The organism is Kitasatospora sp. NPDC058048 (assembly GCF_042885555.1).
Lineage (GTDB): Bacteria > Actinomycetota > Actinomycetes > Streptomycetales > Streptomycetaceae > Kitasatospora > Kitasatospora lactacystinica.
Window position 1 is genome coordinate 1 of sequence record NZ_JBHVRT010000005.1, and the last position, 115,343, is coordinate 115,343.

The 115,343-nt window shown below is 74.6% G+C and carries 84 protein-coding genes, 2 pseudogenes and 1 riboswitch (1 of these 87 running past the window's edge); of the genes and pseudogenes, 29 read left to right on the forward strand and 57 right to left on the reverse strand.

All coding sequences use genetic code 11. From position 1 onward, the window contains the following. A pseudogene (locus ACFVVA_RS06875) lies at positions 1-228 on the forward strand (hypothetical protein); the annotation flags it as partial. Between the two features lie 210 nt (positions 229-438). Here the strand turns inward: ACFVVA_RS06875 and ACFVVA_RS06880 are convergent. Beyond that, positions 439-1,185, reverse strand: a complete 747-nt coding sequence (locus ACFVVA_RS06880; protein ID WP_387686393.1) for a phosphotransferase family protein — start codon at positions 1,183-1,185, stop codon at positions 439-441. 363 nt (positions 1,186-1,548) lie between these two features. Here ACFVVA_RS06880 and ACFVVA_RS06885 point away from each other — a divergent pair, with 363 nt between their 5' ends. Continuing rightward, on the forward strand, positions 1,549-2,769 hold the full coding sequence (locus ACFVVA_RS06885) for an alpha/beta hydrolase (protein ID WP_387686395.1): 1,221 nt from the start codon (positions 1,549-1,551) through the stop codon (positions 2,767-2,769). Positions 2,770-2,978: 209 nt separating this feature from the next. On the opposite strand, the gene ACFVVA_RS06890 is transcribed toward ACFVVA_RS06885, so the two are convergent. Next, the gene (locus tag ACFVVA_RS06890) at positions 2,979-3,458 is read right to left on the reverse strand and encodes a hypothetical protein (protein ID WP_387686397.1); all 480 of its coding nucleotides are present in this window, start codon (positions 3,456-3,458) and stop codon (positions 2,979-2,981) included. Between the two features lie 139 nt (positions 3,459-3,597). Between ACFVVA_RS06890 and ACFVVA_RS06895 the strand changes: the two genes are divergently transcribed. Continuing rightward, complete coding sequence (locus ACFVVA_RS06895) at positions 3,598-3,903, forward strand: hypothetical protein (RefSeq protein WP_387686399.1); 306 nt, start codon at positions 3,598-3,600, stop codon at positions 3,901-3,903. Between the two features lie 267 nt (positions 3,904-4,170). On the opposite strand, the gene ACFVVA_RS06900 is transcribed toward ACFVVA_RS06895, so the two are convergent. The 5 genes from ACFVVA_RS06900 to ACFVVA_RS06920 all read right to left on the reverse strand — a co-directional run bounded on the left by ACFVVA_RS06900 (position 4,171) and on the right by ACFVVA_RS06920 (position 8,601). Next, the gene (locus tag ACFVVA_RS06900) at positions 4,171-4,314 is read right to left on the reverse strand and encodes a hypothetical protein (protein ID WP_387686402.1); all 144 of its coding nucleotides are present in this window, start codon (positions 4,312-4,314) and stop codon (positions 4,171-4,173) included. Between the two features lie 163 nt (positions 4,315-4,477). Next, complete coding sequence (locus ACFVVA_RS06905) at positions 4,478-5,977, reverse strand: glycoside hydrolase (protein WP_387686404.1); 1,500 nt, start codon at positions 5,975-5,977, stop codon at positions 4,478-4,480. Between the two features lie 336 nt (positions 5,978-6,313). Beyond that, positions 6,314-6,856: a GNAT family N-acetyltransferase gene (locus tag ACFVVA_RS06910; RefSeq protein ID WP_387686407.1), complete on the reverse strand. Its 543-nt coding sequence runs from the start codon at positions 6,854-6,856 to the stop codon at positions 6,314-6,316. Positions 6,857-7,120: 264 nt separating this feature from the next. Then, a complete protein-coding gene (locus tag ACFVVA_RS06915; protein ID WP_387686409.1) occupies positions 7,121-7,963 on the reverse strand; it encodes an isocitrate lyase/phosphoenolpyruvate mutase family protein in 843 nt (280 codons plus the stop codon). A 92-nt stretch (positions 7,964-8,055) separates the two neighbouring features. Then, entirely contained in the window at positions 8,056-8,601 is a 546-nt protein-coding gene (locus ACFVVA_RS06920; RefSeq protein WP_387686411.1) for a GNAT family N-acetyltransferase, read from the reverse strand. Between the two features lie 249 nt (positions 8,602-8,850). On the opposite strand from ACFVVA_RS06920, the gene ACFVVA_RS06925 reads away from it, so the two are divergent. Beyond that, complete coding sequence (locus tag ACFVVA_RS06925) at positions 8,851-9,882, forward strand: HEAT repeat domain-containing protein (protein ID WP_387686415.1); 1,032 nt, start codon at positions 8,851-8,853, stop codon at positions 9,880-9,882. An 80-nt stretch (positions 9,883-9,962) separates the two neighbouring features. On the opposite strand, the gene ACFVVA_RS06930 is transcribed toward ACFVVA_RS06925, so the two are convergent. Beyond that, positions 9,963-10,469, reverse strand: a complete 507-nt coding sequence (locus tag ACFVVA_RS06930) for a hypothetical protein (RefSeq protein WP_387686417.1) — start codon at positions 10,467-10,469, stop codon at positions 9,963-9,965. Between the two features lie 254 nt (positions 10,470-10,723). Here ACFVVA_RS06930 and ACFVVA_RS06935 point away from each other — a divergent pair, with 254 nt between their 5' ends. After that, the gene (locus tag ACFVVA_RS06935) at positions 10,724-11,302 is read left to right on the forward strand and encodes a hypothetical protein (protein ID WP_387686419.1); all 579 of its coding nucleotides are present in this window, start codon (positions 10,724-10,726) and stop codon (positions 11,300-11,302) included. Positions 11,303-11,321: 19 nt separating this feature from the next. On the opposite strand, the gene ACFVVA_RS06940 is transcribed toward ACFVVA_RS06935, so the two are convergent. From ACFVVA_RS06940 to ACFVVA_RS06950, 3 genes and pseudogenes are all read right to left on the reverse strand, one after another. Further along, entirely contained in the window at positions 11,322-12,143 is an 822-nt protein-coding gene (locus tag ACFVVA_RS06940; protein ID WP_387686421.1) for a DUF6348 family protein, read from the reverse strand. Between the two features lie 341 nt (positions 12,144-12,484). After that, positions 12,485-12,631: pseudogene (locus ACFVVA_RS06945) on the reverse strand (hypothetical protein); the annotation flags it as partial. Between the two features lie 14 nt (positions 12,632-12,645). After that, the gene (locus ACFVVA_RS06950) at positions 12,646-13,596 is read right to left on the reverse strand and encodes a GlxA family transcriptional regulator (protein WP_387686853.1); all 951 of its coding nucleotides are present in this window, start codon (positions 13,594-13,596) and stop codon (positions 12,646-12,648) included. 181 nt (positions 13,597-13,777) lie between these two features. Here ACFVVA_RS06950 and ACFVVA_RS06955 point away from each other — a divergent pair, with 181 nt between their 5' ends. Then, a complete protein-coding gene (locus tag ACFVVA_RS06955; RefSeq protein WP_387686422.1) occupies positions 13,778-14,728 on the forward strand; it encodes an NADP-dependent oxidoreductase in 951 nt (316 codons plus the stop codon). Between the two features lie 94 nt (positions 14,729-14,822). Beyond that, positions 14,823-16,076: a threonine/serine exporter family protein gene (locus ACFVVA_RS06960; protein ID WP_387686424.1), complete on the forward strand. Its 1,254-nt coding sequence runs from the start codon at positions 14,823-14,825 to the stop codon at positions 16,074-16,076. Between the two features lie 71 nt (positions 16,077-16,147). Here ACFVVA_RS06960 and ACFVVA_RS06965 read toward each other — a convergent pair whose 3' ends face one another. Beyond that, positions 16,148-16,861 carry an IclR family transcriptional regulator gene (locus ACFVVA_RS06965; RefSeq protein ID WP_387686855.1) on the reverse strand — a complete coding sequence of 238 codons (714 nt, stop codon included), beginning with the start codon at positions 16,859-16,861 and terminating at the stop codon, positions 16,148-16,150. 200 nt (positions 16,862-17,061) lie between these two features. After that, a riboswitch (SAM riboswitch) is annotated at positions 17,062-17,204 on the reverse strand. 98 nt (positions 17,205-17,302) lie between these two features. Next, positions 17,303-18,376 carry a hypothetical protein gene (locus ACFVVA_RS06970; RefSeq protein ID WP_387686426.1) on the reverse strand — a complete coding sequence of 358 codons (1,074 nt, stop codon included), beginning with the start codon at positions 18,374-18,376 and terminating at the stop codon, positions 17,303-17,305. Positions 18,377-18,637: 261 nt separating this feature from the next. Here ACFVVA_RS06970 and ACFVVA_RS06975 point away from each other — a divergent pair, with 261 nt between their 5' ends. Next, a complete protein-coding gene (locus tag ACFVVA_RS06975; protein WP_387686428.1) occupies positions 18,638-21,901 on the forward strand; it encodes a BTAD domain-containing putative transcriptional regulator in 3,264 nt (1,087 codons plus the stop codon). Between the two features lie 31 nt (positions 21,902-21,932). Here ACFVVA_RS06975 and ACFVVA_RS06980 read toward each other — a convergent pair whose 3' ends face one another. From ACFVVA_RS06980 to ACFVVA_RS07065, 18 genes are all read right to left on the reverse strand, one after another. Continuing rightward, complete coding sequence (locus tag ACFVVA_RS06980; protein ID WP_359911374.1) at positions 21,933-22,166, reverse strand: hypothetical protein; 234 nt, start codon at positions 22,164-22,166, stop codon at positions 21,933-21,935. Between the two features lie 145 nt (positions 22,167-22,311). Continuing rightward, on the reverse strand, positions 22,312-23,160 hold the full coding sequence (gene ddaH, locus ACFVVA_RS06985; protein WP_387686430.1) for a dimethylargininase: 849 nt from the start codon (positions 23,158-23,160) through the stop codon (positions 22,312-22,314). Between the two features lie 64 nt (positions 23,161-23,224). Further along, positions 23,225-24,520, reverse strand: a complete 1,296-nt coding sequence (locus tag ACFVVA_RS06990; protein ID WP_387686433.1) for an MFS transporter — start codon at positions 24,518-24,520, stop codon at positions 23,225-23,227. Positions 24,521-24,526: 6 nt separating this feature from the next. Next, the gene (locus tag ACFVVA_RS06995) at positions 24,527-37,852 is read right to left on the reverse strand and encodes an amino acid adenylation domain-containing protein (RefSeq protein ID WP_387686435.1); all 13,326 of its coding nucleotides are present in this window, start codon (positions 37,850-37,852) and stop codon (positions 24,527-24,529) included. A gap of 66 nt (positions 37,853-37,918) precedes the next feature. Then, a complete protein-coding gene (locus ACFVVA_RS07000) occupies positions 37,919-38,914 on the reverse strand; it encodes a TauD/TfdA family dioxygenase (RefSeq protein ID WP_387686437.1) in 996 nt (331 codons plus the stop codon). Between the two features lie 8 nt (positions 38,915-38,922). Then, positions 38,923-39,135, reverse strand: a complete 213-nt coding sequence (locus tag ACFVVA_RS07005; RefSeq protein WP_189922088.1) for an MbtH family protein — start codon at positions 39,133-39,135, stop codon at positions 38,923-38,925. A 110-nt stretch (positions 39,136-39,245) separates the two neighbouring features. Beyond that, on the reverse strand, positions 39,246-40,430 hold the full coding sequence (locus ACFVVA_RS07010; protein ID WP_380541756.1) for a cytochrome P450: 1,185 nt from the start codon (positions 40,428-40,430) through the stop codon (positions 39,246-39,248). Further along, a complete protein-coding gene (locus ACFVVA_RS07015) occupies positions 40,430-41,209 on the reverse strand; it encodes a thioesterase II family protein (RefSeq protein ID WP_387686440.1) in 780 nt (259 codons plus the stop codon). Before ACFVVA_RS07015 ends, ACFVVA_RS07010 begins: the two co-directional genes overlap by 1 nt. Next, on the reverse strand, positions 41,206-42,960 hold the full coding sequence (locus ACFVVA_RS07020; RefSeq protein WP_387686442.1) for a non-ribosomal peptide synthetase: 1,755 nt from the start codon (positions 42,958-42,960) through the stop codon (positions 41,206-41,208). Before ACFVVA_RS07020 ends, ACFVVA_RS07015 begins: the two co-directional genes overlap by 4 nt. Positions 42,961-42,969: 9 nt before the next feature. Then, positions 42,970-47,421, reverse strand: a complete 4,452-nt coding sequence (locus tag ACFVVA_RS07025) for an amino acid adenylation domain-containing protein (protein ID WP_387686444.1) — start codon at positions 47,419-47,421, stop codon at positions 42,970-42,972. Positions 47,422-47,453: 32 nt separating this feature from the next. Continuing rightward, a complete protein-coding gene (locus tag ACFVVA_RS07030) occupies positions 47,454-52,211 on the reverse strand; it encodes an amino acid adenylation domain-containing protein (RefSeq protein ID WP_387686446.1) in 4,758 nt (1,585 codons plus the stop codon). A 144-nt stretch (positions 52,212-52,355) separates the two neighbouring features. Further along, entirely contained in the window at positions 52,356-53,600 is a 1,245-nt protein-coding gene (locus ACFVVA_RS07035; protein ID WP_387686857.1) for a glutamate synthase-related protein, read from the reverse strand. Between the two features lie 26 nt (positions 53,601-53,626). After that, the gene (locus ACFVVA_RS07040) at positions 53,627-54,619 is read right to left on the reverse strand and encodes an asparagine synthetase A (RefSeq protein ID WP_387686448.1); all 993 of its coding nucleotides are present in this window, start codon (positions 54,617-54,619) and stop codon (positions 53,627-53,629) included. Between the two features lie 137 nt (positions 54,620-54,756). Next, positions 54,757-56,088 (reverse strand): methylaspartate mutase, encoded by a 1,332-nt coding sequence (locus ACFVVA_RS07045; RefSeq protein WP_387686450.1) that lies wholly within the window; start codon positions 56,086-56,088, stop codon positions 54,757-54,759. A gap of 11 nt (positions 56,089-56,099) precedes the next feature. After that, a complete protein-coding gene (locus tag ACFVVA_RS07050; RefSeq protein WP_387686452.1) occupies positions 56,100-56,543 on the reverse strand; it encodes a cobalamin B12-binding domain-containing protein in 444 nt (147 codons plus the stop codon). Between the two features lie 197 nt (positions 56,544-56,740). Further along, positions 56,741-58,015 carry a helix-turn-helix domain-containing protein gene (locus ACFVVA_RS07055; RefSeq protein ID WP_387686453.1) on the reverse strand — a complete coding sequence of 425 codons (1,275 nt, stop codon included), beginning with the start codon at positions 58,013-58,015 and terminating at the stop codon, positions 56,741-56,743. 400 nt (positions 58,016-58,415) lie between these two features. Next, a complete protein-coding gene (locus ACFVVA_RS07060; RefSeq protein ID WP_387686455.1) occupies positions 58,416-58,850 on the reverse strand; it encodes a hypothetical protein in 435 nt (144 codons plus the stop codon). Between the two features lie 153 nt (positions 58,851-59,003). Then, positions 59,004-60,293: a hypothetical protein gene (locus tag ACFVVA_RS07065; protein ID WP_387686457.1), complete on the reverse strand. Its 1,290-nt coding sequence runs from the start codon at positions 60,291-60,293 to the stop codon at positions 59,004-59,006. A 394-nt stretch (positions 60,294-60,687) separates the two neighbouring features. On the opposite strand from ACFVVA_RS07065, the gene ACFVVA_RS07070 reads away from it, so the two are divergent. After that, positions 60,688-61,143 carry a DUF6325 family protein gene (locus ACFVVA_RS07070; RefSeq protein WP_387686459.1) on the forward strand — a complete coding sequence of 152 codons (456 nt, stop codon included), beginning with the start codon at positions 60,688-60,690 and terminating at the stop codon, positions 61,141-61,143. 119 nt (positions 61,144-61,262) lie between these two features. Next, positions 61,263-61,553, forward strand: coding sequence for an SHOCT domain-containing protein (locus ACFVVA_RS07075; RefSeq protein WP_387686461.1), 291 nt, complete (start codon positions 61,263-61,265; stop codon positions 61,551-61,553). A gap of 83 nt (positions 61,554-61,636) precedes the next feature. Here the strand turns inward: ACFVVA_RS07075 and ACFVVA_RS07080 are convergent, their stop codons facing one another. Next, on the reverse strand, positions 61,637-62,158 hold the full coding sequence (locus ACFVVA_RS07080) for a hypothetical protein (protein ID WP_387686463.1): 522 nt from the start codon (positions 62,156-62,158) through the stop codon (positions 61,637-61,639). A gap of 178 nt (positions 62,159-62,336) precedes the next feature. On the opposite strand from ACFVVA_RS07080, the gene ACFVVA_RS07085 reads away from it, so the two are divergent. From ACFVVA_RS07085 to ACFVVA_RS07100, 4 genes are all read left to right on the forward strand, one after another. Beyond that, positions 62,337-64,166 carry a glycoside hydrolase family 15 protein gene (locus ACFVVA_RS07085; protein WP_387686465.1) on the forward strand — a complete coding sequence of 610 codons (1,830 nt, stop codon included), beginning with the start codon at positions 62,337-62,339 and terminating at the stop codon, positions 64,164-64,166. Between the two features lie 12 nt (positions 64,167-64,178). Further along, positions 64,179-65,588 carry an MFS transporter gene (locus tag ACFVVA_RS07090; RefSeq protein ID WP_387686467.1) on the forward strand — a complete coding sequence of 470 codons (1,410 nt, stop codon included), beginning with the start codon at positions 64,179-64,181 and terminating at the stop codon, positions 65,586-65,588. A gap of 74 nt (positions 65,589-65,662) precedes the next feature. Then, positions 65,663-66,016 carry a hypothetical protein gene (locus tag ACFVVA_RS07095; RefSeq protein ID WP_387686469.1) on the forward strand — a complete coding sequence of 118 codons (354 nt, stop codon included), beginning with the start codon at positions 65,663-65,665 and terminating at the stop codon, positions 66,014-66,016. Continuing rightward, complete coding sequence (locus ACFVVA_RS07100; protein ID WP_387686471.1) at positions 66,013-67,419, forward strand: DUF2252 domain-containing protein; 1,407 nt, start codon at positions 66,013-66,015, stop codon at positions 67,417-67,419. The genes ACFVVA_RS07095 and ACFVVA_RS07100 overlap by 4 nt, the downstream gene beginning before the upstream one ends. Positions 67,420-67,495: 76 nt before the next feature. Here the strand turns inward: ACFVVA_RS07100 and ACFVVA_RS07105 are convergent, their stop codons facing one another. Then, positions 67,496-69,103 carry an MFS transporter gene (locus tag ACFVVA_RS07105; protein ID WP_387686473.1) on the reverse strand — a complete coding sequence of 536 codons (1,608 nt, stop codon included), beginning with the start codon at positions 69,101-69,103 and terminating at the stop codon, positions 67,496-67,498. Between the two features lie 318 nt (positions 69,104-69,421). Between ACFVVA_RS07105 and ACFVVA_RS07110 the strand changes: the two genes are divergently transcribed. Together ACFVVA_RS07110 and ACFVVA_RS07115 are read left to right on the forward strand one after the other, a co-directional pair. After that, on the forward strand, positions 69,422-70,312 hold the full coding sequence (locus ACFVVA_RS07110; RefSeq protein WP_387686475.1) for a YhjD/YihY/BrkB family envelope integrity protein: 891 nt from the start codon (positions 69,422-69,424) through the stop codon (positions 70,310-70,312). A 148-nt stretch (positions 70,313-70,460) separates the two neighbouring features. Continuing rightward, on the forward strand, positions 70,461-73,184 hold the full coding sequence (locus ACFVVA_RS07115; RefSeq protein WP_387686477.1) for a LuxR C-terminal-related transcriptional regulator: 2,724 nt from the start codon (positions 70,461-70,463) through the stop codon (positions 73,182-73,184). Positions 73,185-73,217: 33 nt separating this feature from the next. Here the strand turns inward: ACFVVA_RS07115 and ACFVVA_RS07120 are convergent, their stop codons facing one another. After that, positions 73,218-74,081: a hypothetical protein gene (locus ACFVVA_RS07120; RefSeq protein WP_387686479.1), complete on the reverse strand. Its 864-nt coding sequence runs from the start codon at positions 74,079-74,081 to the stop codon at positions 73,218-73,220. 307 nt (positions 74,082-74,388) lie between these two features. Between ACFVVA_RS07120 and ACFVVA_RS07125 the strand changes: the two genes are divergently transcribed. The 4 genes from ACFVVA_RS07125 (at position 74,389) to ACFVVA_RS07140 (ending at position 77,860) form a co-directional block, all read left to right on the forward strand. Further along, positions 74,389-74,784 carry an SHOCT domain-containing protein gene (locus ACFVVA_RS07125; RefSeq protein WP_387686481.1) on the forward strand — a complete coding sequence of 132 codons (396 nt, stop codon included), beginning with the start codon at positions 74,389-74,391 and terminating at the stop codon, positions 74,782-74,784. Positions 74,785-74,873: 89 nt separating this feature from the next. Continuing rightward, entirely contained in the window at positions 74,874-75,545 is a 672-nt protein-coding gene (locus ACFVVA_RS07130; RefSeq protein ID WP_387686483.1) for a HEAT repeat domain-containing protein, read from the forward strand. Between the two features lie 3 nt (positions 75,546-75,548). Then, positions 75,549-76,553 (forward strand): HEAT repeat domain-containing protein, encoded by a 1,005-nt coding sequence (locus ACFVVA_RS07135; RefSeq protein WP_387686485.1) that lies wholly within the window; start codon positions 75,549-75,551, stop codon positions 76,551-76,553. A 65-nt stretch (positions 76,554-76,618) separates the two neighbouring features. After that, positions 76,619-77,860 carry an MFS transporter gene (locus tag ACFVVA_RS07140; RefSeq protein WP_387686487.1) on the forward strand — a complete coding sequence of 414 codons (1,242 nt, stop codon included), beginning with the start codon at positions 76,619-76,621 and terminating at the stop codon, positions 77,858-77,860. Between the two features lie 110 nt (positions 77,861-77,970). Here ACFVVA_RS07140 and ACFVVA_RS07145 read toward each other — a convergent pair whose 3' ends face one another. Continuing rightward, the gene (locus ACFVVA_RS07145; protein WP_387686489.1) at positions 77,971-78,786 is read right to left on the reverse strand and encodes a hypothetical protein; all 816 of its coding nucleotides are present in this window, start codon (positions 78,784-78,786) and stop codon (positions 77,971-77,973) included. Between the two features lie 145 nt (positions 78,787-78,931). Then, positions 78,932-79,474: a hypothetical protein gene (locus ACFVVA_RS07150; protein ID WP_387686491.1), complete on the reverse strand. Its 543-nt coding sequence runs from the start codon at positions 79,472-79,474 to the stop codon at positions 78,932-78,934. 177 nt (positions 79,475-79,651) lie between these two features. On the opposite strand from ACFVVA_RS07150, the gene ACFVVA_RS07155 reads away from it, so the two are divergent. Further along, positions 79,652-81,832 carry a BTAD domain-containing putative transcriptional regulator gene (locus ACFVVA_RS07155; RefSeq protein ID WP_387686493.1) on the forward strand — a complete coding sequence of 727 codons (2,181 nt, stop codon included), beginning with the start codon at positions 79,652-79,654 and terminating at the stop codon, positions 81,830-81,832. Positions 81,833-81,867: 35 nt separating this feature from the next. On the opposite strand, the gene ACFVVA_RS07160 is transcribed toward ACFVVA_RS07155, so the two are convergent. Next, on the reverse strand, positions 81,868-82,854 hold the full coding sequence (locus tag ACFVVA_RS07160) for a LuxR C-terminal-related transcriptional regulator (RefSeq protein WP_387686495.1): 987 nt from the start codon (positions 82,852-82,854) through the stop codon (positions 81,868-81,870). Between the two features lie 334 nt (positions 82,855-83,188). On the opposite strand from ACFVVA_RS07160, the gene ACFVVA_RS07165 reads away from it, so the two are divergent. From ACFVVA_RS07165 to ACFVVA_RS07185, 5 genes are all read left to right on the forward strand, one after another. Further along, positions 83,189-83,425 (forward strand): hypothetical protein, encoded by a 237-nt coding sequence (locus tag ACFVVA_RS07165; RefSeq protein ID WP_387686497.1) that lies wholly within the window; start codon positions 83,189-83,191, stop codon positions 83,423-83,425. A gap of 6 nt (positions 83,426-83,431) precedes the next feature. Then, positions 83,432-83,695 (forward strand): hypothetical protein, encoded by a 264-nt coding sequence (locus tag ACFVVA_RS07170; RefSeq protein WP_387686499.1) that lies wholly within the window; start codon positions 83,432-83,434, stop codon positions 83,693-83,695. 217 nt (positions 83,696-83,912) lie between these two features. Next, positions 83,913-90,116, forward strand: coding sequence for a DNRLRE domain-containing protein (locus ACFVVA_RS07175; RefSeq protein WP_387686501.1), 6,204 nt, complete (start codon positions 83,913-83,915; stop codon positions 90,114-90,116). A 147-nt stretch (positions 90,117-90,263) separates the two neighbouring features. Next, positions 90,264-90,818, forward strand: coding sequence for a hypothetical protein (locus ACFVVA_RS07180; protein ID WP_387686503.1), 555 nt, complete (start codon positions 90,264-90,266; stop codon positions 90,816-90,818). A 232-nt stretch (positions 90,819-91,050) separates the two neighbouring features. Next, complete coding sequence (locus ACFVVA_RS07185) at positions 91,051-94,317, forward strand: SdrD B-like domain-containing protein (RefSeq protein WP_387686505.1); 3,267 nt, start codon at positions 91,051-91,053, stop codon at positions 94,315-94,317. Positions 94,318-94,403: 86 nt separating this feature from the next. On the opposite strand, the gene ACFVVA_RS07190 is transcribed toward ACFVVA_RS07185, so the two are convergent. Beyond that, positions 94,404-94,880 carry a hypothetical protein gene (locus tag ACFVVA_RS07190; protein ID WP_387686859.1) on the reverse strand — a complete coding sequence of 159 codons (477 nt, stop codon included), beginning with the start codon at positions 94,878-94,880 and terminating at the stop codon, positions 94,404-94,406. 435 nt (positions 94,881-95,315) lie between these two features. Between ACFVVA_RS07190 and ACFVVA_RS07195 the strand changes: the two genes are divergently transcribed. Further along, complete coding sequence (locus ACFVVA_RS07195) at positions 95,316-96,068, forward strand: alpha/beta fold hydrolase (protein WP_387686507.1); 753 nt, start codon at positions 95,316-95,318, stop codon at positions 96,066-96,068. Positions 96,069-96,146: 78 nt separating this feature from the next. Here ACFVVA_RS07195 and ACFVVA_RS07200 read toward each other — a convergent pair whose 3' ends face one another. Both ACFVVA_RS07200 and ACFVVA_RS07205 read right to left on the reverse strand, forming a co-directional pair. Continuing rightward, the gene (locus ACFVVA_RS07200) at positions 96,147-96,551 is read right to left on the reverse strand and encodes a cupin (RefSeq protein WP_359898292.1); all 405 of its coding nucleotides are present in this window, start codon (positions 96,549-96,551) and stop codon (positions 96,147-96,149) included. Beyond that, positions 96,548-98,029, reverse strand: coding sequence for an MFS transporter (locus tag ACFVVA_RS07205; protein WP_387686509.1), 1,482 nt, complete (start codon positions 98,027-98,029; stop codon positions 96,548-96,550). Before ACFVVA_RS07205 ends, ACFVVA_RS07200 begins: the two co-directional genes overlap by 4 nt. 207 nt (positions 98,030-98,236) lie before the next feature. Here ACFVVA_RS07205 and ACFVVA_RS07210 point away from each other — a divergent pair, with 207 nt between their 5' ends. Further along, positions 98,237-98,857 carry a TetR/AcrR family transcriptional regulator gene (locus ACFVVA_RS07210; RefSeq protein ID WP_387686862.1) on the forward strand — a complete coding sequence of 207 codons (621 nt, stop codon included), beginning with the start codon at positions 98,237-98,239 and terminating at the stop codon, positions 98,855-98,857. A 137-nt stretch (positions 98,858-98,994) separates the two neighbouring features. Here the strand turns inward: ACFVVA_RS07210 and ACFVVA_RS07215 are convergent, their stop codons facing one another. The 8 genes from ACFVVA_RS07215 to ACFVVA_RS07250 form a co-directional block, all read right to left on the reverse strand. Further along, the gene (locus ACFVVA_RS07215; RefSeq protein WP_387686511.1) at positions 98,995-99,792 is read right to left on the reverse strand and encodes a metal-dependent hydrolase; all 798 of its coding nucleotides are present in this window, start codon (positions 99,790-99,792) and stop codon (positions 98,995-98,997) included. Between the two features lie 198 nt (positions 99,793-99,990). Continuing rightward, entirely contained in the window at positions 99,991-100,812 is an 822-nt protein-coding gene (locus tag ACFVVA_RS07220; protein WP_387686513.1) for a lipase family protein, read from the reverse strand. A gap of 475 nt (positions 100,813-101,287) precedes the next feature. Further along, positions 101,288-101,557 carry a hypothetical protein gene (locus ACFVVA_RS07225; protein ID WP_387686864.1) on the reverse strand — a complete coding sequence of 90 codons (270 nt, stop codon included), beginning with the start codon at positions 101,555-101,557 and terminating at the stop codon, positions 101,288-101,290. A gap of 134 nt (positions 101,558-101,691) precedes the next feature. Then, complete coding sequence (locus ACFVVA_RS07230; RefSeq protein ID WP_359898300.1) at positions 101,692-102,348, reverse strand: response regulator transcription factor; 657 nt, start codon at positions 102,346-102,348, stop codon at positions 101,692-101,694. Continuing rightward, positions 102,312-103,745, reverse strand: coding sequence for a sensor histidine kinase (locus ACFVVA_RS07235; RefSeq protein WP_387686516.1), 1,434 nt, complete (start codon positions 103,743-103,745; stop codon positions 102,312-102,314). The genes ACFVVA_RS07230 and ACFVVA_RS07235 overlap by 37 nt, the downstream gene beginning before the upstream one ends. After that, entirely contained in the window at positions 103,742-103,996 is a 255-nt protein-coding gene (locus ACFVVA_RS07240) for a hypothetical protein (RefSeq protein WP_387686517.1), read from the reverse strand. Before ACFVVA_RS07240 ends, ACFVVA_RS07235 begins: the two co-directional genes overlap by 4 nt. A gap of 520 nt (positions 103,997-104,516) precedes the next feature. Further along, the gene (locus ACFVVA_RS07245; protein WP_387686519.1) at positions 104,517-105,056 is read right to left on the reverse strand and encodes a hypothetical protein; all 540 of its coding nucleotides are present in this window, start codon (positions 105,054-105,056) and stop codon (positions 104,517-104,519) included. 122 nt (positions 105,057-105,178) lie between these two features. Next, entirely contained in the window at positions 105,179-105,766 is a 588-nt protein-coding gene (locus ACFVVA_RS07250; RefSeq protein ID WP_387686521.1) for a restriction endonuclease, read from the reverse strand. Between the two features lie 453 nt (positions 105,767-106,219). Between ACFVVA_RS07250 and ACFVVA_RS07255 the strand changes: the two genes are divergently transcribed. Continuing rightward, a complete protein-coding gene (locus ACFVVA_RS07255; RefSeq protein ID WP_387686523.1) occupies positions 106,220-106,630 on the forward strand; it encodes a hypothetical protein in 411 nt (136 codons plus the stop codon). Between the two features lie 74 nt (positions 106,631-106,704). On the opposite strand, the gene ACFVVA_RS07260 is transcribed toward ACFVVA_RS07255, so the two are convergent. The 9 genes from ACFVVA_RS07260 to ACFVVA_RS07300 form a co-directional block, all read right to left on the reverse strand. Next, positions 106,705-107,145: an SRPBCC family protein gene (locus ACFVVA_RS07260; RefSeq protein WP_387686525.1), complete on the reverse strand. Its 441-nt coding sequence runs from the start codon at positions 107,143-107,145 to the stop codon at positions 106,705-106,707. A 212-nt stretch (positions 107,146-107,357) separates the two neighbouring features. Further along, on the reverse strand, positions 107,358-108,269 hold the full coding sequence (locus ACFVVA_RS07265; RefSeq protein ID WP_387686527.1) for a DUF5133 domain-containing protein: 912 nt from the start codon (positions 108,267-108,269) through the stop codon (positions 107,358-107,360). Between the two features lie 122 nt (positions 108,270-108,391). After that, a complete protein-coding gene (locus ACFVVA_RS07270; protein WP_387686529.1) occupies positions 108,392-108,712 on the reverse strand; it encodes a hypothetical protein in 321 nt (106 codons plus the stop codon). Positions 108,713-108,838: 126 nt separating this feature from the next. Then, complete coding sequence (locus tag ACFVVA_RS07275; RefSeq protein ID WP_387686531.1) at positions 108,839-109,792, reverse strand: SigB/SigF/SigG family RNA polymerase sigma factor; 954 nt, start codon at positions 109,790-109,792, stop codon at positions 108,839-108,841. A 360-nt stretch (positions 109,793-110,152) separates the two neighbouring features. Beyond that, positions 110,153-111,835 carry a multicopper oxidase family protein gene (locus tag ACFVVA_RS07280; RefSeq protein ID WP_387686533.1) on the reverse strand — a complete coding sequence of 561 codons (1,683 nt, stop codon included), beginning with the start codon at positions 111,833-111,835 and terminating at the stop codon, positions 110,153-110,155. Positions 111,836-111,918: 83 nt separating this feature from the next. After that, on the reverse strand, positions 111,919-113,136 hold the full coding sequence (locus tag ACFVVA_RS07285; protein WP_387686535.1) for an ABC transporter ATP-binding protein: 1,218 nt from the start codon (positions 113,134-113,136) through the stop codon (positions 111,919-111,921). Positions 113,137-113,248: 112 nt separating this feature from the next. Next, a complete protein-coding gene (locus ACFVVA_RS07290; protein ID WP_387686537.1) occupies positions 113,249-114,082 on the reverse strand; it encodes a carbohydrate ABC transporter permease in 834 nt (277 codons plus the stop codon). Continuing rightward, positions 114,079-115,011, reverse strand: coding sequence for a carbohydrate ABC transporter permease (locus tag ACFVVA_RS07295; RefSeq protein ID WP_387686539.1), 933 nt, complete (start codon positions 115,009-115,011; stop codon positions 114,079-114,081). Before ACFVVA_RS07295 ends, ACFVVA_RS07290 begins: the two co-directional genes overlap by 4 nt. Beyond that, on the reverse strand, positions 115,008-115,343 hold the end of the coding sequence (locus ACFVVA_RS07300) for an ABC transporter substrate-binding protein (RefSeq protein ID WP_387686541.1). 942 nt of this gene lie beyond the right edge of the window; 336 of the gene's 1,278 nt are visible here — the last part of the coding sequence; its start codon lies off the right edge, out of view; the stop codon is at positions 115,008-115,010. Before ACFVVA_RS07300 ends, ACFVVA_RS07295 begins: the two co-directional genes overlap by 4 nt.

Here is a 115,343-nt window from a genome sequence, read left to right on the forward strand (position 1 = left end):
GGCCACCAGCACGGCCTGCACCGCTGGTTCACCACCGGCAACCTCACCGCCGCCTACCTCTCCCTCGCCGCCGCCCGACCCCTCCCCCGCACCGGAAACCCCACCACCTACTGGACCACCCTCGTCACCGCCGGCGAACTCCTCACCACCGCTCCCAACCCCGACACCCGCCTCAAGTACGCCCTCACCCACTGCCGCACCCAGGTCCAAGCCGCCACCCGCCCGTAAACGCAGGAAGTGGTGGTGCACATGGCGTTGCCGCTTCGACTGGGCCGAAGCGGCAACGGATGATGCGACATGAGTGCTGCTCAGCTGTGGTTTCGGCGGCCCCGACGCCAAGCTTGGCCGGGCCCGCCGTGGAGCGTGGCGGTTTCAGCTCTCCCCGCACAGGAAGTCGGCTGGGCCGACTTCCTGTGCACAAGGCGGGCCGGCGCGGCCTCACATCCGGGATCTCAGCACGTCGACCTCGCAGCCCGGCGCGAAGGGGTCGAAGCCGTGCTCGATCAGCCAGCGAACCGCCAGCAGGCTTCGCAACGACCACCACGCGCGGATCACGTCGAGGTCGACGTCGGTGCCGTACCCGGCGATGACGTCGTCGAGGTGCTCCTCGTGTCCGAGCGTGAAGGTGGCGAGGTCGTACAGGGCGTCACCCCGGCCCGCCTCGGACCAGTCGATGATGCCGGTGACCTCGCCACCGTCGACGAACACGTGCGCGACCTGCAGGTCGCCGTGCGTGAACGCCGGAGTCCACGGCCGGAACGCGGCCTCGGCGACCTCGCGGTTGCGGGTGACCAGGCCGGCGGGCAGGACGCCGTTCGACACGAGCGCCTCGCACTCGTCGTCGAGTTCCGCCGTCAGCGCGACGACGCTCCGGCCGGCCCGGCCGGGCCTGGGCGGCAGCGGCGCGTCGTGCAGCTTCCGGATGGCGGCGCCCGCCGCGGCCCACTCCGCCGGTGACCCGGTCGACGGCCCGCCGAGGCGCCCGAGGGTCCTCCCCGGCAGCGCGGCGATCGCGAGCACGGGCGGCTTGCGCCACAGGACCTTCGGGGTCGGGACAGGCGCGAGGGACATCGCCTCGACCTCGACGTCGATGCGCGCCTGATCGGCGTCCACCTTCAGGAACACGTCTCCGACGCGCAGGGTCGCGCGCTCGGAATGGGCGACGACCACCGTGACCTCATCCATGGGCGACCAGTATCCCGGGGACGGCCGCCGACGTCGCCGGGTTTGTCACGTGCGACGACGCGGCCGACCGCTGCCCGCCACCCGGCAGCCTCGCGCACGACACCGCACCGCCTCGCGCCAGAAGTCGGCCCCGCCGACTTCTGGCGCGCACCACGGGCCAGTGCAGCAGTAGGGCTTGGCGTCGTGTCCGTCGCAGGCCAGGACGAAGGTGGCGCTCGACGATGCCGGCGAAGGAAACCCCCGCGCCGCACGACATACTCCCGGCGGATTACTCCAGTACCTCGCGGGGGCTACGAACGGCACCAGAGTGTTTACATCCATGAGCCGATTCGACACGGAGCCGCGGAACCTAGCGTCGATCCCATGAAACGCAATCGCCGTATCAGCGCTGTCGCGGTGCTGACGCTCGCCGCCCTCGTCACCGGAACCGGCGCCGGGTTCGCCGCCACAACCACACCGTCGGCCACACCGGTGACCACACCGGTGGCCACGCACGCGTTCGACACCGCACCGGGCACGGCCACCGCGCCCACGCGGTCCTTCCAAGGCACGCTCCCCGCGCCGACCGGCCCCTACGCCGCCGGCGAGGACGTCATCCACCTCACCGACGCGAATCGTCCCGACCCGTGGGTGCCGTCGTCCGGCCCCCGCCAACTGACCGTCACGATGGTCTACCCGGCCGTCCCCGGGACCGGGACCCCGGCCCCTTACATGACCCTCGCCGAGGCAGCCGGAGCCATCCGGTTCCGGGGGATGCCGGCGAGCTCCGGCGTCACCCCGCAGAACCTTTCCGCCGTCACCACTCACGCCTTCGACGGCGCGCGGCCGCAGCGCGGCAAGTATCCGCTGGTGGTCCTCTCACCCGGGTTCGAGGACCAGCGCATGACGCTCACCTCGCTCGCGACCGACCTGGCCAGTCACGGCTACGTCGTCGCGCTCGTCGGCCACACCTACGAGGACAGCGGCGAGACGCTGGCGAACGGCCAGACACCGACGTGCGCGATCTGCCACAACCCGGCGCTCGACTTCGACTCCGTCGCCGCCAGCCGCGCGCTGGACATGTCCTTCGTCATCGACCGGCTGACGCACGGCAATACCGCGTGGCCCCTGGCACACCTCATCGACAAGCACGAGATCGGCACGGCCGGACACTCCATCGGCGGAGCGGCCGCCGCCGCCACGATGACCGCCGACCCGCGAGTACGGGCCGGAGTGAACATGGACGGCTCCTTCCATCCGGCCCCGATGCCCGGCCGGATCAACCGGCCGTTCCTCATGCTGGGTGCGGCCGACAACCACCCGGTCGGCGGCCACGACACCACGTGGGGGCAGGCCTGGGCCGCCCTCGGCGGCTACAAGAAGTGGCTGACGGTCGCCGGCGCCGACCACACCAGCTTCACCGACCTGGACCTGCTCCTGGAGGAGGCCGGGTTCCCGACGCCGGGGCCCCTCTCCCCGGAACGCGGGGTGGTGATCACCCGCGAGTACGTGACTGCGTTCTTCGACCGGACACTGAAGGGGATCCACAGTCCGCTGCTGGACGGCCCCTCGCCGAACAACCCGGAAGTGCTCTTCCAGTACTAGCGTTGATCCTTCGGGCGTTCATACGGCTTTGAGTGGGCTGCCGTCGTAGGTCCGGCGGTAGGGCTCGGCGTCGTGTTCGTCGCAGGCCAGGACGGAGGTGTCGGCGTTGTCGCGGTCGATGCGCTCGGTGAGGACTTGGCCGGTGTGGACGTTCAGGGCGGGATCACGCGGATCCGAAGCCGCGTGAGCGGTGGGCTCGGTCGTCGGCCCTACCCGGGCCAGCCGTTGCAGTTCTCGAAGCCGGTCTCCACGGTGCCGCGGAAGGCCAGCGCCTCGCGGCCAATGCCAAGGGCGTTGAGCAGGATGTCGAGCGCCGCGTCCACATCGTCCACCGAACGGCTCACCCCGACGAACGTGTACGGGACAGTCGCTCCTTCGAGCTCGCTCAACGCGAAGTCCGTCTTCCCGATGCGGAACATGGCAACGTCCACGTAGCCGAGGTCTTCCCAGCCTCGTTCGATGGTCAGTCGCAACCGGGCCGCGAGCGCCGCCAGGGGCGGTTGCAGCCCCGCCACCACTCGAAACGAGCTTGCCGCGTACTCCCACATGCTCGACTGGAACGCAGGGTTGCGCTTCCCGCCCTGGTACGCGGGAGCGTCCTCCCAGTCCGGTTCAGGTCCCGGAACGCTGACTGCCACCATGTCGACCTCCCTCACCGAACACCACTGCTGCCGCTCGGCGTTCACCATATCCGGCGGGTTGGGAGCCGGCAGTTCCCCCTCGACCCCGGTGCACGAGCGCCCAAGGCCTGACACCCGACCACCTCGCACAGAAAGTCGGCCCCACCGACTTCCTGCTCATCCGCACCGGTCCCCCATGATGGTGATCATGACTGATGAGCCCCTGTCCGTGTCCTTCGCCGAGCTGCGCAGCTCGTTCGACGTCGTACTCCGTCATATGGAAGCCGCTGCGGCGGGCGATGCCGTCGCCCTGGACAACGACTACTTCTGGTCCATCCCCCCGAACGACCTCTACGACGTCACCCGGACTCCGGACGAACTCACCATCGGACAGCTCTCGGAATCCTGGCAGCACCTGCGGGACGTAGTCGCCGACCCGGACCGCGCACTGAGCCACCACCTGACGTGGCTCGCCGACGTCCTCCGGGCCATCGCCCACGAGCACCCGGCATAGCTCCCCTCCCGCCCCACGCGGGAAGTGCCGCGAGTCTCCGGTGATCCGGTCCCGGAAGCTGGGATGCAGGGTGCTCCTGTCCCGGTTCGCCCGGTCCGGGGACGGTGGCGAGCCGAGCCTACGACCCGCGGAAACGCAACAGAAAGGGCCCGGTCGGCAGCGGCGGTTTCTAGCGGCCGACGGGGCCCATGTCCTTGCCGGACGGCGCTCCGCTCCGCTCCGGCACGGGCGAGGATCAGCCCGCACCGAAGCGTGGGCGCGGCCGGATCACTCGCCGTCGGCGCTCACCGGGACTTCGTCCTCCCGGATGATGATGTGCTCCTCGCCCTCGATCGTGATCTCCGTGCCCGCGTAGTTGCCGGACAGGGCCTTGTCCTTGGCGGGCTCCGTCACCTTGCTGTCCTCGGCCATGTCTCCTCCTTCCGGTCGACACGGTGCCGACCCGCACCGATCCTGTCATGACGGACCGTCACCGGGCCATCGCCCACGACCAATCGGCCTGACCCCACCCGCCCCGCGCGGGAAGTCGACGGAGGTCCCCGGCCGCGGCGGGCCCGGCCGGGGACGCGAACGGCTACAGGTGGACGTCGGAGACCTCGAAGGTCTGGACGCTGTAGGCACCGCAGTCGGACCAGAACCGCCCGCCGTTCATCACGGTGTCCGCGTAGTACTGGTAGCGCTGGCCGTCACCGGCGCCGACGCCGGTGACCCAGCGCTTGACCGCGGCACCGTGGACGCCCGGCTGCGAGAACGCCGACAGGTCGAACGTGAGCCACTGCGCGTCCTCGAGGAGGTAGGCGACCACGACCAGCTTGTGGTTGACGGCGTCGTAGGCCGCGACCGCGTTGTTGTGGCCGGTGTCCATGATCGTCATCCCCGGGCGGATGTGCCGCATGTACTGGGCGAGCACCCAGTACTTGGGGTTGACCCCGACCAGCGCCCCGTCGGTGAAGTCGATCGCGCCGAAGCCGTGCCAGTCGAGGATCTGCCAGGCCACCCAGGCCGAAGGGTGGAGCAGGTGCAGGTCGGCGTGCAGGTTCTCGGCGAGGGCCAGGCCGTGCGCCCACCCGTCGCCGTACTCGGAGTTCCAGATCCGCTTGCCGTCGGCGGACACCGCGTCGTACAACCCGGCCCGGTCGCCGCCGAGTTCGTCGTAGCCGTGGACGTTGACCCGGCCGACGGCCGCCTTGGTCACGGCGTCGAACTCCGGGCTCGTCCAGGTGTTGCGGGCCAGCGCGGTGCCGTTCTCGTCGAGGCCCGCCACCAGCGTCCCCGTCAGGCCCCGGACGTTCAGGTGGGCGCGGGTCCGCCGGATGAGGTCGGCCTGCTGGGCGTGGGTGTAGAAGCAGCCTTCCTGGGTGGTGTTCATCACCGCCTTGTTGCCCCAGTTCAGGCCCGGCTCGTTGAACGGCTGGACCGAGGCGAAGTCGATGCCCCAGTGGTCGTGCGCATACCGTGCCACCGTCGCCAGGTAGGCCGCGTGGCGGTCGAAGTTGCCGTCCTGGAGGTTGCAGAGGCCATCGGCGGCGCCCTCCGGGTTGTCGTTCTTGAGCATCCACCACATCGGCGAGTTGGCGAAGAGCTCGAAGGTGTCCACGCCCCGGGCCTTCGCCTGCTGGAGAACGCCCCGCTGCTTGGCGTCCAGGCTCCAGTCGAAGCTCGACGAGGACGGGTCGTTGGAGTTCCAGTCGAGCTGGAAGCCCTCGATCTTCTTGAACCCGTCCAGCGTGACCGCCATCTTCCGGGAGCCGATGGTGTTGCTCCCGGACCCGCCGGCGCTGTACCGGACGATGTTCATGCCCAGGCCCGGCAGCTGGTGCCCGAGGAACGGGACGGTGTTGCGGGTGAACAGCAGGTCGGCCAGGTCGTCCCGGGGCCCGATCCGGTTCGCCCACCAGCCCAGCGAGGTGCCCCATCCCTCCCAGCGGCGGGTCCACTCCACGTTCGGCGCCGGCGGCTTGACCTCGATCGTTCCGATCGGCTGGCCCGCCCAGGAACGCCCGGTTCCGGAGATCAGCGTCATCGCGCCGAGCGGCACGCCCACGAGTCCGCGCAGCAGCGTACGTCGTTCCATCGGTTCCCCCACAAGTCGTCACCCCCCGCAGTCGCGGGGGTGCCAGTTGTATCGCGCACCATCGGAATCGCGATGGGCTCGGCCCGGGGCGGACCCCGGGCGACTGGTCGGCACAGGTACCGATCGGTCGGCGTGCCTCCGTTGTCGATGCCGGTGCACCGGTGGAATCCGTCGCCGCCGGTCAGCCCAGGGGGAGTCTGCCTTGTCGTCCACCCTGGTGGGCCGACGGCTCCTGAGGGAGCACGCAATGTCAAGAACCGGCGACGCTGGGCGTGAAAGAACGCCCGAAAGCGCGCCTGGACGCCTGGACGAACGCCTGGACGGGCGCCCGGACCGTCAGCGCGGGGCTGCGGCGAACTGCTCCGCCGACAGCTCGAACACCCGGACCCGCCGACCGCTGGTGGGGTTGACGGTCTCGCGGGCCGGGTACATCCCCAGCTTGGTCATGATCCGTTCGGAGGCATCGTTGCCCACCTGGGCGATGCTGACGATCCGCTCCAGCCCCCGCTCCTCGAACCCGAACCGGACAGCGGCCACAGCCGCCTCGGTGGCCAGGCCCCGCCCCCAGTGGGAACGTCCCAGCCGCCAGCCGACCTCGACCGCCGGCAGCACCTCCGGCAGGAATGCGGGCACCGAAAGCCCGGTGAACCCGGCCAGCTCGCCGGTGGAGCGGATCTCCACGGCGAACAGGCCGAAGCCCCGCGACTCCCACTCGCCCTCCCACGCCCGGATCCCGGCGCGGGTCTGCTGCTCGTCACGGACGCTGCCGTCCCGGATCCACCGCATCACCTCGGGATCGGCATTGACGGCAGCCATGGGCGCGACGTCCGCCTCGCGCCAGCGACGCAGGATCAACCGGGGAGTCTCAAGCGTGACCATTCCGTCATTCTGGATCAGCGACGGGCTCTCCGCCATCCTCACCGGGGACGCGTGCAGGCGCTCGTCGGATCGATCCGGCCCCCGTCCTGGCCTACTCCGAACTCCCGCCGGGCGTCGGGATGACGTCGAGTTGCTGGAGGAAGCCGAGAAGGTCCTTGTCCGACCACTTCTCGGCGAGCTTCCCGTTCTCGACACGGTGGATCACCGTCGCGGCCCGCCCGCGCCCCCCACCACGTCCCCGGCGCGCGAGGCCGCCCTGCACGTTCACTCAGAAGCAGCCGTGCGGGGCCCGCCCAGGAGCAGTGCGTTGAGGGTGGCGTAGTCGAATCCGCCCTCCAGCGCGGTCGTTGTGCCGCTCTCCAGCAATTCCCGGGCCGCCCTGCGAACCAGCGCGTACGCGGCCTCGGCGAGGGAGGACCCCGCGCTGATGCGGGCGGCGCCCGCCTCGGCGAGCTCGGACACCGGCGGTGCTCCGGGGCCGACCAGGACGTTCACCGGCAGGGGTTGAGAACCCGTGAGCGTCCTGACCGTCCCGGTGTCCGGTGTGCCGAGGACGAAGATGCCGTCCGCGCCGGCCGTCGCGTAGGCGCGGGCGCGGGTGAGCGTTTCGTCCAGCCAGGTCGTGCGGTCACCGGGCGGCAGGCGGTGCGTGTCGATGCGGGCGTTGATGAACAGCGGGACGCCGGTCTCGTCCGCAGCCTCACGGGCGGCCGCGATCCGTTCGGCCTGCTCGCCGACCGGACGCAGGGTGTCCTCCAGGTTGATGCCCACGGCCCCGGCCGCGAGGACGCCTCGAACGGTCTCGGCCACACCGTCCGGGTCGGTCGCGTAGCCGCGTTCGATGTCCGCGGTGACCGGTACATCGACGGCGGCCGTGATCCGGGCCAGCGCGCCGAGCGCCTGGTCGCGGGTCAGGCGATCGCCGTCACCGTGACCGAGCGACCAGGCGACCCCGGCACTGGTGGTCGCGATCGCACGGGCACCCGCCTCCGCCACCACCCGGGCGGAAGCGCCGTCCCATGCGTTGGGCAGGACCAACGGCGAGCCCGGTACGTGCAGGGAGCGGAACGTCAGTGCCGTGTCGAGAAGTGTCGCCATGGACGACATTGCACCACGGGGGCCGGACGAACGATCACGGCCCGCTCCCGGGTGCGGGATCGATCGCCTCACAGGGAACCGTGCCCCGGCCGCGCGCACCGTCACGGTCGCGGCGGGTCCGCTCGCAGGAGCCGGCCCTCGCCACCGGCGAAATTGATGCCCTGGAAGGAGGCGCCGAACTCCACCTGCTCGAAGCCGAGTTCCCGGTGCAGGTCGAGCGAGGCGCGGTTCCTGGCGGAGATGAAGCACCAGACGGCCGCCCCTCCTCCCCAGGCCCATTCCATCCGGCGCCGGGTCAGCAGCCTCGCGATTCCACGGCGCCGCCAGTCGGGATCCACCGTGACACCGGTCAGGTAGTGGCCGGCCGGGGCACCGTCCCCGGCGTGCTCGGGCAGGAACGCCGCGCTCGCGTACCCGACGGCTGCACCGGACACCTTCGCGGTGATCACCAGGCTGCGCTCAGCACGCAGCGCCCCCCGGATGCGGTCCGCCCATGCGCCCGCCGAACCACCGCGCGCCCGAGCCTGGATCGCGGCCAGCCTCGGCACATCGTCCCCGGTCGCCTCCGCCACCACCGCGGTCACCGGAGCAGGCCGCTCGGCCGGGTCCGGAGCGTAGGCGGCGAACCGCGTGTCCTGCCCTGCCATGTCGCCTCTCCCCGCCGTCCGGCGTCGTCCCGAACCCGCACGCTACGGCGGCGGGCACGGCCTCCGCCACCCTGGCCGGTACCCGGCTCTGGCCCCGGCCCGCCGGAGCGGAGCGCCCGGCCGCCGGGCCGGGCCGCGTGCGGGGCCGAGGTGCGGGGCCGAGGTACGGGGGCGAAAACCGCCGTGCGCGGGGCGGGCACCGTGCGCGAGACTGCCGGGATGAACAGGGACGGGGATACGGCGGAACCGGTGACGGAGCTGGTCGGGCAGGCCCTCGACGCGCAGGACCGGCACGCGTGCGAGGGATTGCTGCGGCGGGCCGCCGAGGCCGACGGGCGCGGGGCACTGGCGCGCGCGGTGGACCTGCTCGGGTCGCCGCGGCCGGTGGAACGGGCCATGGGCTGCGACCTGTTGGGGTTCGCGAGCGACGCGCACGAGGACGTCCGGGCGGGGGCTGCCGACGCCCTGTCCGCCCTGGCCGCGCGGGAGTCCGAACCCGAAGTCCTCCGCTCGCTGGCACGGGCCCTGGACCAGACCCAGGACCGGCGGGCCGTGCCCGTCCTGGTGGCCCTGGCCGGACACCGGGACCCCGAGGTGCGGCAAGCGACGGCCATCGCCCTCGGGGGCTTCGACAGCGGGCTGCCCGACGGACCGGACGTCCGCACGCTGATCGCCCTCGCCCGGGACCCGGACCCGGAGGTGCGCAACTGGGCCACGTTCTCGCTGGGCTTCCAGTCCGGGGCCGACACCCCGGCGGTCCGGGCGGCCCTCTGGGAACGGACCCGGGACGCGGACCCGGACGTCCGCGCGGAGGGCGTCCGCGGTCTGGCGCGGCGGCGCGACCCGCGCGCCACCGCGCCCCTGCGCGAGCTGCTGGCGGATCCGGACGGCGCGGAGGTCCTCACCTTCCGGGCGGCGGAGATCCTCGGCGCCCCCGAACTGCTGCCGCTGCTGGAGGACTACGACCCGGACGACCACGGGGTGGCCGAGGCCCTCGCCGCCTGCGACCCGGCACGGAAGGCCCGGCTCGACGAGGCCGCCTGGGCGCTGGTGCGCGCCCTGGAGCAGTTGCGGCCCGAGCTGTCGGCCGCGGTCCGGGCGACCCGCTGCGAACCCGGCCTGACCCTCGGCCTCGGCAGCGGCCCCGACGCACCGGGCTACGACGTCGGAGCACTGCTCGCCCGCGCGGGCAACGATCCGCTGCGGGCGGCCGAACTGGTCTGCGGCGACCACCCGGTGACGCGGTCGGACGTCACTGCCACTGGCCACCCGGAGAATTGAACTCCCGCAAGGGTGAAAGAAGTTGGCGATCGAGTGGAGGCCCGTCCAGCTGCGGCCCGAGGAGCCGGGCCGGCCGCCCGTCAGCAGTGAGGGCAGTCGGGAACAGGGGGAATCGTCGGGAAGGTGTCGTTCCCGAGGAGCCAGTCCGTGAGCCATTCCGCCAGGGTGACGTCCTGCGGGGACACGTAGTGGTGGTCGCAGGCGTTCTCGTCCATGCCCCACATGACGCCCTGCGGGGTACTGAGGTCGAGGCACCACCAGATGACACCGCCGAGGGTCACCAACGGCACCACGCTGGGCGGAAAGCCCGGCTCGGAGGCCCACTTCCGGTAGACGCGCGCCAGAGACCCTTCGTGGCTGAACCGCCGCTTCGACTCGGTGAGCGAGACGACGCCGCCGTACGGCCCGAAGCCGCCGTCGGCGACCTCGCAGTAGATCCTCCGCAGCAGCGGCGCCATCGGAAATCCGGTGAGGGCCTCGAACTCGTCGGCGGCCTTCGTCGGCGCGGGCAGGGGAAGACCGCGGGCCTCGGCGAACTCGTGGAGGCCGGCGATGATCTCGTCATCGGTCCAGGCGGGGGAAGTCACGGAGGAACCGTAGCGGCATGCTCGCCGGTGCGTCCGCGCAGGTCGTCGCGGCTCACCGCGGGAGGATGCGGACGCTCGCGGCCCCGTCCGGGCGGGGTTCAGGGGCGGTCCTGGAGGAGGGCCTCGCCGAGCCGGGTCAGGGCGAGGCGGACGCCGGGGCCGGTGCGTTCGGTGGCGAGCAGGCCCGCAGGACGGTGGCGTGGTGGCTACCGGGATCGCCAGGGCCCGCCCGGCCCGTTGATAGCGTGATCGCCATGACGGAGCTGGAAGAGTCGGAAGAACTGGAAGCGCTGGTCCTGACCCCCGACGAGCGGGCGCGGGGAGTCCGGGTCGACCGGGTGATGTTCACGATGGACTGGACCGGCGAGGACCACCCGGGGCAGCTGGCGGCATTCGTGGCCGGTCGGGTACGGGCCTTCGGGGCGGAACCGGCGGGCATCGACACCGATGTGGTCCACCGGGCGGCCGAGGACGATCCGACGCTGCGCCGCGGTGACGTCCCGGTCCGTCAGCTCGATCACCTCGCCGGCGTGCTGGCGGACCTCGGCCGCACGCTCCTGGTGCGGGAGAACGGCACCGACACCTACGAGCTGCTGGTCGCGCTGACCGGTGGGCGCGAGCCCGCCGGGTTGCTGCACGAGGGCCTCCCGGTACGGGCCTGGGGCTCGGAGCCCGAGGAGACCCTGGTCAGCCTGAACTGCCCGGACTGCTCGCAGATGCTGGTGTGGGAGCTGCCGCCGAGCGAGACCCTCGCCGACGAGCACTGCGACTGCGGCGCCGCGTTGTTCGACGCCGAAGGCCGCCCGCTGCCCAACGTCGTGCTCCACGCCTGAGCCGGCGCGCTTCACCCGCTCAGGCCGAGGCCCCGCCGCAGTCGCATCCGCTCCCGCCGTCGGCGTGGTCGTGCCGCTCCCGGCCGGAGCCGGCGGGCAGCACCAGGGTGAAGGACCGGGCGACGGTGAAGACCGCAGGCTCGGGCAGGCCGAGGGCGGCCAACGCAGCGGAGGCAGCCTCGTGCCGCTCGCCGTTGACCCGGACTTCGGCCTCCACGGCGCCCGGGGCACCACCGTAGAAGAGGTGGACACCGTTGAACCAGGGCGACTCCAGGTCGGCGGTGAAGGTATCGGCGATCTTGCGTAGTGCCTGCGCCTCCAGCAGTTCCTTCTGGAGCCGGAGGTTCTCCTCGGCGGAGAGTCCGTAGGCCAGGACGCCCGAGGTGATGGATCGCCGTCCCGGGACGCCGTGTTCCTGGTCGGGGCTCAGGTGATCGGCGAACTGCCCGCGACCGTCGAGCAGTTCGAGCATGCAGGCACCGGCGGAACGGGCCCACAGCCCGGCCGCCGCGCGCGGGGTGCTGACGACCACGACGCAGTCCGTGAAGCAGGGGACGTCGGGCTGGACACTCACGTCCGGGAAGGCGATCAGGTCGTAGTGCCGGTTGTCCCCGTGTCCTGCCGGTCCGACGGCGACGGCCCAGCCCCGGGGGCTGAGCAGCGAGTTGCCCTTGAGTTCGGTGCCCTCCGTGCTGCCGGGGGCGATCTCCTCAAGGGCATCGCGAACCAGGGCGAGGAACTCGCGGTCGGGCAGTCGGCTCTCGGGCGGCTCGCAACGCTCGGTGCGCTGGGACGACTCGGTGGGCTCGGTGGCGCGAGAGCGGCGGCGTATCCAGGACATGCGGGGATCATACGGAGGCGAAGCTTCCAGTGCCCCGTTCACGCTCCACGCCTGAGCCGGGCCGGCGCGCCGCGCAGGAAGTCGGGCCCGCCGACTTCCTGCGCGGAGCTGCGATGTGGAATGCCCCGAACCCGCCCTCGCCGCCGCGGACCTGCACGTGGTGATGTGCTGTGTGCTGTGCACGGTTACCTGTACGCGGTGCTGAGCTGCACTGTTGATGGGGAGTCGAACCCCGCGTTGCTCTTCACGCGCCAGGAGTGGGCCGGAGTACCGCCGGCCCTCGGTGTGTGCACGCCTCCGAAGCTGCTACCTGCTCCACATCGTCCGATCATGCCGGACTGTCAGTCCAGCAGATCGACCTCCCAGTTCGTGCGCTGGATCCGCACGTCGACCTCGCGGATCTCCCGGGCGAGCGCATCCGCCTGACCGCGCAGTTCGGCAACCGGGAGTGCGGAGAGCATCATCAGCTCGGACCGGAGCCGGCAACCGGGCCGACGGCTACTCAGGCCCCTCTCGGGGCGGCGGCCCGGCCGCGGAAGGTGGCGCGGTAGGCCTGGGGCGACACCCCGATCGCCGCGTGCAGGTGCTGGCGCAGCGAGGCGCCGGTGGCGAAGCCGATCTCGGTGGCGATCCGGTCGACCGGGAGGTCGCTGCTCTCCAGCAGGTGGCGGGCGCGGTGCAGCCGTTGCTGGATCAGCCAGCGGCCGGGGCTGGTGCCGGTCTCCTCCTGGAAGCGGCGGGCGAAGGTGCGCGGGCTCATCCGCGCGTGCGCGGCCAACTCCCGCAGGGCGAGCGGGCGGTCGAGGTGTTCCAGGGCCCAGGCCTGGGTCGCGGCGGTGCCGTTGGCGCCCTCCGGCGGCACCGGCTGTTCGATGTACTGGGCCTGGCCGCCCTCGCGCCAGGGCGGCACCACGCAGTGCCGGGCGACCTGGTTGGCGACGGCGCTGCCGTGGTCGGAGCGCACCACGTGCAGGCACACGTCGAGGCCGGAGGCGGCGCCCGCCGAGGTGAGGATGTCGCCGTCGTCGACGAACAGCACGTCGGCGTCCAGGGCGACGTGGGGGAACATCCGGCGGAAGGCCGGCGCCAGCGCCCAGTGGGTGGTGGCGGGGCGGCCGTCGAGCAGGCCGGCGGCGGCCAGGGCGAACGCGCCGGTGCAGATGGAGACGATGCGGGTGCCGGGGCGGATCCGGGCGAGGGCCGCGCGCTCGGCGTCCGGCAGGTCGGCGGTGACGCGGTGCAGGGCGTAGGGCGGGATGACGACCGTGTCGGCGCCCTCCAGTGCCTCGGGCCCGTGCCCGACGGTGATCGTGAAGTCGGCGTCGGTGGCGACCGTCCGGTCGTCGGTCGCGGCGCACGTCACCACCTCGTACGCTCCCGGCACGCCGGGGAAGACCCGGTTGGGGATGCCCAGCTCGAAGGGGTACACGCCGTCGAGGGCGAGGACGACCACGCGGTGCGGCGGCCGGTCGCCGGGGAGACCGAGGGAGCCGGGGAGACCGAGGGAGCCGGGGAGACCAGGGGCGCCGGGGCCGCGGTGGCCGCGGGGTGCGATCGCAGGCATGGCACGATCCTATCGGTCTTTGACCATCTTGCCATTTCGCAGGTCAGGGCCCCGGTCGCAGGCTTGGTCCATGACCACGAACACGATGCGAGCCGTCACCCAGACCACCCTCGGCGCCCCGGACGTCCTCCACGAGGCCGAGGTCGAACGGCCCACGCCCGGCGTCGGCCAGATCCTCGTCGCCGTCCACGCCGCCGGGGTCAACCCCACCGACTGGAAGCACCGCGAGCGCGGCATCTTCCTCGGGCAGCCCCCGTTCACCCTCGGCTGGGACGTCTCCGGGACCGTCGAGGCGGTCGGCCTCGGCGTGTCGCTCCTCGCCCCGGGCGACGAGGTCTTCGGCATGCTGCCCTACCCGTACGGCGCCGGCTCGCACGCCGAGTACGTCACCGGCCCCGCCCGGGCCTTCGTGCCCAAGCCCGCCGCACTGACCCACGTCGAGGCGGGCGCGCTCCCGCTGGTGGCGCTCACCGCCTGGCAGGCCCTCGTCGACACTGCCGGGGTGCGGCCGGGGCAGCGGGTCCTGGTGCACGCGGCGGCCGGCGGCGTGGGGCACGTCGCCGTGCAGATCGCCAAGGCGCGCGGCGCGTACGTCATCGGCACCGCGTCCGCCGCCAAGCACGACTTCGTCCGGGGCCTGGGTGCGGACGAGGTGATCGACTACCGCACCGCCGACTTCGTGCAGGAGGCCCGGGACGTCGACGTGGTCCTCGACCCGCTGGGCGGGGAGGACCGGCTGCGCTCCCTGGAGACGCTCCGGCCCGGCGGCGTCCTGGTGTCGATCCTGCCCCACGACCTCGACGGACTGGCCGAGCGTGCCGCCGAGTTGGGCGTGACGGCGAAGACCCTGCTGGTCGAGCACGACCGGGCCGGGATGGCCGCGATCGCCGCCCTCGCCGAGTCCGGGCAGTTGCGCGTCCACGTCTCCGGCACCTACCCGCTCGCCGAGGCCGCCAAGGCCCACGCCGAGGGCGAGACCGGCCGGGTCACGGGGAAGCTGGTGCTCACCGTCCGCCCGTGACAGCGCCCGGCGGTGTCACGGGCGGACGGTGAGCAGAACCGATCAGACCGGGGCAGAGTCGGACCGATTCGGGCGGGATGGGACGATACCTGCCATGCCAAGCAAGTCTCCCCCGGTCCGGGGCACCGACGCCCCGCCCGACCCGCTCCGCCGTCTGCTCCTCGAACTGGGCGAAGCCCTGCTGGGCGGCGGCCTGCCCGTCCATGACGTCGAAGAGGAGCTCCACTGGCTGGGGCGGGCGTTGGGGGCGCCGGAGGTACGGGTCGCCGCCCTGACCAACGGGCTCTTCGTCGCGCTGGGGCCGGACGACGCCACCCGGTTCCAGCCGGTCGGCACCGCGCTGCGGTTCGAGCAGACGGCCGACGTCCTCCACCTGGTGCACCGGCTGCGGGCGGGCGAGCTCGACGGGCCCCGGGCGCTCGCCGAGCTGGACGGGATCCGGCGGGCCCCGGCCCGCCGGCCCGCGTGGGTGTCGGACCTCGGGGCGCTGCCGGTCGGGGTGGGAGTCTGCCTCTTCCTCCAGCCGGTGGCGGCGAACGTGCTGGCGGCCGGGCTCGGCTCGCTGATCGTCGTCGGACTGACCGTGCTCGCCCGGCGGCTGCCGTACCTGCGGCCGCTGCTGCCCGTCACCGCCGGCTTCCTGGTCGCGCTGCTGGTCCTCTCGCTCGCCCGGGCCGGGCTGCTGGAGGGCCCGCTGCGGACCATCGTGGCCACGCTGGCGATCCTGCTGCCGGGCGGACTGCTCGTCACCGGGCTGTCGGAGATCGCCGCAGGTGCGGCCAGCGCGGGTACGGCCCGGCTGGTGTCCGGTGCGGTGCAGCTGGCGCTGTTCCTCGCCGGGGTGGCCGCGGCCGCGACGTCGGCCGGCGTGCCGGCCGCCGCGCTGGCCGACGTGCAGGTCGCCAGGCCGAGCTGGTGGGTGATCGCGCTGGGGCTGGCGCTCGCGGTGGCCGGCGTGGTGGTCAGCGTGAACACCCCGCCCTCGGCCGTCCCGTGGATCGTCGTGGTGATCGCGGTCAGCGTCACGGTCCAGGTGGTGGTGGGGTCGGCGCACGGCGCGGCGGTCGGCGGCCTGGCCGGCGCGGTCACCGCCGCGGCCGCGGCCACCCTGGTGCACTGGCTGCCGGGCGGTCCGCTCTGGCAGGTGCTCTACCTCCCGGCGTTCTGGATCGTGGTACCGGGCTCCTTCGGCCTGCTGCACACCGCGCAGATCGAGGTCGGGAACGGCGCGCAGTCGGTGCTGACGGCCGTGTCGGCGGTCTTCGGGGTGTCGATCGGCACCCTGATCGGCTCGGTGATCAGCCGGATCCCCCGTCCCTCCCGCGCCGTGCTGCTGCCCCGGGCCTGAGCCCGGGGCAGACGGCCCCGCCCGTGTCGGGGCCCCGATGCGGCCGGGCCCCGACGCGGGCGGGGCCCCGCTCAGGGGTGGCGCAGCGCCTCGGTGAGCCGGTGCGCGGCCTCCACCACGGCCTGGGAGAGCTGGGCGCCGGGGTGCCGGGTGAGGCGTTCGATCGGCCCGGACACCGTGACGGCGGCGACCACCCGGTTGGACTGGCCGCGGACCGGCGCGGAGACGGAGGCGACCCCGAGTTCGCGCTCGCCGACCGACTGGGCCCAGCCCCGGCGCCGTACGCCGCTCAGCGCGGTGGCGGTGAAGCGGGCGCCCTGCAGTCCGCGGTGGAGCCGTTCGGGCTCCTCCCAGGCGAGCAGGATCTGGGCGGCGGCGCCGACCTTCATGGGGAGGGTGACGCCCACCGGAACGGTGTCGCGCAGGCCGGTGAGGCGCTCGGCTGCGGCCACGCAGATCCGCACCTCGCCCTGCCGTCGGTAGAGCTGGGCGCTCTCCCCGGTGATGTCGCGCAGCTGGGAGAGGACCGAGCCGGCCGCGGCCAGCAGCCGGTCCTCGCCGGCCGCCGTCGCGAGCTCGCCGAGCCGCGGGCCGAGCATGAACCGGCCCTGGGTGTCCCGGCTGACCAGGCGGTGGTGTTCGAGTGCGACGGCCAGCCGGTGGGCGGTGGGCCGCGCCATGCCGGTGGCGGCGACCAGGCCGCCCAGCGTGGCGGGGCCGGCCTCCAGGGTGCCGAGGATCGAGGTGACCTTGTCGAGCACGCCGACGCCGCTCGTGTTCTCCATGTGGGGGTACTCCAGTCTCGGGGCCCGGAGCAGCGGACGGTCGCTGCTCACGGCGGCTCCTGGCGGGGAGCCGGGGGGTGTGGTCAGCGAGGACGGGCCGGGGGAAACGGCCGATTGCCTGCGCCGGGCACGAGACGGGTACGCGAAAGCGCCGGGGCGGGAAGCGCCCGGGCGAAGGACAGCACAGAGAGCACCGTGTCTCCTCATCTTTCCCGCGCCACAGTGGCGACAGGCCGGAGTTGGCACTGCCCCCGGACGGCACGGCGCGTACTTCGGACGCCGGGTCGAACGGGGAGTTGCCGGGGCTTCGTAGGGCCGGTCCCTCCACCCCTCTGGATGATTCGCCAGGAACGATACAAGACTTCCCGGGCCGCTCGGCAAGCCCCCCCACCTCCGACCCCCACCCCGACCCCCGCCCCCGGCCGCCGCCCGCGGGCCCGCTCAGCGGTGGCGCGGCTCCGGCAGGCCGGTGCACGGGGCCCGGTCCGGGCCGCCGGGGGCGGTGGCGTCCCAGTCGCTCAGGGCGGCGAGGGCGGCGGCGCGTTCGGAGGCCGTCGGCCGGGTTCCCTCGGGGCCGAGCAGGTAGTCGGCGACCGGGGTGAGCAGCAGGGTCGCGTCGCCGGCCGGGAGCAGCAGGGCCTCGTCCCACCGGTGCCGGATGACGGTGCGGCGCAGCAGGGTGCCGTGGCGCGGCCGGAGCGGGTGGTGGCGGCCGCGGCGGCGGCGCCGTTCGGGGGCGACCTCGGCCTCCAGGACGGTGCGCACGTCCCGCAGGGAGCCGAGCGGCACGTGTTCGGCGGCGAGGTCGAGGAGGGCCGCGGCCTCCGGGGCGAGCCGGTAGGCGGCGACCACCGCGGCGGTCTCGACGGGGTCGAAGGGCTGCCCGGCGAGCTGGGCCACGTCGATCACGTCGCCCGCGAGGAAGGCGCGCCCGAGCCCCTCCTCGGCGAGGGCGATCAGGCATTCCACGTGGTCGTCGGCGGCCAGGTAGGGGCGGACCGGGACGGAGGCGAGGTCGCCGGTGAGCGCGGCGGTGGCGACCCGTACCTGGTACCACGGGTCCAGCAGCGGGTCCTCGCCCGGCCAGCGCAGGGTGACGGCGGTGTGCCGGGGCCGCTCGCCGAGCAGGGTGACCTCCACGGACTCCACCGGGTGATCGGTGACCAGCCGGTTGACGGCCTGCCAGAGCGTGGCCTCGGTGGGGCTGACGAGGCCGAGTTCGGCCAGCGGCCGGGGCAGGTCGGGCGGGTAGTAGCCGGCCAGTGGCAGGTCGCGGACCGGACGGACCCCGGTGGCGTCGGCGAGGTCGCGCGCGACGCCCGCGTAGCACTCGGCCCGGTCGCGGGCGCGCTGCAGCTCGGCGCGGGCGTGCCGGCCCATCCGTACGCCGTCCCGGGCGAGTGCGGCGAGCACCAGGTACGGGAGGTGGCGCTCGCCCCGGGCGCGGTGGAGCAGGTCGACCGGTCCGGCGGCCGGGTCGACGTCGAGCAGCCGGTGGAGCAGGTCGGTGTTCATGGGGGTCCGCCTCCGAGAGCCGTGGTGGTCGGCCGGACGGCGGCCGGGCGACCGGGGACGTGGCGGGTCCGGCGGCCGGGGCCGGGCCGACTGCGGGCGCCACACCGTCGATTGTGGTCACGGCCGATCAACGCCGGATCACCACCGGGTCGATGATCCCTCGACATCCCGCGGGGTGCCGTGGGTTGATAGGGGCTCATCGAATCGGGGGGCGGCACGTGCGCGGACGGGGGCGAGCACATGAGGCGGGCAGGTGCAGGGATGGATGATTTCCGGTTCTCGGTGCTGGGACTGATGAGAGCGCAGCGCGGCGCGACCGCGCTGAAGGTGGGCAGCCCCCAGCAGCAGGCGATGCTGGCGGTGCTGCTGCTGCGGCCCGGCCACGGCGCGAGCGCCACCGACCTGATCGACGCCCTGTGGGGCGAGGAGCCGCCGGGCACCGCGATGACGACGGTGCGCACGTACGCCTGGCGGTGGCGCAAGGTGCTGCACGGCGAGGAACCGGACGCGCCGACCGTGCTGACCTCGGTCGGGGACGGCTACCGGCTGGTGCTGCCGAAGCACGCGGTGGACGCGGCGCAGGCGGAGGAGCTGGCGGCGCAGGCCGAGCGCACGGCGGCCGCCGGGGAGCCGCAGCAGGCGCGTGATCTGCTGAACCAGGCACTGGAGTTGTGGCAGGGCGAGCCGCTGGCCGGCATCCCCGGCCCGTTCGCGCAGCGCCAGCGCCAGCGGCTCCAGGAGCTGCGGCTGACCCTGCTGGAGGAGCGGATCGCCCTGGACCTGGCGCTCGGCCGCTACTCCCGGTGCATCCCGGAGCTGACCTCGCTGACCACCGAACACCCGCTGCACGAGCGGGCGTACGGGCTGCTGATGCGCGCGCTGTACCAGGCCGGGCGGCAGGCGGACGCGCTGGCGGTGTTCCGCGGCGCGCGTCAGCTGTTCCTGGCCGAGCTGGGCGTGGCGCCCGGAGCGGAGCTGGACCTGCTGCACCAGCGGATCCTGGAGGGCGACCCGACGCTGGCCGCCCCGGCGCCGGTCCTCCGGCCGGTGTCCGCCGTGCCCGGGCCGGCCGCGCCCGTCGCCGGCCCGGCGGAGCGGACCGCTCCCGGGGCCGGGTCGCCGGAGCCGGCCGGCGGACCCGCGGCGCCGGACGCACCCGCCGCCGCCCCGGCCGGGAGCGGCGTGCCGGCCCCCAGACCGGCCCAGCTTCCGCCCGACGCGGCCGACTTCACCGGCCGTACGGTGCTGGTGGAGCGGCTGCGCGGGGCCCTCGGCGCGCCCGGCCAGCAGGCGCTGGCGATCGCGACCGTGGTCGGCATGGGCGGGGTCGGCAAGACCGCGCTGGCCCTGCACGTCGCCCACCGGGTGCGCGAGGCCTACCCGGACGGGCAGCTCTACGTCGACCTGCGGGGCGCCGACGCCACCCCGGCCGACCCGGAGGCGGTGCTCAGCGGCTTCCTGGTGGCGCTCGGCGTGCCGGCCGACGCGGTGCCGGACGGACTGGACGCCCGCTCGGCGCTGTTCCGCTCGGTAGTGGACGGCCGGCGGCTGCTGCTGGTGCTCGACAACGTCCACGACACCGCGCAGATCAGACCGCTGCTGCCGGGCGCGGTCGGCTGCGCCGTGCTCACCACCAGCCGCACCCGGCTGTCCGGCCTGCCCGCGACCGTCCAGGCCGACCTGGGCGTCTTCGAACCCGAGGAGGCGCTCGAACTGCTGGGCCGCACCATCGGCGCCGAGCGGCTGGCCGCCGAGGCCGAGGCCGCCCGGGAGCTGCTGCTCGTCTGCGGCCACCTCCCGCTCGCGGTGCGGATCGTGGCGGCCAGGCTGGCCGCCCGGCCGAGCTGGACGGTGCAGACGCTGGGCCGCCGGCTGGCGGTCGAGCGCCGGCGGATCGACGAGCTGCGCATCGGCGACCTGGAGGTGGCGGCCGCCTTCGAACTGAGCTACCGCCAGTTGACGCCCGCCCAGGCCCGGGCGTTCCGGCTGGCCGCCTCGGTGGACGGCCCGGACCTCGGGCTGCAGGCCGCGGCCGCCCTGCTGGACCTCGACGAGTACGACGCCGAGGACCTGCTGGAGGCCCTGGTGGACGTGGCGATGATGGAGTCGCCCTTCCCCGGCCGCTACCGCTTCCACGACCTGCTGCGCGCGTTCGCCCGGCGCCGTCCGGACGATCCCGGCGCGGCGGTGGCGGCCCGCGACCGGATGCTCGACCACCTGCTGGCCACCGCGTGCACGGCCTTCCAGCACGCCGTTCCCGGGGATCCGGCGGCCGGCGCGCTGGGGCCCGCCCGCAGCGCGGGCGTTCCGCTGGACGGCCCGGACGGGGCGCGGGCCTGGGCCGAGGCGGAGGGTTCCGGGGCGATCGCGCTGGCCGCCCAGGTGGCGGGCTGGACCCTCGCGGACGACGCCGCGGCCGCCCCGCCCGCCCCCGCCGACGGCCCTGCGCCGACACACGGGCAGGGGCCGGGGCAGGGCCCGGGGCCCGAGCCGCTGCGCGCCGCGATCGATCTGCTGATCGCGCTCACGCCGTTCGTCCTCGCCCCGCCCAGCCGTCAGCTGGCCACCACCGCACAGGATCTGGCCGCCGCCGCGGTCCACCGCGCCGACCACCGGGCAGCTGGCCGGGCGCACTTCCTCCGCGGCAACGTCGCCCTGGCCGCCACCCGGCTGGAGGAGGCGGAGTCGGCCTCCCGGCTGGCGGTGGCCGCCTCCCGCTCGGCGGGCGACACGGTGATCCTGCGCCAGGCGCTGAACGACCTCGGCCTGGTCTGCCAGTTCCTCAGCCGCTACGACGAGGCCGTCGGGCACTACGACGAGGCACTGCTGCTGGCGCGCGAACTCGGCCACCGCTCCGGGGCACTGGTGACGACGGTGAACGCGGCGCTGGCCCGGGTGCGCAGCGGGCGGGCCGCCGAGGCGGTGCCGATCTGCCACGAGGTGCTGGCCGAACTGCGGACCCGGCACGACGATCCGGGCCGGGCGTACACGCTGTACGTGCTGGGGCTGGCGCTGCACGGGCTGGGGCGGCACGAGGAGGCGGTCACCTGGTTCGGCGAGTGCCTGGCGGTGGCCTCGGCGGCCGGTCTGCGGGCCCGGGCGGCGCACGCCCGCTACCGGATGGCGGACAGTCTGCGGTCGCTGGGCCGGACGGACGAGGCGCTGGAGCACGCCGGGCAGTCGCTGGAGCTGTGCGAGGAGCTGGGTGCCGAGCGGGACCAGGGCCACGCGCTGGTGGTGCTGGGCCGGACCCTGGCCGACCTCGGGCGGGAGGCCGAGGCGGGCGGCCGGCTGCGGGAGGCGCACCGGATCTTCGTCCGGCTGGGGCTGCCGGAGGCGGCGGAGGTGGCGGGGCTGCTGTCCGCGCGGGAGGGTTCTGCCACGTCGGCCGCGCCGGCTCCGTCGGCCGCATCGGCCGTATCGGCTCCGTCCGTCCCGTCGGCTCCCTCGGCTCCGTCCGTCCCGTCGGCTCCCTCGGTCCCGAAGGGGCGGCGGGCCGCCGACCGGCTCTCGTCGGGCTGCTGAAGAAACGATCCTGCGGCCGGCTTCGGCATGCTCAGGAACCGGTGCTGTTCCAGTCGCCGGTGCTGCCGTGCCCGGTGCTGGTCGGGGTCGGGGTGGGGACGGCCGTCGGCGTCGCGTCGCCGCTCACCACCGTCGCCGTCCCGGTGCCGGCCGACTCCGCCACGGCGACCGTGGCGGAGAGGCCCGCGCCCAGGGCGACGACCACCCCGAGGCCGACCGTGAACAGCCGCAGGCGGGTACGGGCGGTGGCCGGACGCTGCGTCATCTCTGGTGCTCCCTTGGGTCGCTTCCCCGGGGGGAAGGGGTTCCGTCGTGGTGTGGCACCAGTCTGGCCGGGGGCGGTCAACGGCCGATCTACAGCCGAGCACCGGTGGTCACCACTGATCACCGGTGCCCGGCGGAGCCGCTTCTCAGACCTCCGAACGGATCTCCGAACCAATCCCCGAACGAATCTCCGAACGGATCTCCAGGGTGCAGCACTTCACGCTGCCGCCGCCCTTGAGCAGCTCGCTGAGGTCCATCCCGATGGGCCGGAAGCCGCGCTCGCGCAGCCGCGCGGCCAGGCCGACGGCCGCCTCCGGCAGCACCACGTGCAGGCCGTCGCTCACCGCGTTGAGGCCGAACACCGCCGCGTCCTCGCCGCCCACCAGCAGCGCGTCCGGGAAAAGCCGCCGCAGAACGGCACGGCTCCCGGCCGAGAAGGCCTCCGGGTTGTACATGATCTCGTCGCCGTCGAGCACGGCGAGCGCGGTGTCCAGGTGGTAGTAGCGCGGGTCGACCAGCTCCAGCCCGATCACCGGCCGGCCGAAGAACTCCTGGGCCTCCGCGTGCCCGTCGGCCACGCTGCGAAAGCCCCGCCCGGCCAGCACGAAGCCCGCGGTCAGCAGCAGGTCCCCCTCGCCCTCGTTGACGTGCTCCGGATCGCGCGTCTCGAAGCCCCGGGCGCGGAACCACTCCAGGTAGGCCGGGCCCTCGGCGGCCCGCTCGGCGTTGCGGAAGCGCGCGCCGAGCACCTTGCCGTCCACCACGGTGGCGCCGTTGGCCGCGTAGACCATGTCGGGCAGGCCGGGCAGCGGGTCGATCAGGTCGACCCGGTGGCCGAGCTCGCCGTAGAGGGCGTACAGCCGCTCCCACTGGGCGACGGCGAGGTCGGTGTCCACCGGCTTGGCGGGGTCCATCCACGGGTTGATCGCGTAGCTGACCTCGAAGTGGGTCGGACGGCACATCAGGTAGTGGCGCGGGCGGGCGGTGCGGGTCATCGGGGCCTCCGGGTGAGGGCGGGTCGGGAGGTGGCGCGGGGTGGGGCGGGGCCGGGCGGCGCGGTCAGGCGGCGGGGTCCGACGGCCGGGTCGGGAAGTCGCGCAGGCCGCGCAGCGGGCTGGCCAGCAGCACCCCGCCGGCCGAGAGCAGCACGCCCGCCATCAGCCAGATGGTGCCGCGGGCGCCGATCACCTCGCCGAGCCAGCCGCCGAGCAGCGCTCCCACCGGGATCGCGCTGTAGTTGAGGGTCGCGGAGCTGGCCCTGATCCGGCCGATCATCTCGGGCGGGCAGTAGGCCTGGGAGAAGCTGCCGGCCAGGACGTTGCCCGCCACCACGCCGCAGACCGCGACGGCCCAGGCGAGCGCGCTGACCACGAGCGGCAGCCGCTCGCCCGCCAGCGGCAGCAGCAGGATGAAGGGCGCGACCACCAGCTCGCAGACCAGCAGCCCGCGCGCGGTGCCCAGCCTGCGGGCGATCCGCCCGGCCAGCATCGCACCGGCCAGCCCGCCGACGCTCACCAGCGCGAACACCGCGCCCACCGCGCCCGGTTCGATCCCCACGCTGCGCACCAGGAAGACCGTCTGCACCGCCTGGATGCCGTTCAGTCCCAGGTTGCCGACCGCCGCGAAGCAGGCGAACGTGCGCAGGTAGGGGTCGCGCAGCAGGAACCGGACGCCCTCGCCGATCTCGCGCGGGATGCCGCGCCGTTCGGACACCGGCGGGGGGCGCTCCTCCGTCCTGATCCGCCGCAGGCAGAACGCCGACACCAGGTAGGTGAGCGAGTCGGCGAGCATCCCGCTGGCGGCGCCGAAGGCCTGCGCGAGCAGACCGGCCGCGCCCGGGCCGGCGATCTCCGCCGCCGAGGCCCCGGAGCGCAGCTTGACGTTGGCCTCCAGCAGGTCGGCCTTCGCCACCAGGGTGGGCAGCACCGCCCCGTAGGCGGTGGAGAAGAACACCTTCACCGCCCCGGTCAGCAGGGCCACCACCACCAGCTGGGCGAGGGAGAGCGCCCCCAGCCACGCGGACACCGGGACACTGGCGAAGAGGACGAGCAGCAGCAGGTCGCAGACCAGCATCACCCGCACCCGGGGCCAGCGGTCCACCCAGGCTCCGGCCGGCAGGCCGAGGAACAGCCAGGGCAGCCAGGCGGCGGCGTTGATCACGCCCACCGCGAAGGGGCCGGCGCCCAGGGTGACCACGGCCACCAGGGACAGCGCCACGCTTCCGACGGCCGTGCCGAGGGTGCTGGTGGTCTCACCGATCCAGAGCCGGCGGAAGTCCCCCTGGGCCCACAGGCCCCACCGGCCGCGCGGCCGCTCCGGCGGCGCCGGTGATTCGATCGGGACGGTGGTGGTCATCGCGGGTCACGCTCCCGGCTTCTGGGTGTGCGGCGTCTCGGTGTGCGGCGTCTCGGTGTGCAGCTTCTCGGTCAGCACGGCGGCGATCCGGGCGAGGGGTTCCGGCCGGGTCAGCTCGCCGTGGGCGCAGGCCAGGCGGTGGCTCTCGATCCGGCCGTCCAGGTACGGCCGCCAGCTCTCCTCGTACGGCCAGTCGGCGGGCTTGCCGGTGGTCGCCCCGAAGAAGACGGCGTCCCCCCGGTAGCGGCCCGGCACGTGCTCGGCCATCAGCTTGCGGTGCCGGTCGAAGACCTCCGGCAGCACGGCCACGGCCTCCCCGAGCACGGCCCGCAGATCGGCGAGGCCCCGGCCGTCCGCCGGGTCGTGGCCGAGCGAGTGCAGCAACTCCGCGAGGGTGTCGGCGGTTTCGACGGGCGGGGCGTCGGCGGTGCGGACCGCCGGGGCGCCGTCGAGCAGGGCCAGCAGGCCGACCTCGGCGCCCTCGGCCCGCAGCCGCACGGCCATCTCCTGCGCGACCACCGCGCCGAAGGACCAGCCCAGCAGGTGGTACGGGCCGTCGGGACGCACCGCGCGGATCTGCCGCACGTAGTCCTCGGCGATCTCGGCGACGCTCGCCGGTGCGTCGCCGCGCAGGCCCCGGGCCTGGAGGCCGTACACCGGCTGCTCGGGGCCGAGGTGGCGCAGCAGCCCGGAGTAGACCCAGCTGATGCCGGCCGCCGGGTGGACGCAGAACAGCGGGGGCCGGTCGCCGCCGGCGCGCAGCGGCAGCAGGACGTCCAGCGCGTCGGCCGCCGGGCCGTGGTCGAGCCGCCGGGCGAGCCCGGCCGCGGTGGGTGTCTCGAACAGCGCCCGCATGCCGGGGTCCGTGCCGAGGGCGCCGCGGACCTTGGCGAGCAGCTTCATGGCGAGCAGGGAGTGGCCGCCGAGGTCGAAGAAGTCGTCGTCGATGCCGACGACCTCCAGGCCGAGCACCTCCGCGAACAGCCCGCACAGGATCGACTCCTGCGGCGTCCGGGCGGCGCGGCCGCCGGCGAGCTGCCCGAAGTCCGGTGCGGGCAGCGCCGTCCGGTCGAGCTTGCCGCTGCCGGTGAGCGGCAGCGCGGCCAGCGGGACGACGGCGGCGGGCAGCATGTAGCCGGGCAGGTGGCCGGCGGCGAAGGCGCGCAGTTCGGCGGGGTCGAGCGGGCCGTCGGCCACCACGTAGGCGACCAGGCGCAGCCCGTCCGCGGCGGGCAGCACGGCGGCGGCGCCGACCCGCGAGTGGAGCGTCAGCACGTGCTCGATCTCGCCGAGTTCGATCCGGAAGCCGCGGATCTTCACCTGGTGGTCGGTGCGGCCGAGGTACTCCAGCTCCCCGTCGCGGGTGCGGCGGGCCAGGTCCCCGGTGCGGTACATCCTCGCCCCGGCCGCGGACGGGTCGGCGACGAAGCGTTCCGCCGTCAGGCCGGGGCGGCCCAGGTAGCCGCGGGCCAGGCCCGGGCCGGCCAGGTACAGCTCCCCGGGCACGCCCGGCGGGACGGGGTTGAGGTACTCGTCCAGGAGGTACGCCCGCACCCCGGCGATCGGGCCGCCGAGACCGGGACGCTCCGCCCCGCCGAGCGGCCGGCCGAGGGCGTAGACGGTGGCCTCGGTCGGGCCGTACAGGTTGTAGGCGGTGGTGCCCGGCGCCGCGCGCAGGCTCGTCCAGAGGTGCTGGCCGACGGCCTCGCCGCCCAGCACCAGGACCGCCGGGGCGGCGCCCTCCAGCAGGCCCTCGGCGAGGAGCTGCTCGGCGTAGGACGGGGTGACGTCCATGGCGCCGATGCCCGCCGCGCGCACGTGCCGCACCAGCGCGGCCGGGTCGCGGCGCAGTTCGTCGCCGATCAGGTGCAGCTCGTGCCCGGCGAACAGCCAGAGCAGGCTCTGCAGCGACCCGTCGAAGCAGAGCGAGGCGGTGAGCGCGACCCGCAGTCGGCCGTGCGCGGCCTCGGCGGCGGCGATCGGCCCGGCCCGGTGGGCGGCCAGCAGGGCGGCGAGGCTGCCGTGCTGGACGACGACGCCCTTGGGGCGGCCGGTGGAGCCGGAGGTGTAGATCAGGTAGGCGGCGTGGCCGGCCGAGGCGCGCGGGGCCGGGTCGGTGTCCGGCCCGGTGGCCTCGGCGAGGGCCAGTACGGGGGTGCCGGCCAGCGCCTCGGGCCGGGGCCAGCCGTCGTCGGTGAGGACGAGGGCGGGGGCCGCGTCGGCGAGGGTGCGGGCGGTGCGGTCGGCCGGGTGGTCGGCGTCCAGCGGCAGGTAGGCCGCGCCGGCCTTGAGCACGGCCAGCGTCGCGATCACGCTCCCGGCCGAGCGCGGCAGGGCGAGGGCGACCACGGACTCGGGTCCGATGCCCCGCCCGATCAGGTGGTGGGCGAGCCGGTTGGCGCGGGCGTTCAGCTCGGCGAAGGTCAGCCGGACGTCGTCGCAGACCAGCGCGACGGCCTCCGGGGTGCGGGCGGCCTGGGCCGCGAAGGCGGCCGGGACCAGCGGGAGTTCGGCCGGCAGGGCGGCGCCTGCGGTCGGGAGCGCGGCGCGCTCCTCGGCCGACAGCAGCTCGATCCGGCCGATCGGCAGCTCGGGCCGGGCGGCCACCGCCGCCAGCAGCCGGCCGAGGCGCACGGCGATCGCCTCGACCGTCTCCCGGTCGAAGAGGTCGGTGGCGAAGTCGATCGCGCACTCCAGGCCGGCGGGCGCGCCGTCCGCGTCGAAGGACTCGCCGAGGCCCACGCTCAGGTCGAACTTGGCGACCGTCCCGGCGGAGGACACCGCCGAGGCGTCCAGGCCGGCCGCGGCGAGCGGCGCCGAGTCGCCCCGGCCCTCCAGCAGCAGCATCACCTGGAAGAGCGGGTGGCGGGCCAGCGAGCGGGCCGGGTTCAGCTCCTCCACCAGGCGTTCGAAGGGCACGTCCTGGTGGGCGTGGGCGTCGAGTTGGGTCTCCCGGACGCGGGCCAGCAGCTCGGTGAAGCTCGGATCGCCGGACGTGTCGGTGCGCAGCACCAGGGTGTTGACGAAGAAGCCGACCAGCTCGTCCAGCGCCTCGTCGCCGCGCCCGGCCACCACCGAGCCGATCGGGATGTCGGTGCCCGCGCCGAGGCGGGTGAGCAGCGCGGCGAGGGCCGCCTGCACGGTCATGAACATCGTCACCCGCTGCCGGCGCGACAAATCGCCTAGAGCGCGGTGGAGTTCCGCGCCGTACGGGACGACGACCCGGTCGCCGCGGTGCGAGGCGGCGGCTCGGCGCGGCCGGTCGACGGGCAGCGACAGCTCCTCGGGCAGGCCGGCCAGCGCCTCCCGCCAGTGGGCGAGCTGGCGGGCGAGCAGGCTCTCCGGGTCGCCGTCCTCGCCGAGCAGTTCGCGCTGCCAGAGCGCGTAGTCGGCGTACTGGACGGGCAGCGGCGCCCACTGCGGGGCCGCGCCGCCGGTGCGGGCCGCGTAGGCCGTGGCGAGGTCGCGCAGCAGCGGGCCCATCGACCAGCCGTCCCCGGCGATGTGGTGCAGGACGAGGGCGAGCAGGTGCTCGCCGGGCCCGGCCGGGATGACGTGGGCGCGGACGGGCAGGTCGGCGGCCAGGTCGAAGGGGCGGGCCGTGCAGCTCGCCGGCTCGGTGCCGGGCGGCAGCAGCTCGACCCGGACGCGGGCCTGCCCGGCGGGCAGGATCCGCTGGTACGGGGTGCCGTCGGACTCCTCGATCAGGGTGCGCAGGCTCTCGTGCCGGGCGACCACGTCGCCGAGGGCGAGCTCCAGCGCGGCGGCGTCCAGCTCGCCCGCCACGCGCAGGACGAGCGGCAGGTTGTAGAGGGCGCTGGGGCCTTCCATCCGGTCGATCAGCCACAGGCGCTGCTGGGCGAAGGACAGCGGCACCCGCTCCGGGCGTTCGCCCGCCGCGCTCAGCGCCGGTCGCCGCGAGCCGGTGCCCAGGCGGGCGGCCAGCCCCTCCACCGTCGGTGCCTCGAAGACGTCCCGGATCCCCAACTCCGCGCCCAGCGCCGCCCGGACCCGGCTGAGCAGCTTGGTGGCCAGCAGCGAGTGCCCGCCCAGGTCGAAGAAGTCGTCGTCGATACCGACGCCGTCCAGGCCGAGCACCTCCGCGAACAGCCCGCACAGGATCTCCTCCTGCGGGGTGCGCGCCGCCCGGCCCGCCGACAGCGCCCCGAAGTCCGGCGCGGGCAGCGCCCGGTGGTCCACCTTGCCGCTGCCGGTCAGGGGCAGGGTGTCGAGCAGCACGACGGCGGCCGGCACCATGTAGCCGGGCAGCGACTCGGCGGCGAAGCGCCGCAGCTCGGCGGCGAGTTCGGGCGCCTCCCGGTCCACCGTGCAGTAGCCGACCAGGCGGCGGTCGCCGGTGTCGCTCTCCCGGACGGTGACCACGGCCTGGCGGACGGCGGGGTGGCGGGCCAGCACCTGCTCGATCTCGCCGGGTTCGATCCGGAAGCCGCGGATCTTCACCTGGTGGTCGGTGCGGCCCAGGTACTCGACGCCGCCGTCGCGGGTGCGGCGGGCCAGGTCCCCGGTGCGGTACATGCGCGCGCCCGACTGGAAGGGGCAGGCGACGAAGCGCTCCGCCGTCAGGCCCGGCCGCGCCAGGTAGCCGCGGGCCAGGCCGGCGCCCGCGAGGTACAGCTCCCCCGGCACCCCCGCCGGGACGGGGTTGAGGTACTCGTCCAGGAGGTACGCCCGCACCCCGGCGATCGGGCCGCCGAGACCGGGGCGCCGCGCCGCGTCGAACGGCTGGGTCAGCGCGTAGACGGTGGCCTCGGTCGGACCGTAGAAGTTGTGGCCCGCGGTGTCGGGGTGCTCCCGCAGCCGCTGCCACAGCGCCTGGCCGACGGCCTCGCCGCCGAGCAGCAGGAGGCGCGGCGCGGGTGCGTCCAGCAGCCCCTCCTCGATCAGCTGCTCGGTGTAGGACGGGGTGAGGTGCAGGGCGTCGATCCCGGCGGCGGCCGTGTGGCGGACCAGCGCCGCCGGGTCGCGGCGCAGCTCGTCGCCGATCAGGTGCAGCTCGTGCCCGGCGAACATCCAGAGCAGGGGCTCCAGGGAGGCGTCGAAGCAGAGCGAGGCGGTGAGCGCGATCCGCTGCCGGCCGTGGGCCTCCTCGGTGCCCCGGATCAGGGCGGCGCGGTGGGCGGCGAGCAGGGCGGCGACGGCGCCGTGCGGCACGACGACGCCCTTGGGGCGGCCGGTGGAGCCGGAGGTGTAGATGACGTAGGCGGCGTCGCCCGGGTCGGGGGCGCACCACCCCGGGTGGGACGCGCCGGCCTCGGCGTCCTCGGCCGGCGGGGCGTCCTCGGACAACGGGGCGACGTCCAGGGCGGGCAGGCCGGCCAGCACCTCGGGCAGCGGCCAGCGGTCGTCGGTGAGGACGAGCGCCGGGCGGGCGTCGGCGAGCATGTGGGCGGTGCGCTCGGCCGGGTACTCGGCGTCCAGCGGCAGGTAGGCGCCGCCGGCCTTGTGCACGGCGAGCATGGCGACCACGGTCTCCGCCGAGCGCGGCAGGGCGAGGGCGACCACCGACTCCCGCCCGGCGCCCGCGGCCCGCAGGCGGTGGGCGAGCCGCTCGGCCCGGGTGTCCAGTTCGGCGAAGGTCAGCCGGACCTCGCCGCAGACCAGCGCGACGGCCTCCGGGGTGCGGGCGGCCTGGGCCGCGAAGGCGGCGGGCAGCAGCGGGAGTTCGGCCGGCAGGGCGGCGCCGGCCGCCGGGAGCGCGGTGCGCTCCTCGGCCGACAGCAGCTCGATGCGGCCGATCGGCAGCTCGGGTCGGGCGGCCACCGCCGCCAGCAGCCGGCCGAGGCGGACGGCGACGGCCTCGACGGTCTCCCGGTCGAAGAGGTCGGTGGCGTAGTCGAGGGCGCAGTCGATCCCGGCGGGCTCGCCGTCGGGGCCGAAGGACTCCTCGGCGATCAGGCTGAGGTCGAACTTGGCGGAGCCGTTGCCCGCCGCGAGCGGCTCGACGCGCAGGCCCGCCGTGGCCGGCTCGGCCCGCTCGTTGCTCTGGAGCACCAGCATGATCTGGAACAGCGGGTGGCGGGCCAGCGAGCGGGCCGGCCTGAGCTCCTCCACCAGGCGCTCGAAGGGCACATCCTGGTGGGCGTAGGCGCCGAGGGCGGTCTCCCGGGCGCGGCCGAGCAGTTCGGCGAAGCTGGGGTTCCCGGACGTGTCGGTGCGCAGCACCAGGGTGTTGACGAAGAAGCCGACCAGCTCGTCCAGCGCCTCGTCGGAGCGCCCGGCCACCACCGAGCCGATCGGGACGTCGGTGCCCGCGCCGAGGCGGGTGAGCAGCGCGGCGAGGGCCGCCTGCACGGTCATGAACAGGGTGACCCGGTGGGCCCGGGAGAGCGCGACCAGTTCGCGGTGGCACTCGGCGTCCAGGGTGAGCGCCACCCGGTCGCCGCGGTGGGAGGCGACGGGCGGGCGGGGGCGGTCCAGCGGCAGCGTCGCCTCGTCCGGGAGGTCCGCCAGGGTCTCGCGCCAGTGGGCGAGCTGGCGGGCCGCCAGGCTCTCGGGGTCGCTCTCCTCGCCGAGCAGCTCGCGCTGCCAGAGCGCGTAGTCGGCGTACTGGACGGGCAGCGGCGCCCGGCCGGGGTCGGCGCCCTCGGTGCGGGCCGCGTAGGCGCCGGTGAGGTCGCGGACCAGCGGGCCGAGGGACCAGCCGTCGCTGGCGATGTGGTGCAGCGCCAGGACCAGCACGTGCTCCTCGGCCGAGACCCGCAGCAGGGCGGCGCGGACGGGGAGTTCGGTGCGCAGGTCGAAGGCGTGGCGGCAGAGCCCGGCCACCGTGGCGGCCACCTCGTCGGCGGGGCAGTCCCGGGTGTCGAGCGGGACCACGGCCTCCCCGGCCGGAAGGACGCGCTGGTACGGGGTGCCGTCGAACTCCTCGATCAGGGTGCGCAGGCTCTCGTGCCGGGCGACCACGTCGCCGAGGGCGAGCTCCAGCGCGGCGGCGTCCAGCTCCCCCGTCAGGCGCAGCGCCAGCGGCGCGTTGTAGAGGGCGCTGGGGCCTTCCATCCGGTCGATCAGCCACAGGCGCTGCTGGGCGAAGGACAGCGGGACGCGGTCGGGGCGCTCACGGCCCGTACCGAGGGCCGCCCGCTCGGAGCCGGCGCCCAGGCGGGCGGCCAGCCCGGCCACGCTCGGCGCCTCGAAGACCTCCCGGATCCCCAGCTCCGCGCCGAGCGCCGCCCGCACCCGGCTGAGCAGCTTGGTGGCCAGCAGCGAGTGCCCGCCCAGGTCGAAGAAGTCGTCGTCGATGCCGACCCCGTCCAGGCCGAGCACCTCCGCGAACAGCCCGCACAGGATCTCCTCCTGCGGGGTGCGCGCCGCCCGGCCCGCCGACAGCGCACCGAAGTCCGGCGCCGGGAGGGCGGACCGGTCCAGCTTGCCGTTGGCGTTCAGCGGCAGCGCGTCCAGCGGCACGATCGCGGCCGGCAGCATGTAGCCGGGCAGCGTCCGGGCGGCGGTGGCACGCAGCTCGGCCGGGTCGAGCGGGCCGTCGGCGACCACGTAGGCGACCAGGCGCAGCCCGTCCCCGTCGGGCAGGACGGCGGCCTGGAGCACCCGCGGGTGGGCGGTCAGGGCGCGCTCGATCTCGCCGGGTTCGATCCGGAAGCCGCGGATCTTCACCTGGTGGTCGGTGCGGCCCAGGTACTCCAGCTCCCCGTCGCGGGTGCGGCGCACCAGGTCCCCGGTGCGGTACATGCGCGCGCCCGGCTCGAACGGGCAGGCGACGAAGCGCTCCGCCGTCAGGCCCGGCCGCGCCAGGTAGCCGCGGGCCAGGCCGGCGCCCGCGAGGTACAGCTCCCCCGGCACCCCCGCCGGGACGGGGTTGAGGTACTCGTCGAGGACGTGGCAGCGGGTGCCGGCGACGGTGCGGCCGAGGACGGGCCGCCCGGTGGCGTCCAGCGGGTGGGTCAGGGCGTCGACGGTGCACTCGGTCGGGCCGTAGAGGTTGTGGGCGGCGGTGCCCGGGGCCTCGCGCAGCCGCGTCCAGAGCGCCTGGCCGACGGCCTCGCCGCCGAGCAGCACCAGGGCCGGCGCGGGCTCCTCCAGCAGGCCCTCCTCGATCAGCTGCTCGGCGTAGGAGGGCGTCACCTCCAGGACGCCGATGCCCTGCCGGCGCGTGTGGCGGACCAGGGCCCGGGCGTCGCGCCGCACGTCGCCGCCGATCAGGTGCAGCTCGTGGCCGGCGACCAGCCACAGCAGGCCGTCCCAGGAGGCGTCGAAGCAGAGCGAGGCGGTGAGCGCGACCCGCTGCCGGGCGACCCCGGCCATCACGCCCGCGCGGTGGGCGGCCAGCAGCGCGGCGATGCCGCCGTGCGGCACCACGACGCCCTTGGGGCGGCCGGTGGAGCCGGAGGTGAAGATGACGTAGGCGGCGTCGGCCGCCGTGGCCCGCGGCGCCGGGTCGGTCCGCGGGCCTTCCGCGCCCTCGGCGAGGTCGAGCACGGGGTGCCCGTCGAGCACCTCGGGCAGCGGCCAGCGGTCGTCGGTGAGCACCAGCGCCGGGCGGGCCTCGGCCAGCATGTGCGCCGTCCGCTCGGCCGGGTACTCGGCGTCCAGCGGCAGGTGGGCGCCGCCGGCCTTGAGCACCGCGAGGACGGCCACCACCGTCTCGGCCGAGCGCGGCAGGGCCAGCGCCACCACGCGCTCGGGGCCGATGCCCCGGGCGATCAGCGCGTGGGCGAGCCGGTTGGCCCGGGCGTTCAGCTCGGCGAAGGTCAGCGAGAGCTCGCCGCAGACCAGGGCCACCGCGTCCGGGGTGGCCGCGGCCCGCGCCTCGAAGACGGCCGGTACCAGGGGCACCGTCGCGGGCAGCGGGGTGTGGTCGGCCGCCTCCGCGGCGCGCCGCCCGGCGGGCAGGACGTCCAGCTCGGCGACGGACCGCCGGGGGTCGGCGGCGACCTGGCGGAGGATCGACTCCAGGGCGGCGGCCAGCTGTTCGGCGCTCGCGCGGTCGAACAGGTCGGTGGCGTACTCCAGGACGCCGGCCAGCCCCGCGGCGGCGCCCTCGGCGCCCTGCCGCTCGACCAGGCGCAGGGTGAGGTCGAAGGTGGCCGTCCCGAAGTCGACCGGCTCCTCCGTCACCGTCACGCCGGGCAGGTCGGGGCCGTCCTCGGCGGCGCCCGCGAAGGCCAGCATCACCTGGAACAGCGGGTGGCAGGCGGTCGAGCGGGTCGGGTTCAGCTCCTCCACCAGGCGCTCGAAGGGCACGTCCTGGTGGGCGTGGGCGGCCAGGTCGCTCTCCCGGACCCTCGCCAGCAGTTCGGCGAAGCTCGGGCGGCCGGACAGGTCGGTGCGCAGCACCAGGGTGTTGGCGAAGAAGCCGACCAGCTCCTGCACGGCCTCGTCGAGGCGGCCGGCCAGCGGGGTGCCGATGGGCAGGTCGGTGCCCGCGCCGAAGCGGTGCAGCAGGGTGGCGTACGCGGCCCGCAGGACCATGAAGAGGGTCACGCCGTGCTCGGCGGCGAGCGCGGTGAGCCGGGCGTGCAGGTCGGCGTCGAACTCCAGCGGGACGACGGCGCCGCGGTGGGTGGCGACCGGCGGGCGGGGGCGGTCCAGCGGCAGCGGGAGCTCCTCGGGCGCGCCGGCCAGCGCCTCGCGCCAGTGGGCGAGCTGGCGGGCGAGCGGGCTCTCGGGGTCGTCCTCGTCGCCGAGCAGTTCGTGCTGCCAGAGCGCGTAGTCGGCGTACTGGACGGGCAGCGGCTCCCACGGCGGGGCGTCGCCGGCGAGGCGGGCCCGGTAGGCGTCGGTGAGGTCGCGGTAGAGCGGGCCCAGCGAGGCGCCGTCCCCGGCGATGTGGTGGACGACCAGGACCAGCACGTGCTCCTCGGCCCCCTCGGGCCGCAGGTAGGCGTGGACCGGGAGGTCGGTGGCGAGGTCGAAGGTGTGGCCGGCGAGTTCGTCGCTCGGGCGGTCGGTGACGGTGAGCAGGCCGGTCGCGGGGGCGTCGAGGACGCGCTGGTACGGGGTGCCGTCGTGCTCGCCGAAGACGGTGCGCAGGGCCTCGTGCCGGTGCACGACGTCGCCGAGGGCGGCCTCCAGGGCGGCGGGGTCGAGCGGGCCGCGCAGCCGCAGGGCGAGGGTGACGTTGTAGGTGGCCGAGGGGCCGTCGGCCCGGGCCAGGAACCAGAGCCGGCGCTGGGCGAAGGAGAGCGGCACCCGCTCGGGCCGGGCGGCGGGCCGCAGCGCCGGGCGGGCCGGGGCGGGGGTGCCGGTCGCGCGGTCGGCGAGCCGGTCGGCGAGCCCGGCGACGGTCGGGGTCTGGAAGAGGTCGCCGATGGCGAGTTCGACGCCGAGCTCGGTGCGGGCCCGGCCGACCAGGCGGGTGGCGAGCAGGGAGTGGCCGCCGAGGGCGAAGAAGTCGTCGTCGATGGTGATGTCGTCGATGCCGAGGAGTTCGCCGTACAGCTCGCAGAGCACCCGTTCGCGCTCGTCGCGCGGGGCGCGCCCGGTGTCGTCGGCGGCGAGGTCGGGGGCGGGCAGGGCGCGGCGGTCGACCTTGCCGTTGGCGTTGAGCGGCAGCGCGTCCAGCAGGACGACCACGGCGGGGACCATGTAGCCGGGCAGCGCGGTGCCGGCGAAGGCGCGCAGCTCGGCCGGGGTGAGCGAGGCCTCGGCGGTGCAGTAGGCGACCAGCCGGGTGTCGCCGGGGCGGTCCTCGCGGGCGATCACGATGACCTGGCGGACGGCGGGGTGGCGGGACAGCGCCGCCTCGATCTCGCCGAGTTCGATCCGGAAGCCGCGCAGTTTGACCTGCCCGTCGATCCGGCCGAGGAACTCCACGGCGCCGTCGGCGCGCAGCCGCACCAGGTCCCCGGTGCGGTACATACGGCCGCCGGGCAGGTACGGGCAGGCGACGAAGCGTTCGGCGGTCAGGCCGGGACGGCCCAGGTAGCCGCGGGCCAGGCCGGCGCCGGCGAGGTACAGCTCGCCGGGGACGCCGGGCGGGACGGGGCGCAGCCGGGCGTCGAGGACGTAGCTGCGCATGTTGTCGAGCGGGCCGCCGATCGGCACCCGGGGGCCGTCGAGGTCGGCGGGGGCGAGCGGGTGGTGGGTGGCGAAGGTGGTGGTCTCGGTGGGGCCGTAGACGTGGGCGAGCAGCAGCTCGGGGCAGGCCTCCAGGACCCGGCGCAGCAGCACCCCGGAGGCGGCCTCGCCGCCGGTGCAGACGACGCGCAGGGCGGCGAAGGTCTCCGGGGCCTGCTCGGCGACGAGGTCGAACAGGGCCTTGGTGAGGAAGACGGCGGTGACGTCGTGGCGGGTGGTGACGGCGTGCAGGGCGGTGGCGTCGAGGGCGCCGGGCGGGGCGACCACGACGGTGTTGCCGGCCAACAGCGGCGTCCAGATCTCGTAGGTGGCGGCGTCGAAGGCGTGCGGGGAGTGCAGCAGGACGCGCTGGTGGCGGCCGTCCTGCCAGCGCCGGTCGGCGGCGAGGTCGAGCACGTCGCGGTGGCGCACGGCGACGCCCTTGGGGCGGCCGGTGGAGCCGGAGGTGTACATCGCGTAGGCGAGCTGGTCCGGGTGGACGGGCACGCCGGGGCGGTGGGCCGGGGCGCCGGCCTCGTCGCCGGGGCGGACCACGGCGGCGCCGTGCGGGAAGCCCGGGTCGGCGCGGTCGGTGAGCAGCACGGGGGCGCCGGTGTCGGCGAGCACGCCGGTCATCCGCTCGGGCGGCAGGCCGGGGTGCATGGGGACGTAGCAGCCGCCGGCCTTGAGGACGGCCAGGGTGGCGACGACGACGTCGGCGGAGCGCTCCATCAGCATCGCGACGGGGGTCTCGGGGCCGACGCCGAGGGCGGTGAGGTGGTGGGCGAGGCGGTTGGCGCGGGTGTCGAGTTCGGCGTAGGTCAGGCTGCCGCCGTCGTGGACGAGGGCGGTGGCGTGCGGGGTGCGGTCGGCCCGGCGCTCGAAGGACTCGACGAGGGTGCCGCTCCACCGGGGGGCGTCGGTGGCGTTCCATTCGACGAGGATGCGGGTGCGCTCCTCGGGGGCGAGCACGTCCAGGGTGGCGATGGGCGCCTGCGGGTCGGCGGCGGCGCCGGCCAGCAGCCGGCCGAGCCGGTCGGCGAGGGCGGTGACGGTGGCGCGGTCGTAGAGGTCGGCGGCGTACTCGATCGAGCCGGTGAGCCCGGCGGGGGCGCCGTCCGGGCCGTGCTGTTCGGCGATGCCGATGTTGAGGTCGAACTTGGCGACGCGCAGGCCGATCGGTTCCGGTGCGCTCTCCAGCCCGGGCAGGTCGGGCGCGGCGTCCTGCCCGTGGTTCTGCAGCACCAGCAGGGTCTGGAACAGCGGGTGGCGGCCGAGCGCGCGGGGCGGGTTGAGCTCCTCGACGAGGCGCTCGAAGGGGAGGTCCTGGTGGGCGAAGGCGTCGAGCTGGGCCTCCCGGACCCGGCCGAGCAGCTCGGCGAAGCTCGGGTCGCCGGACGTGTCGGCCCTCAGTACCAGGGAGTTGACGAAGAAGCCGACCAGGTCGTCCAGGGCGTCGTCGGCGCGCCCGGCGACGCCGGTGCCGAGCGGGATGTCGGTGCCGGCGCCGAGCCGGGTGAACAGGGCGGCCAGGCCGGCCTGGAGGACGGTGAACAGGGTGGTGCGGTGGGTGCGGGCGAGGGTGAGCAGGGCGGTGTGCAGGCCGGCGTCCCAGGCGAGGTCGACGGAGTCGGCGGCGCCGGTGGGGGCGGGCGGTCGGGGTCGGTCGGTCGGCAGCTCCAGTTCCTCCGGCAGGCCCGCCAACGCTGTGCGCCAGTAGTCGAGTTGACGGGCGAGCAGGCTTTCGGGGTCGTGCTCGTCGCCGAGCAGGTCGCGCTGCCAGAGCGCGTAGTCGGCGTACTGGATCGGCAGCGGCTCCCACGACGGGGCGCCGCCGGCGAGGCGGGCCCGGTAGGCCTCGGCGAGGTCGCGAAGCAGGGGGCCGAGCGACCAGCCGTCGCCGGCGATGTGGTGGAGCACGACGAGCAGCACGTGCTCGGTCGGGGAGAGGGTGAACACCGTGACCCGGATGGGCAGTTCGCGGCTCAGGTCGAAGGTCTCGGCGGCGGCCGCGTCCCGGTGGGCGGGGTAGTCGGCCGGTGCGCGGTCCAGCACCAGGAAGCGCGGCCGCGCCTCCTCGGCGGGCAGGATCCGCTGCACCGGGACTCCCCCGACCACCGGGAACACCGTGCGGAGGGCCTCGTGCCGGGCGACCACGTCCGCCGTCGCGGCGCGCAGCGCGGCGGTGTCGAGCTCGCCGCGCAGGCGCAGGGCGAACGGCAGGTTGTACAGCGCGGTCGGCCCCTCGATCTGGTCGATCAGCCAGAGACGCTGTTGGGCGTACGAAACCGGGATCACGGTGCTTCCTCTACTCACGTCACGGCACGGCACGGGGTGTTCGGGATGGGGACGGTCGGTCGGCGGTCAGACGGCGGCCAGGTCCGGGCGGACGCTGGGCCGGCAGTCCAGGACGTCGACCGGCTGTCCCATCGAGACGGCGATCCTGCGGTCGCCGCGGTACGGGTCCCGGCCGTGTGCGCAGAGCACGTTGTCGACCAGCATCACGTCGCCGACCTGCCACCGCTCGCGAACGGTCGCGGCGTGGTACGCCTCGTTGAGGGCGTCGACGTCGGCGCTTCCGAGCGGTTCGGCGTCACCGAATCCGGTGTTGAACGGCAGGCCGTCCGGGCCGAACTCCTCGGTCATCGCCTCGCGGATGTCCGGGTCGAGCGACCACTCGTTCCAGAACGCGAGGTGGTTGAACCAGACTTCCTCACCCGTGCGCGGGTGGTGGATGGTGGCGGGGCGCAGCTGGCTGGTGCGCAGGTTGCCGTCCGGGCGCCACTCGCAGGTGATGCCGTTCTCCCGGCAGTAGGCCTCGACCTCGGCGGGGTCCTCGGTGGCGAAGGCGGTGCGCCAGCCGAGGGAGACGTAGTCCGAGTAGGCGCGGGTGAGCGTCCAGCCGGAGGTCCGTCCCCGTTCGACCAGGTGTGCCGGCAGGTGCTCGAGCACCTTGCGGCAGTCGGCGGTCGGGGTGGCCCCGCCCTCCTCGGGGGCGATCAGGCAGGCGAAGAGCAGCCGGCCGGGGAACGTGAGGGTGTAGCTGTTCTCGTTGTGCATCCGGATCGGCTGGGCCGGCGGCAGGTCGGTCGAGGAGAAGACCCCGTTGCCGTAGTCGCTGCGCGGGGTGGCCTTCTCGCGGTAGGGGGTGCGCTCGGGGATGAGGACGTCGCGCACGGCCGCGACGTCCTCGGTGCTCGCGACCGGCAGGCCGCGCAGGAAGATCGTGCCGTGGCGGTGCAGGGCGTCGGTGAGCTCGGTCTCGTTCTCCCGCAGCCAGTCGCAGGCCTCGCCGAGGTCGGCGGTGCGCGGGGCGTGGGCGAGGGCCGGGCGGCCGGGGTTCAGTTCCCAGGTCGGCATGGCGGCGCTCACTGGTGGGCGAGGGAGGCGACCAGGCTGGCCGGCCTGATGTCGGTCCAGTTGGCCTCGATGTAGTCGAGGCAGCCCTGGCGGGTGTCCTCGCCGTGGACGGTGGTCCAGCCGGCGGGCACGTCGATCCAGACGGGCCAGAGGGAGTGCTGGTTCTCGTCGTTGGCCAGGACCAGGTAGCCGGCGTTGTCGTCCTCGAACGGGTTGCTCATGGTGTCCTCCTTGGGTTGATTCGAAGGTACGGGCGGCCCGGGGCCCGCAACGGCAGGAGGCGAGGCAGGTACGCGGCAGTTCGGTGCGGGTGGCTGCCGCCGTCGGACGGTCAGCGCGGGAGGAGGCGGACCGGGAAGCGGTCCAGGCCGAAGTTGATGATCGAGCGGTTGTGGGTGACCGGGCCGGTCGGCTCGATGACGGCGACGCGTTCCAGCATCGCCGTGAACAGGGCGCCGAGTTCGGCCTTGGCCAGCGGTGCGCCGATGCAGTAGTGGGCGCCGAGGCCGAGGGCGAGGTGCTTGTTGGGGCTGCGGTCGAGCAGGATCTCCTCGGGCCGGTCGAAGGCCTCCGGGTCCCGGTTGGCGGACCACACCCAGACGGCGACCCGGTCGCCGCGCCGGATGGCGTGGCCGTCGAGTTCGGTGTCCCGGCTCGCGGTGCGCAGGGTGTGCAGCCCGACCGAGGTCCAGCGCAGGAGTTCGTCCAGGGCCGAGTCCATGCCGACCTCGCCGCGCTGCAGCTTCCGCCACAGTTCCGGGTTCCGGGTGAGGGTGTGCAGGCCCATGGCGGCGGTGTGACGGACCGTCTGGACGCCGCCGACCACGATGTTGTCCAGGTTGAGCACGACGTCCTCGACCGGCAGCAGCTTGCCGCCGACCCGGTAGGTCGCCATCTTGCTGATCAGGTCGTCCTTCGGGTTCGTCCGGCGCAGCATCACCTGGTGCAGCAGGTACGGGATGAGCTGCTGGTGGCCGGCCCGGCGCTCCTCGGGGGTGTTGCCGAGGAACGCGACGTCGCAGACCCGTTCGACCATCTCGCGGTCCTGCTCGGGGACGTCCAGGAGGTCGCACATGACGGACAGCGGGAGGGCGGAGACGGCGTCGACGAGGTCGACCTCGCCCAGTTCGACGGCCTTCTCGACGATCGAGGCGGCGAGGTCGGTGATGCCGCGGGCGGCGCCGCGCACCGGGCCGGGGGCGAAGAACGGGTTGGCGGGGGCGCGCAGTTCGCGGTGCCGGGGCGGGTCGGTGAGGGCCATCATCCGGCCGGAGCCGACCGGGACGTTGCCCTCGCCGGCACCGAGCAGCGAGCCCTGTTCGGAGCTGTAGAGGGCGGCGTTGCGCAGCACCTCGGCGGAGTGCCGGTAGGAGAGCACCGACCAGACCTGCCCGTCGTCGACGGTGTCGGTGCGGTGGACGGCGGACTCCCGGCGCAGCTCCGCGACCAGCGCGGGGGTGTCGGGGCGGGCCCACAGGTCGGGGTCGGTGAGGTCGACCGCGGTGGTGGTTGGCATCAGTGCTCCGTCGTGGACTGGTGGGCGGCGCCGGGCCGCGCGATGAGGGAGGAGAGCAGGTCGACCGGGCCGGGCCCGTCGACGGTGGCGAGCAGGTGGCCGCCGGGGACGACGTGGTGGCCGGAGCCGCCGCGGGTGTGGGCGGCCCAGCCTTCGAGGCCGCCCACGGCGAGGAGGGGGTCCTCGGCGCCGACGACGGTGTGCAGGGCGGAGCCGATCGGCGGGTGGGGCCGGGGCCGGTAGGTGTCGACCACGGCCAGGTCGGTGCGGATGCCGCGCAGCGCGTTCTCCTTCAGGTCGGCGTCGCCCTCGACGAGTTCGCCCATCCCGGCCAGCCGCAGCAGTTCGTCGGCGGTGTACCGGGGGCGGTCCGCCCCGGCCCAGGCGGCGGGCGGCGAGGCGGCGGCGGCGACGACCAGCTCGGGGCGCCGCTCGGCGGGCAGCGCCCGGGCGACCTCGTAGCCGAGCAGGGCGCCGAAGCTCTGCCCGTAGAAGCCGAACCGGCCGGTCAGGTGCGGGGTGAGGGCTTCCAGGACGGCGTCGACCAGCAGGTCGAAGCTCGCGGGCATCGGGTGGCCGAGCCGGCCGCCGCGGGCCGGCGGGCGCAGCGCCCAGACCTCGGCGGCCGGGGCGAGGGCGCGGGCGAGCGGGGTGTAGGCGGTGGCGTCGCCCCCGGCGTGCGGGAAGCAGAACAGCCGGTAGGGGCGGTGCGGTTGGGGCGCGGGGACGAACAGCCAGTCCCCCTCGACGCGGGGCCGCACCCGCAGCGCGGTGGTCATGCGCCGGCCGCCCGGGCGCGGGCGGTCAGGGCGGGCCGGGGGGCGGCGGTGCCGGCCGCGGCGGCCTGCCCGACGGTGGCGGTGAAGGCGGCCAGGTCGGCGGAGTCGAGCAGGTGGCGCAGCTGGAGTTCGATGCCGAGCCGGCGGCGCAGCAGGTGGACGACCCGCAGCGCGGCGATCGAGTGGCCGCCGAGCGAGAAGAAGTCGTCGGTGGGCCGGACGCCGGTGACGCCGAGCACGGTGCTCCAGACCTCGGCGACCTGCTCCGCCAGTCCGCCGGTGCCGGCCGCCGCCTCCTGCGCGGGGGCGGCGGGGGCGGCGGGGACGGGCAGCGCCGCCAGGTCGACCTTGCCGTTGGGGGTGAGCGGCAGGGCGTCCAGCACGGTGATCACCGAGGGCACCAGGTGGGCGGGCACGGTGGCCCGCAGCCGCTCGGTCAGCTCGGCGGCGGTGACGGCGCCGGTGACGTAGCCGGCCAGGCGCCGGTCGCCGGGGGCGGGTTCGTGGACGGTGACGGCGGCGGCCTGGACGCCCGTCAGCCGGGACAGGGCGTGCTCGACCTCGCCGAGCTCGATCCGGTAGCCGCGCAGCTTGACCTGGCGGTCCACCCGGCCGACGTACTCCAGCCGGCCGCCCTCGCCGCGCCGGGCCTGGTCGCCGGTGCGGTACATCCGGGCTCCCGGCCCGCCGGACGGGTCGGCGACGAAGCGCTCGGCGGTCAGCGCGGGCCGGCCGACGTAGCCGTGGGCGAGTCCGGGCCCGGCCAGGTACAGCTCGCCGGCGACGCCGTCGGGGACGGCGGCGAGCTTCTCGTCCAGCAGGTGCAGGCGCACCCCGGGCAGCGGTTCGCCCAGGTGCGGCCCGGGGCCGCTGATCGGCGCGGTGACGGCGTCGACGGTGCACTCGGTGGGCCCGTACAGGTTGAGCGCGTCGATGCCGCCGTCGGCCAGCTCCCGCCAGGTGCGCTCGGGGACGGGCTCGCCGCCCATGAACAGCCGCGGCACCCGGGCGCCGGCGAGCGGCTCGCGCAGCAGCTCCCAGTGCGAGGGGGTCAGGTCGAGGTCGGTGACGGCGTGCTCGGCCAGCAGGGCGGCGACCCGGGCCGGGTCGGCGCGGTGCTCCTCGCCGATGACCAGGACGGTGTCGCCGCGGCAGATCCGGGCCCACTGCTGGACGGAGGCGTCGAAGGAGACGCTGGCGTTCCAGCCGACCACGCCGGGCTCGGCGCGGTAGGCGCCGGTGGCCTCCAGGGCCTCGACCAGGGCGGCGACGGCGCCGCGCGGCACCTCGACGCCCTTGGGGCGGCCGGTGGAGCCGGAGGTGTGGATGACGTAGGCCGGGTCGAGCGGGTGCGCCCCGGCGGGCAGGTCGGGCCCGTCGGCGGCGGCGTCCGGGCGCAGCACCGGCACGCCCTCGGCGGCCGGGAGGCCGTCGGCGCTGATCAGGGCGGCGAGCCCGGCGTCGGTGGCCATGAAGGCGAGCCGCTCGGCGGGGTAGGCCGGGTCGAGCGGGACGTAGGCGGCGCCGGCCCGCCAGACGGCGAGCAGGGCGACCGGCAGGTCGGCGGTGCGGCCGAGGTGGACGCCGACCCGGTCGCCGCGGCCGACGCCGAGGGCGCGCAGGGCGCGGGCCAGGGCGGCGGTGCGGCGGTCGAGTTCGGCGAAGTCCAGGCGGTCGGCGCCGGCCAGCACGGCGGTGCGCCCGGGGTGGGCGGCGACGGTGGCGCGCAGGCGGTCCAGCAGATCGGTCATGACGGGTCCTCAGAGGTCTCGGGCGGCGGCGGCCATGGTGTGCAGGGCGGTGGCGTAGGTGTCGATGAACTGCTCGGCGGTGCTGTCGGTGACCAGCGAGCGCTGGTGGTCCACCGCGAGCAGCACCCGCTGGGTGACCGGGTCCTGGATCACCGAGGCGCCGAAGGCGAAGCTGTTGGGTTCGTGGCGCAGGGTCGGCTCGGTGCCGATCCGGCCGTCCACGATGCGGGCCGAGCTGAGCCGGCCGAGGGCGTGGAAGCGCAGGTAGCCGAACTGGCTGTCCAGCGCGGTGTCGGTCATCAGCCGGGCGAGCCGGGCGAAGGGCACCCGGCGGTGCGGCATCATGTCCAGCTCCTCCCGGTGGACCTCGCGGACCAGGGCGAGCAGGTCGCCGGTGGGCTCGCAGCTCAGCGGGACGGTGTTGAGGAACAGCCCGTACACCTCGGTGCCGCCCAGGCGTTCCAGCCGGCCGTTGACGGCCAGGCCGGTGGTGACGCGCGGCTTACCGGTGACGGCGGCGAGGGCGTGCAGGTGGGCGGCGAGGGCGACCGACTTGACCGGCACGCCGAGCGCGTCGGCGACGGTCCGCAGCTGGTCGGGCGCCTCGGGCAGCACCCGTTCGACGGTGCGCGGCGCCTCGTGCACGGACTCGCTGCCGGGGAACAGCTGGCCGCTGACGCCGGACAGCCGCTCGCGCCAGTAGCCGAGCGAGCGCTCGTCCCCGGCGGCCTGCCGTTCGACGGCCACGAAGTCGCGGAAGGCGGTGCGCGGCGGCGGGGTGGGCGCGCCGAGCGGATCGGCGGCGAGGGCGCCGTGGCGTTCCAGGATCTCGGTGAGCAGCGAGGTGAAGCTCCAGCCGTCGAGGATCGCGTGGTGCTCGGAGACGGTGAGCTGGAAGGCGTCCTCGGCCAGGCGCTGCACGGTGATCCGGAACAGCGGCGGGGCGGTGAGGTCGAAGGGCGTCCACCGGTGGGTGTCGAACACCTCGCGGATCGCGGTGTCCTGGTCCGCTTCGGCCGCGCCGCGCAGGTCGGCGAAGTCGACGGGGGCGGGCAGCCGGCCGTGGACGAGCTGCAGCGGTTCGCCGTAGCCGGACAGGTCCAGGCCGGTGCGCAGCACGGCGTGGCGGTCCAGGGCCTCGGCGACGGAGCGGCGGAAGGCCTGTTCGTCGAGGTCGCCGGAGATCCGGTAGGAGTTGACGTTGTGGTAGCTGTCGGTGCCGCCGGCGATCTCCATGTGGAAGACCATGGAGAGCTGCATGGACACCATCGGGTAGGCGTCGACGACGCCGGGCGGCAGGTCGGCGCGGTCCTCCGGGGTGATCAGGGCGAACGGCTCGTGGGCGTCCGGGTCCTCGGTGACGGGCTTCGCCAGCGGCAGCAGGGCGGCGACGGTGGGGGCGTTGAAGACGTCGCGCAGGCTCAGCCCCCAGCCGCGCTCGTGCAGCGCGCCGGCCAGCTGGACGGCCCGGATGGAGTCGCCGCCGAGGTGGAAGAAGTCGTCGTGGACGCCGATGCCGTCCACCCCGAGGACCTCCGTCCAGACGGCGGCGAAGGCCTCCTCCTCCGGGGTGCGCGGCTCGACGTGGCGGCCCGCGGCGGCGGCGCTGCGCTGCCCGGGGGCGGGCAGGGCGGCGCGGTCCACCTTGCCGTTGACGGTGAGCGGCAGCGACTCGAGCACGGTGAAGGTCGCCGGGGCCATGTACGGGGGCAGCGAGCGGCCGAGGAAGGCCCGGACGTCGGCGGGCTCGCGTCCGGTGACGTACGCGGCGAGGCGGTCCTCGTGCACGGTGACGACGCAGGCGTCGACGTCCGGGTGGGCGGCGAGCGCGTTCTCGATCTCGCCGAGCTCGATCCGGAAGCCGCGCAGTTTGACCTGGAAGTCGGCGCGCCCGATGTACTCCAGTCCGCCGTCGGGCAGCCGCCGGGCGACGTCGCCGGTGCGGTAGAGCCGGGCCCCGGGCGGGCCGTACGGGTCGGCGACGAAGCGCCCGGCAGTGAGGCCGGGGCGGCCCCAGTAGCCGTGGGCGAGGCTGCCGCCGCCGATGTACAGCTCGCCGGCCCCGCCGGGCGGCACCGGTCGCAGCCAGTCGTCGAGGACCTGGGCGCTCAGGTGCGGCATGGGCGTGCCGATCAGGCTGCGTTCGAAGCCCGCGCTGCCGGCCAGGTCGTGGGTGGTGACGTGGACGGTGGTCTCGGTGATGCCGTACAGGTTGCAGAGCCGGGCCGGGGGCGGCGGGTCGAGTTCGAACCAGCGCTGGACGACGGCCGGGTCCAGCGCCTCCCCGCCGAGCATGATCCACTTCAGCGCGGGCAGGGCTCGCGGGCTGCGGCGCAGCACCGGCTCCAGCTGGCGCAGCGCCGAGGGGGTGAGGCAGAGGCGGGTGACGCCCTCCTCCTCCAGCAGCTGGGCGAACTCCTCGGGCGAGCGGCTGGTCACGTACGGGACGACGACCAGGCGGGCGCCGTGCAGCAGGGCGCCCCACATCTCCCACACCGTCCAGTCGAAGGCGTAGCTGTGGAAGAGCGTCCAGGTCTCCCGCGGGCCGAAGCCGAAGTGCCGCTCGCCGTCCGCCATCAGCCGGCTGACGTGCTCGTGGGCGACGGCGACGCCCTTGGGGCGGCCGGTGGAGCCGGAGGTGAAGATGACGTAGGCGACGTCACCGGGGCGGCCGGCGGCCGGCGGGCGGGTGTCCGGCCGGGCGGCCAGGTCGGCTGCCCCGGCGCTCAGGTCGTAGGCCTGCCAGGGGCCGTCGGGCACCAGGTCCGGGCGGTCGGTGACGACCAGGGCGACGCCGGTGTCGCCGAAGACCAGGGCTGCCCGGTCGGCGGGGGCGGCCAGGTCGACGGGCACGTAGGCGGCGCCGGTCTTGAGCACACCGAGGACGGTGACCAGGACGTCGGCGGTGCGCTCCAGCAGCATGCCGATCCGGTCGCCGGGGCCGGCGCCGCGGGCGCGCAGGGCGTGCGCGAGGCGGTTGGCCCGGCGGTCCAGTTCGGCGTAGCTCAGGGTGCGGTCGGGGTCGCTGACGGCGGGCCGGTCGGGGTGGGCGTCGGCGGCCCGCTCGAACAGCTGGTGCAGGCAGTGGCCGGGGGTGTCGGTGGCGGCGGCCGCGTCCACGGGGCGGGTGGTCAGCCGCAGCACGGTGGCGTCGGGGTCGTCCAGGGCCGCGGTGAGCAGGGCGTCGTACTCGGCGGCCAGCCGGCGGACGGTCTGCGGGTCGAACAGCTCGCTGCGGTACTCGGCCTCGCCGCGCAGCTCGCCCCCGGCGTCCCCGCCGTCGAACACGGACCAGGTGAGGTCGAACTTGCTGGTGCCGTTGGAGCGCACCCGGCTGCGGGCGGTGGCCGCCGGGCCGAGCGCCAGCGGGCTGCGGTCCTCGCCGTGGGCGCCGAACACCACCTGGACCAGCGGCGGGTGCTGGGCGCTGCGGGCGGCGCCGAGCCGGTCGACGATCTGGTCGAAGGGCAGGTCGAGGTAGCCGTACGCCTCGAAGGCGACGTCCTGGACGTGCTCCAGCAGGTCCCGGAAGCCCAGCGCGGGCGCGAGCCGCAGGCGCAGCGGCAGCAGGTTCACGAAGTAGCCGAGCAGGTGCTCCAGTTCGGGGCGGTCCCGGGTGGTGACGGGGGTGCCGACCACCAGGTCGTCGGCGCCGGTCCAGCGGTTCAGCAGCAGGGCGAAGGCGGCCAGCTGGACGGTGAACGGGGTGACGCCCTCCGCCTCGGCCAGCGCGCGGACCCGCGCCACCGTCCCGGGGGCGAGGCCGAACTCCTCGGTCCGGCCGGCCGCTCCGCGCTCGGCGGGCCGGGGCCGGTCGGTGGGCAGCTCCAGCAGGGCGGGGGCGCCGTCCAACTGCTGCTTCCAGTAGGTCAGGTGCTCCTCGTAGGAGGTGCCGAGCTCCTCCTCGGCACAGTCGGCGTACTGCACGGTCAGCTCCGGCAGCCGGGCCTGCCCGCCCCGCACCGCCGCGCCGTACAGCTCGGCGAGCTCGCGCTCGAAGACCTCGGCGGACCAGCCGTCCCAGACGATGTGGTGGACGGTGAACAGCACCGTGGTGCGCTCGTCGGCGAGCCGGAAGGCCTCGGCGCGCAGCAGCGGGCCGGCGGCCAGGTCGAAGGGCTCGGCGCAGCGGGCGGCGAGCAGGTCCTCCAGGCGCTCCTCCTGCCCGGGGCCGCCGAGCGGGCGCAGGTCGGTCACGGCGAGCGGCACGGCGAGGCGGTGGTGCACCTGCTGGCGGGGGCCGTCGGGGTGCAGCGCGAAGGTGGTGCGCAGCGTCTCGTGCCGGGCCGTGACGGCGTCCAGCGCGCGCTGGAGCAGGGCGAGGTCGAGCGGGCCGGTGACGTCGAGGGTCCAGGGGGTGCAGTAGGTGACGGCCTTCGGGTCGAGGCGGTCGAGGAACCAGAGGCCGCGCTGCAGCCCCGAGACGGGCGCGGTGCGCGCCGGGCGGTCGGACGGGCTCACGGCCTCGTTCCCTTCGTGTGCGGTGCGGCCCGTCATCGGGCGGCCAGCCGTTCGGCGATGGCGCTCACGGTCCGGGCCCGGAACACCAGTTGCGGGGGGACGCGGCTGCCGGTCTCCCGGGACAGCCGCATCGCGACCCGGACGGCGGCCAGCGAGTTGCCGCCGATCCGGAAGAAGTTGTCCTCGCGGCCGACCTCGGCGAGGTCGAGCACCTCGCGCATCGCCTCGGCGACCAGGCGTTCGGCCTCGGTCAGCGGGTCGGCGGCCCCGGTGGCCCCGGAGCCGTCGGCTGCCCCCGTGGCGTCGGTGGCCCCGGCCGCGTCGGCGGCCCGGCGGCCGGCCGGGGCGGGCAGCGCCCTGCGGTCCACCTTGCCGTTGTGGTTGAGCGGCAGGGCGTCCAGGACGTCGAGGGTCGCGGGCACCATGTGCTCGGGCAGCAGGGCGGCCAGGTGGTCGAGCAGCGCGTCCGGGACGGGGGCGCCGGCGGCGACGGTCACGTAGGCGGCGAGCCTGCGGTCGCCCGGGGCGGGCTCGTGGACGGCGACGGCGGCCTCCCGGACGGCCGGGTGGCGGGTGAGCGCGTCCTCGATCTCGCCGGGCTCGACCCGGAAGCCGCGGATCTTCACCTGGTCGTCGATCCGGCCGGTGACCTCCAACAGGCCCTCGGCGTCGAGGTGGCCGAGGTCCCCGGTGCGGTAGAGGCGCTCGCCGGGGGCGCCGTACGGGGAGGCGACGAAGCGTTCGGCGGTGAGGCCGGGCCGGCCGAGGTAGCCGTGGGCGAGACCGCCGCCGGTGGCGTACAGCTCGCCGGTCGTGCCGGGCTCGACGGGGCGCAGCCGCTCGTCCAGGACGAGGACGCCCTTGCCGTTCAGCGGGACTCCGATCGGGACGGAGGCACCGGCGGTGTCGGCGGGGCCGACCCGGTGGCAGGTGGTCAGACCGAGGCTCTCCACCGGGCCGTAGCCGTTGGCCACCGCCAGGCCCGGGTAGGCCTCCAGGGCCTTGGCCACGTGGGTGACGGAGGCCCGCTCGCCGGCGGTGAAGGCCAGCTTGAGGCCGTCGTAGGTCTCCGGGAACTCCTCCAGCAGGAAGTTGAACAGGCTGGCGGAGAGCTGGAGCTGGGTGACGCCGTGGCGGCGGGTCAGCTCGGCGATGGTCTGCGGGTCCGGGCGCTGGCCGGGCTGGAGGACGCAGGTGCCGCCGAAGCAGAGCGCGCCGTACAGCTCCAGGGCGAAGGCGTCCCAGGAGACCGGCGAGCACTGCAGCCAGACCTCCTCGGGTCCGAAGCGGGCGTAGTCCTGGCCGAGGTAGGTGGTGGTGAGCGCGCGGTGCGGGACGGCGACGCCCTTGGGGCGGCCGGTGGAGCCGGAGGTGAACATCACGCAGGCGAGGTCGGCGCCCCCGACCGGCAGGCCGAGGTCGTGCCCCGCGTACCGGGCGAGTTCGGCGGCCGAGGCGTCCAGGTCCACCTGCCGCCCGACCGGGAAGGGCACGGTGGCGCGCCGGTGGGTGACCACCGTGGCGGCACCGGTGTCGGCGACCGCGCCGGCCAGCCGCTCGGCCGGGAAGTCCGGGTCGAGCAGGGTGTAGGCGGCGCCGGCCTTGAGGGCCGCCAGCAGGGCGACGACCAGCTCCGGCCCGCGCTCGGCCAGCACCGCGACGGTGTCGCCGCGCCCGATGCCGAGGCCCGTCAGGTGCCGGGCGAGCCGGTTCGCGGCGGTGTTCAACTCGCCGTAGCCGACGGTCCGTTCGCCGGAGATCAGGGCGACGGCCCGCGGGTCGCGGGCGGCCCGCGCCTCGAACAGGGCGTGCACCGGCACCTCGACGGCGGCGGCCAGGGTGCCCAGCCACTCCTCGCACAGGCCGGCCATGGTGTCCGGGGCGAAGAGGTCGCTGTCGTACTCGAAGCGGCCGGTGAAGCCGGTGCCCAGGTCGTCCACCGAGACGGACAGGTCGAAGCGGGAGACCGGGTTGGAGTGCAGGGCCCGGGTGACCTCGTACCCGCCCACCGTGAACGGCCGGGGGTCCAGCGGGTGCAGCTCCAGCAGCACCTGGCAGAGCGGGTTGCGGTCCTCGGGGCGCTCGTCGAGCACGGCGCCCGCGATGTCGTCGAAGGGCACCTCCTGGTGGCGGTAGCCGCCGATCGACACCTCGCGCACGTGCCGGACGAGCTCGCGGAAGGAGGCGCCCTCCTCCAGCCTCAGCCGCAGCGGCAGCAGGTTGACGAAGTAGCCGATCAGGCCGTCGAGTTCGGCCCGGCCGCGGACGTTCACCGGCGAGCCGAGCACCAGGTCGCGCTGACCGGACCGGCGGTGCAGGGTGAGAGCCAGCCCGGCCAGCAGCACCATGAACGGGGTGGCGTCCTCGCTGCGGGCGAGCGCCCGGACGGCCTCGGCCACCGGGCCGGGCATGGCGAAGCGGTGGAAGGCGCCGCGGAAGGCCTGCTCCTCGGGCCGGGGCCGGTCCGGCACCAGCGCGTCGGCGGTCGGAGCGTCGCGCAACTGCTCGCGCCAGTATTCCAGTTGCCGCTCGGCGGTGTCGTCCTGGTACTGCCAGGCGGCGTAGTCGCCGTACTGGACGGCGAGCTCCGGCAGCTCGGCCGGCCGACCCTCGGCCGAGGCGGCGTACAGCTCCTGGAGTTCGGCCTCCAGCACGGCCAGCGAGCCCTCGTCCCAGACGATGTGGTGCAGGAGCAGCAGCAGCGTGGTCGCCCCGTCGGCCCGGAAGACCCGGGCCCGCACCAGCGGCCCCCGCTCCAGGTCGAAGGGCTCCAGCGCGGCCTCGGCGACCAGCGCGTCCACCTGCTCGGCGGTGGTCTCGGTGAGCGTGAACGGCAGTTCCACGAAGGGGTGGACGACCTGGCGCGGACCGTCCTCGGCGAGCTCGAAGGTCGTCCGCAGGCTCTCGTGCCGCTCGACCACCCCGGCCAGCGCCCGCCGCAGCAGCTCGGCGTCGACCGGCCCGGAGAAGCGGAACACCCAGGGCACCACGTAGGTCGGCGCGTCCGGGTTCCACTGGTCGAGGAACCACAGCCCGCGCTGGAACTTGGACAGCGGGGCCTGGGCGGCACCGGAGCGGACCGGGGCCGGGCGCGCGCCGCCGGACGCGGAGGTCACCGCGGCGGCGAACTCGGCCAGCGTCGGCGCGTCGAAGATGGTGTACGGCGACACCATGCCGAAGACGTCGAAGACCCGGCCCACCACCCGCACGGCCGTCAGCGAATCGCCGCCCAGGTGGAAGAAGTTGTCGTCGGCGCCGACCTCCGGCACCCCGAGCACGTCCGCCCAGACCGCCGCGATCAGCTGCTCGGCGGGGGTCCGCGGCGGGCGGCCGGCCGGCTTGCCCTGCGGCGCGGTCCGCGGCTCGGGCAGCGCCCCGCGGTCCACCTTGCCGCCGGCCGTCAGCGGGAAGGCGTCCAGCGCGGTGAGCGTCGCCGGGACCATGTGCTCGGGCAGCCGCTCGGCCAGCCAGGCCCGGGCCTCGGCGTACCCCGGCGCGGCGCCGGTGACGTACGCGGCCAGCCGGCCCTCGTGCGCCACCACGACGCAGCCGGTGACGCCGGGGTGACCGGCCAGCACCTGCTCGATCTCGCCCGGCTCGACCCGGAAGCCGCGGATCTTCACCTGGTGGTCGCCGCGGCCGAGGAACTCCAGCGGGCCGTCCTCGGCGGCGCGGCGCACCAGGTCGCCGGTGCGGTACATCCGGGCCCCGCGGGCCCCATCGGCCGCCGCGAACGGGTCGGCGACGAAGCGGCCGGCGGTGAGGCCGGGACGGCCGAGGTAGCCGGAGGCCAGCAGCGGCCCGCCGACGTACAGTTCGCCCGCCTCGCCGGGCGGCACCGGCCGCAGCCGCCCGTCCAGCACGTGGAGGCGGCGCGCGCCGACCGCGGTGCCGATCGGCACCCGGGCGGCGGGCTGCTCCGGCGTGCCGTCGAGCCGGTGGGTGGTGGCGGTGACCACGGTCTCGGTGGGGCCGTAGGCGTTCAGCAGCGGCACCCCGGTCGCCGACCACCAGGCGGCGGCGGTGGCGGGCTCCAGCTTGTCGCTGCCGGAGATCATCAGCCGCAGGGTGCGCGGCACCCGGCCGCCCAGGGCCGCCACCACGTCCTGGAAGTAGCCCGCGGCCAGGTTGGCGACGGTGACGCCCTCGGCGTCCAGCAGGTCCAGCAGCGCGGCCGGGGCCAGGAGCCGCTGCTCCGGCAGGACCAGGCAGGCCCCGGCGGACAGCGCGCCGAGCACCTGCTCGACGGCCACGTCCACGGTCGGACGGGCGAACTGCAGCACCACGTCCCGCTCGGTCAGGCCGAAGGTCTCGACGACACCGGCCAGGTGGCCGGCCAGGGCGGCGAGCGGCACGTGCACGCCCTTGGGGCGGCCGGTGGTGCCGGAGGTGTAGATGACGTAGCCGGCGCCGGCGTTCCCGCCCGGCCCTGCGCCGATCTCGGTGAGCTCCTCCCCGTCCAGGGCGAGGTGGGCCCCGGCGTCCTCCGCGATCCAGCGGTTGCGCTCCTCGGGGGCCTCCCCGTCCAGCGGCAGGTAGGTGGCGCCGGCCCGCAGCGCCGCGAGCAGCGCGACCACGTGGTCCAGCCGGTCGCGGCCGGTCACGGCGACCGTCCGGCCGGGGGCGAGCCGGGCGGCGAGGGCGGCGGTCAGGCCGTCCAGCTCCCGGTAGTCGACCGTCCGGCCGCCGGCCCGGACGGCCGGCCGCTCCGGAAAGCGGGCGACGGCGGAGGCGAACGGCGCGAAACCGGGCGCCGTGAATTCGGTGGGGAAACCGCGCGAGGACATCATCCAACCCCAGATCGTGAGAGAAATCGGCGACGAAAGCGACGATAGGGGGAATTCGACGGCCCTATCGGCAGAATGAGCGGAAGGAAATCGGCAGTTTCATCATGCCGCTTTCCAGGCAGGCCAGGGCTACCGGCCGAGGGTGTTTCAGGAATTCTCGGGGGACCAGACGTCCGCCCCGTCCAGGGCCTCGGGGGAGTATTTCCCGAGCGAACTGATCAGCAGTCTCAGTTCCAGCGCCAGGCATTCCGCGAAACGGTGCAGACCGGATTCCCGGTCCTCCGCGACGGCGAGCAGCGCCGCCCGCCCGAGGCCCACCGCACGGGCCCCCAGCGCCAGGCTCTTGACCGCCCGGGCGCCTTCCCAGATCCGCCCGGAGACCAGCAGGGAGGGCGGCGGCGCGGCCGCCAGCCGGCGCAGGCACTCCGCCAGCGGCAGGCCGACGTGCGGCAGGAACACCCCCGGCGCCCAGCCGGTGCCGCCCTCGGCGCCGTCCACCACGACGGCGTCCGCTCCGGCCTCGTGCGCCACCCGGGCGGCCTCGGCCACGTCCCGGCCGGGGTAGAGCTTCACCCAGATCCGCACCCGCGGGTAGTTGTTGCGCATCAGCCGGATCTGCTGGCGCAGGATCTCCGCGGTGAAGGTGCCCGGGGTGGCGGCGCGCAGCACCCGGCCGTCGCCGAACAGCGGGTCCAGCCCGAAGCGGTCGCCGAGCGCGGCGGCGGCTTCCGCGTCCAGCACGGTCATCCCGCCCAGGCCCGGCTTGGCCCCCTGGCCGACCTTCAACTCGAAGGCCAGCCGCCCGGATTCGAGCAGCGGCAGGGCGGCCGGATCGCTGTGGACGAGGTTCCACACCTCGGCGTCGGCGTCCTCGGTGCTCTGCTGCACGGCCACGCCGCCCAGCCCGTCCGGGAGTTGCTCTCCGTAGGCGCGCAGCCGGCCGAGCAGGGTGCGGTCGGCCGCCTCGCCGAGCCGGCCGTAGCCGTTGACCGGCACCACGTTCTCGCCGATCACCATCGGGATCCCGAGCGCCCCGGCCTGCCGGCTCAGGGCCAGCCCGAGGTCACCGCCGGCCGCCCGGGTGGAGCCGGTCGCGGACACGTAGACCGGCAGAGCCGAGGCGAACCCGCCGATGGCGGTGGCGAGTTCGACGTCCCGGTAGTCGGGTTCGCGGCCGAGGTCGATCAGCTTGGCGAGCCGCTGCGGCAGGAACAGCGGCGGGACGATCCGCAGGGCGTCGAGCGTGTCGTTCGGCGCGGGCTCCCCGGGCCGGCCGGCGCCGAACAGCACCCGCCCGTACTCCTCGGCGGGCGGGAACGCCGCGGCCGCGCCGACGCGGGCCCGCCGCCGGACCTCCTCCTCCGGAAAGCCGGGCGCGGTCAGGTCCTGCACGGCGGCGTCCGCCTCGCTGCGCTCCCTCACGGTGACACCACCCCGGCGACCTTGGGGAACGCGCTGGCCTGCCAGACGGCGTCCAGCCCGGCGACGTACCGGGTGAGCCGCTCGACCCCGATGCCGAAGCCCGCGCTGGCCGGCACGCCCTCGCGCACCAGGTCCAGGTACCAGCGGTACTTCTGCGGGTTCTCGCCGGTCTCCCGCATCCGGGTGACGATCTCCGCGTAGTCGTTGGTGCGCTGGCTGCCGCTGCACAGCTCGCCGTAGCCCTCGGGCGCGAGCAGGTCGAAGTTCCGCAGCAGGCCCGGGTCCTCCGGGTGCTCGCGGTCGTAGAAGCCGCGCGAGCCCTTCGGGTAGTCGGTGACGAAGAACGGCCGGTCGCGCCGGGCCGACAGCAGTGCCTCGCCCTCCCAGTCGAGTTCGGCGTCGGAGCTCTGCGGGTGCCCGATGCCCTGGAGTTCGGCGACCGCCTCGGCGTGCCGGACGCGGCCGAAGGAGCCCTTCAGCAGCTCGGCGAAGGCCTGCGGGTCCCGGCCGAGTTCGGCGAACTCCTTGGGCAGCTCGCGCACCGTGCTGTCGACCATGTGCACCACCAGCTCCTCGGCCAGCTGGACGGCGTCGTCCCGGCTCGCGCCGGCGACCTCCACGTCCAGCTGGTGGAACTCGGCCAGGTGCCGGCTCGTCCCGGCGGTCTCCAGCGGCTCCAGCCGGACGTTCGGGGCGATGCAGAAGATCTTGTCGAAGGCGAGCAGCGAGGCCTGCTTGTACAGGATCGCGCTGGTCATCAGCTTGTAGCGGTGGCCGTAGAAGTCGATGTCCACCTGCTTGGAACCGCGCGCACCGGGGTCGGTGACCGGGCCGATGATCGGCGGCAGCAGCTCGGTGAAGCCCCGGCCGCGCAGGAACTCGCGGGCGGCGGCGAGCAGCTGCTGCTGGATCCGCAGGGCGCTGCGGGTGGTCGGGGCGGTCAGGTGCCGGCCCGGATCGACCGGGGGCGGGGGCGTGGTGTCGGGCATGGTCGGGGTCCTGTTCTCTCGGGTGGTCCGTGGCCCGCCGTCAAAGGCGCGGGCGGTCGTCGGTGGTGGAGCGGCGGGCGGGCGGGGGTGCTGGAACGACGGGCGGGCGGGCCGGGCGTCGCGGCCCGGCGGGCGGCTCAGCGCGCCACCGGCAGGCCCCGGGCGGCGGACGCCGCCGCGGAGGCGGCCGCGTACTCGGCCCGGCCGTCGTAGCCGCGCCGGACGTGGGAGAGGGCGGCCAGCAGCCCGGCCGAGCCGAGGATCGGCGCCCGGCCGCGCTCGACGAGCCCCGCGATCGGCATCGAGCCGACACCGGACCAGTGCAGCCGGCCGTCCGGGCCCAGCGAACTGCCCGTCCGCCCGGCGTTGTCGGGGTGCAGGCAGTACGGCACGTCCAGGTAGCCGGCCGCGAACGCCCGCACCAGGGCCCGGCCGACGTCGGCGTCCAGGTCGAGCACCGCGCCGATCAGCGCCCTGGCCTCGGCCTCGATCCCGGTGTCCGGCGCGGCGACGGGTCGTGGCCGGCCCCGCTCCGCGGCGGCGGCCGCGGCGGCGGTCTCCAGCGCCCGGACGTTCTCGGCGACGGTGGGGATGCGGTGCGCCTCCGCCGTGGTCTTGACGATCAGCCGGGCCGCGCCGCCGCGCACCGCGAGCCGCGCCGCGTCCTCCAGCAGCAGCCGCGCGCCGCCGGGCGAGCGCGGGTACACGCCCATGTACGCGTACACCACGAGGTGCCGGTCGACGTCCGCGAGCAGCTCCCCCGCGATCCGGCCGAGCGCGGCCAGCGCCTCCTCGTCCTGGCGGGCGTTGGCCTGCTGGGCGTAGCTGAGCGAGATGCTGCGCAGCCCGTTCTGACGGAAGAACAGCGCCTCCAGCACACTGATGGCGATCAGCAGCGAGGGCGGGCAGAGCTGTCCCATCATGCAGCCGCCGAACGTCTCCAGGTGCGGCTCGGCACCGAACTCCCGGACGGAGGCGAGGATTTCGCAGCTGCGCCGCCAGCGCGCCACCGCCTCGTGCAGCGGGGTGCGGCCGTACGGCAGGCAGTAGGAGACCGGTCCGCCCTCGGTGGCGTCCAGGCCGGCCGCCAGCAGCGCCTCGACGATCCGCTCCGGCGCGGCCGAGCCGTGCCGGACCTGCACCGGGAAGCCCGCGTCCGCGACCCCGCGCAGCACCTCCCGGGTGACCTCGACCGGATGGGTGACGATCGGGTAGCCGTTGAGGCCCGCCCCGGCGGCCAGGGCGCGCCGCGCGGCGTCGAGGTCGCCGGTGCGGGTGTAGCTGTCCAGGGTGATGGTGCCGACGGTGACGGCGGCCGCCCCCCGGGTGGCGAGCAGGCCCTCCCGCATCACGGCCGCCCGCGCCATGCCCATCCGGGGCTGGACCACCAGCGCGCCGGCCTCGGCGGCCTGCGCCACGAACGCGCCGAAGCCCGCCCGGGCGGGGCCCGTCACGGCGGAGCCCGTCACCACAGGTTCCGTCACAGCAGGACCCCGGAGCGCAGTCCGCCGACGAACTCGCGGAACCCGGCCACCGCAGCGCCCTCCTCGAAGACCGCGTCGAAGCCGGCCGCCAGCAGCGTCCGCTCGCGGTCGGGGTCGTCGGCCCCGGCGATGCCGAGCTTGCCGCCGATGACGGTCGGGGTGCGCCGCAGTTCCGGGCAGGCGCGGAGGGCCTCGATCACCCGCAGACCCTCCTGGAAGCCGTGCCCGTTGACGCTGCTGATCACGATCAGGTCCGGTTCGATCCGGCGGCATTCGGAGATCAGCAGCGCGTCCGGGACGCACGCGCCCAGATTCGTCACCCGGTGGCCCGACTCCTCCAGCAGGAACTGGAGGAAGACCAGGTTCCAGGTGTGCGAATCCGAGGCCGTCGTCGTCACGACGACGTCCAGACCGTTCTGTTCGGCGTTTCCGTGCTCCACGACTCAGCCCTCATCGGTAGAGATCCTCGATGGCGTTCCGGCGCGTTCCCGCGGCGGTCCGGCCCCACGGAGAACGCTAGGAACGATCGGGCCCGGCAAGCGGCAGCTCCTGCGGCATTAAGCGGCAGAATCGGCAGCCGTTCGACGCGTCGCGGTCGGCCCCCACCGGCCCGCACCGGATCGTCGGCGGTCGGCGGTCAGCCCGCGACGGCCAGCAGCGGTCCGTCCCCCGCCGGCCCCATCCGGATCCCGGGCTCCTCCCGGACGAGGCGCCGGCACAGGTTGAGCACCGTGAAGCGCACGCCGTCCCGGGCGGGCACGCTGCGGATCAGCCCGCGCGACAGCAGTTCGTGCACCGTGGCCAGGCAGGCCTGCAGCGTCCAGCCGCTGCGGACCACCGCGTCCTCCCCCGACCAGTCCCCCGGCTCGTCCACGAGCACCTCCAGCAGGGCGCGCTGGCGCTCCGTCAGCCGCCGGATCGCCGGCTCCACCTCGTCCCGCAGGTCACCGCGCGCGCCGAACACCACGGGCGGCGCCGCGAGCGTGAACGGGACGACCGCCAGCCCGGCCACCAGCTGGGAGGTGGACTGCACCAGCGCCCACCCCGCCGCGCGCTCCAGCGCACCCGGCAGACCGTCCAGGCGGCGGCAGAGCTCCGCGACGGCGGGCGCCTCGGAGCGCTCCAGGGTGTAGCCGGGGCGCAGCCGGCACAGGTGCGAGAGCAGCAGCCGGACGGCCCCGACCTGTGCCAGCGCCTCCGGTTCGGCGTCGAGTTCGGGGGCCGGGACGGGCAGCGGCGCGAGCGGGATGACCTGTCCCCCGGGCAGCGGCCGGGCCTCCCGGGCGGTGATCAGCACCCGCAGCCCGGGGCAGCGGTGGAACAGCCCGTCCAGCTGCCCGGCGTCCACCCCGCCGTCGGCGCCGTCCAGCACCAGCAGGGCGGGCCGCGCGCCGATGTCCCGGGCGAGGTCGTCCAGCGGCGCGCGCCAGGGGTGCGGGCCGCCGCCGCAGTCCACCCAGCGCACCGACCAGCGGACGGCCAGGTGCAGCCGGCGGGCCACCTCCAGGGCGAGCCGGGTCTTGCCGACCCCGCCCAGGCCCACCAGCGAGACCAGCCGGTCCCCGTGCACGGCGAAGGCGTCGGCCAGCACCTCGGCCTCCATGTCCCGGCCGACGATCGCCCCGCGGGCCACCGGCGGGGCGGCCGGCTCGGCCACCGGCTCGTCCGCGAGCGGGTGCCGGCGGGCGGCCTCCTCGAAGTCCGTCCGGCTCCGGCCCTCCAGCCGCAGCGCGTCCGCCAGCAGCCGGACGGTCTCGTTGCGGGGCCGGCGCACCCGGCCGCTCTCCATGTCCCGGATCGCCCGCACGCTCAGGGTCGCGTGATCGGCCAGGCACTGCTGGGTCAGCCCGACCCGCTCGCGCCGTAGCCGCAGCAGCTCGCCGAAGCCCGCCGCCGTTCTCACCGCTTGCACCGACTGCCCGCCGTCCATGCCTCGTCTGCCCTTCGTGGTCCGGACTCCTCCTGGCGTCGGGACCGGTGGCGGCCTCAGCTCCGGGCGCCCGCACGGCCCGTGGTCCGGCCGTACGGGACCCGGCGATCAGGCTGTGGCCTCCGACCGGTTCCCTCCGGTTCCCGATGCTCCTGGCTCGCCGTCTACGCCCGATCAACGGCCGATCACCGGCCCCACCCACGACCTTCACCCGGGCCTCACAGGCCGTCCCGCCGCCCGTCGGGGCCGGACGGGGGCCCCTCGCCGGGACGGCCGCGGCGGGGCGGCGCCGACTCTCCCGGTGCGCACGCAGCGGCCCGGACCTCGGCGGATGCCGGGATCCGGGCCGGTGGCGCGGGTCAGGGACGGGCCTGCGCGGAGGTCATTCGGCCGCCGCCTTGAGGCCGCCGTGGCACAGCCCCCAGATGATGAGGGCGTCGATCGCGATCAGGACGATCGCCCACGCCGGGTAGTAGGGCAGCCACAGGAAGTTGGCGATCATTCCCAGGCCGGCGAGGGCGACACCGAAGATCCGGGCCCAGAGGGCGCCGCTGAAGACCGCGATGCCCGCCACGACGATCAGGACGCCGATGATGAGGTGGATCCACCCCCAGCCCGCGCTGTTCAGCGAGTACGCGTAGTTGCGGGTGACGACGACCAGGTCGTCCTTGGCGATGGCGGAGATCCCCTCGAAGACCGCCATGAGACCGCCGGTGATCAGCATGACCCCCGCGAAGATGGTCCACCCGGACGCGTACGGGTGCCGCTGGGGCTGGGGGATCTGGCTGCTGCCGACTCCACTGACGCTGCTCGTCATGACGGTGACTCCTTCGATGGCAACCGCCTCGCGGACCGCGGTAGGCGGGAGGGTGGAACAGAAGTCCTACGTTCACGGTAGAACCGGATCCCCGTCCTGTCGTGGCGTCGTACCGGCCGCGGCCGTGGCCCGGACAGCCCTGGTGGAGCCCTTTCAGCCCTCCTCCCGGGGGTTCTCGGTGCCGCCGCCCCCGGACGCCCCGCCCCCTTCGGGCGCACCGACCCCGCCCCCTCCGGACGCATCGGCCCCGCCGGGCGCACCGCCCCGTCCTGGGCCGGCGACCCGTCCGGAGGCGGCGAGCAGGGCCAGGACGGCGAGGAGCACGAGGAGCACCAGGACGAGCAGCAGCACGGTCAGCACCGTCGGGTGGTTCCAGAGGGCGAACACCAGGGCCACGATCAGCAGCGCCGCGAGGGCGAGCCAGCGGCGGTGGGCGTCGGTCCAGATTCCGGCCCGTCCGGTGTGCACGCCGTGCGCGCCGCCCCAGCCGGCGACCGAGTCGGCGGCGTGGTCGGCCCCGCCGCGCACGGCCCGCGGCAGCCGTCCCGCCCCGGAGAGGTAGGCGCCGAGCGCGACCACCACGCCCAGGACGACGAGGGTGCGCAGGCTGACCCTCAGGAACCTCACCAGTGTGTCGAAGACCGCGGCCGCGGCGTCCCGGGACTGCACGGCGGGCGGCAGGTGGTCGAGGTAGTAGTGCCGGGCGATCACCAGAGCGATCGCCACCACCAGGCCGGCCCCCGCCGCGCCGAGCGCCGTGGACACCAGGGCCCGGCGCCGGCGCCGTGCCAGCAGGACACCGACCAGACCGATCACCACGGTGATCACCGGCAGCCAGTTGCCCAGCACGTCCAGCGCGTGCGCGGCGCCGCGGACCTTGGCCAGCTTGTCGGACTGGAACAGCACCAGCTGCTTGTTCACCTCCGGGATCTTCTCGGCCGGGGTCAGCCCTGCGGCCACCAACTGGTCCTTCAGCTGGTCCACGGCCTTCCCGACGTCGAGGGTGACCGTGCCGTCGCTGACTCCGACCGCGCCGCGGCCGTGTCCGGTCAGGGCCTGGACCACGGCCGTGTGGGCGGCGCGGTTCGCCTGCGTCCAGACGGTGTCGAAGGCGTCGCTCTGCACGACCTTGGTCGCCGCCTTGGAGACCACCTGGTCCACCGCGTCGTCGATCTTGGGCCCCAGCGACTTGACGGCGGACGCGGCCCGGGGCGGCAGGCCCTGCGACTGCAGCCAGGAGGCCAGGTCGGAGGCGACCTCCGGGCCGTTCACCTTCACGTCCACCGCCTGGGTGATCCGCTTGACCGCGGCGTCCTGGATCGCGGGGTTGGTGGCCAGCGGCGCGACCGTGCTGACGTACCGGTCGGTGTCCAGCGCGATGTCGTGCACCCAGACGGTGAGCAGCGAGACCGGCACCAGGATGCAGGTCAGCGTGATCAGCACGGCCGAGACGGTGCTCCTGACGATCCGGCCCGCCCGGGAGGGGTGCCGGGGCCCGGCGGTGGCGCCTCCGTTCACCGGTCCGCCCGTCGGGGGCTCGGACGGCTGGGGTTCACTCGGCCCGTTCAACGGCCCTCCCGGCATTCGCTGCGCGGCCACGGCGCCGCTGGACACCATTCACGCCGCAGGAGCCCCCGCCCGGCACCCCGGGCTGGGCCACCCGGACGAGGAGCGCGACCCGGCCGCCCACTCTCCGCCCGGTCCGGGGCGTGCCCGGCACCGGGCCGCCGCCTCACCCCGGACAGGTGATCCGCCGGCGCCCCGGCGGCCCCTACGGTCGGTACCAGCGGCCGGCCCGCCGGGCCGGGCGAGGGACTCCCCCGAAAGGAGCACCGCCATGGCCGAGGACGTCCTCGCCGAGACCGGGCCCATCGACTACGTGGTGGTCGAGTTCCCCGGCAACCGGATGACCGGGGAAGCGCTCCCGCTGCTGGTCGACCTGGTGGAACGGAATGTGATCCGCATCCTGGACTTCGCGTTCGTGCGCAAGGACGCCGACGGCACCGTCACGGGCATGGAGATCGCCGATTTCGACGGCGACGGCCGACTGGACCTGGCCGTCTTCGAGGGCGCCGGGTCGGGACTGCTCGACGCCGGCGACCTGAGCGAGGCCGCCGGGGTCATCGAGCCCGGCAACTCGGCCGGTGTGCTCATCTACGAGAACACCTGGGCCGCCCCGTTCGCCACCGCCCTGCGCCGGGGCGGCGCCCGGGTGGTCGCCAGTGGCCGGGTGCCGATGCCGGAGCTGCTGCACTCCCTGGACGAGCTGGACGGTACCGAAGGGACGACCTGACGGACGCGCCGGGCGGGCGCCGTCTCCGGGCCGTCCGCCACCGCGCGAAGCCACCGGAACGCGAAGCCGCCGGAACGCGAAGCCACCGAGATCCGAAGCCACCGAGAGGAGTACGCGTCATGCCTGGACTGCTGCGCGGTGTCGCGCGCACCGCCGTCGTCGCCGGAACGGCGACCGCCGTGTCCAACCGGGTGTCCCGTCGCCAGGCGGGCCGCTGGGCGCACCAGGAGGAGATGGCCGAACCCGCGCCGCCGCCCCCGCCGCCGGCTCCCGCCGCACCCGCCGCGCCCGCCCCGCCGGGGATGGACGCGAAGATCTCCCAGCTGCAGCAGCTGGCGCAGCTGAAGGAGCAGGGAGTCCTCACCGAGGAGGAGTTCGCCACGCAGAAGCAGCGGCTGCTGGCCGGCTGACACCGTCGGCACGGTACGGAGCACCGTCGGCACGGCGCCGAGGACGGTCGGCACGGCGGGCGGCCCCACCCGCCGCGGGTGGCTCAGTGCCCGACGGCGACCTTGGCCGCCACGATGACCAGACCCAGGAGCAGGTTGACCACTCCCTCGGCGGCGATCTGGCGCGGCGAGGCGCCCGCCCGGCGGGCGCCCAGCGTCGCCCAGGCCACCTGCTGCGCCACGGCGACACCGAGGGCGAGCCAGGCGTTCTCCCCCGCCCCCAGCCACGGGCTGACCAGCACCGCCAGGGCGGGCAGCGCCGACGCCTCGACCAGCGGCCATTCGTGCCGGCCGACCTCGCGCACCTGGCTCCAGGTGACCTGGCGGCCGGCCTCGCGCTCCCCCGCCACCAGCGCGTAGACGTGCGCGATCCAGAACACGATCCCGGTGATCACCAGCAGCAGGATGAGCGACAGCCGGGGGTGCGGTTCGGTGAGGCTGGAGGCCGCGATCACGGAGGCGGCGAGCATCGAGCCGTACACCGCTCCGGCGTAGTCGGTCCGCTTCCGGATTCCGCCCCGGGCCGGGTCGCGCGGGGCGGGGGCAGGACCGCGGGACGTTGTCACGACGCCTGCTCCCGTCATCGCCGCGGAGACGGCCGTTGGGGTCCGTCGCGGCCATCATCACCCGCGCCGCGGGTTCCGGCACGGCCGCGGTCACCCACGCCGGGTGACCCGGGCTCCGGCCACCGCCCCTAGCGTGAGGGGAAGGATGTTTCCCTGGTCGTCCGCCGAGGAGCTCGCCTTGAACCCCTACCCCCCGATCGCCGAGCACGGGGTCATCGGCGACCTCCAGACCGCCGCGCTCGTGGCCACCAGCGGCGACATCGACTGGTGGTGCGCCCCCCGCTTCGACTCCCCGAGCCTGTTCGCCTCCCTGCTGGACCACGCCGAGGGCGGCCGGTGCGGGCTCGCCGTCGACCGGGACGCGGTGCCCGACGCGCAGGTGAAACAGCTCTACCTCGCCGATACGGCCATCCTGATCACCCGCTTCCTCGCCCCGCAGGGGGTGGCCGAGGTCGTCGACTTCATGATCCCCGACACCTCCGCGACCCCGAGCGACCGGCACCGGATCATCCGCACCGCCCGGGTGGTGCGCGGACGGGTGCCCTTCCTGCTGGAGTGCCGGCCGCGCTTCGACTACGGCCGGGCCTCCCACCGGCTCACCCTGACGGACGAACGCTGCGCGGTGCTCCGCGGCCCGGACCAGGAACTGTGCGTGCAGGCCACCGGCCCCGTCGTGCTCCACCCCGACGGCTCCGACGTGACCGCGCGGTTCACGCTGGACGCGGGAGAGATGGCCACCGTGCTCCTCACCGCCCGGCCGGCCGGCGCCGCCGCTACCGCCGCGCCCACCGAAGCGGAGCACCTCGCCACCTTCGACGCCTGCCGGGAGTTCTGGTACGGATGGCTCAAGTCCTCCAGTTACCACGGCCGTTGGCGTCAGATGGTGGACCGCTCGGCGATCACGCTCAAGCTCCTCAGCTACCACCCGACCGGGGCGATGATCGCCGCCGCGACGATGGGGCTGCCGGAGCAGATCGGCGGGGAACGGAACTGGGACTACCGCTACACCTGGATCCGGGACGCCTCGCTCTCCGTCCGCACCCTCATCGGCCTCGGCTTCCACGACGAGGCGCGCGCCTTCCGCCGCTGGGTGCGGGACCGGATCGAGGCCGCCGGCTCCGGGGGAGAACGGCTCCAGATCATGTACCGCATCGACGGTGACCCCCACCTGACCGAGGAGTCCCTCACCCAGTGGGAGGGCTACCGCGGCTCGTCCCCGGTGCGCGCCGGGAACGCCGCCGCCGACCAGCTCCAGCTCGACATCTACGGCGAAGCCGCCTACGCGTTCGCCGCCGACGAGAGCGACATGGGGGCACTGCGCGGCTGGGCGGCGTTCCGCGGGCTCATGGACTGGCTGACGGAACAGTGGGACCGCCCGGACGAGGGCATCTGGGAGACCCGCGGCGGACGCAAGGACTTCACCTACAGCCGCCTGATGTGCTGGGTGGCCTTCGACCGCGCCGTGCGCATCGCCCGCCGGTTCGCCCGCCCCGCGGACCTCGACCGCTGGGCTTCCGAGCGCGACGACATCCTGCGCCAGATCGTGCAACGCGGCTGGAGCCCCGAGCGCGAGGCCTTCACCCAGCACTACGGCACCGACGTCCTGGACGCCTCGCTGCTGCTGATGCCCAAGGTCGGCTTCCTCTCCCCCACCGATCCGTCCTGGCTGTCCACCCTCGACGCCATGGACCGGGAACTGGTCCAGGACAGCCTGGTCTACCGCTACGACCCGGCCGCCTCCCCCGACGGGCTGAGCGGCTCCGAGGGCACCTTCAACCTCTGCACCTTCCTCTACGTCGAGGCCCTGGCCCGGGCCGGGCGGGTCGACCGGGCCCGCTACGCGTTCGACAAGATGCTCACCTACGCCAACCACGTCGGCCTGTTCGCCGAGGAGATCGGCCCGTCCGGCGAGCAACTGGGCAACTTCCCCCAGGCGTTCACCCATCTCGCCCTCATCGACGCGGCACTCGCCCTCGACGAGGAACTCGACCGCCACGGGGCCTCCTGAGGGGGACGCGGGATGACCTCCACCGTCACCACCGCCGCCACGGCCGGACGCAAGGTCCTGGTCCCGCTGGCCCTGGCCCAGTTCATCTGCAGCTTCGCCGGCTCCAGCATGAACGTGATGATCAACGACATCAGCACGGACCTGGACACCAGCGTCCAGGGCGTCCAGGTCGCCATCACCGTCTTCCTGCTGGTGATGGCCGCGCTGATGATCCCCGGCGGCAAACTCACCGACCGCTGGGGCCGCAAGCGCTGCCTGATGGCCGGCCTCGCCGTCTACGGCGTCGGCGCCCTGCTCAGTGCGGCCGCCCCCGGACTCGGCGTCCTCATCCTCGGCAACTCCGTCCTGGAGGGCGTCGGCACCGCCCTGCTGATCCCCCCGGTCTACATCCTGACCACACTGCTGTTCACGGGTACCGCGGCCCGGGCCCGCGCCTTCGGCACCATCATGGCCCTCGGCGGCATCGGCGCCGCGGCCGGACCGCTGCTCGGCGGCCTGCTCACCACGGCCATCGACTGGCGTGCCAACTTCGGCTTCCAGGCCGTGATCGTGGCCCTGATCCTGTTCCTCACCCGCACGCTGGAGGACCCGCTCCCCGCCGACCCCACCCGGCCGTTCGACACCGTCGGCGCGGTCCTGTCGGCGGCCGGGCTGATCCTGCTGGTCACCGGCATCCTCGCCGCCGACAACAACACCTGGCTGATGATCGCGCTGCTGCTCGCCGGCGCCGCGGTGCTGGCCGGCTTCTTCCGCTGGATCCGCCGGCTGGAGCGCACGGGACGCGAACCGCTGCTGGCCACCAGCCTCTTCCACAACCGCACCTCGAACCTGGGGCTGGTCACCCAGAACGCCCAGTGGCTCGTCCTGATGGGCGTCTCGTTCACCGTCGGCGCCTACCTCCAGGTCGTCCGCGGCTACAGCGCCATCGCCACCGGCGGCGTCTTCACCGCCGCCACCCTCGGCCTGCTCGCCACCTCGCTCGCCGCCGAGCGCCTGGCCGAGCGCCACTCCCAGCGCACGCTGATCCTCACCGGCTTCGCGCTCACCACCGCCGGCATCGTCGTGCTGCTGCTCCTGGTCCGCGCCGTCGACAGCGTCTGGGCGTTCACCCCCGGCCTGCTGCTGATCGGGCTGGGCATCGGCCTGATGCTCACGCCCTCGGTCAACATCGTCCAGTCCGCCTTCCCCGACAGCCGTCAGGGCGAGATCTCCGGCCTCTCCCGCAGCATCTCCAACCTCGGCTCCTCGCTGGGCACCGCGATCGCCGGAACCATCCTGGTCTCGCAGCTCACCCGCAACGGCTACGCGGCGGCCATGGCCGCCCTCGCCGTCTGCGGCCTGGCCGGACTCTGCGCGGCGCTGTTCCTGCCGCACGACCGGACCACCGCGGCGGGCACCCCGCGCCCCGGACCCGGAGGATGAATGCCGAAGGAGGGCCGCTCCACCACCCCGACGACCCCGGCGACCCAGTCCAACCCCCGAAGGAGGCGAGCCCCGTGCTCGGTATCCACCACCAGGCGTCACGTCCCACCACCACGACCTCACCCGACGAGCTCGGACGCGTCGGATGGATCGTGCTCGGCACCTCGATGCTCATGGCCGGCGCGATCGCCCACGCGCTGTCCGGCATCGTCGCGATCGCCAGGGAACTCCTGCGCCCCGCGCCGCAGCGCGCACCCACGCCGGTCCGCCCGGTGCACGCGGCCGACCTCGGCGTCGAGGAGAAGAACGGCTGGATCCTCATCACCGTCCTGTTCCTCCTGACCGGCACGATGGCCCACGCCGTCGCGCATGTCGTCGAGACCATCCGACAGGCCACCCGCACGACACACGGGCAGGTGCGGGCATGACGTCGGCACCGGCCGGGGCGCCCGGCCGGCCCCCGGGAGCCGACGGCGCCGAGCGGGTGGACCCGTCGGCCTCCGACCCGGTCTCGGCGGGGCGGCGGGTCCGCCGGAACGTGCCGCGCTCGGCCCACGGGGCCTGGACCCCCGGGCCGGACCGCGCGGACCCCGTCGACATCCTGGAGGCCCAGGCCGCCACCCGCGTCCCGGAGCTCGTACCGATCCGCTACGGCCGGATGGCGGCCTCCCGGTTCGCCTTCCTGCGCGGCGCGCCCGCCATCATGGCCGCGGACCTCGCCGCCGCCCCGAACACCGGCCTCACCGTCCAGCTCTGCGGGGACGCCCACCTGTGCAACTTCGGGCTCTTCGCCTCGCCGGAGCGCGCCCTGCTCTTCGACCTCAACGACTTCGACGAGACCCTGCCCGGCCCCTTCGAGTGGGACGTCAAACGCCTGGCCGCCAGCATCGCCGTGGCCGCGCGCGAGAACGGGGAACCCGACGACTCCGCCCGGGCCGTGGCGCAGTCGTCCGCCCGGGCGTACCGGCTCGCCATGCGTCGGCTCGCCGGCCTCGGTGAACTCGACGTCTGGTACGAGCGGGTGGACACCGCCGAACTGCTGCCGCTGATCCAGGCGTCGAAGTACCGCAAGCGGGTGCGGACCACGATCGCGAAGGCACGCGCGCGCACCAGCCTGCAGGCCCTGGCCAAACTCACCGAACCCGGCCCGGACGGCGAGCCCCGGATCATCCACGACCCGCCGCTGCTGGAGCCGATCAACCGCGACGACCTGCCCCGCCTGCAGCAGATCCTGCTGGACTACCGGGACACCCTGCCGGAGGAGCGGGCGGCGCTGCTCGACCGCTTCGAGCTGGTCGACGCGGCCCGCAAGGTGGTCGGCGTGGGCAGCGTGGGCACCCGCTGCCACATCGGCCTGTTCCGCGCACGCGCCACCGGCGAACCGCTGTTCCTCCAGGTGAAGGAGGCCGAACGGTCCGTGCTGGAACCGCACCTCGCGCCCAGCGCCCACCGGCACCAGGGCCGGCGGGTGGTCGCCGGCCAGCGCCGCCTCCAGGCCGTCAGCGACATCTTCCTCGGCTGGGCCACCGGCCCCGCCGGCCGCCACTTCTACTGGCGCCAGCTGCGCGACATGAAGGGCTCCGCCGTCATCGACGGCATGCCCAGGGAGCTGCTGGACGGGTACGCCGAGCTGTGCGGCCGCACCCTCGCCCGCGGACACGCCCGCACCGGGGACCGCGTCGCCATCGCGGCGTACCTCGGTTCCGGAGACGTCTTCGACCGCGCCATCGCCGACTTCGCCCTCACGTACACCGACCTGACCGGCGCCGACCACGCCGCGCTCACCGCCGCGATCGACAGCGGCCGGATCACCGCCCGGCCCGGGGTGTGACACGGCCCCCGGGGGCGGGGCGGGGCGGCCGGCGTCGGCGTCCCCGGCGAGCCGCCGCGCGGGAACCGGTGCGGCCCTACACCCCGGCCGTCCCCCCGCCCCGGCGCTTCGGCCCGCTCCCGCCCGGCGCCCGCCGGGCGGGCAGGTGACCGGTGAAGGCGAAGCCGGTGAGCGTGATCGCGGCGGCGGCCAGCAGTGACACCTTGAGGCCGTCGAGCTGGGCCGCGCGGTAGGAGTCGACGACGGCGGCCGCCTCCTGCGGCGGGACGGTGGTCTGCGCGAGCGCGGTGGCGAGCTGGTCCGCGGGCACGAAGGCGACGCCCGCCTCGATCCTGATGCCCGCCTGCTGCTTCACGGCGTCGGAGATCTCCGGGTTCCCGGCCACGGCGTTGCCGAACGCCACCGTCAGGGCGCCGATCAGGATGGCACCGATCAGCGCGGTGCCCAGCGACGAGCCGAGGTTCTGCGCGGTGTACTGCAGCCCGCCGACCTCGCTGCGGTCCTCCTCCCCGACACTCGACTGCACCACGTTGCCCAGCTGCGAGGCGAGCAGCCCCATGCCGATCCCCAGGGCGGCCATCGCCAGCGCGAACGACAGGTCGTCGAGCTCCGGCTGGACGGTGCCCACCAGCCACAGGGACGAGGCGAACAGCACCAGCAGCCCGATCCGCACCACCGTCCTCGGCGAGGCGAAGCGGGTGAGCAGCGGGCCGGACATGGAGGCGGCGAGCATCGTGATCGACACCGGCAGCAACCGCAGACCGGTCTGGAAGGCGTTCTGGCCCTGCACGGCCTGGAGGTAGAGCGGGATGACGAAGAACAGCCCGAGGAGGATCAGGTTCTGGCTGAAGAGCATCAGCAGCCCGGACCTCAGCGGTGGGATGCCGAACAGCGCGAACCTGACCAGCGGATGCTCCCTGCGCAGCTCCCACGACCGGAACAGCACCAGGAGCACCCCGCCGAGCGCGACGGCGAAGAGCGTCGGTGAGAATCCGAGGACGGTGAACGGCGGATTGCGCGGCTGGAGCCAGCCCCAGGTGCTGCTCTGCAGCACGGCCAGCACCACCAGCCCCAGCCCGGACACCGACAGCAGCACACCGACCAGGTCGATCCGCTCGTGGTGCTCCGGTACGGGTTGCCGCTCGATCCAGCGCAGCAGGAAGAGGATGACCACCACCAGGACGACCTCGCCGGCGAAGACCAGCCGCCACGTCAGGTAGGTGGTCAGCCATCCGCCGAGCAGCGGCCCCACCGCGATGCCCGCCCCGGCCAGGCCGCCGATGACGCCGTAGGCGGTCGCGCGGTCCCGTCCCCGGTAGGAACCGGCCACCAGCGCGGCCAGCGCCGGGAGGACCAGTGCCGCGCCCAGCCCCTCGATCACCGACCAGCCGAGCGCCAGCAGCCCCAGGGTGGGCGCCACCGCCGTGATCGCCGATCCCACGGCGTAGACCACCAGCCCCACCGTGAACATCCGGCGGCGCCCGAACATGTCGCCGAGCTTGCCGCCGGTGATCATGAACGCCGCCATCACCAGCGTGTAGAGCGTGATCACCGCCTGGATCGCGGTGACCTCGGTGTCGAAGTCCTCGACCAGCTGGCTGATGGACACGTTCATCACCGACGCGTCGAGCACCATCAGGAACTGCGCCATGCCCAGGACGATCAGCGCCCTCCAGCGTTTCACCGTGACTCCTCCCGCACACCGGCCCACGCGGTCCGTACGCGCCTGCCTCGTACCCTCGCCCCCCCGTGACCGGGTCGCCCGTCGAGGGCGCCGCCGCGGCGGGCGGTCACCCGCGGCGTGGCTACGCGCGGCCCCGGCCCCACCTGATCGGCGAGGACCGCCGGGGCGGCCGGCCGCCGGTGCCCGCGGGTTGCGCCGAACGGCGGACCACCCGAAGTGCCGCCCGCCGTCCCGTCGCCCAGTCTTGAAATCCTCGGCGCTCGGCCGACGACGGGCCGCGACGGACCGGGGGCAGGCATCGACCGGAGGGAGCCCGGGGTGGCGGCACAGCGTGGTGAGCCCGGCCGCGCCGAATGGTTCCGCGCCCGGACCGCCTGGCTGAGAGGGCGGACGGCCACCCTGCGCGACGTGCCGTTCCTGCGCCGGCTCGCGGCCCAGCTGCTCCACGTCCGGGTTCTGGACATGGCCACCCGCCTCGCGGCCCAGACCTTCCTGACCGCCATCCCGGTGCTGTTCGTGCTGGCCGCCTTCATGCCCCAGGAGGTGCGCAACACCGTCTCCGAGTCCCTGCGCACCGTCCTGGGGCTCCAGGGCGAATCGCTCGACGAGATCAAGGGGGCGCTCCACCCCAGCGGCAAGGAGTCCACCACCGACACCTTCGGCGGCATCGGGATCCTGGTGACCCTGCTCTCGGCCACCAGCTGCAGCCGCATCCTGCAGCGCCTGTGCGAGCAGAGCTGGTACCTGCCCCACCTGGCGGGGCGCCTGGCGGCCTGGCGGTGGCTCGCCTGGCTCCTGGTCTGGCTCACCGCCCTGATCCTCCAGGGCCAGGTGCGGTCCGGGTTCGGGGCGGGCACCGGCCTCGGGGTCCTGGTCTACCTGGTCACCGCCACGCTGCTCTGGTGGTGGACCCAGCACCTGCTGCTCGGCGGCCGGATCCCCTGGCTCCCGCTGCTGCCCGGGGCGGTGCTGACCGGGGCCGCGCTGACCACGCTCGCCTGGGCGTCGCGGCTCTACGTCCCCCGCTCGCTGAACCGCAGCGTGACCCAGTTCGGCCCGCTCGGCCTGGTCTTCACCCTGCTCAGCTGGCTCATCGTGGTGTTCACGGCCATCACCCTCGGCATCGGCATCGGGTACGTGGTGGCGAGCCAGGGACGACTGGCCCGGCTCCTGGGGACTCCGGAGCCGGTCCCGGCGGACGAGGACTGAGCGGCCGCCGGACGGGACCCGCAGCGGCGGGCGGCCCCCACCGGTGGGCCGGGAGGCCCCTTTGCCAGGTCGGACGGCGTCGGCCAGGATGGGATCTGTCAGCGATCCGCGCTCACCATGCGCCGTACCCCACCCTGAGGTGAGCACCATGCCCCTCAGCCCAGCCGTCGACTCCCCCGTCCGTCCGGCGGACGCACCTCGACACCGCTCCGCCCGGCCGGCCCGGATACCCGGCGGCAACCCCGTGCTCGCGGCCCGCTTCGCCGTCCCCCCGGTTCCGGGGACCTTCGTGCACCGGCCGCGGCTGGCCGAGCGCCTCGGCGACGGTCTCCGGACGTCCCTCCTGCTGGTGAACGCCCCGGCGGGCGCCGGGAAGACCCTGCTCGTCGCCGACTGGCTGGCCACGACGCGGCTGCGCGGTTCGGCGGTCTGGCTCACCGCGGAGCGGGAGGACAACGCGCCGGGGGTCTTCTGGGCCTACCTGCTGGAAGCCCTCCGGCACCACGGCGTCGCCCTGCCGGACGACATCGGCACCCCCGCCCGGGCCGACGAGGTCGATCACGCGCTGCTGGCCCGGCTGGCCGCCCACCTGAGCCGCCGCGAGGCGCCCGTGGTCCTCGTCCTCGACGAGTTCGACCAGGTGTCGTCCGCCGAGGTGGCCTCCGGACTCCACTTCCTGCTCGGCCACGCGGGCCAGGGGCTGCGGCTGGTCCTGATCGGCCGCACGGAGCCGCGCCTGCCGCTCCACCGCTACCGCGCCTCCGGCTGCGCCACCGAGATCCGGGCCGCCGACCTGGCCTTCCGCCCGCGGGAGACCGCCGCGCTGATGCGGCGGCACGGCCTCGCCCTCTCCGCCGGGACCGTCCGGACGCTGACCGAGCGGACCGGCGGCTGGGCCGCCGGTCTGCGGCTGTCCGCCCTCGCCGCCCAGGGCGCCGCCGACCCCGAGGCGTACCTGAAGGAGTTCGAGGCCTGCCGCAGCACGGTCGCGGACTTCCTGCTCGCCGAGGTCCTCGACACCCAGCCCGCCGAGACCCAGGACCTCCTGCTGCGCACGAGCGTCCTGGACCGGATCCACCCCGAGCTGGCCGACGCCCTGACCGGCCGGCCGGACGGCGCGCGGATCCTCGCCGGCCTCGCGCGCGCCGACACCTTCGTCGAACCCGTCGGCCGCTCCTGGTACCGCTGCCACCCGCTGTTCGCCGAGATCCTGCGCGTCCAGCTGGCGGCACGCAACCCGGGGCTGGACCGGGCGCTCCACCGCAGGGCGGCCCGCTGGCTCACCACCGCCGGACACCTGACCGACGGGCTGGTGCACGCCGCCGCGGCCGGTGACTGGGAGTTCGCCGCGACGCAGGTCGTCGACCGGCTGGCCATCGGACGGCTGTTCACCGGCCGCGACGCGGACCGGCTCGACCGCCTGTTCGCCGACATGGCGCCCGACGCCCGGGGGCCCGCCCCGGAACTGGTCCGGGCGGCCCGCGACCTCGCCCGCCACGACGTGGACCGCGGACTCGACCACCTCCGGCGCGCCGAGACGCTGCTGTCCGAACGCGGTGCCGAGGACGTTCCGACGGCCCTGCTCAGCGCGGCCCACCTCCGGGTGCTGGCGGGCCGGCTGCTCGGCTCGGCCGACATGGCCCGGGCCGCCGCCGTCCAGGCCGCGCGACTGGAGGAGGACGTCCCGCCGGCGCTGCTCGGCGAGCACCCGGAACTTCCCGCGCTCCGGCTGGCCGACCTCGGATCCGCGCTGCTCTGGAAGGGCAGCCTCGACGCCGCCGCGGCGGCCCTGTCCGCCGCCGCCGCGGCGGCCGACGACCCCACCACGGCCTGCCCGCGCCACGAATCGCTCACCCGGCTCGCCCTGATCGACGTGCTGCGGGGCAGGCCGGGGCCGGCGGAGGCCCACCTGCGGAAAGCGGGGGCCGAGGCCGAACGCTCCGGGCTGTCCCCGGAATCCCGCACGGGGGCCGGCCAGCTCGTGCTGGCCGCGCTCGCCGTCGACCGCGACGACCTGCCCACCGCGCGGGCGGCGATCGACCGGGCCGCCCGGTCGGCCGCGGCCGACCACGACCCGGCCGTCGCCGCGGGAATCGCCATCGTCCGGGCGAGGACGCTGCTGGCCGAGGGCCGCCCCCGCGCGGCCCTCGACCTCCTCGGCGGGCTCGCGGACGGCGGTCCCGCCACCGACCCCCCGCCGCCCTGGGTGCGGGAGGCCGTGGCCGTGGCCGTTTCGGCCGGGCACCTCGCCGAAGGGGACCCGGCCGCCGCGCTGGAGGCGCTGGAGCGCAGTGGCGCGGACGGTCCGGAACACGCCGTCGCCGCCGCCCGGGCGCACCTCGCCGCCGGGGAGAACCGGGGCGCCCTGCGGATCCTGGAGGCGGTCCCGGAGCGCGACGGCCACGGGCCCGCGATCACCGTGCGGGTCCTGCTGGCCCGGGCCCAGGCGGCCGCCGCCCTCGGCGACGAGGCCGCGGCCCAGCGCCTGCTCGCCCGCGCCCTCGCGGTCGCCCGGCCGGAGCGGCTGCGCCGGCCGTTCCGGGACGCCGGGCCGTGGCTGCGGCACCTGCTGCAGGCCCGGCCCGAGCTGGCGGACTCCCACGGCTGGCTGCCCGCCGACCTGCTGCCCGGCCTCCCGGCCGGGGCGTCCGGGGACACCACCGCGACCGACGCCCTGGTCGAACCGCTGAGCGACCGCGAACTGGACGTCCTTAGGCTGGCGGCCCAGATGCTGTCCACGGAGGAGATCGCCGCCGGGCTGTTCCTCTCGGTGAACACGGTCAAGACGCACCTCAAGAGCATCAACCGGAAGCTCTCCGTCACCGGGCGCAACCGGGCCGTACGCCGGGCGCGCGAACTGGACCTGCTCTGACCTCGTACCGCCCCCGCGGCGGGCGGACCGCGCCTACCCCGCCCGGGTGCGCCGGTGCCTCCGGTCACGGAACCAGCGCCAGCCGACGGCCAGCGCACTCGCCCCGAGCAGCAGGAGGAACACCGCGAGCCACGCGTGGCCGACGACCCGCGCCCCGGTGAGCAGCACGACCACCACCGCGCCCGCGGTGGCCAGACACGCCAGCACGGTCCGCAGCGCCACCAGGAGCATGCCCGGGCGCAGGATCGACGAGGTCCTTCTCGCCTGGGCGGCCGCGGACGCCGTCAGCCCGAACCGGAGGAGGGCCCGGTCGGCGAGCTCGCCGGTGGCGCGGCAGTACATCTGTCCGCAGGCGGGCACCCACACGAACGGCACCACGGTTCCGACGAGGAGCAGTACGCCCAGGCCGGCCCAGCCGAGCCACTTGCGCACGGCCGAGCGCGCCGGGTCCTCGGGGGTCAACAGGCCGATCAGATAGGCCTGGCGGCGGACGACGGCCGGCCAGGAGGCCTTGTCCCGCCCCCCGGTTCCGGCCCGCGCCGCCTTCCGCAGGGCCTCCTGCGCCTGCTCCACCGTCGGATGGACCCCCTGCACCACCAGGATCTGTGCCGCCGCGTCGTCACCGCAGGGGTCGTGGCCGGCCAGGGCCGCGAGCTCCAGCACCATGCGCAGCTGGGCGAGCAGCGCGGCGACGAACGCGACCGGGAGCAGGAGCAGGAACGGACCCCCGAGGAAGGAGCCCTCCACCACGGTCCGGCGCACACCCCGGTCGATGATCTGCTCGGTGGGATCCTGCCGGGCCGTCCCCTCCTGCCCGGGCCCGCGCAGCGCCGCGGCCGTCTCGGCCGCCTGGGGGCCCAGGTAGTCGACGACGAAGGCCGCCAGCCGCTCGGGCATGTGGGAGGGATCCGCCCGGAGCGCCCTCAGCAGTCGTCCCACCACGCCGGGCTGTCGTCGACGCGCACTCTCCGATCCGCCCATCAGCCGCAGAATAACCCCGCCGGTGGGCGGCCGCCCCGGGGCCGGACCACCCGGCCCGGGTGATGACGGGACGAACCCGCGGCGCGTCCCTGGAGGGTGGAGCACGTCACGGCTTCCCGCCCGGACCCCGACACCCCGGGTGGCCGCTCGGGGCGCACCCGCCCGGCAGACCGCGCCCGCGGCAGCCCGTTCGGGGCACGCCGTCGATGTCAGGAGGCTCGCGGTGGACTACCCACTGCTCGACATCTTCTTCACCACCATGTGGATCTTCCTGTGGATCATGTGGTTCTTCCTGCTGTTCCGCGTCTTCGGGGACCTCTTCCGCGACGACAGCGTGAGCGGCTGGGGCAAGGCCGGCTGGTCCGTGTTCCTGCTCGTCCTGCCCTTCCTCGGCGTGTTCGTGTACCTCATCGCGCGGGGCAAGGGCATGGGGCGGCGCGAGGTCCTGCGGGCGACCGACGCGGAGCGGGAGTTCCGCGACTACGTCCGGCAGACGGCCGCCGACAGCCCGGCACCCGCCTCCCACGTCGACGACCTGGCCCGGCTCGCGGAGCTCAAGGACAAGGGCGCCATCACCGAGGACGAGTACCAGCGCGCCAAGGCGAAGGTGCTCGCCTGACCGTCCCGGCCCCGCCCGGTTCCTCCCTCCCGGCTGTTTGACCTTGACACGGTGACAAGGTCTTCACTGCTGCCGAGGAGGTGGTCCTGATGGTCGGGACGGAAGAGGACACGAACACCCTGCGGGCCCTGCGGGGTCTGGCGCACGAGGACTCGTCGGTACGGCTGCGGGCGGCGATGGCCGTCGGCAGCGAGCCGGACCCGCGGTTCGTCGGCGGGCTCGTCGAACGGTGCGCGGTCGAGCCCGAGTTCACCGTGCGGGAGACGCTCACCTGGGCGCTCACCCGGCACGAGGCGGCCGTGACGGTCCCGCTGCTGCTCGACGAGGTGCGCGCGGACGGTGCCCAGGCACGGAGCCAGGCCCTGCACACCCTCTCCAAGATCGGGGACCGGCGGGCCTGGCCGGCGATCACGCCGGCGCTGCTGGCCGACACCGACGAGGAGGTGGCCCGCAGCGCCTGGCGGGCCGCGGTCGTGCTCGTGCCCGAGGGTGGGGAGCGCGAGTTGGCCGTAGTCTTGGCCGCTCAGCTCGGACGCGGCGGACGCGAGACGCAGTTGAGCCTCAGCCGGGCGCTGATCGCGCTCGGGGAGGCGATGCTGCCGGCACTGGACGCCGCGGCGGCGGACCCCGACCCCGGGGTGCGCGCCCACGCGCTCGCCACGGAGCGGCTGTGGCGCGACCCGGACGCCGGATTCGAGTTCGCGATCGAGGAGGCGAAGCGCACGGCGGTCCTCGGCGAGGGCCGCCGGGAGGGACGGTAGGCAGTGTTGATCGGCGACGTCGCGCGGCGGTCCGGGGTCAGCGCCCGCATGCTCAGGCACTACGAGTCGCTCGGGCTGGTGCGGCCGACGGGCCGTACCGGCTCCGGCTACCGCCGGTACGCCGACGAGGACATCCGGCGGATCTTCCACATCGAGAGCCTGCGGTCGCTGGGCCTGTCGCTGCGCGACGTCGGGCGGGCCCTCGACGACCCCGGTTTCGCACCCGCCGAACTCGTCGACGACCTCATCCTCCGCACCCGCGAACGCATCGCGGCGGAGACCGAGTTGCTCACCCGGCTACGGCGGATCGACGCCGCGGGACCGGCCGGCTGGGAGGAGGTGCTCCAGGTCGTCGCGCTGCTCCAGGCCCTGGAGTCGAAGAGCCCGGGGGCTCGGCAGCGCGCCGCGCTGTCCGCGGGCGAGGACGTCGCGGTGCCGGTGGAGGCGCTGGTCGAGGCCGTGCTGGGCGAGTCGGACCCGAATGTGGCCGGCGCCCTCCGCTGGGCGCTGGCGCAGACCGGAGGCGACGGGGCGGCCCTGCTCGCGCAGGGCCTGGGCTCGCCCGCGGCCGAGGTCCGCGAACGTGCCGTGCGGTCCCTCGCCGAGCTGCCGGACGGCGCCGCGACCGCACTGCTGCGGGAAGCCCTCGGCAGCCCCGACGCCGTGGTCCGCAGGTACGCGGCGCTGGCACTCGGCGCCCGTGGCGTCGCCGACGCGGTCCCGACGCTCATCGACATGATCGTCGAGGCGGCGAACGACGCCGACGCGGCCGACACCCTGGGCGCGCTGGCGAACGACCCCGCGCTGGCGGACCGGATCGCCACCGGGCTGGTGGACCGCCTCGCCCTCGACGGCCTCGGACCGGACGCCCGCCGGAGGCTGGCCCAGGCCCTCGCGGACGTCCCGGGGAGCACGACGTCGCGCGCCCTCGCGGAGCTGACCCGGGACGAGGACCGTGCGGTCGCGCTGACCGCGACGTACATTCTCAAGCTGCGCGACACGCGGTAGTCGCGACCGCGATCGGGGGGTCCGATCGGGGCAGGGGTGACCGGGGGTTCGAGGGTGGGGGTGGCGTGACAGGGGCCGGGCGGTTCCGTCGGCAGCGGCGGCTGTTCCTCTCGGTGGCGATCGACACGTTCGGCTCCGGCGTCTTCCTGCCGCTGTCGCTGCTGTTCTTCGTCACCGTCCAGCACTTCCCGGCGGCCGCCGCGGGCACCGCCGTGACGGTCGGGTCGATCGCGTCCTTCGCCGTCGTGCCGCTCTGCGGGCGGCTCGTCCAGGCGGCGGGGCCCAAGTCCTGCCTGCTCGTCAGCAGCGTCCTGACCGCGCTCGGGTACGGCCTGTTCTTCGCGGCCGGGAACCTGCCCGCCGTGGCCGCCGTGAGCTTCCTCGTGACGGCCGCCGACCGCCTCTACGGGGCCGCCTGGCCCACGCTGGTGGCGCGGTTCGCGAAGCCGGCGGAGCTCACCGCGTGGTTCTCCGCGGTCACCGTGCTCAAGACCACCTCGCTGGGGGTCGGCACCCTGGGGGCGACCGCCCTGATGGCGCTCGCCGGCGGACACGGCCTGCAGGTCGCGCTCGCCCTGAACAGCGCGAGCTCCCTGCTCGCGGCCGTCCTCCTGCTCGGGGTCACCGTGCCGGCCGCCGAGCGGCCCGCGCGCAGGGCAGCCAGGTCGAACACCCGGGCGGCGCTGCGCGACCGGCCCTTCATGTCCCTGGTCGCGTCCCAGACCCTGCTGTCGGCGGCCTGGCTGATCCCGACGGTCGCCTTCCCCGTGTACCTCGTGGAGAGCCTCCACCAGGCCGCCTGGTGGCCGACCGTGGTGGTCGCCGTCCGCTACGCCACCGCCACCACCCTGCAGATGCGGATCAGCCGCCGGCTCTCCGGCTGGAGCCGCTCGCGGGTCCTGCGCCTGTCGATCGGCGCGGTGGCCGTCGCCATCGCGCTGACCGCGACCGTCTCCACCGCCCCGCACGCCGTCCAGGGCCCGCTCGCCGTCCTGGTGGCGGCGGTCCTGGCCCTGGCCGAACTGGCCTCGAAGCCCACCGCGGCCGCGGCGGCGGTCGCCATGGCCCCCAAGGGCGACGAAGGCCCGTACATGTCCCTGTTCCAGCTGACCTGGACGGTGTCCTACGCGGTCGGGCCGGCCGTCATCGGCCTGGGCCTGCAGAACCCCCCGCTGCTCTGGACCGCACTGGCCCTCTGCGTGGCCGCCGCCGCCCTGGCCCACCGCCTCCGCGGCCCACTGCGCCGCCCCGCGGTGCGACTCCCGCACGCCGCACGCGATCTGCGGGAGGAGGCCGAAGTCCCGTAGACCGGCGCCCGCCCTTTCCATCATCCTTCGGTGTCTCCGCACGCCGACTCCCCGCACCGAACAGGGGATCCGCACCAGCGGGCCGAACCCTCCGGCGGGCACGGCAGGCGTCAGCGGCGTACCGGCAGCCCGTCGGTGAGCCCGTAGGCGCGCAGCTGGTACGGGAGCGCGGCCGGGCGGCGCCACTGGAGGTCGAGGCCGCAGGCGCCGAGGACGGCACCGAAGGCGTGCCGCATCGCGTCCTGGACGGCGGTGCGGGCCCGGGCGGCCCGCTCCGCGGCGGGGGTGTCGCCGTCGGCGGCGGCGGACAGCCGGCGGGAGGGGTTCCAGCGGAGGTCGGCGACGCCGGTGATGTCGTCCCCGTCCTCGACGGCCGGGCACGGCGTGAGGGTGATGCCGGGCGCGTGGAGGTGCTCGGCGACCGGCAGGCCGGCGAGCCCGGCGGTGCGGCGCACCGCGGCGACGACGTCCGCGCCGATGCCGAGGTCCTGCGGGCGGGAGCCGGCCGGGGCCGGGGCGGCGGCGTCCTGGCCGGTGGCCGGGGCGGGTCCGTCGGCCCGTCCGACCCGGGTCTCCCCGTCGAGCCGGCCGGCCACGACCTCGATGCCGAAGGCCGGCAGGAACTCCGCGAGCGCGTTCCGCATGGTGCTGCCGACGACCCGTCGGGCGGCGAACGCCGGCTGCTGGGGCTGTTCCATGGCCGCGGCGGCCGCCAGCCGGGGGCCGGGCTCCCAGTGCAGGGCGATCAGGCCGGCGCAGTCGTCGGAGTCGTCGTACGGCCGGGCCGGGCGCAGGTGGACGCCGTGCCCGTGTCCGCCGTACCCGACGGGCAGGCCGGCCAGCAGGAGCGCCTCGGTGACGCGGTCGACGAGCGCCGGGTCGGTCCGGGGCCCGCCCGGGGACGTGCGTTCCGCAGCCGTGTCCACGCCGTCCTCCTCCGGGTCCCGGGCGGCGGCCGACCGCCGGCGCCCCGAGCGTACGGCGTACCCGGGCGGCCCGTCGGCGAATCCCGAAACCGGCCGCCGCGGCGCGCCCGCCGGGAGGGCGGGCGCACCGGCGGCGTCCGTCCGGTCAGTTCCAGGGGTTGGCCGGCTGGTCGTTGATGGCCGTCCAGAACCGGGTGTTGTTCGGGATGTTGCCGTAGGCCCAGAAGGTCCAGCCGCCGGTCTGCGACAGGTCGGTGCCGTAGTGGCCGTCGTGGAACTCGGCCTCGCGCCAGCCGGCGCCGAAGGCGGCCTGGCAGACGCTGTCGGCCGCGGCCCGGCTGTTGAGGCGGGAGCCCTTGACCGGCTGGCTGAGGGCGACGGTGCCCTGCGCCCAGCCGTTGTAGAAGCCGAGGCTGATCCCGGACGGGGCCGGGCTGCCGTCGACGTTGAGGCAGAGCACGGGCAGCGAGACGGACGGCGCGGTGTCGCCGCTGTAGGCGTTGCTCGGGCTGCCGCCGGGGCCGCCGACCTGGACGGTGCCCTCGGGGCCGTAGGAGACGGCGGACCAGGTCATCCCCAGGTGGGTGGCCGGCCCGGTGGTGGCGGAGGCCGGGGCGGCGGTGAGCGGGATCAGGACGGCGGCGGCGACGGCGGTCGCGGTGGCGACGGCCTTCTTCAGACGGTTCATCGACTGCTCCAGGGTTCGGGTGCCTCGTGGGTGACCGGCTCGTTTCAGCCGGTGCACGACAAAGCTCTCAACCGAACGCACACAACTGGCATCATCTGATCATCACTTCGTCACACTCGTGCCCATCCACGCACAGCGGCGGTCCGGTCCGGCCCCGCGGCCCCCAGGGAGGGACGCATGGAGTTCAGGATCCTCGGCTCGCTGGAGGTGTGGACCGGCGACGGCCGACGCGTCCCCTCCGAAGGCTCCCGGCAGGAGCGGCTGCTCGCCGCCCTGCTGCTCAACGCGGACAGCTCCGTGCCGGTCGCCCGCCTCGTGGACACCGTCTGGGAGGAGCGGCCGCCGGCCACCGCCACCCGCCAGGTCCGCAACCTCGCCGGGGTACTGCGCCGCCGCTTCGCCGAGGCCGACCCGGCCGCGCCGCCCGTCCTGCTCACCGACGGCCGCGGCTACCGCATCACCCTCACCGGGCACCGGCTGGACGCCCGCGACTTCACCGACCGGCTCGCCCTCGCCCGCGGCAAGGCCGCCGCCGGACGCACCCCGGAGGCCGTCGACGGGCTCCGCGCGGCGCTCGCCCTGTGGCGCGGGCCGGCCCTGGACGGGCTCGCCGTGGACGCGGACGCCCCGGGCGCGGTCGCCCTGGACGAACTGCGGCTGACCGCCTGGGAGGAGTGCCTCGACCTGGAGCTCGCCCTCGGCCGGCACCGCGCGGCCGTCCCCGAACTGACCGCGCTGGTGGCCGACCACCCGCTGCGGGAACGCTTCACCGGCCAGCTGATGCGGGCCCTGCACGGCTCCGGACGCGCCCCCGAGGGGCTCGCCGCCTACCGCCGGTTCGCGGACCGGCTGGCCGACGAGCTCGGGCTCGACCCCGGTCCGGGGCTACGGGCGCTGCACCTGGAGCTGCTGGCCACCGAGCCGGTGCCCGCCGCCCCGGCCCGCGCCGAGGAAGCGCCGACCGCGCCGGCCCCGCCGCCCGCCCCGCCCGCTCCGCCACCCGCCGCCCCGGCGCAGGCGCCTCCCCCGCCGCCCGCCCAACTCCCGCCCGCCCTGGCCACCTTCGTCGGACGCGACCCGGAACTGCGGGCCCTGGACGCGCTGCTCACCGCCCCGGCCGGTGAGGAGCCCGGGCCGGCCGCCGCCGTGTGCGCCGTCTCGGGACCGGCCGGGGTCGGCAAGACCACCCTCGCCGTCGACTGGGCCCACCGCGTCCGGGACCGCTTCCCGCACGGCCAGCTCTACGCCGACCTGCACGGCTACTCCGTCGACGCCCCGCTCGCCCCGCACACCGTCCTGGCCCGCTTCCTGCGCGCCCTCGGCGTGCCCGGCGACCGGATCCCCGCGGCGGCGGACGAGGCGGCCGCGCTCTACCGCTCCCTGCTGGCCGACCGCCGGCTGCTGGTGGTCCTCGACAACGCCCGCGACGCCGAGCAGGTCCGCCCGCTGCTGCCGGGCGCCCCGGACTGCCGCACGGTGGTCACCAGCCGCACCCGGCTCGACGGGCTGGCCGTCCGCAACGGGGCCCGGCCGCTGGTGCTCGACGTGCTGCCCGTCGACCGGGCCCTCGAACTGCTGGCCCGCATCGTCGGCGGGCACCGCGTCCGCGCCGAGCCGCGCGCCGCCGCCGAACTCGCCGCCGCCTGCGGCCGGCTGCCCCTCGCCCTGGCCGTCACCGCGAGCCGCCTCGCCGCCAGCCCGGAGCGCGGCCTCGCCGACTACGCCGCCGAACTCCTCGACGCGGAGCACCGGTTGAGCGCCCTGCAGATCGAGGGCGACGACACCTCGGCGGTCCGCGCCGCCTTCGACCTCTCCTACCGCTCGCTGCCCGCCGAGGCCCGGTCACTGCTCCGGCTGCTCACCCTGGTCCCGGCCGTCGGCATCGGCTCCGACGCGGCCGCCGCCCTGGCCGGCGCCCCGGCCGCCGCCGTCCGGCCCGTCCTCGACCGACTGGCCGCCGCCCACCTGCTCGCCCCCGAGGAGCACGACCGCTACCGGCTCAACGACCTCCTGCGCCTCTACGCCACCGAGCGCTGCTCCGTCGAGACCGGCGCCGCGGAGCGCCGCGCCGCCCTGGAGCGCCTCGGCTCCTGGTACCTGCACCGCGGCCGCTCCCCCGCCTTCCTCCCCGCCCCGCCCGCCGCCGGCCGTCCCGGTCGCCCCGGCAGGCCCGCGCACCCCGAAGACCCGGGCCACCGGACGACCGGCCCGCATCTCGACGAGTGGGTCGAGGTCGACCGCCTGGCAGCCGCGGCCGCCGACGCGACCCGGGCACCGGACCCGCCCGAGCCCACACCTGAGCCCGAGCCCGAGCCCGTGCCGGACCGGCGCTCCGCCACGGCGCCGACGCCCCCGTGACCGGCCCGCGGCGGTCCCGCCCGACCGGACGGCGGCTACAACCAGCCGCGCCGGGCGGTCTTCAGCCCGGCCTCGAAGCGGCTCGCCGCGTCGAGGCGCTCCATCAGGGCGGCCATCTGCCGCCGGACGGTCCGCACCGAGACGCCGAGCCGCTTGGCCGCCGCGTCGTCCGTGAGCCCGGTGGACAGCAGCCGCAGCAGCTCGCGCTCCCCGGCGGTCAGGCTCAGCGGGGCCGCCCCCTCCCGGTCGTCGGCGATCGGGACGGCGGTCTCCCAGGTCTGTTCGAACAGGGCGACCAGGGACGCTACGATCCCCGGCTCGCTGGTGCACAGCGCGCCGGCCCGGGTGTTCTCCGGGTCGATCGGCACCACGGCCGTGCTCCGGTCGAAGACCAGCATCCGCGGCGGCAGCACCGGCGCGGTCCGCACCTCGCCGCCGAGACCGGCCATCCAGCGGACGTAGTCGAGCGTCTCCGGGGCGTCGTGGATGCTGTCCTGGTAGATGGTGCGCAGGCTGACCCCGCGCCGCAGGGCGTCCTCGTCCAGCGGCCGGGACGCGGCCAGGCTGGCCGCGGACTGGGCGCCGCCGGGCATCACCGCCAGGACCTCGCTGGTCAGCCGGGAGGTCAGCACCTCCAGCTTGTCCTGGATGGCGTCCAGGCCGAGCAGCCGCTCGCGGTCGCCCACCGGGGTGTCGGCCCGCACCTTCGCGTACTCCCCCAGGGCGCGCGCGACGGCAGCCTTGGAGGCGGCGACCTCCTGCTGCCGGCGCGCGAGTTCCTCCTCCTGACGACGCAGCAGGATCTCCAGTCCGCGCTCCGGGCTGACCGGCCGCAGGGTGCCGGGCCGTTCGCGGGAGGCGCGCAGCAGGGTGAGGTCGGCGAGCCGGTCGAGGGCCGCGCGCACGGCGGCCTCGGGGAGGCCGAGCCGCTCGCAGAGTTCCGCGACCCCTCCCTCGGGGTCGGCGAGCATTTCCCGGTAGACGGCTTCCGCAGTGGCATCGAGCCCCAGCAGTTCCAGCACTTCTCGACCCCTGATCCCCGTGGACGGTTCCGTATGCCCGGCCGGCCCGGAGCTGATCATTCCTTCGGCCGGAACGCCCTCGCAAGGGCATGATCCGGTCAACGCCCCACCCGGGCCGTCGACACCCTCGGCGGGGCCCGCACGAGGGCGGAATTCCGGTCGCTGCCCGGCGCGGTGTTGCAGCATGCTGCCTGTCCTGATCCTGCCCGCGGATTCGCTTCCCGTGGCGGTCCGGAGAACGGGAGGATTCCCGGTGCGCGCACTCCCCGTTTCCCCGGACACCCAGAACTGCGGTCTCCCTCAGCGCAGTTCCCGCACAGAACAGGACCCTCCCGTGTCCGTCCGTCCAGTCGCCGCCGTCCTCCTGACCCTCGCCCTCGCCGGCTCCGCCGCGCAGGCCCTCGCCGCCGGTCCGACCGCCCCCGACGCCGCCCCGTCCGCCGCCCAGGGCCCGGGCGGAGGGATCGGCTGGGACGGCCCCGCCGCTCTCTCGATCGGCTGGGACACCCCCTCCACCCGGTCGATCGGCTGGGACGGCCCGTCGGCCGACGCCGCCGTCGGGCAGGTCTGACCTGCGGTGTTCGCGGTCCATCTGACCCTGCCGGCCGATGCCGCCGCCCCCTCGGGAGAGGCGGCGGCCGCGGAGGTCCAGGCCGGGCTGTGGGCGTGCGCCGGCCCGGGCGACGGCCTGGAGCACGTGCGCGCCCGCGCCGTCCCCGACGGCATCGGCCTGGTGCTCTACGTCCGCGCCCCCGACGAGACGGCGGCCCTGGCACGGGCGCGGGGCCTGCTGGACCGGGCGCTGGCGCGCACCGGCCGGCTCCCGTCCGGCCTCCGGTAGTCCCGCCGACCGACGGGGTCCGCGTCGGCCACCCGCCGTCCCGCCCGAACGGTTTCCGCTGTTCCGGACGGGTTTCCACCGATCCCACCCGGCCGGGAAGTTGGCCGGTTCATTGCTACCGCTTTACCCCGGCATGGCCGAAGGACCGTCGGCGGCCCGGCCGTGCCCCCGTTTCTCCACCCCCCTTCCCTCCCGCACAGAACAATCGAGGAGTTCCATGTCACGCCCCCCGGGCGGATCATCACGGCACCGGTCCGAAGCCGGCTCGCCGCCCCCCTCCACGCAGCGCCGTCGCAACGGCGTGCTGCGCAACACCGCCGTCGCGCTGGCCGTGGTGCTCTCCGTCGAGGCCGCCGCCGTCATCATGACGACCGGTCAGGCCGTGGCCGTCACCACGGAGCAGGCCCCGAAGCCCGCCAAGGCCCTGGGCCCGGCCGAGGCCAAGGACATCGCCACCGCCCACCTCAAGGCCCGGCTGGAGAACCGCCGGATCGAGGTCGTGGACGAGCGCACCGAGTCCACCACCAGCTGGATCAACCCGGACGGCACCACCACCCTGGACCTCGCCTCCGGGCCGGTGCGCTACAAGGACAGGTCCGGCAGGCTCCAGCCGATCGACACCGACCTCGCCCGGCAACCGGACGGCAGCGTCAAGGCCAAGGGCCACCCGCTCAACCTCTCGCTGGCCGGCGCCACCCCGCCCGCCGCCGCGTCGGCGTTCAAGGCGGCCGGCGCCCCGGCCGGGGACCCGAAGGCCCCGACCACCCCGCTGGTCTCGCTGGACAACGGCAACGGCACCGCCATGTCGCTGTCCTGGCGCGGCGCCCTGCCCGAACCCGCGGTGGACGGCGCCAGGGCCCGGTACGCGAACGCGCTCACCGCCACCGACCTGGTCGTCGAGTCCACCCGGACCGGCTTCGAGCAGTTCCTGGAGCTCAAGGACCGCTCGGCGGTGGCCGCCAACGGCAGCGTGACGCTCACCCTGGACGCGGCCGGCCTCCAGGCCCGCCACAATGCGGACAACTCGGTGTCCTTCCTCGACCCGAACACCGGCGAGGAGAAGGGCCAGCTGCCCGCCCCGGTGATGTGGGACGCCCAGGTCGACGAGCGCAGCGGCGACCACACCCGCACCGCGCCGGTCGCGCTGAAGGTCACCCAGAACGGGAACGCGATCGACCTGACGCTGACCCCGGACGCCGCCTTCCTGACCGACCCGAAGACCAAGTACCCGGTCACCATCGACCCGGCGGTCAACATCGGCGTCGGCTTCGACACCTTCGTGCAGCAGGGCTACGCCACCGACGTCTCCTCGCAGACCGAGCTGAAGCTGGGCAACAACGGCTCCGGCCAGGTCGCGCGTTCGTTCCTGCAGTTCCCGATGGCGAAGATCAGCGGGAAGCAGATCACCGGCGGCAAGCTCAACCTGTGGAACTTCCACAGCTGGTCCTGCACCGCGAAGAGCTGGGAGGTCTGGGACACCGGCACGGCCACCACGGCCACCCGCTGGACCGCCCAGCCCGGCTGGAACAAGAAGTGGGCCACCTCCACCGCGACCAAGGGCTACTCCAGCTCCTGCAACGACGGCTGGGTGAACCAGGACATCACCGCCCTGGTCAAGGCCTGGGCCGCCAACGGGAACACCAACAACACCCTGGGCATCCGGGCCACCGACGAGAGCGACCCGTACGGCTGGAAGAAGTTCAACTCCGGCAACGCGACGTCCAACACGCCGTACCTGTCGGTCACCTACAACACCCCGCCGGCCGTCTCCACCCTGATCTCCCCGGCCGACGCCGCGCTCACCGGCGACTCCACCCCGACGCTGTCCGCCAAGGCGACCGACCCCGACGGCGGCAACATAGCCCTCGACTTCGAGGTCTGGGCGTCCAACGGCACGGCCGCGCTGCAGTCCGGCCGCACCGCCATGGCGGCCTCGGGCTCCACCTTCACCTGGACCCCGGGCACCGCGCTGCCGGCCGGCGCCTACAAGTGGCGCTCCCGCTCCTGGGACGGCACCGCCAACAGCGCCTGGTCCGCCTTCCGCACCCTCACCGTGGACACCACCGCGCCCGGCGCGACCACCGTCTCCTCCGGCGACTTCCCGGCCGGCCAGTGGGCGGGCACCCCGGACGCCAACGGCGACTACAGCGGCACCTTCACCTTCACCCCGCCGAGCAGCGACGTGAAGGACATCCAGTACAAGCTGGACGGCGGGGCCTGGGTCACCGCGGCCACCACCGGCACGCCGGTCAACGCCAAGCTCACCTTCAAGGCGGGCGCCCACACCGTCACCGCGCACAGCCGGGACGCCGCGGGCAACGTCTCCGCAGACCGGACCTACGCCTTCTACGCCGGCAAGGGCTCCGCCCTGGTCGCGCCCGGCGCGGGAGAGCGCCCGGCCCGCCGCACCTCGCTGCAGGCCGAGGGCAACAGCACCTACACCGGGGTGCGCTACCAGTACCGCCGCGGCGAGACGGACGCCTGGAAGGACGTCCCGGTCGCCAACGTCACCACCACCGCCGGCCAGCCGGTGACCGCCTGGCCGCATCCCGCCCCCGGCGGCAAGCCGGCCGCGCTGACCTGGAACATCACCGACACCCTGGCCGAGAACGGCCCGGTCGACGTCCGCGCGGTGTTCACCGACGGCACCGCCACCGACGCCACCGAGCCGAACACAGTCACGGTGGACCGCAACGCGGGCACCGCGCCGGAGACCAAGGTCGGCCCGGGCTCGGTGAACACCCTCACCGGCGACCTCACCCTGTCCGAGACCGACGCCGAGGCCTTCGGCCTGCACGCCGAGCGCTCCTTCTCCTCCCGCCGGCCCGCCAACGGCTCGGCCCAGGAGGGCCAGGCGGCGATCTTCGGCCCGCAGTGGAGCTCCGGCACCACCGCCGAGATCACCGACGCCGACTACTCCTACGTCCGCAAGACCTCGGCGACCTCCCTCTCGGTGGTCTCCGCGGACGGCTCCGAGGTCGGCTTCACCGCCACCGGCTCCGGCGGCTGGAAGCCCGAGCCCGGGGCCGAGAACCTCACCCTGACCGGCGCGTTCACCGCTGCCTTCACCCTGAAGGACACCGAGGGCATCACGGTCACCTTCGCCAAGGTCGACCCGGCCGCCACCACCTGGCAGGCCTCCGGCTCCTCGCTGCCCAGCGACAACTCCACCACCTCGGTGGTCTCGGAGAAGGTCGTCTCCGGCGGAAAGACCCTGGCCCGCCCGAAGTACGTGGTCGCGCCCGGCTCGGCGACCGCCTCCGCCAACTGCGCCGCCGTGCCGTCCACGGCCGGCTGCCGGGTGCTGGAGTACGTCTACGCCGACACCACCACCGCCACCGCGTCCGCCCCGGGCGACACGGCCGGCCAGGTGAAGCAGATCCGCCTGTGGTCCACCGACCCCGGCGCCGCGACCGCCACCCCCGTCGTCGTCTCGCAGTACGCGTACGACGACCAGGGCCGGCTGCGCGAGGTGTGGGACCCGCGGACCGGCCCGGCGCTGAAGACCGCGTACGGCTACGACGCGGCCGGCCGGGTCACCACCGTGACCGACCCCGGCGAGCTGCCGTGGACCCTGGAGTACGGCAAGGCCGGCAACGCCGCCACCGCCGGCGACGGCATGCTGCTCGCCGCCTCCCGTCCCACCCTCAAGCAGGGCAGCAAGGACGTCACCGACGGCACCGCCACCACCTCGGTGGTCTACGACGTCCCGCTGAGCGGCGCCAACGCGCCGTACCCGCTGGCGCCGTCCGACGTCGCCGCCTGGGGCCAGACCGACGCCCCGACCGACGCCACCGCCGTGCTGCCGCCCGACGCCGTCCCGGCCACCCACGACGGCAAGGCGCTCGGCACCGCCGGCTACAACCGCGCCTCGGTGACGTACACCAACGCCTCCGGCCGCGAGGTCAACACCGCCACCCCCGGCGGCGGCATCACCACCACCGAGTACAACGCCTACGGCAGCCCGGTGCGGACCCTCTCCGCGGAGAACCGCGTCCTCGCCCTGGCCACCACCGGCAACGACCTCAACAAGCTGCGCGCCCTCGGCATCGCCGGCCGCTCGACGGCCGACCGCGCCCAGGTGCTCTCCTCCACCTCGCTCCACTCGGCCGACGGCAAGCGCCTGCTGGAGCAGTACGACCCGCTGCAGCTGGTCACCCTGGAGCACGACGTGGCCGCCTCCGGCACCTCCCCGGCGCTCGCCGCCGGCGCCGAGGTCGCGGCCCGCGCCCACACCGTCAGCGGCTACGACGAGGGCCGTCCGGCGGGCGCCGCGGTCAGCGACATGGCCACCTCGGTGACGGTCGGCGCCCGGATCGACGGCTACGCCGCCGACGCCGACCCCCGCACCACCGCCACCGGCTACGACTGGGCCCAGGGCCTGCCCGTCAGGTCCGTCCAGGACCCGGCCGGTCTGAAGATCACCACCGCCACCGGCTACGACGCCAGCGGCCGGGTGACCTCGCAGAGCCGCCCGAACTCCACCGGCTCCGACGCGGCCACCACCGTCACCACCTACTGGACCGGCACCGGGACCGGCGCCTGCGCCGGCCACCCCGAGTGGGCCGACCTGGTCTGCTCGATCGCCCCGGCCGCCCAGATCGCCGGCGGCGGCGGCAACCCGCTGCAGCTGCCGACGAAGACCTTCCAGTACGACCGCTGGGGCAACGTCACGGTCCAGGCCGAGACCGCCAACGGCGTCACCCGCACCACCACCCGCAGCTACGACGCGGCCGGCCGCCCGGTGAAGATCTCGGTCACCGGCGGCACCGGCACCGCGGTCGCCGACACCGTGCTCGGCTACGACCCCGCCACCGGCGAGCTGGCCTCCCTCAGCAACGGCAAGGCCACCATCACCCAGGGCTACGACAGGCTCGGCCGCCAGACCTCCTACGACGACGGCGCCGGCAACGTCACCACCACCGAGTACGACCGGCTCGACCGCCCGGTGAAGAAGTCCGACTCGGTGCCGTCCACCGTGACCTACGGCTACGACACCGCCAAGGACCCGCGCGGCCTGCCCACCTCGCTCACCGACTCGGTGGCCGGTACCTTCACCGCCGGCTACGACGTCGAGGGCCGGCTGGTCTCGCAGACCATGCCCGGCGGCAACACCCTGACCAACAGCTACGACAGCCGGGGCATCCAGACCGGCAAGACCTACACCAACCAGGCGGGCACCGTCCTGCTGGCCGACACCGCCGACTACACCGTCCACGGACAGCAGGCGGGCCGCACCCAGAGCGACGGCAACAGCACCACCAGCGGCTACACCTACGACGCCACCGGCCGCCTCACCAAGGCCGCCGACAGCACCGGCCTGGCCTGCTCCACCCGGACCTACGCGTTCGACCGGAGCAGCAACCGGACCAACCGCACCAGCGTCACCGACGACTGCGACCCGGCCACCGCCGACGCCGTCACCCAGGCCGAGAACCACGGCTACGACACCGCCGACCGCCTCACCGACACCGGCTACGTGTACGACGCCTTCGGCCGCACCACCGCCCTGCCGAAGGGCACCCAGGTCGGCTACTACGCCAACGACCTGGTCCGCACCGAGACCCTCGGCGACACCCGCAGGACCTGGGACCTGGACGCCTCCGGCCGCCTCGCGGTCGGCACCACGGAGACCAAGGGCACCGACGGCACCTGGACCGTCACCGAGCAGGACACCAAGCACTTCGACGGCGGCAACGACAGCGCCTCCTGGTCCAAGGACGCGGCCGGCCGGCTGACCCGCAACGTCCTGGACCTGACCGGCCAGCTCACGGCCGCCACCGGCACCGACGGCGGCGCGATCCTGCTGCTGACCAACCTGCACGGCGACGTGTCCGTCCAGATGTCCCCGGACGGCCTGGAGGACCTCGCGGTCTACCACTACGACGAGTACGGCAACACCGTCGACTCCACCGGCTCGACCGCGTACGGCTGGCTCGGCGGGGCGCAGCGCGAGGCCGACGGCCTCTCCGGCCTCACCCTGATGGGCGTGCGCCTGTACGACTCGACCACCGGCCGCTTCCTGCAGACCGACCCGGTCCTGGAGGGCTCGCCGAACGCCTACGGCTACCCGGTCGACCCGATCACCATGGACGACCTGACCGGTCTGAACTGGAAGAAGAAGTGGACGGCCTACTTCAGCCGGTCCGAGGGCAACACGATCGGTGCCCTGCTGTACGTCTCCGGCAAGATCGCCCAGGGCATCTCGAAGATCCTGCGCAGGCTCCCGCACATCGTCGCCCGGGCCGCCGGCTACGTCCTGTGGGCGCTGTCCTACCTGATGAAGAAGATCGGCAAGCAGTTCATCAAGGCGGCCAACAAGCGCGGCAGCCACGGTGTGATCTTCACCTTCGGGATCTGGCGCTCCAGCCACTGGTGGGTGCCGGACCGTCCGATCTACCGCGTGAACCCGCGGTACTGAGCCGGGAGGAGGCCTCTCCGACGATCCACTGATGCGGGACAGGTAGGGCCGGGCCCGGGGGTGATCCCCCGGGCCCGGCCGCTTGCGCACATCGATGATCATCCCGGCGTAGGCTCTCGGCTGATCACAGGGGCAGAGAGGGAGACAATGGGCCAGAAGATCATCCGGTTCTCGGACCTGACCGGCCGGCACGCGGAGAACGACCGTGAACTGGTGCGGGTGGTGGTGCTCCAGCACCCCGACCTGACGGACGGTCCGGTCGAGATCGACGCGCTCGCCGGGGAGTTGGGCGAGGTGCGGGAGCTGACGCTCGACCTGGTCACGATCGAGCTGCACCACCCGGACCGGGCGGAGCCGCAGACGGTGGTGATGGAGGCCGAGACCTTCAACCGGCTGGCCTCGGCCGCGCCGATGGCCGAGGTGCTGCGCGGCGCCAGGCCGGCCGCCCGGGCCGCCGCCTCCGCGACGGCCCTCGCCGCCGGCCGGGAGCGGGTCAACTACGCCAGCCTGGAACACGCCGGGCGGCCGCACAAGGGCCGCACCACCGACGCGGAGAAGCAGGTCGTCCAGCAGCACCTGGACGAGATCAACGAGCGGCTCGCCGCCGAGGGCGTCCGCACCATCGACCCGGACAACGCCGAGCACGTGACCCGCTACGGCCTGGACACCCTGGCCCGGGAGACCGGTGTGATGTTCGGCTGACCGGCCCGGACGGCCGGGCCCGCCGGGCGCTCCGTCGGGCGGGCCGGGCCGGGCACTCCCCGGACGGCTCCCCGTCGGGCCGGTCGCCCGCGGCCCGGCCCATGATCGGCCCTGCCGCCCGTTCCGGCGACCGCGGTGCGGCCGGGCGGGCGACCGCCGAGCAGGTGAATCGCCGCGACCGCCCCTCGTGTCGCCGACCGGCCCGACACGGCGATCGGCTGGACTGCGCGCTATGCGTATTCCACACCGGACCGGACGGATCGTCTCGGTCCTGGCGCTGGTGGCGGGCTCGCTGCTGAGCAGCAGCGTGCTGGCCCCACCGGCCCAGGCCGCGATCTCCTTCACCAAGAGCGTCGACAAGGCGACCGTCTCCCCGGGGGAGAACGTCACCTACACCCTGCGCTACACCTGCTCCATCACCGAGTGCACCGGCGGGCACATCCTCGACACCCTGCCCTCGAACATGCAGTTCCTCGGCTGGACGCCGGACCCGTCCTCGGTGGACGTGGCCGCCTCCACCGTGCCCGCCGCGGGCGCGATGGGCGGCACGATGGACATCCGGCTGAAGGACCTGAGTCCGGGCACCACCGCCACCGTCACGGTGACGACGAAGTACCCGAACTTCACCACCCCGAACGGCGCCACCTCCACCAACTCGGCCACCATGTCGGCCAACGGCGAGCCCTCGCAGACCGCCACCGCCGACACCGCCGTCCAGGTGCAGCCGCAGTACACGGTGACCAAGGGCGTCCAGACCTCCAGCAGTGACGGACGCACCGTCACCTACCAGTTCAGCGCCTGCGCCACCGACAACGTGCCCAACGTCGACCTGAACACCAGCCGGCTGCTGGACACCCTGCCGCCCGGCGCGGTGGTGGACACCGGCCGCTCGCCGGGCTGGTCGCCGGTGGCCCCCGGCCCGGACACCTGGGGCTACGACATCGGCCCGTTCGTCTCCGGCAACGGGCGCGGCGGCTGCCGCATCCCCGGCGTCCTGGTCGTCAACTACCCGGAGGCCTCCTTCCCGGACGGGACGACCTCCGAGAACGTCGTGGCCCTGCACGGCGACCCGATCGGGCCCGACCCGGAGCGGCAGCTCGACACCGCGAACGCCACCACCGGCCCGTTCCAGCCACCGGCCACCGGCGTGGTGGTGACCGCGAGCAAGGTCTGGCGCGACACCACCGTCAACGGCGACCTCAACTCCTTCAGCCTGTCGGCCACCAACACCGCCGGACCGGCCACCAGCCTCACCGTCACCGACCCCGGGGCCGGCAGCACCGACGGCATCTACAACTGGATCTTCCCGCAGTCCCTCCAGCTGGAGCCGTGGAACCCCACCAGCATCCTGCTGACCCTGCAGTACCGCCTCAACGGCGACCCCACCTGGCAGACCTTCACCCCGGGCACCCCGTTCAGCGGCTCCGACACCCGCCGGATCACCTTCGAACCGGGCGCGGGCGACCCGGCCAACGACGTACTCGGCATCCCGGCCGGGCGGTGGCTGGACGGCCTCCGGTTCACCTGGAACGGCCCGATCCCCACCGGCTGGAGCCCGGGCAACGCGGTGCAGCTGGTCACCCAGGTCGCCACCCCCGGCCACGACGGACGCCAGGCCCCCGAGCCGCTGACCAACTGCGTGGACACCACCGCCACCGACGGCACCGACAACGCCTCGGCCAACGCCTGCGCCCGGACCACCGTCACCCGGGCCACCAACCTCGGCGCGGCCAAGACCACCGTCGCCGGCGAACTGTCCGCCCCCGGCGGCCGGGCGACCTTCCAGGTCATCCCGTACAACCGCAGCGCCCGCGACCTGGACCGGCCGCTGGTGCTCTACGACGTGCTGCCGGCCGGCGTGGTCTACATCGACGGCTCGGCCCGGCCCGACCCCAACTACCCGGACGCCAAGGCCCCTTCGTCGATCACCGTGACCCCCGGCCCGGACGGCCGGCAGATCCTGCGGATGGAGTGGCCGGCCGGCGCGCCGGACATGACGTACCTGCACGACCAGCTGGCCTACCGGATGCTCTTCGACGTCCAGGTCGCCAACAGCATCCGCTCCGGTGACCTCACCAACGACGTCTACGTCACCGTGGACCAGCCCACCGCCCCGGTCGCCTGCATGTTCTCCGGCTCCGACAGCGGCAGCACCCCGGACGTGCTCGACCTCAACGGCAACGGCAACACCACCGAGCTGCTCTGCCACGCCTCCTCGCAGATCCGGGTGGACGTGCCGTCGGTGCTGCGCTCGTACAAGGAGGTCAAGGGCGACCTGGACTCCGACTACGTGAGCATCGGCACCGCCACCCCGGGAGGCGGGATCTCCTACCGGATGACCGTGCGCAACGACTCCCCCGACCCGGTCACCGACTTCATCGCCTACGACAGGCTCCCCACCCCGGGCGACAACTACGTGCTCACCCAGGACGCCCCGCGCGGCAGCGCCTGGACCCCGTCGCTCAGCCAGCCGATCACCAGCAGCGACCCGACCGTGCTGATCGAGTACACCACCGACCCCAACCCCTGCGTGGAGCCCGTCGTCGTCGACCGCACCGGCTGCAACAGCGCGGCGGTCTGGAGCACCACCTTCCCCGGCCCCGGGACGGCCACCTGGTTCCGCATCCACCGCCCCGGCACCATGGCCTCCGGCGAGTCCTTCACCCTGACCTGGCCGATGGTCGCCTCCTACGACGCACCGGAGGGCGAGTACGCCTGGAACAGCTTCGCGTACACCGCCACCGACGCGGCCGGCCGCCGGCTGCTGCCGGCCGAGCCCGCCAAGGTCGGCGTCGCGGTCAAGCGGGTCACACCCTCCGACAACGCGCTGGGCGACTTCGTCTGGCAGGACAAGGACGGCTCCGGCGTCCAGAAGCCCGGTGACACCGGGATCGCCGGGGTCACCGTGCACCTGCTGGACGGCAACGGCCAGCCGGTGCGGGACAAGGACGGCAAGCCGGTCACCGCGGTGACCGACGCCACCGGCCACTACCTGTTCGACAACCTGCCGGACGGCAGCTACGCGGTCCGCTTCGACCTGGCCACCCTGCCCAAGGGCGCCACCGTCACCAAGCAGCACGCCGGCACCGACCCGGCCAAGGACTCGGACGCCGACCCGGCCACCGGCATCACCCAGACCGTCACCCTCAGCGGCGGACAGCGCGACCTCGACCTCGACATGGGCGTGATCCTCCAGACCACCTCCCCCTCGCCGTCGCCCTCGCCGACCTCCTCGCCCTCGCCGACCTCCTCGCCGACGCCGTCGCCGAGCCCGAGCTCCTCGCCGTCCCACTCGCCGTCCCACTCGCCGAGCCCGACGGCCACCGCCACCCACACGCACACCCACACCCAGGTCCCGAGCCCGTCGAAGAGCGGCGAACTGCCGCACACCGGCGGCTCCTCCCCCGACACCCTCGTCGCGGCACTCGGCGCCATCGCCCTCCTCGGCGGCGGCACCCTCTGCTTCGTCGCCTACCGCCGACCGGGCCGGCACGGCTGACGCCCACCCGGACCCCGCTGAACGCCAGTGGCGCCGCCCCGTCGAGGGCGGCGCCACTGGCGCGTTCCGGATCGGACCCGGCGCTCCTAATCCAGTTGGGACAGCGCGTCGGTGACCAGCTTGGTGGCGAAGTCCTCGCCGTTGCCGGAGATCCGGTTGATGTACTCCGCGAGCAGGACGGCCGTCGCCTCCAGGGGGTTCATCTCCTCCTTGGTCCACGGTCCGTACTGGGCGCGCCACAGATTGGGGCTCAGCCCGGTGCCGGCGGCGATGAGCAGGCCGGCCATGGTGGGGATCACCTCCGGACTGAAGGTCCTCGGCATCATGCGCATGGTGGCCAGCAGGCTGGGGATCGCGTGTTCGAGCACGTCCTCCTCGTGCTTCTCGAAGGCCGAGCGCAGCCAGTTCATGTACATGTAGACGAGCGTGCAGGCGCCTTCCACCAGCGCCTCGGCCTCGTCGGGGCCGAAGGACGCGGTGAGCCGGTCGACCATCAGCCGGTGCTCGGGGCCCGTCCCGGACTTGCCTTCGTAGACGGACCTGAGCCGGGAGTCGATCACCATGAGCGCTGCGCTCACATCGCCGACGGGAGCGTGTTGGGGGTCGCAGGACGACACAGGACTCCTTCTGGAACGGCCACGGCCGGGACTGCCGGTCGGTTCGTAGGGTAGGCGACCGATCGGACGGGATCCGCCGGATCCGGCCGGGGGCGCCCTCGGGTGACGGTGCCGCGAGTGCCGCCCCGGGCGGACCGGGGCGGCACGGCGGCGGTGGGACGGGCCCTGGCCCCCGCCCCCGTCACCCGACAGCGGCATCTCACCCGTCAAGGTGACACTCCGGAAGCCGAGTTGACGACGGCGGGTGGCGGGCGGCCGGCGACGGTCCGCGCCGGCCCCGGGCCGGCGGGCGACACGCCCGGCGTCACACGGCCGTCACGTTCCCGCTGGATACTCGGAAGGCCCACCGCCCGCGCCCCGTACGACGGAGGACCACCGCAGATGACCGCCGGCCCCGACCGCCCCGCCTTCCTCCTGGTCCACGGCGCCTGGCACGGCGCCTGGTGCTGGGACGCGGTGCGCACCGCCCTCGCCGCCGACGGGTGGCGCACCCACACCGTGGACCTGCCCAGCTCCGCCGCCCACCCCGACGGCTCCCGCCCCGACGCCGCCCGCCCGGCGGGCCTGCTGGAGGACGCCGACGCGATCCGCGACCGCCTGCGGCGGATCGACGGCCCGGTGGTGACGGTCGCCCACTCCTACGGCGGCGCCCCCACCACCGAGGCCATCGCGGGCGCCACCAACGTGGTGCGGGCGGTCTACCTCACCGCCTTCCAACTGGACGTCGGCGAAAGCGTGTTCTCCTTCCTCGGGGCCCCCGTTCCGGAGGACGACACGGGCCGCACCCCGCCGAACGCCGACGCCCGCCGCCTGCACTACACCGGCGTGCCCGCCGCCGAGGCCGACCGCGCCCTGGCCCGGATGACCCCGCAGAGCGTCCGGTCCTTCACCCAGCCGGTGACCACGGCGGGCTGGCGCACCGTGCCGTCCAGCTACATCGTGTGCGAGCACGACCGGGCCCTCGAACCGTCACGGCAGCGCGAGCTCGCCGCCCGCGCCGACACCGTCCACCGGCTGCCCAGCGGCCACGCCCCGTTCCTGTCCATGCCCGGGGAGCTCGCCGCCCTGCTGGGCCGGATCGCCGGATCCGCCGCTCCGCAGGATGCCGACGTCCCGAGCGACGAGGGGCGTTGACGGCGGGCGGGGCGGCCCGACCGGCTCCGGACCGCCCCGTCCGCCCCGTCCGCCCCGCCCCACGGTCTTCGGCTCGGGTCAGCCGGCTTCCGTACGCGGCTCCAGCCGGGTGCCGCTGCGGAGGGTGATCGACATCAGGTCGCTGGGGGCGTCGAGCTCCAAGCGGTGCCAGCGCCCCCGGGGCACGATCGCGGCGGTACCCGCCGCCAGCCGCACCACGGACTCGGCGTCGCCGGGCTCGACGGGACGGAGGTGGAGTCGCACGGCGCCGGCCAGGCAGCAGACCGCCTCCTCCGCCTCGGGGTGCATCTCCCAGTGGTCGGCGTGGACGTCGGCGTCGCTCTCCACGTGGAACGTCGCTATCTGCCAGACCCCGGCGTCGCCGGCGGCCATCCGGCGCCCGGCCGCCCGGACGTCGCCGTCGGGGTGGATGTGCAGGGCCGAGGCGAACAGGTCCACGGCCGCGAGCGGAGTGGTCGTCATGAGCGGGTTCCTTCCAGTCGGTTCTCAGCGGGGGTGAGCGGGGCGGGGTGCCCCGGGGCGTGTCCGGCCGCCGGCGGCCGCCGCCGGGGCAGCACACCGATCGCCACCAGCGCGGCGAGGGCGAAGAGCCCGGCGGCGGCGGCCAGGCCGGTGGCGTAGCCGGAGTTGAGGGCCGACGGGTCGGTGGCGCCGCCGGAGCGGTGGGCGGCGACGGTGGCCAGGGCGGCCAGGCCGACGCAGCCGCCGAGCTGGCGGGAGCTGTTGAGCAGGCCGGAGGCCGTCCCGGCCTCGCGGGCGGCCACCCCGGTGGTCCCGGCGGCAGCGACCGGGGCCAGGACCAGCCCGGTGCCGATGCTGGTGACCAGGGACGGGCCGAGGACGTCGGTGAGGAAGCCGCCATCCGGGCTGATCAGCGCGAACCAGGCCAGGCCCGCGGTGGCCAGCACCGCCCCGGGCACCAGGGCGGCCCGGGGAGTGCGGCGCGCGACGACGCGGGTGGCGAGCACGGTGCCCGCGACCAGTCCGGCCGAGAAGGGCAGGAAGGCGAGGCCGGTGGCGGCGGCGCCCAGGCCCAGCACTTGCTGGAGGTAGAGCGAGACGAAGTAGAAGGCCGTGAACTGCCCGGCGGCGGCCAGGAACACCAGGACGTTGGCACCGGCCACCCAGCGGCTGCGCAGCAGGCCCGGGCGGAGCAGCGGTGCGGAGGTCCTGGCCTCGGTGACGGCGAAGGCGGTCAGCAGCGCGAGCGCGGCGGCGAGCGTCCCCAGGGTGGCCGGGGAGCCCCACCCCCGGACGTCGGTGCGGACGACACCGAACACCAGCAGCCCGACCCCGGCGGTCGCGAGGACGGCGCCGGGCACGTCCGGCCGCTCCCGCCGTACGGGCGGTGCCTGGGCCCTTCCGGTCTCCTCGGCGGGACCGCCGGCCGGCAGCAGCGCGAGCGCCGTCGCCACGATCGGCAGGTTGACCAGCATGACCCAGCGCCAGCTCGTGTACTCGGTCAGCAGTCCGCCCGCCAGCACGCCCAGTGCCCCGCCCGCGGCGTTGGCGGCGCTCCACACGCCGAGCGCGCGCACCCGCCGGGGGCCTTCGGCGAACGTGGTGGTGAGCATCGCGAGCGCGGCCGGGGCCGCCGCCGCGGCGCCCGCGCCCTGTCCGGCGCGGGCGGCGACCAGTTGCCAGGGCGACTGGGCCAGTCCGCCCGCCAGCGAGCAGAGGCCGAACACGGCCAGGCCCAGCAGGAGCAGCCGCCGCCGACCGTACAGGTCGCAGGCGCGGCCACCGAGCAGCAGGAGCCCGCCGAAGGTGAGCGCGTAGACGTGCACGACCCAGGAGAGGTCCAGCGGTGCGAATCCCAGGTCGGCCCGGATCGCGGGCAGGGCGACGTTGACCACCGACATGTCCAGGGCGAAGACGAACTGGGCGACCGTCACCGCCGCGAGCACCCGGCCGGGGCGCCCTCGTAAGTTTTTGTACATGTATAGAAAGTAGTCCCGGGCGATCCCCGCTGTCGAGCCCCGGGTGATGATGGGGGCATGCAGCAGCCCTCCGCCCAGCCGCCTTCCGCCCAGCCGCCCTCCGCCCAGCAACCCGCCGGATCGCAGCCGACCGGACCGCAGCCCGCCGGAGTGCCCGCCGCCCCGCGGCCCGGCACGCGGCGCAAGGCCACCGGCCGGCCGCCCCGGATCTCCCGGGAGGAGCTCGTCACCACGGCGCGCCGGATCGTGGACGAGGAGGGCGTCGAGCGGCTGACCATGCGCCGCCTGGCCACCGAGATCGGCAGCACGCCGATGGCGCTCTACCACCACGTCCGCGACAAGGAGGAGCTGCTCGTCCTGCTGCTGGACGACTACGCCGCGCGGACACTGCGACCGGTCCAACCGCCGGCCGACCCGCGCGAACGGGTCGTCACCGCGGCCGCCGCCATCCACCAGACGCTCGCCGCCTGCCCGTGGATCGTCGAGGTCCTGACCGGGGACAGCCTGATGTCCGCCCACTCCCTGTGGTTCGTCGAGCAGATCGTCGACGGCCTGGTCACCTGCGGCCTCTCACCGGAACGGGCCGTCCAGGGCTACCGCGCGATCTGGTACTACACCGCCGGGGAGATCATGGTCCGCGCCACGGCCACCCGCCGCCGGCCCGCCGACGACCGCCCCACCCACCGCCAGCAGGTCTTCGCCGGCCTCGACCCGGAGCGACTCCCCCGCCTGGCCGGACTCGCGGACCGCTGGGCACCGCTCACCGCCCAGGACACCTACCGGGACGGCCTCGACGCCCTGGTGGACGGCCTGCTCGCGGCCCGCTGAGCGGCTGCGCGGCCTTCCGCGCCCCGGCCCGCGGGGCGCCACGCAAAGGGCGCCGGCCGGCGGGGATCCCCCACCGACCGGCGCCCACCCTGCGGACGGAACCCCGACCCCGCCCATGTCCGGGGCCGTCGATCCCGTCAACTGCCGAAGAAGCCGAGCGCCCCCGCCGCGCAGACCCCGCCGGCCCCCATGAACACCGGGGTCAGCACCTTGATCTCCACCCAGCTGCCGGCCCGGAACCGCATGCCCTTCGGCGGCCCGATCGGGTACCAGCGCCGCCGCCCGAGCGGGATCGGCCACAGCACCGGGCAGCCCGAGACGGTCAGCGCGTCACCCAGGCAGTGCACCAGCGCGCCGAGCGCGATCGGCAGCCCGATCCACAGGTACTGCTGCCCAGGCTCCTCGAACAGCCACTGCGAGCCGTTGCCGGGCTTGTCGAGGACCTCCGCGAGCATCCACGCGCTGGCCGCCCCCAGCAGCCACACCAGGACGTCGCTGGAGACCCGGGCCTGCCGCCACAGCAGACCCTCGATCGCCAGCACCATGTGCACGAACAGCACCACCAGCACACCCCAGCGGCCGCCGAACACGGCCACCGCCGCGGCGCCCGCCCCGCACAGCACCGCCCAGAGCCAGGTGTGGGTCAGCGTCCGGTGCCCGCCCGAGCGCCTCGGGTCGCCCTTGCCCCGGGTGGCCTTGTACACCGCGTACGAGAGGTTGTCGATCACCTCGCACAGCGCCCGGGACACCGGCCCGAACGCCCGGGATATCGTCGCCGCCTTGTGGTCCAGGTCCGGCGCCAGCGCCGCCCCCGCGCAGATCAGCGCCCCCGCGAGCAGGACCGGCCAGGGCATCGGCTCCCCCATCCCGGCCGCCACCGCGCCCACCCCCAGCCATGCGGCCGCACCCGACAGCGAATGCGCCGGTCCCATCATGTCCGTACACCACCGATCCTCATCAGCTCGGTCCTCACCGCGAGGACCTGACGTCACGGCAGCCTATCCGTCCAAGATCACCGACCCCGCCCCTCGCCCCCGGCCCGCCCCTCCCCTTCCTTCCCCCCTCCTTCCCCCCGATCCGGCCGGGCGGGCCCCACCCGCTCCGCCCCGCCGGACTCTCCGACGCCCCGCAGATCAGGCCAGGGCCTTCTCCAGCGCGGCGAGGTAGCTGCGCATCATGTGGTCGCGGATGCCCTCGCCGTCCGGCGAGAACGCCGCCGCGCCCAGGCCCTTGGCCCGGTCGGTCAGCCCGGAGACCAGCCCGACCTTCTCCGTGACGCGGCCCGAGGAGTCGATGTGGCGCAGTGCCTCGACATGGGTGAAGGCGGGCTCCGGCGGCAGCTCCGGGACGATGTCGTTGCCGTGCACGAAACGGTAGGTGCGCCCCCGCAGGCCCTTGTCGTACGCGGCGGCGAGCAGCCGGTCGCAGGTCCGGGGCTGGCCGAAGGTGTAGACGCCGTCGGCCGCCAGGCTCGGGTCCTCCAGGTCGAGCCGGGCGGCGACGAGCATGGCGAGGGCGCCGCCGAGGCTGTGCCCGGTGAACCAGACCGTCTGATTGTCGGTCCGCAGATCGGAGACGGCCTTGGCGACGTCCGGGTAGATCGATTCGAGGGCCTCGGCGAAGCCGTAATGGACGTAGCCCGTCCGGGCGGGGCCGGGCCAGGGCGGGGTGGTGGCGTCGGTGAGCCAGTCACGGATCTGCGCGGGTTCGGTACCGCGGAACGCGGTGACGATCATGTCGTCGCCGGCCATGGTGTAGGCCTGGGTGTCCTGGAGCGGGAACGGCGGGGTGAAGCGCGTCTGGTGGTGACGCACGGCGTCGAAGCCCCAGGCGTGGGCCTGCTCCTCGATCGCGGCCTCGTCCTTGTAGGCGAGTTCCGCGGCCTTCGCCAGCCAGTAGGCGTGCGGGAGACTGTAGCCGGTGGCCTGCTGATCGAAGTCGGTGGGTACGGCCATGGGGGGCACTCCTGTCGGGTCGTCGGACGGAACAGCGGATCGGCCCCCAGGCCCGACCGGCATCCGCCGCCGAGTACGCACCGCAGCGCCCTGATGACCAGGAGTGACGCTACCCCGCGCACAGTTCGTGGGCGACCGGGCCACACCCTCACCCCCATCCGCCGGGCACCCGCGGCACGACACCCACCCCGGGCACGCCCGCCCCGCCGCGCGAAGCGCCGGCACAGGGAGCCCGTCCGTCCTGCGCCCGGATCACCCGCCGATGCGGCAGCCACCAAAGCGGGCTGCGGCCGACCTTCCCCTGGAACCGGCGCGCCGGTGCGCACCCTGATCGCCGCGCGAGCGGAACGGGCCGACCGCTACAACGCCTCGCAACGAGCGGTGATCGGATCACCCCCACAGTCCTGACCGAGCACCTCCGTTCACTGGAGAGCAACGGCCTGCCGACCCGGGCCGCAGGTCGGGGGCGTGTCGGTCAGGCGTCCGCGATGTCCGCTTTCGCCGTGCCGAGCATGAGGCCGGGGATCACGACGAGCCGCTCACCCGCCCCCAGGGCCACGCCCTCGGGGAGCCGGCCACGGTAGTCCTCCGTGAGGTCCCGGCCGATCACGGCGACGTCGCCGTTCGAGAGCTGCCAGATGTCCGGGCATTCGTCCCTGCCGTCGGACATGCCGAGTTCCTTGGCGGACTTCCCCAGTCGCTTCTCGAACGAAGCGGAAGGATCGGCTTGCCATCCACGGTCCACGGCTTCCCCCATTGGTGCTTCTTCCGACACGGAGCCTCGCACTTACATCCTATTACCTGACTGGAAGTCAACACAGGGTTCCCCATACGTCGTGCGCCCCTGCGTGGTCGGCGTCGCGGCGCAGCGGCGTGGCCTCAGGGTGTGCGTGTTCCGTTGAGGTAGGCGAGGACGGCGAGGACGCGGCGGTTGTCGTCGTCGGAGGCGCCGAGGTCGAGCTTCGCGAAGATGTTGGAGGTGTGCTTGCTGACCGCGCCCTCGCTGAAGTGCAGCCGTTGGGCGATGGCCGCGTTGGAGCGGCCCTCGGCCATCATCGCGAGGACGTCGCGTTCGCGCGGGGTGAGGAGGGCGAGGGGCTGGTCGTAGGCGTTGCGGGCGAGGAGGCGGGAGATGACCTGGGGGTCCATGACGGTGCCGCCGGCGGCGACGGTGTGGACGGCGTCGACGAACTGGTCGGCCTTGGAGACCCGGTCCTTGAGGAGGTAGCCGACGCCGCCGGTGCCGTCGGCGATCAGTTCCCGGGCGTAGAGCTGTTCGACGTGCTGGGAGAGGACGAGGACCGGCAGGCCGGGCCGTTCGCGGCGGGCGGCGAGCGCGACCTGGAGGCCCTCGTCGGTGTAGGTGGGAGGCAGGCGGACGTCGACCACCGCGATGTCGGGGCGGTGGTCGGCGATCGCGGCGGCCAGTTCGGGTCCGCTCTCCACCGCGGCGACGATCTCGTGCCCGTGGGCACCGAGCAGCAGGGAGAGGCCGTCCCTCAGCAGGACGAGGTCCTCGGCGAGGACAACACGCACGGTAGCTCCATGATCAGCCTGGTCGGACCCCCCGGGGGGCTGGTCAGCGTGAGCGTACCGTCGAACGGGGCGAGCCTGCGCCGGATGCCCTTCAGGCCGCTGCCGCCGTCCGGGTCGGCGCCTCCCCGGCCGTCGTCGGTGACCTCGGCGCGGAGCAGTCCGGCGGCGTGGGTGAGGTGCACGGCGGCGTGCCGGGCGTCGCCGTGCTTGACGGCGTTGGTGAGCGCCTCGCTGACCGCGAAGTAGACCGCCGACTCCACCGGCGCCTCGGCCCGTCCGGGCAGTTCGGTCCGCACGTCGACCTTCAGCGGGACGTCCAGGGCCAGCGCCCGCACGCCTTCGGCGAGGCCGCGTTCGGCGAGGACCGGCGGGTGGATGCCGCGCACCAGGTCGCGCAGTTCCTGGAGGGCCTGGGTGACGCTCTCCTGGGCGTCGGTCACCACCCGCTTGGCCTGCTCCGGATCACGGTCGATCAGTGCCGCCGCCGCGCCCAGACGCAGGCTCACCGCGACCAGCCGGGCCTGCGCGCCGTCGTGCAGATCCCGTTCGATCCGGCGCAGTTCGGCGGCCTGGGCCTCGGTGGCGTCCAGCCGGATCTCGGTGAGCTGCTCGACCCGCCGGGCGAGCCGGGAGCGCTCGGTGGGCCCGAGCAGGGTGCCGGTCCACCGGCCGTGCAGGCGCAGCGCGGGGCGTGCGAGGGCGAGCCCGGCGACGATCGGTACGGGCCCGAGGAGGCCGAGGAGGAGTGCGGGCAGGCCGCCGAACGGCAGGTCGTACGGCAGCGGTGCCTGGACGATCCCGTACAGGCCGGTGCCGACCAGTAGCACGGGTACGGCCGCGACGGCGCCGCCGACCAGCGGGTCGGCGATCAGCCACAGGGCGTCGCGCCACGTCGCTGGGTCGTTCCAGAGCCAGCGGACGCTCAGGGCCATGCTCGCGAACCAGCGGTTCCTGTGGTAGTCGTGGCCGGTCCAGTACCAGCCGTGGAGCGTGCGTTCCAGGGCCGGGCGCGGCCGGTACGGCGGCGGCACGGGCACCTCCGACCAGTGGCCGGCCGCCCACCGGGCCGCCTCGGCGGCAGAGCGGACCATCCGGGTGGCGGCCGGGAAGAGCGGGAAGATCCCGAGGCAGCCCCAGAGCAGGAAGGACAGCAGGAAGACCGTCATCAGCGCCACCCCGACGGGTATCAGCAGTGTCAGGACGGCGAGCCGCCCGAGTGCCCTGGCGGCGGCGCGCAGCTCGCGGGCCGCGGCGCCCGGCTCGCGGACGGCGTCGGCCCGTTCGCGGACGGCGTCGGCCCGTTCGCGGGCGTCGCCGCCGGGCGGGCGTACATCGCCGCCGGGCCCACGGGCGTCGCTGCCCGGCTCGCGGGCGGCTGGGGTCTGCGGGCTGCTCACGAGTCCTCCGGTCGGGTTCGGTGGTGCGGGTCGTTCATGATCGCAGTCGTCCGCCCGGGCAGCCGCGCCCGCACCCGGCCCCGCATCCTCTCCGGTGTCGAACGCTGCTGACCACTGGTCAGCCGGTGGAACGACCCGCGCGGCACGGGCAGCTCGACGCCGTCCACGGCCACCACCGAGCCGAACCGCTTGCGCAGCCCCGACAACCGCAGTGCCGGGGCCCGCTGCCCCGCACCCGCCGCTTCCCGCACCTCGTCCTCCCCGCGTCGTCACGGCCGCCCGCAGCTCAGGGCGGCACGCGATCAACGCTAGGGACGGCGGGACGACGGCAGAATCCACCTGCACCCCCGCCGGGGGTGGGGCTGGACCCACCCCGCCCCGATGCCTCCTCCGCGTCCGCGGCGCGCCCCGGACACGCGGAGGGTGGCACAGTGACGGGTTTCCCACCACGCACTCCTTCCCCCCGGGCCACAATGGTGAGCCCCAGCGCTATCAGGAGGACGTCGTGAGCGACCGGATCCCGCGCGACCGGCAGGGCCAGTGGCGCAGGCAGCGAGGCCTCGGCTCCCGCGGTCCCACCAGGGTGCCCACCCACCCACCGATGCCATCGCCGTTGCCGTTGCCGTTGCCGGACGGGATCGCGGCGCCGGAGGAATCCGAGCGGCGGCCGTCGGGCAAGGGAACCGGCAGACTCGGCGAGCCACTCCCGGACGGCCCGAACCCGGCCCCGCCCGCCGACCCGCCGCAGTAGCCCGGGCCGCGCACCAGGTGTTACGCGGCCTCGAACTTGACCATCGCGTCGCCGGCCGCGGCGGCCGCGGCGAAGAAGTCCCTCAGCCTGCGGAGGTCGGCGGTCAGAGCACCGGCCCACGCCTCGGACCACGGGGTGGCGAACCCGAGGGACACGACCTCGGCCGCCACCGCGGTGTCCACGGTCCTCACCAACCCGTCGACGCCCACCGCGTCCAGGAAGCCCGATGCCGTCCGGACCTCATCCGGCCGGAGCACCCACACCTTGATCTCGGTGAACTCGTCGCCACAGTCGGGATCCCCCTCGACGACCACCCGTTCCTCACCTCCGAACACCGGCAGTCGGGCTGTCGCCGAGTCCGGGCCCGAGCCACCGGCCGCCTTCGTCAGCGCGACGTCCATCAGGTACCCGTTGCGCTCCACGCCCAGCACCGCACCGGCCTCGTCAAGCGGCCCGAAGTCGTCGTCGAACCAGCCGGGCACCAGGGCATGGAGCTCCCTCGGCGACAGTTCGTCCAGAACCGCTCCGTCCACCCGCCGCCAGAAGAAGTCCACGCTCATGCCCCGCCCCTTTTCCTGTTCTCTGCGCCAGGTTAGGCGGGCCCTCCGACAGCCGCCGTCGTGGACGACCGGGCGCCGCCCGGGCGCCCGGGCCTACGGGCGCCGGCCACGGAAGCCGTGGCTCAGGCCCACGGCGGCCTGCCCCTCCCGTCCGCCCACAGGGCGAGCGCCCGCTGGTCGACGGCGCGGATGCCGACCTGGGTGCAGAACGCGGCGGCGGCCTTGGTGAACGAGCTGGTGGTCACCACGGCGGCCAGGTCGCAGTGGTGGACGTCGCGGTAGGTGCCGTTGACCTTCTGGACGTCATCGGAGCCGACGGACGTCCGCGGCCCGTACCGCTTGGCCTGGATGAGGATCCGCTGCCCGGCGGGGGTGGTGGCCAGGACGTCCGCCGCGAGGTCGCCGGCCCCGCCGACCACCTTCACCTTCGTGCAGCCGTCCCGGCGGCACAGGTCCGCCAGCGCGTGCTCGAAGGCCTTCGGGGTCATCGCCAGGAACGGCCCGATGTGCCGCAGTTGGGCGGTCCGCGCATCCAACTCCCGCTGCCGGGTCCGCACTCGCGAGCGCAGGACGGCAACACCCGCGCCCACGCCGGCCACCAGCAGCACGGCGACCAGCACGAGGTGCTGGGCAAGCCAGCGGACCACCAGCGAGGCCAGAACGACCGCGACCAGCGCGACCGCCCCCAGCAGCGGCGCGTTCCGCTTCATCCACCGCACCCGGCGGGCGGTCATCGACCGACGTCGCCGAACAGGACTACGGGCCACGGCACTCCCCCTCACGCCACGGTATTCGGACGAGCGTAGAAGCAGCCGTGCCGGTGCGCCCGCGATCCGGGCGAACTCCGGCGGCCGGACAGCCGAGTTGACCGAATCCCGGCAACCGACGGCCGAACCCCCGCCGTCCCGACCTCCCACGCGTGCAGGCAAAGGCCCTCTCCGACCTGCGGCGCGGTACAGCCTTTGCCATTTCTTGACTATGCTGCGATGCCGGGGCTGCCGGGTCGGGCGGTGCCATGAGGCGTGCCCATCATGCCCGTCGTGCCCGTCATACCCATCGTGCCCGTCATGCCACGCGTCCGGTGGCGAGGGGCAGCCGCGGACCTCCGCTTCGGCCCGCCGCGCTGGATGTCGCCGCGTCAACCCCCTGGAAGGCTCAACACCATGACCCGTCTCTCCTGGCTGTCGCGGGCTGCGGCGACCGTGCTGGTCGTCCTGGAGTCGGTGGCGGTGGTGCTGTACTTCGGCATCGCGGTGCCGCTGCTCTACAACGGCATCGCGTTCGAGGACGAGATGGCGCCGCGGTCGAAGGTGGTACCGCACCTTCTGGCGCTCGGGGGGTACACGATGGCCGGGATCAACGGGTTGGCGGTGCGCGAGCTCTGGCGTCTGCGGCCCGGTGACGGCAGGGTCCTCGTCGTGGCGATGGCCGGGGTGCAGGTGCTGCTGCTGGGGTATGGGGCGCTGTCGGGCAACTACCTGTTCGCGATCTTCGCGGCGCCGGTGCTGCTGTTGCTGGGGGTGCTGGCCGCCTCCGAGTACCGGAGCGGCGCCCGCCGGGCCGCCGCGCGGTGACGGGGGCTGGCCCAAAACTTCCGCAGGGCCGGTGGCACCGTCCGGACTGTCACGCGCAGCGAGCCGCGGTCGGCTCAGCCCGGGCCGCTCGGCCCCCGTCCGCGTGCTTCGGCGTACTCCTTGAACCGTCTCAGGTCCCCCTTCACCCGGTGGTCGACGGCGGCCCTGGCTTCGCCGGTCTTCTCCCCCGGCCGCTCGGGCCGGAGGTCGACTGCGAGGGTGACCCGGGTGTGGCCCGGGTCGAGCCGCCGGAAGGTCACCTTCTCCTTCCGGTCCGCCTCGCCGTCCACGACCCGCCAGGCGATCAGTTCCTCGGGCTCCTGGTCGACGATCTCGGTGTCGTATTCGCGGGTGACGCCGTCGATGCTGGTGCGCCAGTGGATGTGGCGGTCGTCGAGCCGGGTCACCGAGTCGACGCCCTCCATGAAGCGCGGGAACTCCTCGAACTGCGTCCACTGGTTGTAGGCGGTGTGCAGGGGCACGGCCACGTCCACGGATTCCTTCACCGTGCTCATGAGGACCTCCTCGTAGGCTGCGGCCGGGGCCTTCCCGCCCGTCTGTGCACCTGCCCGTCCGGCACCGGCGCAACCATCCCGCATCCCGCCACCGTCCCGGCGGTCCGACCCGACCTCGACCCCGACCCCGCCCCGGACCGGACCCGCCCGGACCAACCGGCCCGGCCCGGGCCGGGCCAAGCCGCCGGAGGGTCCGGCCCGACCGGGTCGGCTCAGGGCGCGGAACGCGGCCCGTCGCCCTCGGCCAGGTGCCGGGTCACGGTGTCGAGGTCCGTGCCCAGCCGCTGGGCGGCGCCGACGAGCAGGCTCAGCGCGGTGTGCGGGGTCACGTCGAACCGTTCGGCGGTGATGCCGATGGCGAGGCCGGTGGCGTGCCGCCGGTCCAGCAGGTCGGCGACCGCCCGGGACAGCGCGAAGCGGTCGAGGGCGGCCGATGCCTGGAGGGCGAGCACCTCCACCAGGCCGAGGGCCGGGGTGCCGGGCTCGACCGGGGTGCGCAGGTAGGCGCTGAACACGGTGCAGCCGTGCGGGTGGGTGCGCAGGTGGGCGCCGGCCACGGCCCGTACGCCGCAGCGCCGGGCCCGGTCGGCGAACCGGTCCGACCGGCCGGGGTCCAGCCGGACCACGACCTGTCCTTCGCCCTGGCGGCGGAGCCGGGGCAGCGGGCCGGCTTCCGAGCCGCCCTGCGCGCGTTCGAGGGCGAGCAGGTAGGAGGGGGTCGCCGCGAAGGTCTCGACCGAGCCGTCGTCGTGCCAGGTGCTGACGGCGGCGCCCACGCAGTCCGGGACCGTGACCCGGGTCAGCTGCACCACGTCGTGCAGGCTCTGGAGGGGCCCGGACCGGACCCGTTCGTGGGCCGCGAGTTCGCCGAGTTCGGCCAGGAGCGCCGCGCGGGCCCGGTCGTTCGCCGGCGCCCCGGCCGTCGCCGTGGCGACGTCGGCCGGGCCTTGGCGTGCCAGCAGCAGGCGGGCCCTGGCGACCGCGCGGACCGCGTCGGCCTCCCCGGTGTAGATGCCGATCGTGTAGCAGACGTCGCGCAGCCGCTGCCCGGCTTCCGGCGAGCTCGACGGGGACAGGGCCTCGTACTCCGCGACCAGCCGGCCGAGCGCAGCGACATCCACCATGGGCATGAGCACCTCCGTGTGTTTACGGAAAGTATGCGCCGATCACGCAGCGAAACCGCGTCGTCGGTCGCCTCACCCCGGTGGTCGGCCCGCCGACGGCCGCCGACACCCGCCGGAGGCCGTCAGTGGACGTCGGGGGCCGTCGAGGGCGTCCGGCCGTCGGCGCAGGCACGGAGCACCGCGAAGGCGGTCGCCAGTGTCAGGGCCCAGCAGCCCGCGAGGCCCCAGAGGAAGGGGGTCTTCGACGCCCCCAGTCCGGCGGCCAGGAGTCCGAGCGACAGCAGCGCGAGCCCGAGGACGGTCCGCTGCCGCAGGCCTCGCACCAGGTCCCAGGCCCGGCCGCGCAGGCCGAGCCGGACGGCGCGCAGCCACGGTTCCGGGGCGCGGTCGCGGCGCGGCGGCCTTCCGGTTCCGCGCGGTCGCGCCCGCTCGTGTCCGCCCATGGTGTCCGCCTCCTCGCCGCGCCGTCCCCCGTGGTCCCGCACCGGGTACCCCGGATGCGCAATCGCTAACGCCCGGCCCCGGCCACAGCCCGACCGCCCGGCGGCCCCCCGAGCCCACCGGCCGTCTCAGCCGGCACCCTCGGCCGCCCCGTCGGTTCCACCGGTCCCGCCGGTTCCGTCGGCCCAGCCAGGGGCGTCGCGGTCCTCCAGTTCCTCGCGCAGCCGGGCCAGGGTGGCGCTGAGCAGTCGGGAGACGTGCATCTGGGAGACGCCGATCCGCTCCGCGATCCGGGACTGGGTCCAGCCGTTCCAGAAGCGGAGTTCGAGGACGGTCTGCTCGCGGACGGGCAGCCGGGCCAGCAGGGGGCGCACCGCGATGCGGAAATCGGCGAGGTCGATGCCGGGGTCGCAGCCGCCGAGGTGGTCGAGCAGGGCGCTGCCGCTCTCGTCGGTGTCCTGGTCGCGCAGGGCGTCCAGGGAGTTGGGGCGGTAGACGCGGCCCGCCATCAGTCCCTCGGTGGCCTGTTCGACGGTGAGGTCCAGGTCCTCTGCGATCTCCTCGGGGCGGGGCAGTCGGCCGAGTTCCTGTTCGAGGCGGTCCGAGCCGCGGGCGACGCAGAGGTAGAGCTCCTGCATGCCGCGCGGGACCCGTACCGGCCAGGAGGTGTCGCGGAAGAACCGTTTGATCTCGCCGGTGATGGTGGGGATCGCGTAGGTGAGGAATTCGACGCCGCGCTGCGGGTCGTAGCCGTCGACTGCCTTGATCAGGCCGATCGTGCCGACCTGGAGGATGTCGTCCATGTCCTCGGCGCGGTGGCGGAAGCGGGCCGCGATGAAGCGCACCAGTGGCATGTTGAGCTCGATGATCGTGCCGCGCACGTAGCTGTAGGCGTGGGTCTCGCGGGCCAGCCCGGCCAGCCGTCCGAACAGCGCGTCGCTCAGTTCGCGGGCCTCGGACTTGCCCATCCGGCGCAGTTCGGCCGCCGTCGGTCTTCGCGGCAGGTCGGGGGGCAGGCCCTCGGGCGGGGCCTCCCGGTCGGTCGTTTCCAGGTGGATGGACACGTGATCACTCCTGGGCATCGGGGTGGACGCCCGGCGACGCGTGCGGATCCGCACCTCGTGCGTCGCGGACTTCTTCCCCCAGGACCCGTGCCCGGTCTCTTCGAGCGCGGTCCCGGCGGCACCGTCCACGGTGCCGAGCAGCCGGAACGGTCACGGCCGCTGCATGAGTGTTCCTACCCCGGGGAGGCGTTTCCGAACGCACGTTCCAGGCGTTCTCCTGCTTCCGGGTGTTCTCCTGCCCGTCTTCCGGGCGGTCGCGCAACGGCACGGCCCGCGCGGGCGGGCGGGCGGGCGGGCGGCGCGCCTCCCGACCGGCGTCCGCGCGGTTGGTCGGGCGCGCCTCCCGACCGGTGTCCGCCCCGCCGGGAGGCGGCACGCTCAGTGGTCGAGCGGGCTGGGCCGTCCCGGCCAGGCGGGCCGGCCCGGCTCCCCGGGCCGCCGCGGCTGGACGTAGTCGACCAGCTGCATCATGCCGAGGTCCTCGTGCTGGAGCTGGTGGCAGTGCAGGACGGTGCGGCCGGTGAAGTCCTCGTACTTGACCAGCAGGGTGACGGTGTCGCCCGGCTTGCCGCCGACCAGGTCGACGGTGTCCTGCCAGACCGGCGGGTCGAGCCGTCGGCCGTTGCGGTGGGTGACGAGGACGTGGTTGGTGTGCAGGTGGAAGGGGTGGTGGAAGGCCGGCATGGAGTCGTCGGTGTGCAGGGTCCAGCGTTCGACGGTGCCGAGTTCCAGGGTGTGGTTGACGAACTCGGGGTCGAACAGGCCGTAGGCGGGGTCGCGGGTGAGGTCGCCGCCGGGGTCGGCCGCGGGGGTGGGGTGGCTGCCGAGGACGCGGTAGGCGTTGGGGAACGGCGGGTCGAAGACCTTCGCGTCGACGTGGAAGACCACCTCGCGGTCGACGCCCGGGTCGGCGAGGTCCTTCTCGTCGAGGAAGGGTTTGCCCTGCGGCAGCGCGGTCGGCAGTTCCATCGGCGGCCGGACGGCCTCGCCCGCCACCTCGATCGTCATCAGCGGCACGGGCACGCCCTTGGCCCGCAGTTCGTACGTCCCGGCCTCGCCGCCCCGGACCAGCACGTCGGCGCGGTTGCCCACGGCCAGGGAGACCGTCTCGGCGGCGACCGGCGCAGGGAAGGTCACGCCGTCCATCGCGATCTGATGCATCGTCAGCTTCTGCTCCCCGGAGGCGATCTGGAGCGAGAGGGTGGTGAAGGCGGTCGCCGCGACGAGGCGCCAGCGCTGGACCTCGCCGGGGCGCAGCGCGAGGGTGGGGTTGACCGCGCCGTTGACGGTGAAGGTGGGCGGGACGGCGGCCAGGGCGTCGCCGGAGGTGAACTCGGGGACCTTCCCGTCCTTGAGCCGGAGTTCGTTGACGCAGACGACCAGGTCGGCGGCGGCCTTGATCTGCGGCACCTCGTCGACGTCGCCCTCGACGATGATGACCCCGGCCATCCCTCCGGCGATCTGTTCGGCGGTGGCGCCGTGCGCGTGGGGGTGGTACCAGTAGGTCCCCGCCGGGTGGCCGGGCGGGATCTCGACGGTGGTCAGGTAGCGCGGCTCGGGGGCGCCGGCCGCGGCCTCGTCGGCGCTGCGCGGCGGGAATTCGCGCATGACGTTGTCGGCGTTCCCCGAGGGCGAGACGTGCAGGCCGTGGGTGTGCAGGTTGAAGCTGTTCGCGCGGTGCGGCCGGTTGTGTCCGCCGTGGTGCGGCGGGTTCGGCGGGTTCGGTGGCAGGCCGTTGACCTGGGTCAGCCAGAGCGTGTCCCCGGCGCGCACCCGCAGGGTGGGCCCCGGGATGGTGCCGTTGTAGGTGCGCGTGGTGACCGTCCCGTAGCCCGGGACGGCGGTGTCCGTGAACCGGACGTCGAGTGCCTGGTCGAGCACCGCCCTCGACCCGTCGGAGGCGGACCGGGAGCTGCGGACGGCCGGCTGCGGGAAGGGGGTCGCGGCCGTCGCGGCCGTCGCGGGCCCGGCGAGGAGCCCGTCGGAGCCCGCCACGAGGATGGCGGCTGCGGGAACGGCCTTGAGTACCGATCGTCGACTGATTCCGACAATTTCTCTCATAGCCGGGCAATCTAGGTCGACTTTCGCGGGCCCCCGGTCAGGCACACCGCGCGCCTGCCGGGGGTTGGGCCTTCCGTACCACGCTACGAACACTCCGGGTGGGTCAGGTTGGCCCCGTTGCGGGGGTCGAAGACGTGGATGCGCGACGTGTCCACCCACAGCTCCAGCGGGCCGCCCTCGGCGGCGCGGGTGGCCGGGTTCAGCCGGGCCACCACACGGTGCTCCTGCATCCCGGTGTCGGCCCGGCCCGAGTCGGCGGCCAGTTCCGCCAGTTCGGCGAGTTCGGCAATTCCGGCGAGGCCGGCGAGGCCCTCGGTCGCCGCCGGTCCGCCCGCCTCCGCGAAGTGGACGTAGACGTCCGAGCCGACCGACTCCCGGACCTCCACGGTCACGGTGACGGTGACCCCTCCGGTGTGCCCCTCGGCCAGGGCGGCGTCCTCGAAGTCCTCGGGGCGGATGCCGACGATCAGTTCGCGCGGCGCGTCCGCGCGCTCCAGGGCGCGCCGGGTGCGGTCGTCCAGCGGCAGGTCGCCCAGCGAGGTGCGCAGGGCGCCCTGCTCCAGTGCGGCGCCGAGGAAGTTCATCCCGGGCGAGCCGATGAACCCGGCGACGAAGAGGTTCACCGGCTCGTCGTACAGCTGCTGCGGCGAGCCGACCTGCTGGACGATGCCGGAGCGCATCACCACCACCCGGTCGCCGAGCGTCATCGCCTCGACCTGGTCGTGGGTGACGTAGACGGTGGTGGTGCCCAGCCGGCGCTGGAGGGCGGCGATCTGGGTGCGCATCTGCACCCGGAGCTTGGCGTCCAGGTTGGACAGCGGCTCGTCCATCAGGAAGACCTTGGGGTCGCGGACGATCGCCCGGCCCATCGCGACCCGCTGGCGCTGCCCGCCGGAGAGGTTCGCGGGCTTGCGGTCGAGGTGCCGGGTCAGGTCCAGGATGCGGGCGGCCTCCTCGACCTTGGCGGCGATGGTCGGCTTGTCGACCTTGGCCAGGCGCAGCGCGAACCCCATGTTGTCGCGCACGCTCATGTGCGGGTAGAGGGCGTAGCTCTGGAAGACCATCGCGATGTCCCGGTCCTTGGGCGCGCGGTCGTTGACCACCTCCCCGGCGATCCGCAGGGTGCCCTCGGTGATGTCCTCCAGCCCGGCGATCATGTTGAGCGTGGTGGACTTTCCGCAGCCGGAGGGGCCGACCAGGATCACGAACTCGCCGTCGGCGATGGTGAGGTCGACGTCGCGGACGGCGAGGGCGCCGTCCGGGTAGCGCTTGGTGATGCCGTCGAGGACGATCTCGGCCACGATCCGCCTTCCTGGTCCGCCGGGTGCGGCGGGCTCAACCTCGGGAACTCGATGCAAGAACTCGATGCAAGAACTCGATGCGGGAACTCGATGCGGGCACTCGATGGAGGTCTCAGCCCTTGACCGCGCCGGCGGTGAGCCCGGCGACGATGCGGCGCTGGAACAGCAGCACGAAGACCACGATCGGGATCGTGATGATCACGGCGGCGGCCGCGATCGAGCCGGTCGGCTGCTCGAACTGGGAGCTCCCGGTGAAGAAGGCGATCGCCGCCGGAACCGTCCGGGCCGAGGTGGTGGAGGTCAGCGAGATCGCGAACAGAAAGTCGTTCCAGCAGAAGATGAAGACCAGGATGCCGGTGGTGAACACGCCGGGTGCCGCCAGCGGCGCGATGACCAGCCGGAACGCCTGCCACGGCGTGGCGCCGTCCACCTTGGCCGCCTTCTCCAGGTCCCAGGGGATCTCCCGGAAGAACGCCGAGAGCGTGTAGATCGCCAGCGGCAGCGAGAAGGTCATGTACGGGATGATCAGCCCGGCCCAGGTGTCGAACAGCCCGAGCGCCCGCTCGATGTCGAACAGCGGCGACACCAGCGAGATCGGCGGGAACATCGCGATCAGCAGCGACACCCCGATCAGCAGCCGCTTGCCGGGGAAGCGCAGCCGGGCCACCGCGTACGCGGCCATGGTGCCGAGCACGACGGCGATGGTGGTGGCGATCACCGCGATGCCGATCGAGTTGACCAGGGCGCGGGTGAACTCGGAGGTCTGGAAGATGCCGCGGTAGTTGGCCAGGGTCCACTGGCGGGGCACGAAGGCGCCGTCGGAGAGGGTGCTCGGCTCCTTGAAGGAGAGCGCCACGATCCACCACACCGGGAAGAGCGCGTAGAGCACGACCACCAGGTTGGCGATGCCCCAGCCGGTCAGGGTCCGGGTGTGCCGGCCGCTCATCGATGCTCCGGTTCCGCGCCGGGCGCGGCCGCGCCGAACAGTTTGACGAAGACCAGCGCGATGAGGGCCACGCAGACGAAGATCAGCACCGAGATCGCCGAGCCGATGCCCAGGTTGAGCGCGGTGAAGAGGTTGTCGTAGCCGAGGATCGACACCGAGCCGGTGCCGTTGGAACCGCCGGTCAGCACGTAGATGTTGTCGAAGATCCGGAAGGCGTCCAGGGTACGGAAGAGCAGGGCGACCAGGATCGCGGGCTTCATCAGCGGCAGGATCACCAGTCGCAGCCGCTGCCCGAAGCTCGCGCCGTCCACCATCGCCGCCCGGACCGTCTCGTCCGGGACGAGGGCCAGGCCGGCGAGCAGCAGCAGCGCCATGAACGGGGTGGTCTTCCACACCTCCGCGAGGATGATCAGACCGACGGCCGGCCACTGCTCCGTCAGCGGGGCGCTGCCCTCCGGCAGCAGGGCGGCCAGGTATCCGGTGCCCGGGGTCCAGGCGTACTGCCAGGAGTAGGCCGCCACCACGGTGACGATCCCGTACGGCACCAGCACCGCGGTGCGCACCGTGCCGCGCCCGAAGAGCGTCCGGTGCATCACCAGCGCGAGCGCCAGGCCGAGCACCAGCTCGACCGCCACCGACACCACGGTGATCAGCACCGTGACGCCGAGCGCCTGCCACCAGAACGGCGAGGTCAGCACCGCGCCGTAGTTGGCGAGCCCGATCCAGTGCGCCTGCTCGGGGAAGCGCAGGTCGTAGCGCTGCAGGGACAGGTAGACGGCGTAGCCGATCGGGTAGGCGGTGACGCCGAGCATCACGATCACCGCGGGGGCGCACAGCAGCAGGCCCAGCCGGCGCTCCTGGCGGGCCCCGCGCGAGGGCTCGGCCGGTTGCGGTGCGGCCGCGGCGGCGGTCTCGGTGGACGGTGTCACGGGATCAGCCCCTTCGAGCCGAGGGCGTCCTGGATCTGCCCGCGGAGGTCGGCCACGTCCTTCTCCGGGTGGATGCCGGCGGGCGGGGAGAGGGTGTGCGAGATGGCGATGGAGACGTTCTGGTAGGCCGGGGTCTGCGGGCGCACGCTGGCGGAGTCGAGGGCGGCCAGCACGTCGGCGGCGAACGGGTAGCTGGCGGTGAGCTCGGCCGTCTCGTACAGGCTGCGCAGCGAGGGCGGCAGGCCGCCCTTCAGCGCGTTGGTGAGCTGGTTGTCCCGGTCGCGCAGGCAGAGGGTGGCCTCGGCGGCGAGGTCGGGGTGCCGGCTGTACGC

Excerpts from the sequence above, each read along its gene's own strand:
- ACFVVA_RS07205 (WP_387686509.1), bottom strand. The coding sequence starts at position 98,029 with ATGTACAAAAACTTACGAGGGCGCCCCGGCCGGGTGCTCGCGGCGGTG.
- ACFVVA_RS07270 (WP_387686529.1), bottom strand. The coding sequence starts at position 108,712 with ATGGGCGGACACGAGCGGGCGCGACCGCGCGGAACCGGAAGGCCGCCG.
- ACFVVA_RS07015 (WP_387686440.1), bottom strand. The coding sequence starts at position 41,209 with ATGACCACCGCGCTGCGGGTGCGGCCCCGCGTCGAGGGGGACTGGCTG.
- ACFVVA_RS07260 (WP_387686525.1), bottom strand. The coding sequence starts at position 107,145 with ATGAGCACGGTGAAGGAATCCGTGGACGTGGCCGTGCCCCTGCACACC.
- ACFVVA_RS07150 (WP_387686491.1), bottom strand. The coding sequence starts at position 79,474 with ATGAACCGTCTGAAGAAGGCCGTCGCCACCGCGACCGCCGTCGCCGCC.
- ACFVVA_RS07005 (WP_189922088.1), bottom strand. The coding sequence starts at position 39,135 with ATGAGCAACCCGTTCGAGGACGACAACGCCGGCTACCTGGTCCTGGCC.
- ACFVVA_RS07030 (WP_387686446.1), bottom strand. The coding sequence starts at position 52,211 with ATGATGTCCTCGCGCGGTTTCCCCACCGAATTCACGGCGCCCGGTTTC.
- ACFVVA_RS06970 (WP_387686426.1), bottom strand. The coding sequence starts at position 18,376 with ATGAACACCGACCTGCTCCACCGGCTGCTCGACGTCGACCCGGCCGCC.
- ACFVVA_RS07250 (WP_387686521.1), bottom strand. The coding sequence starts at position 105,766 with ATGAAGCGGAACGCGCCGCTGCTGGGGGCGGTCGCGCTGGTCGCGGTC.
- ACFVVA_RS07215 (WP_387686511.1), bottom strand. The coding sequence starts at position 99,792 with ATGATGGGACCGGCGCATTCGCTGTCGGGTGCGGCCGCATGGCTGGGG.
- ACFVVA_RS06880 (WP_387686393.1), bottom strand. The coding sequence starts at position 1,185 with ATGGATGAGGTCACGGTGGTCGTCGCCCATTCCGAGCGCGCGACCCTG.
- ACFVVA_RS07155 (WP_387686493.1), top strand. The coding sequence starts at position 79,652 with ATGGAGTTCAGGATCCTCGGCTCGCTGGAGGTGTGGACCGGCGACGGC.
- ACFVVA_RS06960 (WP_387686424.1), top strand. The coding sequence starts at position 14,823 with ATGCCAAGCAAGTCTCCCCCGGTCCGGGGCACCGACGCCCCGCCCGAC.
- ACFVVA_RS06975 (WP_387686428.1), top strand. The coding sequence starts at position 18,638 with ATGGATGATTTCCGGTTCTCGGTGCTGGGACTGATGAGAGCGCAGCGC.
- ACFVVA_RS07060 (WP_387686455.1), bottom strand. The coding sequence starts at position 58,850 with ATGACGAGCAGCGTCAGTGGAGTCGGCAGCAGCCAGATCCCCCAGCCC.
- ACFVVA_RS06895 (WP_387686399.1), top strand. The coding sequence starts at position 3,598 with ATGACTGATGAGCCCCTGTCCGTGTCCTTCGCCGAGCTGCGCAGCTCG.
- ACFVVA_RS07090 (WP_387686467.1), top strand. The coding sequence starts at position 64,179 with ATGACCTCCACCGTCACCACCGCCGCCACGGCCGGACGCAAGGTCCTG.
- ACFVVA_RS06910 (WP_387686407.1), bottom strand. The coding sequence starts at position 6,856 with ATGGTCACGCTTGAGACTCCCCGGTTGATCCTGCGTCGCTGGCGCGAG.
- ACFVVA_RS07255 (WP_387686523.1), top strand. The coding sequence starts at position 106,220 with ATGACCCGTCTCTCCTGGCTGTCGCGGGCTGCGGCGACCGTGCTGGTC.
- ACFVVA_RS07130 (WP_387686483.1), top strand. The coding sequence starts at position 74,874 with ATGGTCGGGACGGAAGAGGACACGAACACCCTGCGGGCCCTGCGGGGT.
- ACFVVA_RS06920 (WP_387686411.1), bottom strand. The coding sequence starts at position 8,601 with ATGGCAGGGCAGGACACGCGGTTCGCCGCCTACGCTCCGGACCCGGCC.
- ACFVVA_RS07220 (WP_387686513.1), bottom strand. The coding sequence starts at position 100,812 with ATGGCCGTACCCACCGACTTCGATCAGCAGGCCACCGGCTACAGTCTC.
- ACFVVA_RS07275 (WP_387686531.1), bottom strand. The coding sequence starts at position 109,792 with ATGCCCAGGAGTGATCACGTGTCCATCCACCTGGAAACGACCGACCGG.
- ACFVVA_RS06885 (WP_387686395.1), top strand. The coding sequence starts at position 1,549 with ATGAAACGCAATCGCCGTATCAGCGCTGTCGCGGTGCTGACGCTCGCC.
- ACFVVA_RS06980 (WP_359911374.1), bottom strand. The coding sequence starts at position 22,166 with ATGACGCAGCGTCCGGCCACCGCCCGTACCCGCCTGCGGCTGTTCACG.
- ACFVVA_RS07100 (WP_387686471.1), top strand. The coding sequence starts at position 66,013 with ATGACGTCGGCACCGGCCGGGGCGCCCGGCCGGCCCCCGGGAGCCGAC.
- ACFVVA_RS07000 (WP_387686437.1), bottom strand. The coding sequence starts at position 38,914 with ATGCCGACCTGGGAACTGAACCCCGGCCGCCCGGCCCTCGCCCACGCC.
- ACFVVA_RS07195 (WP_387686507.1), top strand. The coding sequence starts at position 95,316 with ATGACCGCCGGCCCCGACCGCCCCGCCTTCCTCCTGGTCCACGGCGCC.
- ACFVVA_RS06900 (WP_387686402.1), bottom strand. The coding sequence starts at position 4,314 with ATGGCCGAGGACAGCAAGGTGACGGAGCCCGCCAAGGACAAGGCCCTG.
- ACFVVA_RS07265 (WP_387686527.1), bottom strand. The coding sequence starts at position 108,269 with ATGGTGGATGTCGCTGCGCTCGGCCGGCTGGTCGCGGAGTACGAGGCC.
- ACFVVA_RS06905 (WP_387686404.1), bottom strand. The coding sequence starts at position 5,977 with ATGGAACGACGTACGCTGCTGCGCGGACTCGTGGGCGTGCCGCTCGGC.
- ACFVVA_RS06965 (WP_387686855.1), bottom strand. The coding sequence starts at position 16,861 with ATGGAGAACACGAGCGGCGTCGGCGTGCTCGACAAGGTCACCTCGATC.
- ACFVVA_RS07175 (WP_387686501.1), top strand. The coding sequence starts at position 83,913 with ATGTCACGCCCCCCGGGCGGATCATCACGGCACCGGTCCGAAGCCGGC.
- ACFVVA_RS07280 (WP_387686533.1), bottom strand. The coding sequence starts at position 111,835 with ATGAGAGAAATTGTCGGAATCAGTCGACGATCGGTACTCAAGGCCGTT.
- ACFVVA_RS06915 (WP_387686409.1), bottom strand. The coding sequence starts at position 7,963 with ATGTCGTCCATGGCGACACTTCTCGACACGGCACTGACGTTCCGCTCC.
- ACFVVA_RS06990 (WP_387686433.1), bottom strand. The coding sequence starts at position 24,520 with ATGACCACCACCGTCCCGATCGAATCACCGGCGCCGCCGGAGCGGCCG.
- ACFVVA_RS07200 (WP_359898292.1), bottom strand. The coding sequence starts at position 96,551 with ATGACGACCACTCCGCTCGCGGCCGTGGACCTGTTCGCCTCGGCCCTG.
- ACFVVA_RS06955 (WP_387686422.1), top strand. The coding sequence starts at position 13,778 with ATGACCACGAACACGATGCGAGCCGTCACCCAGACCACCCTCGGCGCC.
- ACFVVA_RS07290 (WP_387686537.1), bottom strand. The coding sequence starts at position 114,082 with ATGAGCGGCCGGCACACCCGGACCCTGACCGGCTGGGGCATCGCCAAC.
- ACFVVA_RS07040 (WP_387686448.1), bottom strand. The coding sequence starts at position 54,619 with ATGCCCGACACCACGCCCCCGCCCCCGGTCGATCCGGGCCGGCACCTG.
- ACFVVA_RS07075 (WP_387686461.1), top strand. The coding sequence starts at position 61,263 with ATGCCTGGACTGCTGCGCGGTGTCGCGCGCACCGCCGTCGTCGCCGGA.
- ACFVVA_RS07020 (WP_387686442.1), bottom strand. The coding sequence starts at position 42,960 with ATGACCGATCTGCTGGACCGCCTGCGCGCCACCGTCGCCGCCCACCCC.
- ACFVVA_RS07070 (WP_387686459.1), top strand. The coding sequence starts at position 60,688 with ATGGCCGAGGACGTCCTCGCCGAGACCGGGCCCATCGACTACGTGGTG.
- ACFVVA_RS07185 (WP_387686505.1), top strand. The coding sequence starts at position 91,051 with ATGCGTATTCCACACCGGACCGGACGGATCGTCTCGGTCCTGGCGCTG.
- ACFVVA_RS06890 (WP_387686397.1), bottom strand. The coding sequence starts at position 3,458 with ATGGTGAACGCCGAGCGGCAGCAGTGGTGTTCGGTGAGGGAGGTCGAC.
- ACFVVA_RS07010 (WP_380541756.1), bottom strand. The coding sequence starts at position 40,430 with ATGCCAACCACCACCGCGGTCGACCTCACCGACCCCGACCTGTGGGCC.
- ACFVVA_RS07120 (WP_387686479.1), bottom strand. The coding sequence starts at position 74,081 with ATGCCCGAGCGGCTGGCGGCCTTCGTCGTCGACTACCTGGGCCCCCAG.
- ACFVVA_RS06940 (WP_387686421.1), bottom strand. The coding sequence starts at position 12,143 with ATGTCCTGGATACGCCGCCGCTCTCGCGCCACCGAGCCCACCGAGTCG.
- ACFVVA_RS07180 (WP_387686503.1), top strand. The coding sequence starts at position 90,264 with ATGGGCCAGAAGATCATCCGGTTCTCGGACCTGACCGGCCGGCACGCG.
- ACFVVA_RS07190 (WP_387686859.1), bottom strand. The coding sequence starts at position 94,880 with ATGGTGATCGACTCCCGGCTCAGGTCCGTCTACGAAGGCAAGTCCGGG.
- ACFVVA_RS07115 (WP_387686477.1), top strand. The coding sequence starts at position 70,461 with ATGCCCCTCAGCCCAGCCGTCGACTCCCCCGTCCGTCCGGCGGACGCA.
- ddaH (WP_387686430.1), bottom strand. The coding sequence starts at position 23,160 with ATGACCCGCACCGCCCGCCCGCGCCACTACCTGATGTGCCGTCCGACC.
- ACFVVA_RS06935 (WP_387686419.1), top strand. The coding sequence starts at position 10,724 with ATGACGGAGCTGGAAGAGTCGGAAGAACTGGAAGCGCTGGTCCTGACC.
- ACFVVA_RS07245 (WP_387686519.1), bottom strand. The coding sequence starts at position 105,056 with ATGAGCGTGGACTTCTTCTGGCGGCGGGTGGACGGAGCGGTTCTGGAC.